Source organism: Streptomyces echinatus, assembly GCF_014203595.1.
In the GTDB taxonomy this organism is placed as follows: Bacteria; Actinomycetota; Actinomycetes; order Streptomycetales; family Streptomycetaceae; genus Streptomyces; species Streptomyces echinatus.
Map to the genome: position 1 here is coordinate 114,524 of NZ_JACHJK010000014.1, position 114,540 is coordinate 229,063.

96 protein-coding genes, 1 tRNA gene and 1 pseudogene (2 of these 98 only partly in view) are annotated in these 114,540 nt (G+C 73.3%); 44 read left to right on the forward strand and 54 right to left on the reverse strand.

Features of this window, described 5'->3' with window-relative positions:
• From hypD to FHS34_RS32035, 10 genes are all read right to left on the reverse strand, one after another.
• On the reverse strand, window positions 1-812 hold the 5' portion of the coding sequence (gene hypD / locus FHS34_RS31990) for a hydrogenase formation protein HypD (protein WP_184971966.1). It extends 334 nt beyond the left edge of the window; 812 of the gene's 1,146 nt are visible here — the first part of the coding sequence; its start codon is at window positions 810-812; its stop codon lies off the left edge, out of view.
• Window positions 809-1,099 (reverse strand): HypC/HybG/HupF family hydrogenase formation chaperone, encoded by a 291-nt coding sequence (locus FHS34_RS31995; protein ID WP_184971967.1) that lies wholly within the window; start codon window positions 1,097-1,099, stop codon window positions 809-811. Before FHS34_RS31995 ends, hypD begins: the two co-directional genes overlap by 4 nt.
• Before the next feature lie 3 nt (window positions 1,100-1,102).
• Window positions 1,103-3,469: a carbamoyltransferase HypF gene (gene hypF, locus FHS34_RS32000; protein WP_184971969.1), complete on the reverse strand. Its 2,367-nt coding sequence runs from the start codon at window positions 3,467-3,469 to the stop codon at window positions 1,103-1,105.
• Window positions 3,466-4,191 carry a hydrogenase nickel incorporation protein HypB gene (gene hypB / locus FHS34_RS32005; RefSeq protein WP_184971971.1) on the reverse strand — a complete coding sequence of 242 codons (726 nt, stop codon included), beginning with the start codon at window positions 4,189-4,191 and terminating at the stop codon, window positions 3,466-3,468. The genes hypF and hypB overlap by 4 nt, the downstream gene beginning before the upstream one ends.
• 60 nt (window positions 4,192-4,251) lie before the next feature.
• Window positions 4,252-4,830 carry a hydrogenase maturation protease gene (locus tag FHS34_RS32010; protein ID WP_184971973.1) on the reverse strand — a complete coding sequence of 193 codons (579 nt, stop codon included), beginning with the start codon at window positions 4,828-4,830 and terminating at the stop codon, window positions 4,252-4,254.
• Window positions 4,827-6,536 carry a hydrogenase maturation protein gene (locus FHS34_RS32015; protein ID WP_184971974.1) on the reverse strand — a complete coding sequence of 570 codons (1,710 nt, stop codon included), beginning with the start codon at window positions 6,534-6,536 and terminating at the stop codon, window positions 4,827-4,829. The genes FHS34_RS32010 and FHS34_RS32015 overlap by 4 nt, the downstream gene beginning before the upstream one ends.
• Before the next feature lie 66 nt (window positions 6,537-6,602).
• Complete coding sequence (locus tag FHS34_RS32020; protein WP_184971976.1) at window positions 6,603-6,971, reverse strand: hypothetical protein; 369 nt, start codon at window positions 6,969-6,971, stop codon at window positions 6,603-6,605.
• Between the two features lie 185 nt (window positions 6,972-7,156).
• The gene (locus tag FHS34_RS32025; RefSeq protein WP_184971978.1) at window positions 7,157-7,684 is read right to left on the reverse strand and encodes a hypothetical protein; all 528 of its coding nucleotides are present in this window, start codon (window positions 7,682-7,684) and stop codon (window positions 7,157-7,159) included.
• Window positions 7,685-7,807: 123 nt separating this feature from the next.
• The gene (locus FHS34_RS32030; RefSeq protein ID WP_225817654.1) at window positions 7,808-9,427 is read right to left on the reverse strand and encodes a type 1 periplasmic-binding domain-containing protein; all 1,620 of its coding nucleotides are present in this window, start codon (window positions 9,425-9,427) and stop codon (window positions 7,808-7,810) included.
• A gap of 5 nt (window positions 9,428-9,432) precedes the next feature.
• Window positions 9,433-11,601, reverse strand: a complete 2,169-nt coding sequence (locus FHS34_RS32035) for a hypothetical protein (RefSeq protein WP_184971982.1) — start codon at window positions 11,599-11,601, stop codon at window positions 9,433-9,435.
• 311 nt (window positions 11,602-11,912) lie between these two features.
• Between FHS34_RS32035 and FHS34_RS32040 the strand changes: the two genes are divergently transcribed.
• From FHS34_RS32040 to FHS34_RS43545, 4 genes are read left to right on the forward strand one after another with little or no spacing between them, the layout of a single operon-like run.
• Window positions 11,913-13,028, forward strand: a complete 1,116-nt coding sequence (locus tag FHS34_RS32040; protein ID WP_184971984.1) for a 5'-methylthioadenosine/S-adenosylhomocysteine nucleosidase — start codon at window positions 11,913-11,915, stop codon at window positions 13,026-13,028.
• Between the two features lie 15 nt (window positions 13,029-13,043).
• Window positions 13,044-14,627 (forward strand): VMAP-C domain-containing protein, encoded by a 1,584-nt coding sequence (locus FHS34_RS32045; RefSeq protein ID WP_184971985.1) that lies wholly within the window; start codon window positions 13,044-13,046, stop codon window positions 14,625-14,627.
• A complete protein-coding gene (locus FHS34_RS32050) occupies window positions 14,624-15,730 on the forward strand; it encodes an AAA family ATPase (protein WP_184971987.1) in 1,107 nt (368 codons plus the stop codon). Before FHS34_RS32045 ends, FHS34_RS32050 begins: the two co-directional genes overlap by 4 nt.
• Before the next feature lie 2 nt (window positions 15,731-15,732).
• A complete protein-coding gene (locus FHS34_RS43545; protein WP_184971989.1) occupies window positions 15,733-20,382 on the forward strand; it encodes an SAV_2336 N-terminal domain-related protein in 4,650 nt (1,549 codons plus the stop codon).
• 183 nt (window positions 20,383-20,565) lie between these two features.
• Here the strand turns inward: FHS34_RS43545 and FHS34_RS32060 are convergent, their stop codons facing one another.
• Window positions 20,566-21,843, reverse strand: coding sequence for an FAD-dependent oxidoreductase (locus FHS34_RS32060; protein WP_184971991.1), 1,278 nt, complete (start codon window positions 21,841-21,843; stop codon window positions 20,566-20,568).
• 195 nt (window positions 21,844-22,038) lie between these two features.
• Here FHS34_RS32060 and FHS34_RS32065 point away from each other — a divergent pair, with 195 nt between their 5' ends.
• From FHS34_RS32065 to FHS34_RS32085, 5 genes are all read left to right on the forward strand, one after another.
• On the forward strand, window positions 22,039-22,530 hold the full coding sequence (locus FHS34_RS32065) for a DUF1360 domain-containing protein (protein ID WP_184971993.1): 492 nt from the start codon (window positions 22,039-22,041) through the stop codon (window positions 22,528-22,530).
• Between the two features lie 389 nt (window positions 22,531-22,919).
• Window positions 22,920-23,354 carry a DUF2267 domain-containing protein gene (locus tag FHS34_RS32070; RefSeq protein ID WP_184971995.1) on the forward strand — a complete coding sequence of 145 codons (435 nt, stop codon included), beginning with the start codon at window positions 22,920-22,922 and terminating at the stop codon, window positions 23,352-23,354.
• 474 nt (window positions 23,355-23,828) lie between these two features.
• Complete coding sequence (locus tag FHS34_RS32075) at window positions 23,829-24,290, forward strand: ANTAR domain-containing protein (RefSeq protein ID WP_184971997.1); 462 nt, start codon at window positions 23,829-23,831, stop codon at window positions 24,288-24,290.
• Between the two features lie 292 nt (window positions 24,291-24,582).
• Window positions 24,583-25,752, forward strand: a complete 1,170-nt coding sequence (locus FHS34_RS32080) for an AI-2E family transporter (RefSeq protein WP_372478602.1) — start codon at window positions 24,583-24,585, stop codon at window positions 25,750-25,752.
• A 216-nt stretch (window positions 25,753-25,968) separates the two neighbouring features.
• Complete coding sequence (locus FHS34_RS32085; protein ID WP_184972001.1) at window positions 25,969-27,117, forward strand: FUSC family protein; 1,149 nt, start codon at window positions 25,969-25,971, stop codon at window positions 27,115-27,117.
• Between the two features lie 28 nt (window positions 27,118-27,145).
• Here the strand turns inward: FHS34_RS32085 and FHS34_RS32090 are convergent, their stop codons facing one another.
• The 16 genes from FHS34_RS32090 to FHS34_RS32165 all read right to left on the reverse strand — a co-directional run bounded on the left by FHS34_RS32090 (window position 27,146) and on the right by FHS34_RS32165 (window position 44,665).
• Complete coding sequence (locus tag FHS34_RS32090; RefSeq protein ID WP_184972003.1) at window positions 27,146-27,655, reverse strand: molybdenum cofactor biosysynthesis protein; 510 nt, start codon at window positions 27,653-27,655, stop codon at window positions 27,146-27,148.
• A 9-nt stretch (window positions 27,656-27,664) separates the two neighbouring features.
• Window positions 27,665-28,588 (reverse strand): hypothetical protein, encoded by a 924-nt coding sequence (locus FHS34_RS32095; protein WP_184972005.1) that lies wholly within the window; start codon window positions 28,586-28,588, stop codon window positions 27,665-27,667.
• An 88-nt stretch (window positions 28,589-28,676) separates the two neighbouring features.
• Window positions 28,677-29,855: a DUF2306 domain-containing protein gene (locus FHS34_RS32100; RefSeq protein WP_225817655.1), complete on the reverse strand. Its 1,179-nt coding sequence runs from the start codon at window positions 29,853-29,855 to the stop codon at window positions 28,677-28,679.
• Window positions 29,856-29,969: 114 nt separating this feature from the next.
• The gene (locus tag FHS34_RS32105; protein WP_184972007.1) at window positions 29,970-30,500 is read right to left on the reverse strand and encodes a PadR family transcriptional regulator; all 531 of its coding nucleotides are present in this window, start codon (window positions 30,498-30,500) and stop codon (window positions 29,970-29,972) included.
• Between the two features lie 42 nt (window positions 30,501-30,542).
• Window positions 30,543-31,727, reverse strand: a complete 1,185-nt coding sequence (locus FHS34_RS32110) for a PP2C family protein-serine/threonine phosphatase (protein WP_184972221.1) — start codon at window positions 31,725-31,727, stop codon at window positions 30,543-30,545.
• A gap of 379 nt (window positions 31,728-32,106) precedes the next feature.
• On the reverse strand, window positions 32,107-32,949 hold the full coding sequence (locus FHS34_RS32115) for a lysozyme (protein WP_184972009.1): 843 nt from the start codon (window positions 32,947-32,949) through the stop codon (window positions 32,107-32,109).
• Between the two features lie 84 nt (window positions 32,950-33,033).
• Window positions 33,034-34,890 carry a M1 family aminopeptidase gene (locus FHS34_RS32120; protein WP_184972011.1) on the reverse strand — a complete coding sequence of 619 codons (1,857 nt, stop codon included), beginning with the start codon at window positions 34,888-34,890 and terminating at the stop codon, window positions 33,034-33,036.
• A gap of 222 nt (window positions 34,891-35,112) precedes the next feature.
• Window positions 35,113-35,766 (reverse strand): maltokinase N-terminal cap-like domain-containing protein, encoded by a 654-nt coding sequence (locus FHS34_RS32125; protein ID WP_184972013.1) that lies wholly within the window; start codon window positions 35,764-35,766, stop codon window positions 35,113-35,115.
• 38 nt (window positions 35,767-35,804) lie between these two features.
• Entirely contained in the window at window positions 35,805-36,476 is a 672-nt protein-coding gene (locus tag FHS34_RS32130) for a spherulation-specific family 4 protein (RefSeq protein WP_184972015.1), read from the reverse strand.
• Window positions 36,473-37,369, reverse strand: a complete 897-nt coding sequence (locus FHS34_RS32135) for an NAD-dependent epimerase/dehydratase family protein (RefSeq protein ID WP_184972017.1) — start codon at window positions 37,367-37,369, stop codon at window positions 36,473-36,475. Before FHS34_RS32135 ends, FHS34_RS32130 begins: the two co-directional genes overlap by 4 nt.
• A gap of 7 nt (window positions 37,370-37,376) precedes the next feature.
• The gene (locus tag FHS34_RS32140; RefSeq protein ID WP_184972019.1) at window positions 37,377-38,090 is read right to left on the reverse strand and encodes a nucleotidyltransferase family protein; all 714 of its coding nucleotides are present in this window, start codon (window positions 38,088-38,090) and stop codon (window positions 37,377-37,379) included.
• Between the two features lie 40 nt (window positions 38,091-38,130).
• The gene (locus tag FHS34_RS32145) at window positions 38,131-39,132 is read right to left on the reverse strand and encodes a GDP-mannose 4,6-dehydratase (protein ID WP_184972021.1); all 1,002 of its coding nucleotides are present in this window, start codon (window positions 39,130-39,132) and stop codon (window positions 38,131-38,133) included.
• Between the two features lie 54 nt (window positions 39,133-39,186).
• Window positions 39,187-40,581: a hypothetical protein gene (locus tag FHS34_RS32150; protein WP_184972023.1), complete on the reverse strand. Its 1,395-nt coding sequence runs from the start codon at window positions 40,579-40,581 to the stop codon at window positions 39,187-39,189.
• Window positions 40,578-42,089 carry a GT4 family glycosyltransferase PelF gene (gene pelF / locus FHS34_RS32155; protein WP_184972025.1) on the reverse strand — a complete coding sequence of 504 codons (1,512 nt, stop codon included), beginning with the start codon at window positions 42,087-42,089 and terminating at the stop codon, window positions 40,578-40,580. The genes FHS34_RS32150 and pelF overlap by 4 nt, the downstream gene beginning before the upstream one ends.
• A gap of 139 nt (window positions 42,090-42,228) precedes the next feature.
• Window positions 42,229-42,639, reverse strand: coding sequence for a hypothetical protein (locus tag FHS34_RS32160; protein WP_184972027.1), 411 nt, complete (start codon window positions 42,637-42,639; stop codon window positions 42,229-42,231).
• Window positions 42,640-43,048: 409 nt separating this feature from the next.
• Window positions 43,049-44,665 (reverse strand): adenosine deaminase family protein, encoded by a 1,617-nt coding sequence (locus FHS34_RS32165; protein WP_184972029.1) that lies wholly within the window; start codon window positions 44,663-44,665, stop codon window positions 43,049-43,051.
• Between the two features lie 249 nt (window positions 44,666-44,914).
• On the opposite strand from FHS34_RS32165, the gene FHS34_RS32170 reads away from it, so the two are divergent.
• Together FHS34_RS32170 and FHS34_RS32175 are read left to right on the forward strand one after the other, a co-directional pair.
• Window positions 44,915-45,217 carry a DUF5133 domain-containing protein gene (locus tag FHS34_RS32170; RefSeq protein WP_225817657.1) on the forward strand — a complete coding sequence of 101 codons (303 nt, stop codon included), beginning with the start codon at window positions 44,915-44,917 and terminating at the stop codon, window positions 45,215-45,217.
• 166 nt (window positions 45,218-45,383) lie between these two features.
• Complete coding sequence (locus FHS34_RS32175; protein WP_184972031.1) at window positions 45,384-46,301, forward strand: SGNH/GDSL hydrolase family protein; 918 nt, start codon at window positions 45,384-45,386, stop codon at window positions 46,299-46,301.
• Between the two features lie 41 nt (window positions 46,302-46,342).
• Here FHS34_RS32175 and pgm read toward each other — a convergent pair whose 3' ends face one another.
• The 3 genes from pgm to FHS34_RS32190 form a co-directional block, all read right to left on the reverse strand.
• Entirely contained in the window at window positions 46,343-47,983 is a 1,641-nt protein-coding gene (gene pgm, locus FHS34_RS32180; RefSeq protein ID WP_184972033.1) for a phosphoglucomutase (alpha-D-glucose-1,6-bisphosphate-dependent), read from the reverse strand.
• Window positions 47,984-48,094: 111 nt separating this feature from the next.
• Window positions 48,095-48,934, reverse strand: coding sequence for a chitosanase (locus tag FHS34_RS32185; protein ID WP_225817658.1), 840 nt, complete (start codon window positions 48,932-48,934; stop codon window positions 48,095-48,097).
• A gap of 147 nt (window positions 48,935-49,081) precedes the next feature.
• A complete protein-coding gene (locus FHS34_RS32190; protein ID WP_184972223.1) occupies window positions 49,082-50,614 on the reverse strand; it encodes an MFS transporter in 1,533 nt (510 codons plus the stop codon).
• A gap of 191 nt (window positions 50,615-50,805) precedes the next feature.
• On the opposite strand from FHS34_RS32190, the gene mgrA reads away from it, so the two are divergent.
• The 5 genes from mgrA to FHS34_RS32215 all read left to right on the forward strand — a co-directional run bounded on the left by mgrA (window position 50,806) and on the right by FHS34_RS32215 (window position 54,640).
• Entirely contained in the window at window positions 50,806-51,849 is a 1,044-nt protein-coding gene (gene mgrA / locus FHS34_RS32195) for an L-glyceraldehyde 3-phosphate reductase (RefSeq protein ID WP_184972037.1), read from the forward strand.
• A 124-nt stretch (window positions 51,850-51,973) separates the two neighbouring features.
• Window positions 51,974-52,150 carry a hypothetical protein gene (locus tag FHS34_RS32200; RefSeq protein ID WP_184972039.1) on the forward strand — a complete coding sequence of 59 codons (177 nt, stop codon included), beginning with the start codon at window positions 51,974-51,976 and terminating at the stop codon, window positions 52,148-52,150.
• 105 nt (window positions 52,151-52,255) lie between these two features.
• The gene (locus tag FHS34_RS32205; protein ID WP_184972041.1) at window positions 52,256-52,741 is read left to right on the forward strand and encodes a cation:proton antiporter regulatory subunit; all 486 of its coding nucleotides are present in this window, start codon (window positions 52,256-52,258) and stop codon (window positions 52,739-52,741) included.
• Window positions 52,742-52,745: 4 nt separating this feature from the next.
• A complete protein-coding gene (locus tag FHS34_RS32210) occupies window positions 52,746-53,978 on the forward strand; it encodes a cation:proton antiporter (protein WP_184972043.1) in 1,233 nt (410 codons plus the stop codon).
• Between the two features lie 41 nt (window positions 53,979-54,019).
• Entirely contained in the window at window positions 54,020-54,640 is a 621-nt protein-coding gene (locus FHS34_RS32215) for a DedA family protein (protein ID WP_184972045.1), read from the forward strand.
• A 7-nt stretch (window positions 54,641-54,647) separates the two neighbouring features.
• Here FHS34_RS32215 and FHS34_RS32220 read toward each other — a convergent pair whose 3' ends face one another.
• A complete protein-coding gene (locus tag FHS34_RS32220; RefSeq protein ID WP_184972048.1) occupies window positions 54,648-55,811 on the reverse strand; it encodes an ANTAR domain-containing protein in 1,164 nt (387 codons plus the stop codon).
• Between the two features lie 284 nt (window positions 55,812-56,095).
• Here FHS34_RS32220 and sph point away from each other — a divergent pair, with 284 nt between their 5' ends.
• On the forward strand, window positions 56,096-57,121 hold the full coding sequence (gene sph, locus FHS34_RS32225) for a sphingomyelin phosphodiesterase (RefSeq protein WP_184972050.1): 1,026 nt from the start codon (window positions 56,096-56,098) through the stop codon (window positions 57,119-57,121).
• Here the strand turns inward: sph and FHS34_RS32230 are convergent.
• The 3 genes from FHS34_RS32230 to FHS34_RS32240 all read right to left on the reverse strand — a co-directional run bounded on the left by FHS34_RS32230 (window position 57,118) and on the right by FHS34_RS32240 (window position 59,557).
• The gene (locus tag FHS34_RS32230; protein ID WP_221509770.1) at window positions 57,118-58,866 is read right to left on the reverse strand and encodes an MFS transporter; all 1,749 of its coding nucleotides are present in this window, start codon (window positions 58,864-58,866) and stop codon (window positions 57,118-57,120) included. The genes sph and FHS34_RS32230 overlap by 4 nt on opposite strands.
• 53 nt (window positions 58,867-58,919) lie before the next feature.
• Window positions 58,920-59,156 carry a winged helix DNA-binding protein gene (locus tag FHS34_RS32235; RefSeq protein WP_184972052.1) on the reverse strand — a complete coding sequence of 79 codons (237 nt, stop codon included), beginning with the start codon at window positions 59,154-59,156 and terminating at the stop codon, window positions 58,920-58,922.
• 230 nt (window positions 59,157-59,386) lie between these two features.
• Window positions 59,387-59,557: a hydrophobic protein gene (locus FHS34_RS32240; protein WP_184972054.1), complete on the reverse strand. Its 171-nt coding sequence runs from the start codon at window positions 59,555-59,557 to the stop codon at window positions 59,387-59,389.
• Between the two features lie 158 nt (window positions 59,558-59,715).
• On the opposite strand from FHS34_RS32240, the gene FHS34_RS32245 reads away from it, so the two are divergent.
• Window positions 59,716-59,889: a CsbD family protein gene (locus FHS34_RS32245; protein WP_184972056.1), complete on the forward strand. Its 174-nt coding sequence runs from the start codon at window positions 59,716-59,718 to the stop codon at window positions 59,887-59,889.
• A gap of 240 nt (window positions 59,890-60,129) precedes the next feature.
• A complete protein-coding gene (locus FHS34_RS32250; RefSeq protein ID WP_184972058.1) occupies window positions 60,130-60,579 on the forward strand; it encodes an ATP-binding protein in 450 nt (149 codons plus the stop codon).
• An 18-nt stretch (window positions 60,580-60,597) separates the two neighbouring features.
• On the opposite strand, the gene FHS34_RS32255 is transcribed toward FHS34_RS32250, so the two are convergent.
• Window positions 60,598-63,030: a SpoIIE family protein phosphatase gene (locus FHS34_RS32255; protein ID WP_184972060.1), complete on the reverse strand. Its 2,433-nt coding sequence runs from the start codon at window positions 63,028-63,030 to the stop codon at window positions 60,598-60,600.
• Window positions 63,031-63,070: 40 nt separating this feature from the next.
• Window positions 63,071-67,336: a HAMP domain-containing protein gene (locus FHS34_RS32260; protein ID WP_184972062.1), complete on the reverse strand. Its 4,266-nt coding sequence runs from the start codon at window positions 67,334-67,336 to the stop codon at window positions 63,071-63,073.
• 499 nt (window positions 67,337-67,835) lie between these two features.
• Between FHS34_RS32260 and FHS34_RS32265 the strand changes: the two genes are divergently transcribed.
• Entirely contained in the window at window positions 67,836-68,837 is a 1,002-nt protein-coding gene (locus tag FHS34_RS32265; RefSeq protein ID WP_184972064.1) for a 4Fe-4S dicluster domain-containing protein, read from the forward strand.
• A gap of 29 nt (window positions 68,838-68,866) precedes the next feature.
• Entirely contained in the window at window positions 68,867-69,877 is a 1,011-nt protein-coding gene (gene nrfD / locus FHS34_RS32270) for an NrfD/PsrC family molybdoenzyme membrane anchor subunit (protein ID WP_184972227.1), read from the forward strand.
• A gap of 111 nt (window positions 69,878-69,988) precedes the next feature.
• Here the strand turns inward: nrfD and FHS34_RS32275 are convergent, their stop codons facing one another.
• Window positions 69,989-70,579 carry a DUF4232 domain-containing protein gene (locus FHS34_RS32275; RefSeq protein ID WP_184972066.1) on the reverse strand — a complete coding sequence of 197 codons (591 nt, stop codon included), beginning with the start codon at window positions 70,577-70,579 and terminating at the stop codon, window positions 69,989-69,991.
• A gap of 288 nt (window positions 70,580-70,867) precedes the next feature.
• On the opposite strand from FHS34_RS32275, the gene fdh reads away from it, so the two are divergent.
• Window positions 70,868-74,137, forward strand: a complete 3,270-nt coding sequence (gene fdh, locus FHS34_RS32285) for a formate dehydrogenase (protein ID WP_225817660.1) — start codon at window positions 70,868-70,870, stop codon at window positions 74,135-74,137.
• A 36-nt stretch (window positions 74,138-74,173) separates the two neighbouring features.
• Here the strand turns inward: fdh and selD are convergent, their stop codons facing one another.
• Window positions 74,174-75,187, reverse strand: a complete 1,014-nt coding sequence (gene selD / locus FHS34_RS32290; protein WP_184972070.1) for a selenide, water dikinase SelD — start codon at window positions 75,185-75,187, stop codon at window positions 74,174-74,176.
• A gap of 37 nt (window positions 75,188-75,224) precedes the next feature.
• On the opposite strand from selD, the gene FHS34_RS32295 reads away from it, so the two are divergent.
• A tRNA-Sec gene (locus FHS34_RS32295) sits at window positions 75,225-75,317 on the forward strand.
• 83 nt (window positions 75,318-75,400) lie between these two features.
• Here FHS34_RS32295 and FHS34_RS43550 read toward each other — a convergent pair.
• Together FHS34_RS43550 and selA are read right to left on the reverse strand one after the other, a co-directional pair.
• Window positions 75,401-77,140, reverse strand: a pseudogene (locus FHS34_RS43550) (GTP-binding protein); the annotation flags it as partial.
• Window positions 77,141-77,149: 9 nt separating this feature from the next.
• Window positions 77,150-78,568, reverse strand: coding sequence for an L-seryl-tRNA(Sec) selenium transferase (gene selA, locus FHS34_RS32305; RefSeq protein ID WP_184972072.1), 1,419 nt, complete (start codon window positions 78,566-78,568; stop codon window positions 77,150-77,152).
• Between the two features lie 181 nt (window positions 78,569-78,749).
• Here selA and FHS34_RS32310 point away from each other — a divergent pair, with 181 nt between their 5' ends.
• Complete coding sequence (locus FHS34_RS32310; protein WP_184972073.1) at window positions 78,750-79,103, forward strand: hypothetical protein; 354 nt, start codon at window positions 78,750-78,752, stop codon at window positions 79,101-79,103.
• 237 nt (window positions 79,104-79,340) lie between these two features.
• Here FHS34_RS32310 and FHS34_RS32315 read toward each other — a convergent pair whose 3' ends face one another.
• The 4 genes from FHS34_RS32315 to FHS34_RS32330 form a co-directional block, all read right to left on the reverse strand.
• Entirely contained in the window at window positions 79,341-80,357 is a 1,017-nt protein-coding gene (locus tag FHS34_RS32315) for an MASE1 domain-containing protein (RefSeq protein ID WP_184972231.1), read from the reverse strand.
• 169 nt (window positions 80,358-80,526) lie between these two features.
• The gene (locus FHS34_RS32320) at window positions 80,527-81,159 is read right to left on the reverse strand and encodes a PP2C family protein-serine/threonine phosphatase (protein ID WP_184972074.1); all 633 of its coding nucleotides are present in this window, start codon (window positions 81,157-81,159) and stop codon (window positions 80,527-80,529) included.
• A gap of 110 nt (window positions 81,160-81,269) precedes the next feature.
• On the reverse strand, window positions 81,270-81,590 hold the full coding sequence (locus FHS34_RS32325) for a hypothetical protein (protein ID WP_184972076.1): 321 nt from the start codon (window positions 81,588-81,590) through the stop codon (window positions 81,270-81,272).
• Between the two features lie 161 nt (window positions 81,591-81,751).
• Window positions 81,752-82,444 carry an alpha/beta fold hydrolase gene (locus FHS34_RS32330; RefSeq protein ID WP_184972078.1) on the reverse strand — a complete coding sequence of 231 codons (693 nt, stop codon included), beginning with the start codon at window positions 82,442-82,444 and terminating at the stop codon, window positions 81,752-81,754.
• A gap of 193 nt (window positions 82,445-82,637) precedes the next feature.
• Here FHS34_RS32330 and FHS34_RS32335 point away from each other — a divergent pair, with 193 nt between their 5' ends.
• The gene (locus FHS34_RS32335) at window positions 82,638-84,083 is read left to right on the forward strand and encodes a glyceraldehyde-3-phosphate dehydrogenase (RefSeq protein ID WP_184972080.1); all 1,446 of its coding nucleotides are present in this window, start codon (window positions 82,638-82,640) and stop codon (window positions 84,081-84,083) included.
• 75 nt (window positions 84,084-84,158) lie between these two features.
• On the opposite strand, the gene FHS34_RS32340 is transcribed toward FHS34_RS32335, so the two are convergent.
• The 3 genes from FHS34_RS32340 to FHS34_RS32350 all read right to left on the reverse strand — a co-directional run bounded on the left by FHS34_RS32340 (window position 84,159) and on the right by FHS34_RS32350 (window position 88,562).
• Window positions 84,159-86,123 (reverse strand): collagenase, encoded by a 1,965-nt coding sequence (locus FHS34_RS32340; protein ID WP_184972082.1) that lies wholly within the window; start codon window positions 86,121-86,123, stop codon window positions 84,159-84,161.
• A 340-nt stretch (window positions 86,124-86,463) separates the two neighbouring features.
• On the reverse strand, window positions 86,464-87,417 hold the full coding sequence (locus tag FHS34_RS32345) for a LysR family transcriptional regulator (protein WP_184972084.1): 954 nt from the start codon (window positions 87,415-87,417) through the stop codon (window positions 86,464-86,466).
• 257 nt (window positions 87,418-87,674) lie between these two features.
• Window positions 87,675-88,562: an NAD(P)-dependent oxidoreductase gene (locus tag FHS34_RS32350; RefSeq protein WP_184972086.1), complete on the reverse strand. Its 888-nt coding sequence runs from the start codon at window positions 88,560-88,562 to the stop codon at window positions 87,675-87,677.
• 79 nt (window positions 88,563-88,641) lie between these two features.
• Here FHS34_RS32350 and FHS34_RS32355 point away from each other — a divergent pair, with 79 nt between their 5' ends.
• The 3 genes from FHS34_RS32355 (at window position 88,642) to FHS34_RS32365 (ending at window position 90,994) form a co-directional block, all read left to right on the forward strand.
• Window positions 88,642-88,992 (forward strand): winged helix-turn-helix transcriptional regulator, encoded by a 351-nt coding sequence (locus FHS34_RS32355; protein ID WP_184972088.1) that lies wholly within the window; start codon window positions 88,642-88,644, stop codon window positions 88,990-88,992.
• A 229-nt stretch (window positions 88,993-89,221) separates the two neighbouring features.
• Entirely contained in the window at window positions 89,222-89,794 is a 573-nt protein-coding gene (locus FHS34_RS32360) for a TetR/AcrR family transcriptional regulator (RefSeq protein ID WP_184972090.1), read from the forward strand.
• 33 nt (window positions 89,795-89,827) lie between these two features.
• On the forward strand, window positions 89,828-90,994 hold the full coding sequence (locus FHS34_RS32365; protein WP_184972092.1) for a GDSL-type esterase/lipase family protein: 1,167 nt from the start codon (window positions 89,828-89,830) through the stop codon (window positions 90,992-90,994).
• Window positions 90,995-91,010: 16 nt separating this feature from the next.
• On the opposite strand, the gene FHS34_RS32370 is transcribed toward FHS34_RS32365, so the two are convergent.
• Window positions 91,011-91,658: a class F sortase gene (locus FHS34_RS32370; protein WP_184972094.1), complete on the reverse strand. Its 648-nt coding sequence runs from the start codon at window positions 91,656-91,658 to the stop codon at window positions 91,011-91,013.
• Window positions 91,659-91,809: 151 nt separating this feature from the next.
• Window positions 91,810-92,415, reverse strand: coding sequence for a hypothetical protein (locus FHS34_RS32375; RefSeq protein WP_184972096.1), 606 nt, complete (start codon window positions 92,413-92,415; stop codon window positions 91,810-91,812).
• A gap of 234 nt (window positions 92,416-92,649) precedes the next feature.
• On the opposite strand from FHS34_RS32375, the gene FHS34_RS32380 reads away from it, so the two are divergent.
• Together FHS34_RS32380 and FHS34_RS43555 are read left to right on the forward strand one after the other, a co-directional pair.
• On the forward strand, window positions 92,650-93,666 hold the full coding sequence (locus FHS34_RS32380; protein ID WP_184972098.1) for a Vgb family protein: 1,017 nt from the start codon (window positions 92,650-92,652) through the stop codon (window positions 93,664-93,666).
• A 277-nt stretch (window positions 93,667-93,943) separates the two neighbouring features.
• Window positions 93,944-94,822, forward strand: coding sequence for an SCO6745 family protein (locus FHS34_RS43555; RefSeq protein WP_184972100.1), 879 nt, complete (start codon window positions 93,944-93,946; stop codon window positions 94,820-94,822).
• A gap of 302 nt (window positions 94,823-95,124) precedes the next feature.
• Here FHS34_RS43555 and FHS34_RS32390 read toward each other — a convergent pair whose 3' ends face one another.
• Window positions 95,125-96,336, reverse strand: a complete 1,212-nt coding sequence (locus tag FHS34_RS32390; RefSeq protein ID WP_308288318.1) for a cytochrome P450 — start codon at window positions 96,334-96,336, stop codon at window positions 95,125-95,127.
• Window positions 96,333-97,043 carry a cyclodityrosine synthase gene (locus FHS34_RS32395; protein WP_225817661.1) on the reverse strand — a complete coding sequence of 237 codons (711 nt, stop codon included), beginning with the start codon at window positions 97,041-97,043 and terminating at the stop codon, window positions 96,333-96,335. Before FHS34_RS32395 ends, FHS34_RS32390 begins: the two co-directional genes overlap by 4 nt.
• Before the next feature lie 187 nt (window positions 97,044-97,230).
• On the opposite strand from FHS34_RS32395, the gene FHS34_RS32400 reads away from it, so the two are divergent.
• The 4 genes from FHS34_RS32400 (at window position 97,231) to FHS34_RS32415 (ending at window position 100,369) form a co-directional block, all read left to right on the forward strand.
• The gene (locus tag FHS34_RS32400) at window positions 97,231-98,097 is read left to right on the forward strand and encodes a fructosamine kinase family protein (RefSeq protein WP_184972102.1); all 867 of its coding nucleotides are present in this window, start codon (window positions 97,231-97,233) and stop codon (window positions 98,095-98,097) included.
• Window positions 98,098-98,253: 156 nt separating this feature from the next.
• Window positions 98,254-98,445, forward strand: coding sequence for a putative ATP-grasp-modified RiPP (gene tgmA, locus FHS34_RS32405; RefSeq protein ID WP_146468184.1), 192 nt, complete (start codon window positions 98,254-98,256; stop codon window positions 98,443-98,445).
• A 17-nt stretch (window positions 98,446-98,462) separates the two neighbouring features.
• Window positions 98,463-99,446, forward strand: coding sequence for an ATP-grasp ribosomal peptide maturase (gene tgmB / locus FHS34_RS32410; protein WP_184972103.1), 984 nt, complete (start codon window positions 98,463-98,465; stop codon window positions 99,444-99,446).
• 35 nt (window positions 99,447-99,481) lie between these two features.
• Window positions 99,482-100,369 carry a Gfo/Idh/MocA family protein gene (locus FHS34_RS32415; protein WP_184972106.1) on the forward strand — a complete coding sequence of 296 codons (888 nt, stop codon included), beginning with the start codon at window positions 99,482-99,484 and terminating at the stop codon, window positions 100,367-100,369.
• 302 nt (window positions 100,370-100,671) lie between these two features.
• Here the strand turns inward: FHS34_RS32415 and FHS34_RS32420 are convergent, their stop codons facing one another.
• The gene (locus FHS34_RS32420) at window positions 100,672-101,580 is read right to left on the reverse strand and encodes a GNAT family N-acetyltransferase (RefSeq protein ID WP_184972108.1); all 909 of its coding nucleotides are present in this window, start codon (window positions 101,578-101,580) and stop codon (window positions 100,672-100,674) included.
• A gap of 369 nt (window positions 101,581-101,949) precedes the next feature.
• On the opposite strand from FHS34_RS32420, the gene FHS34_RS32425 reads away from it, so the two are divergent.
• From FHS34_RS32425 to FHS34_RS32450, 6 genes are all read left to right on the forward strand, one after another.
• Window positions 101,950-103,053, forward strand: coding sequence for a PP2C family protein-serine/threonine phosphatase (locus FHS34_RS32425; RefSeq protein ID WP_184972110.1), 1,104 nt, complete (start codon window positions 101,950-101,952; stop codon window positions 103,051-103,053).
• Between the two features lie 289 nt (window positions 103,054-103,342).
• Complete coding sequence (locus FHS34_RS32430; protein WP_184972112.1) at window positions 103,343-103,810, forward strand: hypothetical protein; 468 nt, start codon at window positions 103,343-103,345, stop codon at window positions 103,808-103,810.
• 136 nt (window positions 103,811-103,946) lie between these two features.
• The gene (locus tag FHS34_RS32435) at window positions 103,947-105,185 is read left to right on the forward strand and encodes a serine hydrolase domain-containing protein (RefSeq protein WP_184972114.1); all 1,239 of its coding nucleotides are present in this window, start codon (window positions 103,947-103,949) and stop codon (window positions 105,183-105,185) included.
• Window positions 105,186-105,558: 373 nt separating this feature from the next.
• Window positions 105,559-106,179 (forward strand): L-threonylcarbamoyladenylate synthase, encoded by a 621-nt coding sequence (locus FHS34_RS32440; RefSeq protein ID WP_184972116.1) that lies wholly within the window; start codon window positions 105,559-105,561, stop codon window positions 106,177-106,179.
• A gap of 116 nt (window positions 106,180-106,295) precedes the next feature.
• Window positions 106,296-107,051: a dienelactone hydrolase family protein gene (locus FHS34_RS32445; RefSeq protein ID WP_184972118.1), complete on the forward strand. Its 756-nt coding sequence runs from the start codon at window positions 106,296-106,298 to the stop codon at window positions 107,049-107,051.
• Window positions 107,052-107,200: 149 nt separating this feature from the next.
• Window positions 107,201-108,400, forward strand: a complete 1,200-nt coding sequence (locus FHS34_RS32450; RefSeq protein ID WP_184972120.1) for a glycoside hydrolase family 64 protein — start codon at window positions 107,201-107,203, stop codon at window positions 108,398-108,400.
• 56 nt (window positions 108,401-108,456) lie between these two features.
• Here FHS34_RS32450 and FHS34_RS32455 read toward each other — a convergent pair whose 3' ends face one another.
• A complete protein-coding gene (locus tag FHS34_RS32455; protein WP_184972122.1) occupies window positions 108,457-110,856 on the reverse strand; it encodes a M4 family metallopeptidase in 2,400 nt (799 codons plus the stop codon).
• A gap of 358 nt (window positions 110,857-111,214) precedes the next feature.
• On the opposite strand from FHS34_RS32455, the gene FHS34_RS32460 reads away from it, so the two are divergent.
• The 3 genes from FHS34_RS32460 (at window position 111,215) to FHS34_RS32470 (ending at window position 112,997) form a co-directional block, all read left to right on the forward strand.
• Window positions 111,215-112,030 (forward strand): SAM-dependent methyltransferase, encoded by an 816-nt coding sequence (locus FHS34_RS32460; RefSeq protein ID WP_184972125.1) that lies wholly within the window; start codon window positions 111,215-111,217, stop codon window positions 112,028-112,030.
• Window positions 112,031-112,122: 92 nt separating this feature from the next.
• The gene (locus FHS34_RS32465) at window positions 112,123-112,575 is read left to right on the forward strand and encodes a Rossmann-fold NAD(P)-binding domain-containing protein (RefSeq protein WP_225817662.1); all 453 of its coding nucleotides are present in this window, start codon (window positions 112,123-112,125) and stop codon (window positions 112,573-112,575) included.
• Between the two features lie 122 nt (window positions 112,576-112,697).
• Window positions 112,698-112,997 (forward strand): cupin domain-containing protein, encoded by a 300-nt coding sequence (locus FHS34_RS32470; protein WP_184972126.1) that lies wholly within the window; start codon window positions 112,698-112,700, stop codon window positions 112,995-112,997.
• On the opposite strand, the gene FHS34_RS32475 is transcribed toward FHS34_RS32470, so the two are convergent.
• On the reverse strand, window positions 112,994-113,458 hold the full coding sequence (locus FHS34_RS32475) for a winged helix DNA-binding protein (RefSeq protein WP_184972128.1): 465 nt from the start codon (window positions 113,456-113,458) through the stop codon (window positions 112,994-112,996). The genes FHS34_RS32470 and FHS34_RS32475 overlap by 4 nt on opposite strands.
• 154 nt (window positions 113,459-113,612) lie before the next feature.
• Between FHS34_RS32475 and FHS34_RS32480 the strand changes: the two genes are divergently transcribed.
• Window positions 113,613-114,540, forward strand: the 5' portion of a protein-coding gene (locus tag FHS34_RS32480) for a metallophosphoesterase family protein (RefSeq protein WP_184972130.1). It continues 590 nt past the right edge of the window; only the first 928 of its 1,518 coding nucleotides appear in the window; the start codon lies at window positions 113,613-113,615; the stop codon falls past the right edge of the window.

Sequence of the window (114,540 nt, forward strand, 5' to 3'; positions counted from 1 at the left end):
TCGGCGACCTCGAAGACCTCCTCGATCATGCGCAGGGCCGCCGGGTTGCCCTGCTCGCGCACGGCCCGGGGGTAGGCGTTCTCCAGCCGGTGCTCGCCGCGCTCCAGCTGGTGGACCGCGCGGCGGATGCCTTCGAGGATGTCCAGGGGTTCGAAGCCGGTCACCACGAGCGGCACCCGGTGCCTCTCGGCAAGTTCCGGGTACTCGGCCGTGCCCATCACGCTGCACACGTGCCCGGCGGCGAGGAAGCCCTGCACCCGGCAGCTGGGGGCCGTCATGATGGCCTCGATCGCCGGGGGGACGCGGACGTGCGACACCAGCAGGCTGAAGTTGTCCAGGGCGAGCCGGCGGGCCTGGTGCACCGCCATGGCGTTGGCGGGGGCGGTGGTCTCGAAGCCGATCGCGAAGAAGACGACCTGGCGGTCCGGGTGCCTGCGGGCGAGTTCGAGGGCGTCGAGCGGTGAGTACACCACGCGGACGTCCCCGCCCTCGCCCTTGACCCGGAACAGGTCGCGGTCGGTGCCCGGCACACGGAGCATGTCCCCGAAGGAACAGAAGATCACGTCGGGCCGGGCGGCGATCTCCAGGGCCTTGTCGATGACGTCGAGGGGTGTCACACACACCGGGCAGCCGGGTCCGTGGATCAACTCCACCTCATCGGGCAGGAGTTGGTCGATGCCGTGGCGGATGATGGAGTGGGTCTGCCCGCCGCAGACCTCCATCAGCGCCCAGGGCCGGGTGACGGTGGCCCGGATCTCGTCCAGCAGCCGGCGTGCCAGATCGGGGTCGTTGAACTCGTCGATGTACTTCACCGGGCCTCACTCCCGCTCTCCTGCCGGGCCGCCTGCTCCCAGGCGTCGCCGAACTCTTCCTCCAGCAGCCCCAGTTGCTCGAACAGCTCCAGGGACGCCCGGGCCGACTCCTCGTCGAGGCGCTGCAGCGCGAACCCGACGTGGACGATGACGTACTCCCCCACCCGGATGTCGGGCAGGTACTCCAGGCACGCCTGTTTCTGCACTCCGCCGAAGTCGATCAGTCCGGTGAGCGGGTCGGCGCGCTGGTCGATGGACACGACCTTGCCGGGCACGGCCAGACACATGGGTCACTCCGTCTCGTGGTTGGTTGCTGTTCCCGCGACCATCAGCTGGCCGAGCGCCAGTCCGCCGTCGCCCGCGGGGACCTCGCCGTGCCGCAGGACCGAGAATCCGTCCCGGGCGAGCAGGGCGGCGCACTCCTCCTCCAGCAGGGCGTTGACGAAGACGCCTCCGGTGAGGGCGACGGTGGCCAGGCCGGTCGCCGTGCGGGCCCGCCGGCAGACCTCCGCGACGGCCCGCGCCACACCGCGGTGGAAACGGGCCGCGAGGACCGGGGCGGGGGTGCCGCCGGCCTGGTCGCGCAGGAGCGCGGCCAGGGTGGGCGCCGGGTCGATCTCCCAGCCCCCGGGGAAGGACTGTGCGGCCCTGCATCCGAAGGGATACGGCACCGCGTCGTCGTCGGCCGCCGCCAGCGCCGCCGCCTCCAGTTCCATGGCGGCCTGCGCCTCGTACCCCGCCCGGTGGCACACGCCGACGAGCGAGGAGACGGCGTCGAAGAGCCGCCCCATGCTGGAGGTCGGCACGCAGGCCACCTGCCGTTCCAGCTGCCGCCGCAGGACGGCGCGTTCGGTGTCCGAGCAGGCGGTGACGCTGGGCTGCTCGTCGGCCCAGGGCAGTCCCGCCGCCCACAGCCGGGCCAGCGCCAGCCGGCACGGGTTGGCCACGCCGGCGTCCCCGCCGGGCAGCGGGGCGGGGGCGAGGCGGGCGAAGCGCCGGTAGCGGGTGTAGTCGGCGAGCAGGACCTCGCCTCCCCACACGGTGCCGTCGTCGCCGTATCCGGTCCCGTCGAAGGCGACGCCGATCACGGGTGTGGTGCCGTCGAGGCCGTGTTCGGCCATCGCGGAGGCGATGTGCGCGTGGTGGTGCTGGACGAGCACCGGGGCGCGCAGGCCGAGCTGGACGGCCCGGCCGCGTGCCCACCGCGTCGAGCGGTAGCCGGGGTGCCGGTCGGCCCCGACCAGGCGCGGGGTGACGCCGGTGAGGCGGGCGAGGTGCCGTTCGGCCCGTTCGGCGGCTTCCAGGGTGGCCGGTCCGTCCATGTCGCCGAGGTGCGGGCCGAACCAGGCGTGCTCGTCCTCGCCCAGGCAGAGAGCGTTCTTGAGGTCGCCGCCGGCCGCGAGCGTGGGCCGGACGGGGACCGGCAGGCGCAGCGGGCGGGGGACGTACCCGCGGGAGCGGCGCAGTACCTGTTCGGTGCCGTCGGGGCGGACCCGGAGCAGGGAGTCGTCGCAGAAGGCGGCGATGGGCCGGTCGTGGGCGAGCCAGGCGTCGGCGAGGCCGGCCAGCCGGGTCAGTGCCTCGGTGTCGTCGGTGACGATGGGCTCGCCGGAACGGTTGCCGCTGGTCATGACCAGCACCCGGGGGCCGGGGGGATCGCCGGGCAGCCCGAACAGCAGGCTGTGGAGCGGGGTGTAGGGCAGCATCACGCCGACGTGCGGGCTGCCCGGGCAGACCTGGCCGGCCAGGCGCGGGCCGTCCGGGGGCGTGCGGCGGCGCAGCAGGACGATGGGGCGGCGGGCGCTGGTGAGGGCGGCCCGCTCGGCGTCGGAGAGGACCGCGATCCGCTCGGCCGCGGCCAGGTCCGCGCACATCACCGCGAAGGCCTTGCCGCCCCGCTCCTTGCGGTCGCGCAGGGCGGCGACGGCCCGGGGGTCGGTGGCGTCGCAGGCCAGGTGGTAGCCGCCGACGCCCTTGACGGCGACGATCCGTCCGGCGGCGAGCAGCGCCCGGGCCGTCGCGAGGGCGTCGGCGTCCCGGGACGGGCGGATCCCGAGACCTTCGGTTGGGGTCAGCGCGAGGCGCGGGCCGCAGCCGGGGCAGGCGACGGGCTGGGCGTGGAAGCGCCGGTCGGCCGGGTCGCCGTACTCGCGGGCGCAGGCGGGGCACATCGGGAAGCCGGCCATGGTGGTGGCCGCCCGGTCGTACGGCATGCCGGTGGCGATGGTGAAGCGGGGGCCGCAGTGGGTGCAGGTCACGAACGGGTGGCGGTGGCGGCGGTCGCCGGGGTCGGCCAGTTCGCGCAGGCAGTCGGCACAGGTCGCGGTGTCGGGCGGGAGCTGGGTGCGCCCGGCCGCCCGCTCGGTGGAGCGGATGGCGAAGGGGCCCCTCTCGCCCGTGGCGGCCAGGTCGACGCCCTCGATGCCGGTCACGGTGGCGAGGGGCGGCGGCTGTTCGGCCAGCAGGGCGCAGAAGCGGTGCACCCCGTCCGCCGGGCCCTCGACCTCGATGAGCACGCCGTCGCCGGTGTTGCCGACGAACCCGGTCAGGGAGAGCCCGGCGGCCAGGCGGTGCACGTGCGGGCGGAAGCCGACGCCCTGGACGGTGCCGCGCACGGTGAGCCGGCGGCGGACCGGTCCGGCGACGGGGGCGGTCATGCGACGGGGGCGGACGGGGTGTGGTGGTGACCGTGCGGGTGGGGGGCGAGGGGCGGACGGTGCGAGGGGGCACCGTCGCGGGCGGCGAGGGCCCGTTCCAGCAGGGTGCCGACCCCGGCGCCGGTGCGGGCGCAGGACCGTACGATCTCCACGCCCGGGTTCACCCGGTGGACGTTCTCGTGGAAGAGGCTCTCGTCGAAACCGGCCGGTCCGGCGAGGTCGGTCTTGGTGATCACGACCAGATGGGCGGAGCCGAACGCCGTCGGGTACTTCAGCGGCTTGTCCTCGCCCTCGGTGACCGCCATCAGCACGATCCGCAGGGTCTCCCCGAGGTCGTACGAGGCCGGGCAGACGAGATTGCCGACGTTCTCCACGAAGAGCACGGAGGTGTCCGGCGGCAGCCAGCCCTCCAGCCGCGCGCGGACCTGGCGGGCCTCCAGGTGGCACAGTCCGTCGGTGAGCAGCTGCTGCACCGGGGCGCCGGAGCGGGCCAGCCGCTCGGCGTCGTTCTCGGTGGCCAGGTCCGCGGTGAGCGCGGCCACCGGTACGCCCTGCTCCACCGCCCGGGCCAGGACCCGGCCGAGCAGTTCGGTCTTGCCGCTGCCCGGGCTGGACAGCAGGTTGACCAGGGTCACGCCCTGCCGGGCGAGGTCGCCGCGGAGATCCGCGGCCAGGTCGTCGTTCTTCGCCAGGACGGCCTGTCTGACGTCGGACCGGCACATGGGCGGGGCTCCTCGGATGCGGTGACGGAACCCCGGCCGCATCACGTGCGGCCCGGGGTCTCACCGATCTTCGGCCCCGCCGGGCGCGATGCCGGGCAGCGCAGCCGAGCGCGGGGTACCGGATTCCATCGGGCGGCCCAACGGGGGCAGGGGGCCCGCGGGGTCGTCGAGCAGGGCGGCGACGAGGGTGTGCAGGGCGTCCACAGCCAGGCCGACGGCTTCCCGCACCGGTGTGCTGAGTCCCGGCAGGATGTCGTCGTCGCGTGGCAGGACGGCGGGTTCGCAGGCCAGGACGAGGATCCTGGGCAGCGGTTCGTCGCCCAGGTGCGTGGCCAGGGCCAGTACCTTCGCCGGGTCCATGCCGTGGGCCTCGGGCGGGACGGTGCCGTCGGGGGGTTCGGCCTCGATCAGGGAGAGGGTGCCGGGCCGGTGGCCGCGCGGGGCCGCGTCGACCAGGACGGCGGTGGCGTGGCCGGAGAGCAGGTCGTAGGCGAGGTCCAGGCCGCGGATGCCGTAGTCGCGGACGCGTACTCCGGCCGGCAGGGGGCGGTCCTCCAGGGCGCGGATCACCTCGGGGCCGAAGGCGTCGTCGGCGAGGAAGATGTTCCCGATTCCGGCCACCAGCAGGCGCGGCGTCACCGGGGGTCTCCGGCGGCCGGGGCGAGGGGCCGGGGGGAGCCGCCCGGCGTCTTGCGGACGAAGGCCGAGCGCAGGGCGTGGTACGGGGCCCCGGGGTCGAAGAAGATGGCGTGCATCCGGGCCAGTTCGTCCTCCCGGTGGCGGGCGAGGGGCCGTTCCCGCTCGTCCGCGGCGCGGGCCGCCGCCTTCTCGGCGAGCCGCCGGTCCAGGTCAGGGGCGGCGGCGAGGCCGGCCGCCAGCCGCTCGACCTCGGCCGCGAAGTCCCGCGGCGCGGCCGGTACCAGCCGGTCCACGAGCCCGAGCCGTTCCGCGGTCGCGGCGCTGACCGGCAGCGCCTCGGCCGTCAGCCGGCCGGCCCGCTCGGGGCCGACGCGGCGCGGCAGGGTGTACGTCCAGAACTCGGAGCCGTACAGGCCCATGCGCCGGTAGTGCGGGTTGAGGACGACGCCGGTGCGGCACCACACCTGGTCCGCGGCGAGGGCGAGCATGGCGCCGCCGGCCGCGGCGTTGCCGGCGAGGGCGGCCACCACCAGGCGGTCCGTGGTGCGCAGCACGGCCTCCACGAGGTCGTCCATGGCGTTGAGGTTGGTCCAGGACTCCTGGCCCGGGTCGGGGGCCGCCTCGATGACGTTGAGATGGATGCCGTTGGAGAAGAAGTCGCGCGTGCCGCCGAGGACGAGGACGCGGGTGGGGCGGGTGAGCGCCTCCGTGTAGGCGGCGAGCAGTCTGCGGCACTGGTCGGTGCTCATCGCGCCGCCGGGGAAGGAGAAGCTGAGGAAGCCGACGTCGCCGTGCTGCCGGTAGCGGATGTCGGTCCAGGTGTGCCGGCCGGGCGGGAGTTCCAGTGGTGCGGGGTCCTCGGGCAGGTCGAGGCCGGGCCGGTACGCGGCGAGCACCGAGGCGGCGGGCCGGCGGAAGGGCGCCGGGTCGCCGGAGTTCTTGCGGGGGCGCAGTTCCGGGATCCAGACGGCGCCGTCCCGGGTGGCCCGGCAGACGGCGCCGGCGCGCCGGGCCAGCAGGGCGCCGGGACGGCCGCGCAGCCGGTCCTCGGGGTGTCCGCCGTGCAGGAACACCTCGCGGCCGAGGAGTTCGTCGAGGACGCCCGGCTGGGAGTCGGCGCCGCGCAGCCTGCGCAGGACCGTCTCGGTGTCGTCGTGCTCCCAGTCGATGCGCCGCCGCTCCTGCCGGAAGAAGTCGCGCCAGCGGACGGTGACGGACTCGTGGGTCTGCGGGAGGGGCTTGTGGTCGCCTTCGGCGTAGCGCCGGACGGCCGTCAGTACGGCGGTGACGGCGGCGTCGGACGCCTCGTTGCGGTAGAGGTCGCTCTTGCCGACGGGCGGGACGGGGAACGGCTCGGCCGCCCAGATCGCTCCCGCGTCCATGGCCGCCTCGGCCTGCAGCACGGTGACGCCCCAGCGCTCCGCCCGTTCGGAGATGGCCCAGTCCAGCGAGGAGGGGCCCCGGTCGCCCGGCGGGCCGGGGTGGACGATCAGGCAGGTGTGCTCCCGCCACACGTCCTCGGGCAGGGCGGTCCTGAGCATCGGCGCGACGATCAGCTCCGGGCGCAGCTCGTGCACGGCGGTCCGGACGGGTTCGGGGCCGTGCGCGGCCAGGACGACGTCCACCTGGTGTCCGTCGTCCGACAGTTCGGCGTACAGGCGCTGGGAGAGGCTGTTGAACGCACTGGCGACGAGCAGAATGTTCATGACATGGCATCGTCGTCCTTCTCGGGGGTGCCGGGAAGAACCGCCGCGGCGTTTCGCCGGCGCCGGTCAGGTCTCTTCCTCCATCCGGATCGCATTGCGCAGGTCCTCGAAGGCCTGGCCTTGCTCGTCCCGGTGTGCCTCCAGCAGGGCGGCGGCGATCGCGTCCAGCTTGCGCTGGATGGCGTGCTCGGCGCGCATCTCGGCGTTCTTCAGCAGGGCCAGGAGCAGGAGGGTGACCGCCGTCATGGACTCGCCCGCGAGCAGCAGCAGCTCCAGCGGCAGATGGGCGATGTGGGCGGCGGCGAAGAAGCCGACGAGCAGCAGGCAGAACAGGAAGAACACCGGGGAGCTGGTGAAGTTCGAGGCGTACTCGGCGAACTGCTCGAACCGGCCGCGGCGGGAGCCGCCGCGGTGCACGGGATTCTTGAAGGTCATGACCGAGCCTTTCCCCACGGCCGGCGGATCCCGGCCGCCGGCTCGCGTGTCGGGCCCGCGGTACCCGCGCGCGGGCGTACGACACGGGGTCCGGCCGGCGCCGGGAAGGGGGGCCGGCCTCGGCCTCGGGCCGCGGGCGGGGGCAATCCCCGGGCGGGGCGGTCGCGGGGTGCCGGCCCCCGGACTCAGGCCGCGAGGGACCGTCCCGGGGTGAGGCGGTCGAGGAGCTGGTCGTGGTGCAGCCCGGCAACGGGGGCCAGCAGGTCCGGGTGGCGGAGCAGGGCCGCGGCGCGCCGGTCGCCGTCGTCGGGGGCGAGCAGCCGGCGGAACTCGGCGGTGGTGTCCGCGCTGTGCTCGCCGTCGGCGAGTGCGGCGACGGCCAGACCGGCCAGCTCGGGGTCGGTGAGCAGGGCGGCGGCCCAGCTGGCCACGACCTCGTCCACCCAGGTGCGCCACGCCCACTCCTCGGCCGGGTGGTCGTCGGCCGGCTCCGCGCCGGTGATCCAGTCGAGGCGGCCCGCGCCGCCGGGACCCGCCATGGTGACCAGGCCCGCGTCGATCTCGGTGGGGTACCGCAGCCACGCGGCGGCCGTCACCGCCTGCCGGGCCTGCGCCTCGCACAGCGCGGAGGCCAGCGCGCCGCCGGAGTGCGGGTACGCGCCGGTCAGCCAGCGCGCCGTCGCGGCGATCAGGGGGGACAGATCAGTGAGCACAGCCGGGCCGTCCGAGGTGCGAGGGGTACAAGGGCTCCACGCCACGGTAGCCGGGCGTCCGGTACGCCCGGGAGGGTATGTAAACCAGGTCATATGTGACCTGACCCACGCTTGCCGGGGCGGTCAGGGGGTGCGGCTGGGGATGACGCAGTTCTTCGGCTGCTCCCGGCCCGTGGGCCAGCCGAGGCCGACGAACTTCAGCTTGCCCCGGCCCTGCCGGCCCGGGTCCAGCTCGACCACCGCGACCGGTTTGTCGTACGGGTTGCCGCCGCTCGTCAGGCAGATCAGGCCGCTCGCGCCCCGCACCCGGTGCCGGGACTGCAGCTGTGACCACTCCCTGCCGACGTCCTCCAGGCCGGGCGCCTTCGCGGCGTCGCCGCTCTGCACCTGGTGCAGTGCCGTGCCGATGGTGACCATGCCGTCGTACACGAGCATGGTCCGGGAGTCCTCCAGGTTCGGCGTGGAGCCGAGATCCGTCCCCTTGCGGTGGGTGGTCCCGATCAGCTCTCTCAGGTCGTCCAGGGCCGCCGCGGGCTCGGTCAGGTACTGGGGGAGCTCGTCCTCGGCGGGCTCGCGGCCGTGCCGCGCCGCCCACTTCCGCTTCCAGGCGGTCAGTTCGGTGCTCCAGGCGTCCGGGTGCGCGGGGGCGGCGTACTGCACCGTCACCTTCGCCCTGCCGTCCGCGCCGCGCAGCTGCGCCCAGTCCTCGGCCGTCATGTTCTGCCGCAGCGAGGCCGCGTCGGAGCCGCTGATGAGGGTGTAGTGCCGGTTCTCGCAGCCCACCTGCGCCAGCTTGAGCGCGAAGAGCCGCAGGTGGAGGGTGCGTCCCGCGAAGTAGACGGTGTCGGCCTCGGTGTCGCAGATGTTGTTGGCTATCTGGGTGAACTGGTTGCCGGCCGATCCCGCCTCGTCGATCGACGGGGACGCGAAGGACATCGCGGCGGGGCCGGGCGGCCCCTTCTCGTCGATCCCGCTGAACGCCTTGGCCAGCGACTCGTCGTAACTGTCCGGACGCGTGTCGTAGACCAGCACCGTCCTGCGGTCCTCCCGGCCTCGTTCACCGTTGAAGTCGGCCAGCGCCCGGGCCACGTCGTGGTTGGTGGGGATGATGCGGGCCAGGCCGGGGAAGCGGGACTTCGCCATCCCGTCCGCCCCGTCCTCGTTCGCGATCTGGTCCCCGGTGATCCGGGAGGCGAGCACGGGTATCCGGTGCTCCGTCAGCCGTCCGACGGCCTCCTCCGTGGCATCGAGGCTGAGGTTGAAGCCCGTGACGGCGCGCAGCCGGTCCTCGGGCGAGTCGGCCATGCGCAGCAGGGTGTCCACGACCCGTGACTGGTGCGCGTAGTCCCGCCCGGGGTTGGCCAGCACCAGGCGGATCTTCGGCGGCTCCCCCTCGCCCTCGTTGGCCCGCAGCTGTCCCAGGTACGCCCCCTGCAGGTCGCTGCGTATCTGCCGCCGCAGTGCCGCCTTGTCCGACTGGAACGGCAGCATCATCGCCACCGTCACATGGGGCTGGCCCTGGATCCTGTCGTTCTCCTGTGCGATGGCCCGGGTCACGGCGCTGATCTCCGGTGTGCCGAAGTCGTAGCCCGACCCGTTGACGCCGACGCACTCGCCGCCGATCCGCTCGATGCCCTCGGCGCAGGTGTCGGGCCGCTGCAGGAAGGACCAGCCGGACAGGCCCCCCGCCACGAGCGCCACGGCGATCAGCAGCGAGTAGAGGATCTTCTTCCACCTGGGCATCCCCGTCATCTCCTTCTCGCGAGCTGATCGGTGCAGGCGCAGCGCAGCAACGGCTGGCCGTTCTCGGCCAGGCCGCTCCAGTCGGTGGCCGTCCTGCCGAGCCGGCCGGCGCCCTCGAACTCCATGATCGAGAGCAGGTCCAGCAGCTTGGCGAGCGTGCGGGCGGTCTCCCTTCCGGTCGGCCTGGTGCGCTCCTCGCACAGCCACACCGCGTGCAGCAGCTGGTCGACGGTGCGGCGCAGCGCCGGGCCGTCCGCCGCCACCAGCCCCTGGGCCCGCTCCCGACGGGCGTCGACCCCGCCCGGGTACGGCGCCTGGGCGATCTCCAGCAGCTCCGCGCACCATTCCTGTGGCCGGCCGGGCAGTGTGACGGCCAGGTGTCGGACCACGTCGTCCACACCGCCGGACACCAGGTGGTGGTTCATCCGGTGCGTCACGACCGAACGGAACGCCCCGCCGCCCGGATCCCCGTCGTCCGCCGCGCGTCCGGCGTAGTGGTCCCGCAGCAGGTGGTGGTCGGCGTACCAGGCGGCGCCGTCGGGGAGCAGCCCGTACAGCCGGTGCACCAGCAGCTGGCGCAGTCCGAAGTCCCCGATGAAGTGCCGTTCGCAGCCGGGCCACCCGGTGTCGGTGAGCAGCTGGGACACATGATGTGCCGTCAGGCGGTGGACGCGGCCGGACTGATGGTGGCGGAGCAGCACGTCGGCGCACTCCTTGTCGTGCGCGACGGACAGATGGGTGAGCAGATCGAGCCAGTGCTCGTGGTGCTCGGCCGGCAGCCGCACGGGCAGCTGTTCCAGGATCAGTTCCCGCAGCAGTACGTCGGCCACCGGCCGCTCGGGGGCGTCGTCCCCCGCGAGCCGCAGCGGGGCGTCCAGGATGTCCCGGTCGTTGGCGTCCGCGGGCATCCGGAAGGTGGCGGCAGCGGCGGCCAGCCGGATCACCGTGTGCGGCCGTCCGCCGCTCAGCCGTGCCACGGCGGCGTCGACGCGGCGGCGGTTGTTGCCGCCCTCCGGCTCCGCGCGCCGCTGTCTGCGCTCGGTCTCCGTGCGGAGCTGGTCGCCGGTGAGAAGGGGCATGCGCAGCAGGAGCACCCCGTCGGCCAGGGGCGCCCGGTCCGCTCCCGGCTCCGCGCGCCGGGACCATACGGGCGGCACACCGTCGGCGGGCCGGAACTCCGCCGGGGACGGCACCTCCCGGGGCGGCAGTCCCCCGTACAGGAAGGCTCCGCCGTCCGCCCGGCGCGCGGTGGCGACGACCACCACGCGGTCGCGCTGTCCGGCCCGCCGGTCGGTGAGCACGGCGCGTAACAGCTGCTCCCCGAGCGGGGTCTCGGCGCGGTCCAGCAGCATCGCCGGGCGGCCGACCCGGCGCAGCCAGCCCACCGCCCCCGAGTGCGCGGCCTCGAGGTCCTCGCGCAGCGCCCGGAAGAGGAAGCTCTCCGCCAGCTCCCGTTCCTCGCCGCCGGCCCGGAAGTCGGCGGCGAGGTCGCGCAGTCCGTGCTCGGGCTGGCCGCCCGCGCCGGGGTACGCGCCGTAGATCCGCGCCAGTTCCGTACGGCCACGGGGCGCCAGGCTCGCGAAGAGGGCGTCCAGCAGCGCGGTGCTCACCGAGGCCGAATAGGGGTCGAGAGTCTGCCCGGACAGCGTCGTCACCAGGTTCCGCATGGCTCCGCGGAGCGCGCCCCGCCAGAAGTCACCGGCCGCGAAGCCCCGGAGCCGTTGCCTCTGGGGTAACTCCTCATACCGTTCGACCTCCGCCGCGACCGCGTCGGGGGTGCCCTCCGCGACGCCGGTCGCGATCATCGCGAGGCCCGCGAAGAGCCGTGGGAAGGTGAACGAGCCGCCCGTTCCCTGCCAGGTGCACAGCCGCCGGGCGGCCTCGGCCAGGAGCTCCGTCGCGGCCGAGCGGGCGCCCTGCTCCGGCTCCGCCCGGTCGGCGTACAGGGGCGAACCGCAGTCCAGGTAGATCACCGGCACCTTGGTGGCGAAATGGTCCCTCACCGCACGCAGCAGCCGCCCCTTGCCCATGCCCGGCCCGCCGGTGAGCAGGACCACGGGTAGGTCGCGGCCGTACAGCGGTTCACGGCCGCCGCCCGATGGTGACCGGCCGAGCAGCCGCGCGAAGAAACCTTCCTCACCGAGGAGTCTTTCGAACCCCAGGTCATCACACACAGATCCCTCGTGGGTACTCCCCCCGCCCGGGAGCGGGTGATCGATGTGGCGGAAGGAGATTAGTGGAACATAGAGCCTTCTGTTCGGACAACGGTGCTTACGCGAAAGAAAGTTGGCGATGACGACGCGGCGGCCCCGGACCGTCCGTCCGCGTGTGCCCCGGCACGAGGATGCCCGGCCGGAGAGGCGGCTCGGACCGATCTGACGGCAATTCAGGGCGCGGCCCTGCCGGATGCACTACGTTGATTGCCCTGACCGGTGACGGGGGTCGCTGCCTATGACGGGGCAGCCGGGAGGCGGGGCAGTACGACATGGTGACAGGCGCGAAGCCCAGGGCCGCGGTGCTGACGGCCCTCCCGGAGGAGTACGAGGCCGTCCGCTCGCACCTGGTGCGGCTTGAGAAGCGTCCCCACCGGCTCGGCACCGTCGTCGAGGTCGGCGAGTCACCCGGGTGTCCGTGGCCCGTGGCGATCGCGGAGTTCGGCGAGGGCGGACGCACCGCGGCCGCACTGACCGAGCGGATCGTGACCTGGCTGGAACCCGAGGTGCTGTTCTTCACCGGTATCGCGGGCGGCCTCAAGGAGGATCTCGCGCTGGGGGACGTCGTCGTCGCGGCCAAGGTCCACGCCTACGGCGGGGGCAAGCAGGCACCCGACGGTCTTCTGGCCCGGCCCGAGTCCTGGCCCGCCGCGCACGCCCTGGAGCAGGCCGCCCGGTCCGCGCTGCGCCAGGGCGAGTCGCACTGGGTCGGCCGGGTGCCCGTCGGCCCGCCGGCGCCCGACGGCGCCGCGAAGCCGCCGCGGGTCCACTTCAAACCCCTTGCCTCCGGGGACGTGCTGCTCAACTCGTCGGACTGTGCGCTGCGCGACCAACTGCACCGCACCTACAACGACGCGGTCGCCATCGAGATGGAGAGCGCCGGTTTCGCGCACGCCGCGCACCTGGCCGGCTGCCCGAGCCTGGCCGTCCGCGGCATCAGCGACCGCGCCGACGGAAGCAAGTACGACACGGACGGACGGGGGTACCGGGAGCGGGCCGCCGCCCATGCCGCGGCTGCGGTCATGGCGGTGATCGCGGAGCTCGCCCGGTTCCGGACCACCACGGAGCACTCCCCGGCCGCCGCCACGGCGTCCTCCCGCACCCCGTCCGACGTCCAGGTGGCCGATGCTCTGGAGGATTTCACCGACATGGCGGGGCTGGAGTTCCGCCGCAACGTCCTGGCCATGCTCCGGGACAGGCTGGCCCTGACGCACCCCCTCGGCATCCCGGAACAGACCATGGCCCGGGACCATCTGATGCTCATCGCGCGCGGTCTGCGGCAGAGCCGCGAACCCTCCGCCGCACACCGGGCGTTGTACGGCGTGATGGCGGACCTGCGCCCGAACGACCGGGCTCTCGTGCGGCTGCACGATGTGCTGGGGCTTTGAGACGGCTTGCTCGTCATGGTGGAGTCACGGGGAACGCACGTGGAGTGGTGGCAGCCGGCCGGTCCCGAGGAGCGGACCGGTCAACAGGGCGACTGGGACGACTCCGTCTCCGATGTCCTGCGGACGGCTCTGACGGACGTCGACGACGTACGTGGCGACGCCGGCTTCAGACGTGAGCTGCTGGCGTCGCTGCATCACCGGACCGACCTTCCGGACTGGAAGGCTCCCGCGCAGAACGACCGCGGCGAGGACGACATCGCCGGACTGGTGAACGCCTGCCGCAAGTACCGTGAGCCGCGCACCGCTCTGGCCGCCGTCGACGCCTTCCTCCAGCAACGGCGTGGCAACGAACGCGCGGTCGCCTGGTTCGGCCTGTGCGTCCACGCCGTCGTCTCGCCCGGCATCCTCGGCACGGCGAGGATGCACCAGGTCTACGCGGCGTTGCGGAAGGTGGAGCGGCTGCCGGAGTCACTGGACGTCGCGCGGTACGCGGAGGCGTGCCGCACGGCACGGCTGAACGTCCCGCTGACCGGTGCCACCGATCTCTTCAGGGCGCTGGAGCGGTTGAACGACGCCCAGCGGGGGCCGGGGGCGCGACCGGCGATCCATCGTTTCCTGCAGCTCCTCGCGCAGGACCTGCCCGAGCCGGCGCGTTCCGCACTGGCGGAGGCGGCGGGCGAGCCGCTGCCGGCCGCCGGCCCGCGACCGGCCCCGCGTCCGGCGGAGATCATCGTGCAGCTCCGGCTGGAGGAGGTCGAGGCGGCGCCGTCGGAGACGCCTCGCTACCAGGTGCACGGGGCCTTCTACAGCCACGAGGAGGGCCTCCTCAGCGAGCTGGACTCCTGGATCGACGACAGACAGGTCACCAAGAACGACCTGCTCCAGCACGGCAGCACGCTCCTGAGCGGCTGGGGAGACCTGGCCTACGAGATGCGCGACTACCGCACCCGGGTGCGCTTCGAGTTCCTCCTGCCCTGGTCGCTGCTCGACCACGCCGTCGACCTGTGGACGGTCACACCGTATGTGCTCGGACACCAGTACCCGGTGGTCGTACGCTCGCTGGACCGGCACAAGAACTTCTGGATGCATGCGATGTGGCGCAGGCGCTGGGACCAGCTCGCCGCCCAGGTCTGTCCGTCGCCGCCCGCGAGCGCCACGGACGACATCGCCTGGATGACCCACCTCAAGGACCGGACCCTGCCGGCAGGCAGCGCTCGCCGCTTCCCCTCGCTCCAGTTCAGCACGTTGAGCGAGGTCACCCAGTGGCTGAAGACACACTCCTCGCTGGCGTGCATAGGCCTCGGCTTCGCCTACGGCCATCCGGACGCCATCGCCCAGCGGGCCATCGAGGAGGCCGTGGCCAAGGGCATTCCCGTACTGGTGTGGCGGCGGGACGACGGGGATCCCTGTGAACTCGACGTGGCGCTGCGGGACCGGGACCTGAGCCGGCTCGACGAACTCCCCCTCGGCACGCGGAGCCTGCGGGAGGCCGCCGAGACCGGTACATCGAATGACCTGGGGCGTCACATCACCCTGCTGTGGGACGACCCGAACTGTGTGGCGGAACTTCAGCACGGGCCGTATCAGGGGGTCGGATGAGCAGCATCGGGCATGGGAATCCGGAGCGGGCCGCCGAGACGTCCGGAGCCGACGGGGGTGCACCGGCGTCCTGGTGGATCTATCAGGGAACGGGCGAACCGCACGACGGCATCGGCAGACTGCCCGATCCGCCGCCGTGGCGCGCGTTCGACGCGCTCGACGACGAGGCCGAGCTGCTGGATCCGCCCAGCCGTACCGACGCCCTGTCCGGCCGCAAGCTCGGCCGGGCCCGCCAGGCGGCCGCCTACCGTGCCGACGCGCGTGAGGTCCATCTGGTCAACCTGGCGCTGTATTTGCGTCGGCCGCTCCTCGTCACCGGACGGCCGGGAGTCGGCAAGTCGACGCTGGCGTACAGCATCGCGCGTGAACTCGGGCTGGGCCCGGTACTGCGCTGGCCGATCACCAGCCGGTCGACCTTGCAGGACGGTCTCTACCACTACGACGCGATCGGGCGGCTCCAGGAGGCCGGGCTGCGGTACCGCTCCGCCGGCGACACCGAAGCGGCCACTCCCGACATCGGGCCGTACCTGCGCCTCGGCCCGCTCGGCACCGCCTTCCTCCCCTGGCGGCTGCCCCGGGTGCTGCTCGTCGACGAGATCGACAAGAGCGACATCGACCTGCCGAACGACCTGCTGAACGTGTTCGAGGAAGGCGAGTTCACCATCCCCGAACTGTCCCGGCTGGGCGACAGTCCGACGACCGTCATGTCCGCCGACAGCGGAGCCTGGGTCACCGTGCGCGGTGGTCTGGTGCGCTGTGCCCAGTTCCCGGTGATGGTGCTCACGAGCAACTCGGAACGCGAGTTCCCCCCGGCCTTCCTGCGCCGCTGTCTGCGGCTGGAGATCGCGGCGCCCAGTGACGAGAAGATCGCAGGCATGGTGGCTGCCCACTTCTCCGGCTCGGAACTGCTGAGCAGCGTTCCCGAGGCCGTACGCACGGACGTCATCGCGGAGTTCGTCTCCAGGCAGCGGACGCAGGGCGCGGAACTCGCCAGCGACCAGCTGCTCAACGCGCTGCTGATGGTTTCCCACGGGCTGTGGGCCGACCCGGAGAGCCGCCGGGTGATCGAGAGAGACGTTCTGCATCCTCTCAACGAGGGGTGACCGTGCCCGAGGGCCTGCGACACCATCTCGCGCGGATCCTGGAGGAGGGCTGCTCGTCCGGCCCGGACGCCGAACTCGTGGCGGACGTGCTGTGGATGGCCTCCGTGGCGGGCCTGGAGCCCGCCGCCCCACCCGCGCCCCGGACCGGCGAGCCGTCGTCCGCGCGGCCCGAGCGCCCCGGCGACGGTCGCACGGAGCCTCCTCCCGCCCGGCTGACGGACACCTGCGAGACGGAGGAGGCCGAACTCCATCCGCCGGCCGGGGACACCGCTCACGGAACGAAGGACGGGGAATCCGGCCGGAGCGGTGTCCACCTGGAGACGCCGCTCCTGCCCCTGCTGACCGAGGGACTGCCCCTCGCCCAATCACTGCGCCCGCTCAAACAGGACGTTGTCAGGCCCGGCCGCCCCACGCTGGACGAGCACGGCACCGCACACGCGGTCGGCGAGACGGGCATGCTCCTGCCGGTGTGGCGACAGCCCACGGAGCGGCGGTTCTCCATCGACCTGGTCGTCGACGTGGGCCGGACCATGGCCGTGTGGCACCGCACCGGCGCCGAGCTCCGTGCCCTGTTCGAACGGCACGGAGCCTTCCGCGACGTACGGACGTGGGCGCTGGACAGCGATGCGCATACGCCCGTGTTCTTCCCGTTCCGCCTCGGCAGGGCACGGCCCGACGGGAAGACGGGTCCGGGGCGCAGGCTCCGGCAACTGGCCGGTCCCAGCGGCCGGCGGCTGATGATCATCCTGACTGACGGGGTGGGTGCCGTCTGGCGTGACGAGGAGTTCAAGACGACCCTCGCGGAACGGGCCCGGCGGCAGCCCATGGCCGTCCTCCAGGTGCTGCCCCGCAGGCTGTGGCATCGCACGGCGCTGCCCACCGCCGCGGTCTCCGCGAAACAGAACCGCAGGGCACTGCCCGTCCCCCTCTTCCGTTGCACGGCGCCCCTGCCGGGCATGGCCGCGGACGCACCCGACCGCGACAGGATCACCTGGCTGCCCGTCATGGAGATCCGACCCAACTGGCTGGCTCCTTGGGCCGAGTTGCTCTCCGGGCATTCCCCGGGCCGGACACCCATGCTGGCCACCCCCCTCACCGTGGTGAAGTGGCCGGCCGCTCCGCCCCCGGGCGCCACGCCCGCCGAGGATCCGGTGGAGGGCGTGAACAACCTCCGCAAGGGCGTCTCCCCCGGGGCGTTCCAGCTCGCCTGCTACCTCGCAGCCGCCCCGCTCACGCTTCCGATCATGCAGTTCGTCCAGCGGGCGATGCTGCCGCGGTCCACCACCACCGAACTGGCGGAGATCTTCCTGTCCGGTGCCGTCCGCCGGGTCACTCCGCCGAGTCCGGGAGAGAACCCCGACGAGGTCCTCTACGACTTCCACGCCGGGGTGCGCGAGGAGCTCCTGGGCTGTGTGACGACCCAGGACTCGCTGACCGTGCTCGGCGATGTGCTCACCAAGGTCTCGGAGAACGTGGCCCGGGTCTTCGGAGGCGCCTCCGGCTTCCGCTCCCTCGCGGCCCTGGCTTCGCCGAATGCCGGTACGACCGACCGGGCCCTCCCCCTGCCGCGCGAGAGCGTCCCGTTCGCCCGGGTCGCGCTCACGGTCCTGGAGAGCGCGGGCGGCGTCCACGGGGCCGCGGCCCGGCGGATCAGGCAGTCGCTGGCCCTCGGCCGCCGGCCCGGTCCGGTGGAGGCCGCGCCGCCGCCCGGGGAGCCGGCACCCGCGGCCGCACCTCCCGCGCCGGACGTGCCGCCCGGGGACACGGCCACGGGTACCGCGCTCGTCGTCACCGGCACGGCGGTCGAGTACGAGGCGATGTGGCGCCACCTCACGGACGTACGGACCCTTGTGCATCCGAGCGGGACCCAGCTGACATGTGGGGCGCTGCCCGGCACCGGCTGGACGGTCGCCCTGGCGGAGGTCGGCGCGGGCAACCAGGCGCCCGTCGCGGTCATCGAGCGGGCCGAGAGCTGGATGCGACCCGACGTGCTGCTCTTCGTCGGACTGGCCGGCAGCCTCACCGACCATGTCGCCCTCGGAGACGTGATCGTCGCCACCGCGGTGTACGCGCATCAGGGGGTGGTCTCCACACCCGAGGGGTTCCGGTCCAGGCCCTCGGCATGGTCTGCCCCGCACCGTCTGACATCGGCCGCGCGGACGGCTCTGTGGAGCCGGCGTGACATCCGGGTCCACTTCAAACCCGTCGCGGCCACCGACGTGGTGCTCAACGACTCGACGTCCCACCTCGTGCGCCAGCTACGGGGGCACTACAACGACGCCGTGGCCGTCGAGATGGAGTCCACCGGTATCTCCTACGTCGGCGCGACATCGCTGCCGGCCCTCACCATTCGCGGCATCTGCGACACGGCCGACGGCCGGCGCATCGACGACCCGGCCGGTGTGCGGCGGCGGGCCGCGCACGCCGCCGCGGAGGCGGCCGTCGCGACGCTCCGACGGCTGGCGCTCCCCGGCGTCGGCATGACGGCGTCCGCCGACCCTCCCGCGGCTGCCCGGGCGGAACCGGAGGGCGAACCCGCACCACCCGTGCTCGCCGGCGAGCACATCGACTTCCGCAGCGGAGCGTTCGTGGGTGCGGTGACGGGTCGCGAGGACGTGCGTGTGGGGGACGTGCGCGTGGGGGAATCGCCTCGGAACGCCCCTGCCTCCCTGCCTCCTGCCCCGCCGGGCTTCACCGGTCGCGAGGACGCGATGGCCACGCTGCGAAGTGCTCTGGCCCCCACCGGTCAGCACGGAGAGGCGGTGGTCGTCACCGCCGTCGCGGGGATGGGAGGTGTCGGCAAGACGGCGTTGGCCGTCCAGGCGGCCCACGCGGCACGTGCCGAGGGCTGGTATCCCGGGGGCGCCCTGTTCGTGGACCTGCGCGGGTACGGCGACGATCCGGTGACCCCCGATCAGGCCGTGGCGCACTTGCTGGAAGCGCTGGGAGTCCGGGCCGACGACCTGCCGAGCACGGTCCCGGGCCGGCTCTCCCTCTACCGCACTCTGCTCGACCGGCGGACGGAACCCGTCCTGATCCTCGCGGACAACGCGTCGTCGGCCGCACAGGTCTCCCCGCTGGTACCGGCCGACGAACGGCACCGTCTGGTGGTGGTCTCACGACACCGGCTGCCGAGCCTCTTCGCACGATCACTGGTGCTCGGCGAGCTGTCCGCCGAAGCCTCGGTGACCCTTCTCGACAAGGCCCTGCGCATCGCCGATCCCTCCGACGAGCGGGTGGTGGACGCCCCCGCGGACGCCCGGTCCCTCGCGGGGCTGTGCGGCCACCTGCCCCTGGCCCTCCAGATCGCCGCCGCGCGACTGGCCGCCACCCCCCACATGACCGTCGCCGAACTGACGGACGAGTTGTCGGAGTCCATCGACAGACTGGACGCCCTCGACGACGGCGAGCGTGACCTCCGTTCCGTCTTCGACTCCTCCTACCGCCGCCTGACGCCGCAGCAGGCACACCTGCTGCGGGTGGTCGCCGCCGCCCCAGGGCCCGACATCAGTACGGAGGCCCTCACGGCTCTGCTGGGCGAGGACTCTCCGCCCTTCCGCGTACTCGCCGCGCTGGAGAGCGCCCACCTGGTCACACGGAGCGGTAACCGGTCCCGGTGGGGCCTGCACGACCTGGTGCGTGCCTACGCCCAGGGTGTGGCGGCCGGGGAGGCGCAGGACGAGATCGAGGCGGCCCGCTCACGTCTGCTCGACTTCTACGCGCAGTGGGCGGAGGAAGCCGACCGCCGGCTGCGGGCCCTGCCGAACGAGCCGCTGTCGGTCCAGTTCGACAGCCGGTCGGCCGCTCTCGCCTGGCTGGACGTCGAGCGTGCCAATCTGGTGGCGGCGGTCCTCTGGGCCGCGGAAACCCGGTACGCCCCGGTCGCGATCCGGCTGGCCCTGGCCATCGCCGAGTATCTGAACTGGCGAGGCTATGCCGACGACTGGATCAGAGTGAGCGAGTGTGCCATCTCGGCCGCCCGGAACAGCGGCGATTCCTACGCCGAGGCGATGGCCCTGGGAGAGCTGGGCCGTGCGCTGGAGTCGGGCCGGCGGCCGGACGAGGCGGTGAGCGCCGCCCAGCGAGCGCTCGATCTGCTGCGCGCCCTCGGCGACCGTGGCGCTGAGGCGGGCGCATGGCAGAACCTCGGCCGGGCCTTGAGCTCCCTGCGCCGTCACGACATGGCGATCGAGGCGTTCACCCACGCCCGCGACCTGCACCGGGCGAACGGACACCCGACCGGGGAAGGCACCGCGTGGAACGACCTCGGCCTGGCCCTCGCCGAGACAGGCCGCGTCGAGGAGGCCATCGATGCGTTCACCCGCGCCCGCGACTCGCACCAAGCGACCGGACACCGCACCGGTGAGGGCACCGCATGGCACAACCTCGGCCTGGCCCTCGCCGGGACAGGCCGCGTCGGGGAGGCCGTCCAGGCCCATCAGGCGACCCTGACGATCTGCCGGGACCTCGGCGACTGGTACGGCGCCGGGCAGGCGTCAGGGCGCCTCGGTGAGGTGTACGCCGGGGCGGGTCACCTGTCCAGGGCCCGTGACGCATGGGAAGAGGCGGTGCGGGCCTACGACCGTGCCGACGCGCAGGAGGAGGCGCGTCGGGCGCGGGAGCGGCTACGGCAGTTGGACGGCACCGGGTAGGAGCGGGCGGTTGTGGCGGGCCTCGGTGCGGCCGTCAGCACACCGTCCTCGCCGAACAGCGCGGTGACAGCCTGGGCAGTAGTCCGGTGAGGGTGCAGGCATGGACGTGGCTCTCCGGGACTTCCCCGTGGGCACCCGAACAACACCACGGCCTCCGTCGCATGGGCGTGGAGGACCACTTCGTCACGAACGCGGTCTGCCGGTGGGGGCCTTCGCCTCCGGCGCCCGTCCCCGGACCGCCTCGGCGGGTGGGCGCTCGCGGAGGGCGCCGTAGGCGACGAAGTACGCGGGCAGGCGGCGCAGCCAGGGCGATCGGGCGAGCAGGTCCGCGACGCGCCGGGCCCGTTCCGCGCTGCCCAGGGGTGGCCGGCCCCGCAGGACCGGGGCGATCACCCGGGCGTGGGCCGCCCGCTGCAGCGCCTGCGTGAGGACCGTGGTGGGACGGCGGCGGCGCTGCACACCACGTACGTCGCGCGGACGCACGGTACCGCGGCGCAGGGGCCCGGTGAGGTGGCGGGCGGCGGCCACGGCGTCCTGTACGGCGAGGTTGATCCCGATGCCGAAGACCGGGGACATGGCGTGCGCGGCGTCGCCGATGCACAGCAGGCCGGGGCGGTGCCAGCGGCGCAGGCGGTCCAGGTGTACGTCGAGGAGTTTGACGTCGTCCCAGGACCGCAGGGCGCCGGTGCGGCCGGCGAGCCACGGGACGGCGGCGGCGTAGGCGGACCGGAAGCGGTCCAGGCCGGCGGCGCGCAGCTCGGCGTCGGCGCCCTTGGGGATCAGCGCGGCGCACTGCCAGTAGTCGCCGCGGTCGATCATCGCGGTGAGGAAGCCCGCGCCGGCGCCGCCGACGAGCCCGGACGGATCGTCTTCGCGCCGGGGCAGCCGGAACCACCAGGCGTCCATCGGGCAGCCGAAGCGGCGCAGTCGCAGTTCCGGCCGGGAGCGGGCCAGTGATCCGCGGCCGTCGCAGGCGACGGTGAGGACGGCGCGCAGGGCGCCGGTGCGGCCGTCGGAGGTGCGGTAGCGCACACCGGTCACCCGCCCGGACTCGACCAGCAAGGAGGTCGCCTCCGTGTTCATCCACAGCCGGAAGGCCGGCTCGCGCCGTGCCTGCTCGGCGAGCAGGTCCAGCAGATCCCACTGGGGCACCATCGCCACGTAGTTGTACGGCCCGGGCAGGACGGAGAGATCCGCGACCGTGACGGCCGGGCGGCCGGCGCCGACCGGCAGCCGGACGGTGCGGACCCGGCGCTGCGGCAGCCGGGCGAAGGGCTCGGCCAGCCCCAGGTCGTCCAGCAGGGCCAGGGTCGACGGGTGGACGGTGTCGCCGCGGAAGTCACGCAGGAAGTCGCCGTGTTTCTCCAGTACGGTCACCGCGATCCCGGCCCGGGCCAGCAGCAGGGCGAGCACCATGCCCGCGGGGCCGCCTCCCACGACGCAGCACGTTGTCTTTTCCATCGCCGTCCTGCCCTTCCCGGGACCAGCGGTCCGTCAGCCGCCCTCACAGATGTTCACGACAATTATTCATCACACGATGAATAATAGACCTCCCCCGGGCCGCGCCACAAGGCCGCGTGTCGCCCCCGCCCTCGGGGGAACTCGTTGCGCGCCCGTGACAGGGCCGGACGACGCCGGGGAGGTCAGGGAGGTCTCATGACGACGGACGCCGCACGCTACGACGACAGCGGGGAGGTCCCGCTCGGGGGCTACGCCGCCCTCGCTTCGCTGTTCGCGGCGAGCGCGGGCACCTTCGCGGTGCTGGCCCGGCGCCGTGGTGTGCGGCTGCCGCAGGAGGTGCCGCCGTGGGACGTGGCGCTGCTGGGCGCGGCGACGTACAAAACGTCACGGCTGCTGACCAAGGACAAGATCACCAGCTTTCTGCGGGCACCGTTCACCCGCCGCGCGGACGAGGGCGAGGCGAGCGAGGTCATGGACGAGCCCCGGGGCAGCGGGCTCCGGCGGGCCGTCGGCGACCTGGTCTCCTGCCCGTTCTGCACCGCGGCCTGGGCGGCGGGCGCGCTGGTGTGCTCCTACACGGCGGCGCCCCGGCTCACCCGGCTGGTCTGCGGCGGCTTCGGGGCACTGACCGTGGCGGACTGGCTCCAGTACGCCTGGACGGCGACACAGGAGGCGGCCGAGAGCTGAGCGACGGCTGTTCGTCGTCCGCGCGGCGGTCGGCTCGATGTCGATCACAGCTCCGAGGATCCCCGCGCTCTTCTGCCGGGCCGCCCGCTCCTGGCCGCTCGGGCTCGACGGCACCAGCGCCCGCCCCAGCTCGGCCGGCTGCCGCGGCCCCTGCCCGTTGTGGAGGTCCCACAACGGCGCCGCCGGTCCCCGCGCCCGTCATGCACACCTCGCTCGTCAACTCCACCGATGTTCCGCTGCCGACGCCTGCCCCGCGACCGGCGGCCGACGGCGACCGGACCGGAGCCCGCTCGCCCGTGACCGGTGGCGGGCACGGGGTACTCGTCGACTGCCGCTACGCCCGCGTGACGGGCGTACCGTCAGCACTCCGCGCGGAAGGGACCGGTCTCATGCGGCACGACGAGATGATCGGAAAAGTGCAGGCGCTGGCCCAGCTGCCCGACCGGGGAACGGCCGAGCGGGCCGCGCACGCGGTCGTGAGCACCCTGTCGGAACGGCTGCCGGCCGGGCTGGCCCGGCACGTGGCGGCCCAGCTGCCGCCGGACATGGCGGCGGCCATGCGGGAGACGGCCGATATGTCCGCCGAACGAGACTCCGGTACCGCCTGCGAGCGGTTCGGGCTGACGGCCTTCGCCGGGCGCATCGCGGTCCGGGCCGGCACCGACGAGGACGCGGCGCTGCGGGACGCCGCCGCGGTCATGGAGGTGCTGGACGCCGCCCTCGCCCCCGAGCTGACCGAGCGGATGGCCGGCGCACTGCCCGCGGACATCCGCGAGCTGCTGCCGGTGGGCCGTGCGGCCCAGTACACCGAGGAAACCGGCTGACGGAGCGGTCCGGCCGGCATCGGGCACCGAGGCTACGGCAGGCAGGTCGCCGCCGGCGGGCCGGGCAGGCGAGTGGGCCGGGTGGCCGAGCGCGGTGCGCAACACCTGGGCGGTCCGGAGCGAGGTGGGCGGCACGCGGGCGTTCGAAGAGCGAGGTGGGCGGCACGCGGGCGTCCGGAGCGAAGTGCGCGGCACGCGGGCGTCCGAAGAGCGAGGTGGGCGGCACGCGGGCGTCCGAAGCGAAGTCCGCGGCACCCGGGCGTCCGAAGCGAAGTCCGCGGCACCCGGGCGTCCGGAGCGAGGGTGCCCCCACGCGAGCGTCCGGGTGGGGGTACGCGGGTCCCGGTTCGAGGTGCGCCGCACCGCGCGGGCCGCACAGCGTGACGGGGGTCCGCGTTGCTGGTTCAATGCGTGTGCAAGCGCGCACTGGCGGCAGGCGCAGCTGTGACACCCCCACCCCCGAAAAGGTGCTCCATGGCCTTCTTCGCCCTCTCCCGGAAGCAGCCGCTGGTCCTGCTCTCGGTCACCGATCTGGCGTCCGAATACCACCGGCTGCAGGACGAGACCGACCAACTGCGGCGCGCCGTGACCTCCCATGCCGTGATCGACCAGGCCATCGGCGCCCTCGTCGTCCTCGGGCAGATCGCCCCGGAGGAGGCGTGGCGTGCGCTGCGGGACGTCTCCCAGCGCACGAACGTCAAACTGCGGACGGTGGCCGAGCATGTGCTGGCCTACGTCCAGGGCGGCACGCTCCCCGAGTCCGAGCGTCTCGAACTCGGGAAGGCGATCGTGCGCTACCGCCGGTGCGGCGACCCGCCCGTGGAGCTCAGCGACGGCCCGCCCGCGTCGGTCGGCGATGCCGGGAGCGACGGGCCCGGGAAGGCCGCAGCACCCACCGGTCCTCGACCTGGTCCAGGCCGTACAACAGCACGCTGAGGACGGGGAGCAGCAGAGCCGCGACGATGATCACTGGGGGTTCCCCCCTCCCTGGTGACGACAGCCGGCGGGTGCCCCTGACGTCGGGTGTCCACCCTCCGTGGTCGTGAAGGTCCTGTGACCGCCCGGTGTCGTGCCGTCGCGGCCACGTCGGACATGCCCGCCGCCCGGCCGGGGGTGTGCGGCCGGGCGTGCGGTGGCGTTCGGCGCGCCGCTCGCGCACCTTGTGCTTACGGTGCTGTCGAGGTGACCGGCCGTCACCCGGGGCGGCGGAGAGGAGGCGGGAGCGGTGGTGGGCGATGCGCGCCGGCGGACCGCCGGGCAGGCCGGAAGGCGCCGGGCCGACGGCGTGGTGCTGGGCAGCCGGCCGGCGTACTCCGTACGGCTGCCGGTCCCGCCCCGCCCGCAGCCGCCGGTACCGGCCGAGCGGACGGTGCCCTGGCTGCGGGTGGCCGCGGCCTACTCCTGGCGTCTCATTCTCGTCGGCGCCGTCGTCTACGGCGTGTTCAGCGTCCTCGGCAGCTTCCAGCTCATCGCCGTGGCGCTGTTTCTCGCGCTGGTCGTGACCTCCGTACTGCGTCCGCCGACGGATCTGCTCGCCCGGCTCCTGCCGAGACCGCTGAGCGTGGCCGTGACACTGGTGGGCAGTCTGCTGCTTCTGCTGGCCCTGCTCGCGCTGGTGGGCAGCTCGGTGGCGGGCGAGTCGGCGCGGCTGGAGGGGGAGTTCCGCGGCGGTGTCCACCGGATCGAGGAGTGGCTGCAACGGCCGCCGTTCCGGCTCGGCCCCGGGGCGCTCTCCGCATTGCAGCGCCAGGTGGCGCACTACGTCTCCACGCACCGGGAGACCCTGCTCAGCAGCGCGGTCGACGAGCTGGGCCGGGTGGTGGAGCTGGTCACGGGCGGCGCGCTGGCCCTGTTCGCCTCCGTCTTCTTCCTGTACTCCGGCGAGCAGCTGTGGGGCTGGGCGCGTGACCGGCTGCTGCCCAGCGGAGCCCGCCCGGTGTGGGACCGGGCGGGGCGGGCGGCCTGGCGGACCTTCGCCGGGTACACCCGCGGCATCATCATCGTGGCCGCCACCAACGCCGTGCTCGTGGGCGTGGGCCTGCTCGTGCTGCGGGTACCGCTCGCGCTGCCGCTGACGCTGCTGGAGTTCTTCGCCGCGTTCGTGCCGCTGGTGGGCTCTCCGGTGGCGCTCGGGATCGCCACGGTCGTCGCGCTCGCCGGCCGGGGTCCGCTGACGGCGGCGGGTGTGCTGGTGCTGATCGTGGTGATCGGCCAGCTGGAGGGGCATGTGCTGCATCCGCTGGTGATGAGCTGGGCGGTCCGGCTGCATCCGCTCGTCGTGGCCGTGTCGGTCATCGCCGGCAGCATCGTCGCGGGGGTGATCGGCGCGGTCGTGGCGGTGCCGCTGGTCTCGGTCGTCTGGGCGGTGCTGAACGCCCTGCGCAGAACGCCTGCGTGACGGCGCCCCGACTCCGGTGCCGTCAGCCCGCGCGTGCCGGTGCCGGCGAGCGCGGCGAGCGGTGTCTGCGAGGCGTGCGCTCGGCCACCGGCGGGGAGCCGAGTGGCTCGGGTACGCGCGGGACGTCCGCGTAGAGCGGGGGCCGCTGGTCACCCGGGAGACATGGGACACGGAGACCCGGCATGGGGTGGTGGTGCCGGTGGCACCCGGTGCGGCATGCGTGGAATACGACCGACCTGGCAGGGCGTGCGGCAGGACCTGTCCGCCGCGGCGCACGCGGCCCGGCGGGCCTGGGCGGAACCGGGCCGGGAGCGGGACCTGGCCGTGCAGGCGCTGAAGGCGGCGCTGGCCGCGTGGGTGGCCTGGGCGGTGGCGGGCTGGTGGCTGCGGGCGCCGGTGGCGTTCGTCGCGCCGTGGGTCGCGGTCGTGCTGGTCGAGTCGACCGTCTACCGGTCGGTCGCGCACGGCCTGCAGCAGCTGGGGGCGATCGCGGCCGGCACGATCGCGGCCACCGCGGTCGGGCTGCTGCTGCACGACACGATGACGGCCATGGCGGTCGTCCTCCCCCTGGCGATGCTGCTGGGCCAGTGGCGGCGTCTGGGCAGCCAGGGCATCTACGCGGCCACCGGTGCCCTGTTCGTGCTCACCAACGGGACGGTCAGCGTCATGACCTCCGCGGCCCGGCTCGGCGAGGCTCTGTTCGGGGCGGCGGTGGGCATCGCGGTCAACGCGCTGATCCGGCCGCCGCTGTATCTGCGGGACACCGAGGCCGTGCTGCGGGACGCCACCGAGGAGACCCACGACATCCTGCGGGACGTGGCGGACGGGCTGGCCGCGGGGCGCTGGGACGCCGAGGAGGCCGGCGCCTGGCACGAGCGCGCCCTGCGGCTGCACCGGCTGGTGGGGCAGGCCCGCTCGACGGCCGAGTGGAACCGGGAGAGCCTGCGCGGCAACCTGCGCCGCCGCCGTACCGGTGCCGTGCCCCTGCCCGGCCGGGGCTACGACGACGCGCTGGCGGTGCTGGACTACGCGGCCGTGCACACCGCGGGGGTGACCCGCACGGTGCTGGAGGCCGCCGACGAGGACCGCCCGGCGCCCCGGCCCCACCCGGGCCTCGCCCGGCGGTACGCCGAGTTCCTGTGCCGGACGGCCCGCGCGCTGCGGCTGTACAGCCACAGCCGGTTCGGTGACGCGCGCGAGGACGAGCTGCGCGAGGCCGTGCGGGACCTGCGCGGCACGCTCGCGGACCTGCGCCGGGACCTGGCCGGCTCCACGACGGACGATCCCGACGAGGTCGCCACCTACGGCGCGCTGCTCGCCCAGGCCCACCGGCTGGCCGACCGGCTGCTCGCCTCCGGAACCTGAGCGCGGCCCCGGCCGGCCGTCGTCGCCCTCACCCGCTCCGCGCCGTGTCCCCGGGCTCAAGGATCCCGAACACGGCCGGACCCACGGCGAGGACCCCGTCGGTCAGCGGCCGGCAGCGCACTCCACCGCCCCCGCGCAGGGCCCGCTGGGCGCCGGGGCCGAGGGTGGTGTCCATCCAGGCACAGGGCCGGGCCGCACTGCGGACCTCCAGCTCCACCGGACCGAAACCGCAGTCGAGGAAGACCGTCGCGCCGACACAGGCGTCGATGTCGACCCCGCGCAGCAGGACGTTGCGCCGGGTCCGGAGCAGGTCGGCCGGGTACCGCCCCGGGAGCCGCTCGGCCGCCATGAGGGTGATCGACGCGTTGCGGTGGGCGGGACGGTTGAAGTAGCGGTCCCCGACGATGCCGAGGCCGGCGCGCACCTCGGCCCTCGTCACCCGCTCCCCGGGCGGCAGCTCGGGCAGGCCGTCGCCCGGCCGGCCGGCGAGCCGGTGCACCGGGGAGACCAGCAGCTGGAGGATCTCGGTGTGCGGCACGCGTCGAGCCTAACCGGCCCGGCCCGTCGCCTCGCCGCCGGCGGCGCCCCGCACCAGGGCATGGCCGCTCGCCCCGGCCGCGAGCAGACCGGCCACCATGGCGGTCAGGCTGAGCCCGGGACCGGAGGCCCAGTCGACGTGGGAGGCCCGGACCGCCAGTACGACGGCCATGGCCAGGGCGGTGCCGGGCAGGGACAGCAGTGCCGGGCGGCTGCGGTCGAGGTCGTCCTCGGCCAGGGAGCCCAGGACGCCCACCCCGAGGGCGAGGGCCCAGACGCCCAGCGCCTGCGCGTCGACGCGGTTGGTGTGCCAGGGGACGAAGCCTGCCCAGAAGCCGGGCCGGACGAGCAGCCCGGTGCCGATGCCGAGCCAGGCGGAGCCGAGCACCGCGAGCGGCGGCTTCGCCCAGCCCGGCAGCGGGTGGGTGCGCGGCGCGGGCGGCCCGGACCGGGTGCGGAGCTGGCCGGCCAGGCAGACGGCCGCCGCCACGCACAGCAGGCCGAGGGTGAACAGCCAGCCGAGGCTGAACAGCACGGAGACGACCGGGCCGCCGTCGGCGATGTACAGCCGGTGCGCGTTGGCCAGGCTGACCGCGAACAGTCCGGCCAGCACCACGGCCAGCGGCAGGACGAGGGTGCGGGCCTCCTGCCAGGTGCCGGCACGGGCGAGCGCGAACAGCGCCGGGGCGGTGCCCAGCATGGCGGCGCCGAGCAGTCCTGGACTGAGCGGTTCCGGCGAGGGCCAGGCGCCGAGGACGTGCCCGGTCAGCGCGACGGTCGTCAGGACCGCGCCGACGGTGAGGTTGACGACCGCGACGGCGACGGCCAGCAGGGCCACCCCGGCGGAGAGCGGCCGGCCCGGCGGGGGCACAGCAGGGACGGGCTGGACCGCGGACGTCGGATCCGGTGCGGCGGGGTCGGTCGGCTGGGCCATGACGGTTCCGTTTCCGGGGATGCGGGGGACAGATACGGGTCGCGGGGCTCACGGCGCGGCCGGGGACGGGCCGGATGCCGGATTCCGGTCACGCCGCCGGAGTGGTCGCCCGGGCCGTGGGCAGCGGGGCCGGCGGGGCGGCGCGCCTGAGGACTTCGCGGGCGTACATCAGACGCAGGCTCACCACCGCGGTCGCGCCGAACGCCGTCATGCCGCAGCCGATGGCGACACCCGCGGTCAGCGCGGTGAACCGGCCGAGCCCCAGGCTGTGCTGGAAGACGGCGACCGCACCGGCGGACAGCACGGGGGCCAGGCAGAGACCGACGAGGTGGATCCGCCACTCCTCGCGCGCCCAGGACCGGCCCGCGCGCCCGGCGGTCCGTGCGCCGACCGCCATGACCGCGTAGGCGAGGGCGTACGGCAGCAGGTAGGCGACGAGCAGCCGGCGCCCGGCCGCGCCATGGCCGGAGAGGGCGCGCACGATCCACACCAGGGCGGCCGCCCCGGCCAGGTGGGCCGCGGCGGTCACCGGCGCCGGAGCCCAGGAGCGGCCGAGGCCCTCGACGGTGTCCCGGGAGTCGCGGGCGCGGGAGGCGATCAGGGCGCCGAACACGACGAGCGACCCGAGGTGCATGATCGCCACCCGGTTGATCTCCGTCATCGGCAGCCCGGGCAGCACCGTCGGCAGGGCTCCCCACTCCAGACGCAGCAGGGGGGCGGTGAGCAGGTAGCCGTAGCAGAGGAGCATCCAGCGCTGGTGGAGGTCGGGGAAGCCGCCGACGGCCGCGAGGATGCCGAAGGTGACGCTCAGGACGGTGCCGACGAGGATCGTGGCGAGGACGAGCCAGAAGGCGGCGCCGCTGAAGGCGTCCCCGGGCGCGGTGCGGGCCAGGTAGAGGCCGGCGCCCGCCATGGAGGCGTAGACGGTGACGGCGAACACGATGCCGAGGGCGCGGTGCAGGCGTGCGCGCCGGCGCGCGGCCGTCAGCAGTTGCGCGGGCCCGAGCAGCATGAGCAGTCCGCCGAGTACGGAGTGCACGATCATCGGGGCCAGGCTGTGCCGGTACGGGGCCACGCGGGTCGCCAGCGCGTCGGCGACGTACCGGGGTGAGACGAGGTGTCCCAGCAGCCACTCCCCCGGCGCCGGGGCCCCGGGACGCGCGTACGACCACAGCTCGGTCATCGCGATGGGCGCGTACCAGAGGCACACCACCGTCACGGCCACCGCCGCGGCACGGCGCCATCCGCTGCTCGTCCACGGACGCACGGCGACCCCCTGATTCCCGGCGGACCGCTCCGCCCTCGTCTCCCGGAAACCTCGGCATAGTCTCTTCTGGACTATCGAGGCGTTACCGACGGTAGGGCCGACCGGGCACGGAGGTCAACGGTCCTGTGCGCGCTCGTCGCGGAGGCCGACCCACTCCCAGAACTCGGTCATCATCCGCTCGTACCGGATACCGAACTCCAGCGCCTCCCGCTGCCCCGGCGTCAGCGACTCGCCGACGGCGTCGGCCAGTTCCTCGTACTCCCCCAAGGTGCGCCGGTGTTCGGCGAGTTGCACGGGGGCGAGGTTCTCGGGCCGGGCGCCGAACCAGAGTTTCAGGATGCCCCGCTCCCGGGCTTCGACCGGCACGAACCCGGAGTCGGCCAGCCAGTCGTGCAAGGCGCGCCTGCCCGGGTCGGTGAGCGTCAGCACCCGGCGGTTGCGTCCGCTCTCCTGCCGCACCTGGGCCAGCAGCCCGGCCGCGAGCAGCCGGTCGCACTGGGCGTAGACCTGTGCGTGCGGCACCGACCAGAACGGGGCGACGGTACGGCCCGCCTCCACTTTCACGTCGTACGCGCTGGCCTCGCCGAGCTGGTCGATGACGCCGAGGACGAGGAAGGAGGAGGTGGTCAGCCGCACGTCAGCCATGGCGCCGACCGTACCGTGCCGCACGGGTGACGGGCAGCCGGGTCAGCCGCCCGGCTGCCACTCGAACATAAGGATCGTGGCGTCGTCCCGGAGCCGGCTGTCCGAGGAGTCCAGCAGCGAGTGGATCAGACGTCTGAGCGTCTCGGGCGCGATCTCGCCGGTGGCGCTGGCCCGGATGACATAGTCCGCGAACCGTTCGAGGCCGAGGAGTCTGCCGTCGGCCATCCGCGCCTCGATGACGCCGTCGGTGTAGAGCAGCACCCGGTCCCCCGGCTGGAGCCGCGTCTCGTGCACCCGGCGCTCCCGCGCGGAGAGCAGGGAGCGCAGCCCCATGGGCGGATCGGCCTCACGGGCCAGCGCGTCCACGATCAGCTTCTGGTCGCGGATCAGGAGCGGCGCGGGGTGGCCGCAGTTGCTCCATTCCAGGACGCCGGTGCCGAAGTCGAGCCGGGCGACGATCCCGGTGCAGAACTGGTCCGGCAGCCACTGGCTGAGCGCCTGGTCCACGTTGTCCACGAGGGCGCTCAGGTCGGCGTCGCCGCGGCGGGCGTTGCGGCAGGCCGCCAGGGCGACGGCGCTGGTCAGCCCGGAGAGCAGGTTGTGGCCCATGGCGTCCAGGACGACGGCGTGCAGGGACGTGGTGGTCAGGGAGTGGTCGAAGGCGTCACCGCCGATGTCGTAGGCGGGTTCGAGGACGGCCGTGGAGACCACGTGACCGTTGCCGATGGTGCGCGGCGGCAGGAAGGCCCGCAGCATCTCGGCGGGCAGGTGCATCTGTGCGGTGCGGGTCCGCCGGACGAAGGAGTCCTTGTAGGCGCGCTGGGAGCTGACCAGCATCGCCAGCAGGGCGGCCAGCGCCCTGCCCTGCCGCAGGGATTCGGAGGTGAGCGTCCGGGCGTGGACGGCGAGCACGCCGAGCCGTTCGGCGCCGTCCAGCAGCGGGTACCACGCCGTCACCTCGTCCCGGTCGGTCTCCTCCACGCGCAGCGACTGGGTGCGGTAGCACCAGCCGGCGAGCGAGGAGTCGATGGGCAGGCTCGCGGCCACCTCGGTGAGCGGCACCAGGTGCCGCTGCTGGAGATCGGCGAGGTAGACCACGGCGTGCCGCAGGCCGAGCGACTTCGCACAGCGGGCGACGGCGTTCGCGAGGTCCAGCGTGCAGTGGCCGGGATCGGCGAGGAACTCCTCCAGCGGCGCCCCGTTCGGCTCTGCCGTCACCTCGTCCATCACCACCCAGGCCCGGTCGTCCTCCCAGCAGTCTCGCCTCGCGCCCCGCCCCTCGCAGTCCCGGTACACCCGCCCGGGTCGGGCCGCCGTGCTCCTGGGTACCCCCTTCCGGGCCGGCCGAGCACCCGCGCCCGTCCGGCGCCGAACGTTCGGCGCCGGACGGCGGCGGTCGCCTCCCAGCCGGCCGCCGCCATGGATCCACACGACGGCCGGTACGGGCGGCCGGCCCGGACGGGACGGGCACCGCGCGCGCGGCGCCGACGTGACCACCCAGGATCCGCACCCCGTCCTCGTCCACGACTGCACCGACGACGGCGACGGCACCTGGAAGGCCGGGGCCGGCCTGGTGGACACCCCGTCAGGCCCGGGCCCGTGGGACTCAGCCGGTGGCGAAGTCCCCGAGCCTCTCCTGGGAGCCGTTGAAGCGGTCGTGGTCGCCGACCGCCGGGCCGGTGGAGGTGTACTGCCACATCGTGTACGACGACCAGCCCGCCGGCAGCGTGCCCACGGTCGAGGCGTAGCGGGCGACCCACAACGGGTTCGCCGCGCCGAAGCCGGCGTGGTCGCCGGTGCACTCGACCCACCAGTTGGTGGCCGTGTAGATGACCGCGTCCCGGCCGGTGCGGGACTTGTAACGGTCGAGGAAGTCGCGGATCCACTTGACCATGGCGCTCTTGGACAGGCCGTAGCAGGAGTCGCCGTAGGGGTTCCACTCGATGTCGAGGACGCCGGGGAGGGTCTTGCCGTCCTTCGACCAGCCGCCGCCGTGCGCCAGGAAGTAGTCGGCCTGGGCGGCGCCACCGGCCGTGTCGGGGGTGGCGAAGTGGTAGGCGCCGCGGATCATGCCGCTGTCGTACGAGCCGTCGTACTGCTGGGCGAAGTAGGGGTTGGTGTAGTACGTCCCCTCCGTGGCCTTCGTGTACGCCCACCGGATGCCGTCGGCCCAGAGCGAGGGCCAGTCGACGTCCTCCTGGTGGCTGGAGACGTCCACGCCCTCGGTCTGGGAGGCGCGGGGGGGCGGGGGCGGGGTGCCGGCGCTGCCGTCGTGGGCGAGGACACCGATGCCCATGTAGGCGCTGCCGCGCGCAGTTGCGCCCCCGGTCGGGTCGGGCAGGGCCGGGGGGCTGGACAGGAGCAGGAGCAGGCCGGTCAGGGCGCCGGTGAACAGGCACCGGCGGGACCGGCCGCGGATACGGGCTATGGAGTTTCGCACGAGGTCCATCTGACCCGGGGCCGGGTCGTCGCGCACTCCGGGTTCCGCCAACGAAGCCATCCGCGGCCGGTGTTTAACCCATGTGGCTGTCCGTCATCCCTCGATGCGGTGCTGGGTCCAGAAGGAGGTCAGGTCCGTGCTCGTGGCGGCCTGGGCCGCCGCCTTGAACTCCGCCGTGGTGGACACGCCGTACCAGTGGGCGGTGGCGTAGTCCTTCATGAGTGTGGCCATGGCGGTGTCGCCGAGGACGCGCCGCAGGTCGTGCAGGGCGCACTTGCCGTAGCCGTAGACCACGGTGGAGTAGCGGGAGGAGTGGGCGTCCCAGTAGGCCATCGAGTTGGTGATCTTCTCGGCGCTGGAGGCCCAGGAGACGCTGTTCCAGCACCCCGTGCCGGTCTTGCCGAGGGCGAGGTCGGTGGCGTAGTCGGTGAACGCCTCGTCCAGCCAGGGGCTGGTGTACTCGTCGTCGCCGACGATGCCGTACCACCACTGGTGGCCGATCTCGTGGGTGAGGGCGGTGGTGCTGACCAGGTCCAGGACGAACCCGGGGTACTCCATGCCGCCGAACCAGTAGTTGTTGTCGATGACGGCGTCCAGCTCGCCGTACGGGTAGGCGCCGAAGCGGGCCGCGTGGGCGTCGACGGCGGTCTTCGCGGTGCTGAGCATCGACTGGGCGCTGGAGGAGCTGATGCCGGTGACGGAGTAGATGTTCACCGGGACGCCACCGGGCGAGGTACCGGAGATCTTGGTGAAGGGCCCGGCTCCCCAGGCGAAGTCACGGACCTTGCTCGCGGTGGCCGTGGTGACCGTACGGCCGCTGCTGCCGGGGGTGTCGGTGGAGGTGCCGGTGGCCGGGACGAGCAGGGTGCTCGGGTGGTCGAGGGTGACCTTGAAGTCGGCGGCCAGGGAGTAGAAGGACTCGCCGTTGTTCGTGTACGGGTCCAGGTGCCAGCCGGCGCCGTCGCGGACCGCGAGGACGGGCAGCGCGTTGCCGATGAAGCTGAACGCGCCGTCGTGGCCGAAGCGGTCGGCGCCGCTGGGCACGGTGATGCCGAGGTCGAAGCCGATGGTGGTGCTCTGGCCCTGGGCGAGCGGGGCCGGCAGGCTGATCTTCAGGGCGGTGCAGGCCACCGAGAGATCGCCGGCGGTGCCGCCGGTGACGTTGCTGACCTTGACCGGCATCGCGCCGCAGGTGCCGTGGTAGTTGTCCCACAGCCGCAGGTAGACCTCGCCGAGCGCGGTGGCGGAGGCGTTGGTGAAGGTCGCGCTCTCGTGCCCGGTCCAGACGGTGCCGCTCGTGTCGCTGCTCAGGTTGACGGTGTACGAGGGTGCCGCCGGGGTGCGGGTGGAGTCGCCGGGCGGTGGCGTGGTGCCGTCGGAGGTGTCGAGGGCGATGTCGTCCAGGACGAAGCTCGTCTGCAGGCTGTAGTCCTCGGTCCCGGTGAAGGACAGGTTCACGGTCTGGCCGGCGAACGACGAGACGTCGAGGGTCTTCCGGACGTAGCCGGTGTTCTCGTCCAGGTTGGAATAGGTGGCCAGCGTCGTGCTGCCGATCTTGGCCGTGAGCTTGTCGTAGGCGGTGGACGAGGTCGTCTCGGCGGTGTCGATGTGCAGCCAGAAGCTGAGGGTTGCGGTGCCGCACCCGGCGGGGATCGTGACGCTCTGGGTGAGGGTGTCGGTGTGGGTGCCTCCGACACCGTCCAGCCAGGCGTAGGAGCCGCCGCCGTGGGCGGTCTGTCCGGAGCGGCTGGTGATCACGGTGGACGAGGAGGCCGTCCATGGTGAAGTTCCGCTCTCGAAGCCGCCGTTGGTGATCACCTGGGCCGGGGTGCAGGCGGCGGGGGCGGCGGCCGGGCGGGCGGCGGCGGGGGTGCTGGGGAGGACGAGGGCGGCCAGCGCGGCGACGGTGAGCGCACCGGCGCCGAGGGCCTTGTGGGGGGTCGGTCTCACACGCTACTCCTTTGCGGCGGCCGGGGTCCGGCCTGCTCGACGACCGCCCGGTCGGCCTGGGTGCGCCGGGGCGGTCCTGAACGGGGCTTGCGCGATCGGGGTGCGGTGGGGCGCCGCGCTCCTGTGGGTCGGAGCGCGGACTGCCGAAAGAGTGACAGATTTGTCCGGGCCATGCCAGACGGGTGACGTCCGGGGGTGCCCGCGGTCCGGGCGCCGCCCGGATCAGGCGGAGCGCAGCGTCATGAGGACGGCGTGCAGCCGGCCGCCGTCCGGGCCCGGCCAGCCGGTGGCGACATGGCCGAGAGCGTCCCGCGGCGGCAGCGGCGGGTGGTCGGCGACGGGCACGAGGACGCGGTGGACATGAAGGACCGTGCCCTCGAACGCCGGCAGCCGTGTGCCCTCCCGGTCGTCCGCCGGCTCGGGGGTGAACTCCGCCGGTACCGGGCCGGCGCCGGTGCGGGAACGGGTCACCTCGTGGTCGGGTGTGTCGCTGACGCTCTGGGCCATCGCCTGCGCCCGGCCCTCGATCAGCGACAGCAACTCGGTGACCAGCACCGGGTCGTGGCAGCCGTCGTAGACCCAGCGCGTGCCCAGCATCCCGTGTTCCGTCGTGCCGACCAGGGCGTGCTCGGCACCGTCCAGCGGCGCTCCGCGGTAGGTGAGCGGTACCAGATAGGCGGTCCGCCCGGGGTCCGTGGTGTCGGTGGCCACCATGAACTCGATGCCGACCTCGCCCTCGGGGTCGTCCAGCCGGAAGCCGCCGGACTTCTCCAGGACCGGGTCGGGGCCGCCGCGGTACCACGGGCGGGTGGGGAGCCAGCCGGCGAGGAGTTCGACCTTGGTCGGCTTCAGGGTGGTGTGGTGGATGACGGCCATGCCGGTTGCTGCCTCCCGTTGCGCGGATGTGGGTCTCCTCACCCTTCCACAGCGTTCCCGCGGGTCAGTGCCGGGGTCAACCCGGCCCAGGGATTGGGCGGTTCGCCCGTCACCGGCCCGCTGACGGCCGCGCCCCGCTCCTGCGCGGTACGGACGGCGAGCGGAACGAGGGCCTCGGGGACGCCGTAGACGAGGTGGCAGAACCGGTCGGGCAGGTGCCGGGCGGTCCAGGCAGGGCGGGCGAACGACGAGACGTAGGTGCTCCAGTGGCCCTCGAAGGTGACCGTCAGGTCGGCGAGCCGGACGTAGCCCGGAGCCGGATGGACGCCAGGGTTGACAACGACCGTCCCGGCCCCGGACCGCCGCAGGTCCCGCACCAGCCTGCGGCAGGCCGGCAGCCCCTCCGGGCCGGCGGTCACCCGGTCCAGGAAGCAGCCGTCGGCCGCATACCAGTCCCGGTGCCGCCGCATGTCCTCGGCGACGCGGTCCCGGTCGCGGACGCCGTAGTCGGTGTCCACGTAGCCGAGCAGACGGGCCCCCGCCGTGCGCAGGGCACGGGCGGCCGCCGTGAACGCGGGATCCGGGGCGGTGCCGGGTCCGCTCGCCGGGTTGAGCACGACCGCGTAGGTGCGGTCCGCCGCCGCGATGAGCCGGTGCCAGGCCCCCGGGTCCTCGGCCGGGTGGACATACAGCGGTACCAGCAGGCTCACGGCATCCGCTCCACGGTGGCCGCCCACAGCGCGGCGAGGGCGTCGTCGAGGCCGTGGGCCGGGCGCCAGCCCAGGGCCCGGGCAGCGGCGGAGATGTCCGAGCACTGCCAGGACACCTGCGCCGAGCGCGCCGAGCCGCCCGTGCTCTCCTCCAGCTTCCCGCGGAACCCCGCCTGCCGGGCCAGCCCGAGCGCCAGCTCCCGCACCGGCACGGCGGTTCCGCTGCCGACGTTCAGCACGGACGGCAGCGGTGCGGGCGCGGTGACGGCGGACTCCACCGCCCGGGCCACATCGCGTACGTCGACGAAGTCGCGCTGGGCGGAGAGGTCCCCGAGGCGCAGCACCGCCTCGGGGTCCCGGCCGGCGGAGCGCAGCAGGCCGGCCAGCCGGCCGGGCAGGCTCGCCACGGGGGCTCCGGGACCGACCGGGTTGCCGACCCGCAGCACCACCGCGTCCAGGGCGGCGGAGGTCACCGCGACCGTGCCCGCCAGCTTGGTCGCGCCGTACGCCGTGACCGGGCAGGCGGGTGCCGACTCGGTGACCGGCACGTCCGGTGTGCCCGGCCCGTACTCGGCGGCCGAACCGAGGTGCACCAGACGGGCCGTGGGGGCCGCCTCGCGCAGCGCCGTGCAGAGCGCGGCGGGGCCGCGGGCGTTGACCTCGGCCAGGGTCACCGAGTCGCCGCCGGTGGCGCCGGCGCAGTTGACCACGGCGTCGGGGGCGGCCTCCGCCAGGGTCCGGGTCAGCCGCTCCGGCCGGTCGGTCGCGAGGTCGACGGCGAACTCGGCGGCGCGGCGGCCGGCGGCGAGAAGCTGCACGCCGGGCAGGGCGCGCAGCCGCTCCGCCACATGGCGGCCCAGATAACCGGTACCGCCCAGGACGAGAATGCGCATGTGGTACTCAGGCTCCCTTGAGCAGGAGGGACTTGCGGGTGGTGAACTCGGCGTTGGCCCGGTCGTAGTCGTCGGGCCGGCCGATGTCCAGCCAGTAGCCGTCGAACTCGTAGGCGTGCGGCGGGTTCTGGGATCTCAGCAGGTCGAGGACGAGTTCGTCGAAGCCGAGCGGCAGGCCCGGGGTGTAGCCGTCCAGGGTCGCGCGGCTGAGGCCGTAGACGCCCATGGAGACCCGGTAGTCCATGCTGGGCTTCTCGGTGAACGCGACGACCTTGCTCGCGTCGGTGGTGAGCACGCCGAAGTCGATGTGCACCTTGCGGGCGTAGGTGGCGATGGTGAGCGGCGCGGCCGACTCCCGGTGCCGGCGCAGCACGTCGGCGTAGTCGAGGTCGGTGAGGATGTCGCCGTTCATCACCAGGAAGGTCTCGGGCAGCCGGTCCTTCAGGTTCAGCAGCGGGCCCATGGTGCCGAGCGGGCTCTCCTCGGTGGCGTAGTCGATCTTCATGCCCCACTGGGAGCCGTCGCCGACGTAGGCGCGGATGATCTCGCCCAGGTGGCCGATCGCGAGGGTGCAGCGGGTGAAGCCCGCGGTGGACAACTGGCGCAGCACGATCTCCAGGATGGCGTGCTGATCGCCGATCGGGACGAGCGGCTTGGGCAGCGCGGTGGTGTAGGGCCGCAGCCGGACGCCCTTGCCTCCCGCCAGGATCACAGCGTGCATGGGGCTCCTCCTTCGTTGGGTCGGGGCCGTGCCGGACGGGTCAGATGTTGTAGATGTCGGTCTTGTAGCGGGCCAGGTTGGCCGGGTCGCGGAAGAACTCCACGGTGTGGGCGAGGCCCTGCTCCAGGCTGTGGCCGGGCTGCCAGCCGGTGGCCGCGGTGAGCCGGGTGGCGTCCGCGACCAGCCGCATCACCTCGGAGTTGGCGGGCCGGATGCGCGCCTGGTCCTCGCGGACGTCGAGGGGGGTGTCCATGACCTTGCCGATCAGCGCCACGAGGTCGCCGACCGAGATCTCGCCGCCCGTACCGGCGTTGAAGGTACGGCCGACCACCTTCTCCGCGGGCGCGCCGCCGACGGCGAGGAAGGCCTGCGCGGTGTCCTTGACGAAGGTGAAGTCACGGGTGGGCCGCAGCTCCCCCAGGGTGATGGTCCGCTCCCCCGCGGCCACCTGACCGATGACGGAGGGGATGACCGCGCGCATCGACTGGCGCGGCCCGAAGGTGTTGAACGGCCGGAGGGTGACGACCGGGGTGCCGAAGCTGGCGTGGTAGCTGTCGGCGAGGCGGTCGCCGCCGGCCTTCGAAGCGGCGTACGGAGACTGGGTGTTGATGGGGTGGTCCTCGGTGATGGGCACGGTCCGCGCGGTGCCGTAGGTCTCGCTGGTGGAGGTGTGCACCAGCCGGGGCGTGCCCAGCGCGCGCACCGCCTCCAGGACGTTGAGGGTGCCGGTGACGTTGGTCTCCACGTAACTGTGCGGCGCCTGATAGGAGTACGGGATCGCGATCAGGGCGGCCAGGTGGTAGGCGACGTCGGCCCCTTGGAGCAGGCCGCGGACCGAGCCGGGGTCCCGGACGTCGCCGAGCACGATCTCCACCTGGTCCAGGACGTCCGGGGCGAGCGTCTCCAGCCAGCCGTACGAGGAGAAGGAGTTGTACTGGGCCATGGCCCTCACCCGGTGTCCGGAGGCGACCAGCGCCTCGGTGAGGTGGGAGCCGATGAAGCCCTCGGCTCCGGTGACGGCGGCGAGCGGTACGGAGGTCAACTCAGGGGTCCTTCCGATGGGTTGGTCGAGCGGGTCGGTCGAGCGGGGACGGCGTCAGGCGTGCCGGGAGGGCCGGCCGAGCACCAGCAGCGCGTACGCCGTCAGGCCCAGTAGGGCGGCGCCGCAGCACAGCGGCAGGACGGCGGGGCCGGGCGGCAGGCGCAGCACCGGGACCGTGCCGGCCACCGCGGCGGCGGCCAGACAGATCACGGCCGGCGGCCAGGCGGCCCCGAACGCCTGCAGCAGCAGCGCGGTCCACAGGGTGGCCGCGAGGAGGAGCAGGGTGGCCGGTGCGGCGCCGGTCAGATACGCGGCGGGCAGCAGCGGCAGCAGGTACGCGGCCAGGCAGCCGCCGAGGACGGCCGCGGAGCGCAGCAGGAATCCGGCCGGGGTGGCGGTGGCCCGCAGGGCCGCCACGGACAGGCCGCGGTAGCGGTACAGCAGCCATTCGGCGGGACCCATGCTGACCGTCAGCACGATGACCGCGTACGGTTCGCGCCGCCCCTCCAGCAGCACGAGCAGACCGGCGGCCAGCCCGAACAGCCCGTAGGGCAGGGACCACAGCAGCCGGGGCCGCGGGCCGTCGGCCGCGGCCGGGACGGCGAGCGCCGCACGCAGGGCGTGGCCGGTGCCGGCCAGGGTGGCGAGCAGGGCCAGCAGGGGCGGTCCGGTGCGCAGCACAGTGCCGGGTTCCCACCAGGGCAGCACGGCGGCGCCCGCGATCAGCGGGACGAGCGCGGCGAGCAGCAGCCGCTCGCGGGCCAGTACGAGCAGGACGCCGGCGGCCGCCAGGTACAGCGACTGTGCCGCCGTCGCCAGGAGCACCGGGCCGCCGCCGGTGAGCGGGGCCGCGGCGGCCGTGGCCAGGCCGGCGCCGAGCGGCGCGCCGGTCAGCAGGGTCCCGGCGGCCTCCCGGCGGCCGGTCGCCATCCGCAGGTGGGCGCGGTGGCCGAGGGCCTGCCCCCAGGCCCAGGAGACGAGGCCGGCGACGACCAGCGCGCCGGCGTGCCGGCCGGGGTGCCACAGGGGCGCGGTGAGCAGGTAGGCGAGGCCCGGCAGGGCGAACAGCACCCCGCGCAGCAGGCACCGGACGGTGTCGGGACGCCAGGGGTCGGCCGCCGGTGCGGGCTCCGGGAAGGTCCGGGGCACCTGCTCGTAGAGGGCGGTGGCGAGGGAGAACAGGTTCGGGTGGCCGTACCGCTGTCTGATCTGCTCGGCGGTCAGGCCCTCGGCCTCCAGCAGGGCGGCCACCTCATAGGGATGGACGGCAGGGCCTGTCCGGTCGGCCAGGTCGGCGGCCAGCCGGCTCACCGCCTCCGGGTCGGGGGCGAGGCCGGGCAGCCGCAGGGCCAGGGTGCGGTCGTCGCCCCGGGCGGGCGTCCCGGCGAGCCGCAGTATGAGGGTGTCCTGTTCGGCGCCGCCCGGTTCGAGCGCCATGGGCCCGCTCATCCGGCCAGGTTCCCGGCGGCGATCCGGAGCTCCTGGCCGTGCGCGGCCGGGGCGGTCAACGGCCTGGCGTGCGGGGACAGTTCGAGGTAGATGGAGCGGAAGGTGTCGATGGTCTGGCGCAGGGTGAACCGGTCGATCACGCGCAGCCGGGCCGCCTCCCCCATCGCCCCGCGCCGCACGGAGTCGCCCAGCAGTTCCAGGGCCGCGGCCGCCATGCGGGCCGGGTCGCGCGGCGGGACGACGAGACCGGTGTCGCCGACGGCCTCCCGTACGCCGCCCACGTCGGTGGAGACGGTGGCCCGGCCGCAGGACATGGCCTCGATGAGGGTGAACGGGAAGCCCTCGCTGATGCTGGAGAGCATCACGACGTTGCCGGCCGCGTAGGCGTCCTTGATGTCGTCGACCCGCCCCTCGAAGGTGACGGCGTCCGCGTGTCCCAGTTCGGCGGCGAGGGCCTCGCAGCGCTCCCGGTACGCCTCTCCGCCCCGGGGTGTGCCGCCGAAGAGCCGCAGCCGGGTCTCGGGTATCTCCTTGCGGACCAGGGCGAAGGCGCGGATGAGGGTCTCCAGGTCCTTGATGGGGTCGACGCGGCCGGCCCAGCTGAGCGTGGGCACGCCGGGCTCGGGTCCGGCGGCCGGGAAGGCGGCCGGGTCCACGCCGTTGTAGACGGTGCGGATGGCCTCCGGGTCGGCTCCGCCCTGTTCCTCCCAGAGCCGGTTGTAGCGGTTGCCGGGGGTGATCAGGGCGGCCCGGCGGTAGCTCTCCTCGGCCAGCAGCCGGAAGAACCCGAGGACGACGGCCTTCACCGGCCAGCGGTAGGGGGCGGTGCGATAGCCGAGGTAGCGTTCCCGCAGGTAGACGCCGTGCTCGGTGAGCAGCAGCGGGACGTCGTACCGTTCCAGGCCGGCGAGGCCGGGCAGCACGGCGACCCCTCCGCTGACGGCGTGGGCCACTCCGTGCCGGGGCGGGGGCGCGGCCAGCGGGCGCAGCGCGTGCTCCAGCAGGGCGGTGGCGGTGACCGCGTCGTGCAGGGTGGGCCGGGCCTCCCCGGCGGCCAGCCCGGGGCGGTTCCACACGCCGGCGAGGATCGCGACGGCCCGGTCGCCGCGCAGGAACGGGCTCAGTGTGCCGTCGGCGGCGGCCCTGGCCAGGGTGTACAGCGCGGTGGGGAACTGGTCCTCGGCGTGCGGGTCGAGCAGGGCGGTCAGGAAGCGTTCGTAGGCGGCGGCGAGCCGGCCCAGGGCGCGGCCCCGGGGCGGCCGGCCGTCGGGCGGTGCTCCCCACATGGGCACGGCGAGCACGTCGTGGACGTGGGCGGGCAGGTCCCAGACGACGGGTTCGCGTCCGGTGCCGGTGACGGCGACGACGTCGAAGTCGAGGTCGGGCATGCCCTGGACGAGTTGGTCGCACCAGACGCTGACGCCGCCGTGGCTGTGCGGGTAGGTGCCTTCGGTGAGCAGGGTGACGTGCGCCGCGCCGGTGCGGCGCGCGCCGTGGTGAACGTGCATCGTTGGGGCTCCACGGCCGAGGTGTGGGGTGGTCGTGCCGGTCCCGTCCGTCGCAGGACGGCGGGGACCCGGGCCCGTCCGGTCGCCTCCCGTCGACGACGGCGGGAGGTGCGGGCGGGCCCTCGGGTCGGTGCGCCGTTCAGCTGTCCGGGGTGTACGGAACCTGCTCGGTCACGCCCGCCGGGATCGTGGTGTCCGGGGCCGGGGCGGTGGCGGCGGGGCCGGGGTCAGCGGTCGCGGCGGGTGCCGTGCCCGGGGACGCGGGCAGGGTGAAGGTGAGCTCGCCGGAGGAGGCGGTCCAGCCGGACAGCGCGCCCGCGTAGGCGGTGCCGAAGGCGTCGGAGCCGACGGTGCTGCCGGCGGGCAGTCCGGCCGGGACGGCGGTGCCGTCCGGGGCCCGCACGGTGACGGTGTCGCCGATGCGGTAGGCGGTGACCTGGCCGGCCCGCACGGCGCTCGTCCGGGCGGCGCGGCGCTGGAGTTCGACGCCGATGGCCTTCATCCGCAGGTTCGTCACGGGGTGCGCGGTGGTGCATATGGTCCGCTTCATGCGGTGAAGTCCCCTCCCCGGGCAGGGGTGAGCACGGCTCCCATGGAGCGGACGCACCCCCTTGCGCGACGCCGGCGTCCCCCTCAGAAGCCGTGCGTCGACCCATCCGTCGCGTCACATGGTGATGCCTCTGTGTAGCTTTTGTGGTGGAGTTACGAAACCTGACAGAAAGTGCAGGTGTCCAACCACGTCCCGGAGCAACCCGAAAGCCCGGTTTCCCGTCGCCGCCGCGCGGGGCGTCGCGGCGCCGGGACGGGCCCGTCGGCTGGTCCGGCCGCCGCGCGCCGCACCGGCGGACGATGACGGCCCATCGGGCGACGTATCGCGATCTGTTCCGTAGGGAACATTCGTACGGCCGGTGACGGGACGGGCCGTGGGGGCGGACCGTCCCGGCACCGGTCGGGTGCGGTCAGCGCGACACGCGGGCGTGCGCCTGCTCGAAGGCGGCGAAGGCGGCCTCCTGGCGCCATTCGAGACGGGCCCTGGCGCTCTCCACGAGCAGGTGCCGGCAGGCCGCGCCGCGCACGGGCAGGCCGGGGCGTTCGGCACGGCAGGCCGGGACCGGGTGGTAGCCGGCGGCGGTGGGGTTGCCCTGCCACAGGCTCGCGCCCGTCAGGAAGCCGTACTCCAGGGAGGCGCGGGCCAGGTCCTTCAGCTCGGGATACCGCAGGCCGTAGGTGTCGGCGGCGTACCGGTACTCGTGGCTGATGTCGATGCGGGACACCCCGGGGTCGTCCGTGGCCAGGACGACCGGGACGCCGTAGCGGCGGTAGGTGCCGAAGGGGTGGTCGGCGCCCTTGACGCCGAGGATCTGTGCGTTGCTGGAGAAGGGCACCTCCACGGCCACCTCGCGGTCGGCCATGGTGCGTGCGGTGTGCTGCCAGTCGTCCTCGTGGACGAGGTCGACGCCGTGTCCGACGCGCTCGGTGCGGGCGACGTCCACGGCCTGCCCGATGTGGAACTTGAGGTCCTCGGGCTTGACCAGCCCGGGCCACAGCTCGCCGGCGTGCAGGGTGACACGGGCCCTCGGGTACTGGGTGCGCAGATAGCCGACCATGCGCATCTGGAGGCTGTAGTCGCGCAGGGAGCTGGCCCAGTCCTCGGGCTGGACGAGGTTCACGCCCACGAACCGCGGGTCGGCCTCGGCCAGCCGCATGCCGAGGGCGAGCTGGGTGAAGACCCGCTGCGGCGAACTGCCCCGGGATGCCTGGGAGATCCAGCGCACGGTGAGGCCGCAGGCGGGCCGGGCGCGCGAGGTGCCGCAGTGCTCGGTGGCGCGGAACTCGGCGTCGCCGTCGTCGGCCTCCTCGCGGGCCTCGGCGACCAACTTGTCCAGTTTGCCGTCCGCGACCAGGCCCCGGTGCAGGGCGGCGAGGTCGTCGTCCCAGCCGACCTGGGCGGCGAGCTTCTTCGCGCCGTCGGAGGCGGGGGTGACCATCGTCTCCAGATAGAACTGGTTGTCACGCACGACGGTGTCGGCGACCTCGGCGAGCAGCTTGCCCCGGTGCCGCCAGGTCACCTCGCCGAACTTGTCGAAGGTGTCGAAGAAGTGGTCGTGCCCGTTCTGGCCGGGCGGGAAGTCCTCCATGGACCAGGCGCGGATCACCGCGTCACGGAAGGCGCGGTCGGTGCGCGCGTCGGCGGCCGGGCGGGTGCCCGGGCCACAGGGCGGTGTGACGGCGGCCAGCCTCGCGGTGTCGATGCACAGGCCGTCCTCGGCGGCCAGCTCGATCAGGTACTCCGTGGACACCGCGCCGGAGAGGTGGTTGTGCAGGTCTCCGCCCTTGGGCAGTTGCCGGAAGAATTCACGCAGGGCCCCGGGCCGGTCGCGCAGCGAGCGGAGGTGGGCGTCCGTGCGCGCCTCCGCCGCCGTGACCTGCCGGGGCGGCGGCGCGGCGGGCCGGTCGTCCCGGTGGGCCGGCTGGGCGGCGGCGGGCAGGGCGGACAGCAGGGACAGGACACTGAGGGTGCCGAGCGCGGCCGGAACGACCCGGCGGCTCAGGGCACTTCGAGGTTGCAGACTCACAGGGGCATGATCACGGAAAGATCACGGCGACATGCTCCGATGGGGCGGATCCCCGCCGGAGAGCACCCGACCGGGTGACGGACCGGCGCACCGCCGCCGGCCCGGCCGCCGGCGCCGTCCCGCCCGACGGGCCGGCCGCACGTCAGGCAGGGCGCCGGGGTGGGCAAACGGCCGGGGCATGTGTGGCGTCCGTGCGGGTATTCGCGCTGCGACTTCGTACATCGGCGACTCACCAAGGAGGCGGCACGCATGCTCATGGCACACCCCGCGGTACTGAAGGACCTCATCGCCCAGTACGAGGCCCTCACCCTGCTGCGGGCCGAGGAGAGCACTGCCCAGGCCCGGCAGCGGCTCGCGGACGTCTCCTACACCCTGTGCGTGGCCACCGGCACCCGGGACGTCGACATGGCCCTGATCGCCGCCCGCCACCGCCTCTCCGGTGCCCGCCCGGAGGACGACTCCCTCCTCCAGCCGTCCGTGCTCCAAGCCCCCGCACCGCAGGCGTCCACGCTTCGGGCGCCGGTCCCGGCCGAGCCGACTCCCGCGGTCTGAATCACCCCGGCCCACGGGGCAGTTGCCCGCACCCTCCCCCTGAAGTCGTTGCTTCCCGCTTCTGGTCGGCGAGACCTACCGGACGGTATACAGGCCCAGTCGAACGCGCGAGGGCCGCCGACCGGTGCCGCCACCGCGCGCTGCAGCGGGCTCAGGGGGAGGATCCATGACGCACGAGACGCGTCCGGCGGACAGGACGAGAGGCCGGCGGCGGACCGCCGTACTGGGGGCCGCGCTGGGCGGATGCGCCCTGGTCGCGGCCGGCACGGCACCGGCCGCGGCGCACCCCGCCGGGCACGGCCGCGACGTCGCCTACGTCGCGCTCGGCGACTCCTACACCTCGGGCCCCGGCATCCCGACGCAGGTGGACGCCGACTGTGCCCGCTCGGACCACAACTACCCCTCGCTCGTGGCCGCCCGGCACCGGACGACGGCGCTCACGGACGTGAGCTGCGGCGGGGCCACGACCGCCGAGATGTGGCGGGCACAAGGCGGCAACCCGCCCCAGCTCGACGCCCTGGACCGGCACACGGACCTGGTGACCCTGCAGATCGGCGGCAACGACGTCGGTTTCGGCACCATCATCGGCACCTGTGCCCGCCTCGCCGCCCAGGACCCGTCGGGCAACCCCTGCGAACGGTCCTACAAGGCCTCCGGATACGACCAGTTGGCCCTGACCGTCCTACGGACGGCGCCGAAGGTCGACCGGGTGCTGCGGGACATACGCGCCCGGGCGCCGCACGCCCGGGTGGTCGTCGTCGGCTACCCGGACCTGCTGCCGGACGACGGCAGCGGCTGTTTCCCGCAGGTGCCGTTCGCCCGGAAGGACTTCCCCTACCTTCGGGACACCGAGAAGCGGCTGAACCTGATGCTGCGGCTGGTGGCCGGCCTGAACCGGGCCGAGTACGTGGACACCTATGGCCCCACGGTCGGCCACGACATGTGCAAGGCGCCCGCGGACCGCTGGATCGAGCCGCTCCAGCCGGCCTCGCCCGCGGCCCCGGCACACCCCAACGCCCAGGGCGAAGCGGCCATGGCACAGGCCGTACTGGACCGGCTGGACCGGGGCCACGGCCGCGGCTGAACCACGGGGCGGCCCCCTTCCGGGGCCGCCCCGTGGTCCGGTCAGGCGCCGAGCGCTCCCAGCACCACCGTCCGGGCCTCCTCCTGCACCCGGGCGAGATGGTCGGTGCCGAGGAAGGACTCGGCGTAGACCTTGTAGACGTCCTCGGTGCCCGAGGGCCGGGCGGCGAACCAGGCGTTGTCGGTGGTGACCTTGATCCCGCCGATCGCGGCGCCGTTGCCGGGTGCCTCGGTCAGGACCGACGTGACCGCCTCTCCGGCCAGTGTGTCCGCGGTGACCTGGGCCGGCGACAACTTGGCGAGCAGCGCCTTCTGTTCGCGCGTCGCGGGGGCGTCGACGCGGGCGTAGGCGGGGGCGCCGAAGCGGGCGGTCAGGCCGGCGTAGTGCTCCGAGGGGGTCTTGCCGGTGACGGCCGTGATCTCGGAGGCGAGCAGGGCCAGGATGATCCCGTCCTTGTCGGTGGTCCACACCGAGCCGTCCCGGCGCAGGAAGGACGCTCCGGCCGACTCCTCGCCGCCGAACCCGAGGTCGCCGCCCGCCAGTCCGTCCACGAACCACTTGAACCCGACCGGTACCTCGACCAGCCGGCGGCCGAGGTCGGAGGCGACCCGGTCGATCATGGTGGAGGAGACGAGGGTCTTGCCGATGCCCGCGGCGGCCGGCCACCGGTCGCGGTGCCGGTAGAGGTAGGAGATGGCGACGGCGAGGTAGTGGTTGGGGTTCATCAGGCCCGCGTCCGGGGTGACGATGCCGTGCCGGTCGGCGTCCGCGTCGTTGCCGGTGGCGATGTCGAAGCGGTCGCGCCGTTCGATGAGGGAGGCCATCGCGTACGGCGAGGAGCAGTCCATGCGGATCTGTCCGTCCCAGTCCAGCGTCATGAACCGCCAGGTGGGGTCGGTGTGCGGGTTGACCACGGTCAGGTCGATGCCGTGCTGCTCGGCGATCCGGCCCCAGTAGGCGACGGAGGCGCCGCCGAGCGGGTCGGCGCCGATGCGTACGCCGGCCGCCCGGACGGCGTCCAGGTCCAGCACGCTCGGCAGATCGCCGACGTAGGCGCCGAGGAAGTCGTACCGCCCGGTGGTGTCCGCGGCGAGGGCGCGGGTGTACGGCAGCCGGCGTACGTCTTTCAGGCCGCCGGTGATGATCTGGTTGGCGCGGTCCTGGATCCAGGAGGTGGCGTCGGAGGCCGCGGGTCCGCCGCTCGGCGGGTTGTACTTGAAGCCGCCGTCGGCGGGCGGGTTGTGCGACGGGGTGACGACCACGCCGTCGGCGAGGCCGGAGGCGCGGTCCCGGTTGTACGTCAGGATGGCGTGCGAGACGGCCGGGGTGGGCGTGTAGCCGTCCGCCGCGTCGATGAGCACGGTCACCTCGTTGGCGGCGAAGACCTCCAGCGCGGTGGCCTTCGCCGGCTTCGACAGGGCGTGGGTGTCGGCGCCGAGGAAGAGCGGGCCGTCCGTGCCCCGCGTCGCGCGGTACTCGCAGATGGCCTGGCTGGTGGCGGCGATGTGGTCCTCGTTGAAGGCGCTCGCCAGGGACGAGCCGCGGTGCCCCGAGGTGCCGAACGCCACCCGCTGCCCCGGATCGGCCGGGTCGGGGTGGAGCGTGTAGTAAGCCGTGACCAGCCGGGCCACGTCGACGAGGTCCTCGGGACCGGCCGGCCGGCCGGCTCGCTCGTGCGGCATGAGTGGGTTCCTCCGCATCGGTGGGATCGATCGCTCACCACCCATCTTTCCCCGTCAGGGGCGCACCGGGCGAGTGCGCCCCACCAGCGGGGGCGCACCGCGCGGCGTGGTTCAGCCGATGTGGTAGCCGTCCCCGTACACCTTCCAGTCGAGGGGGGTGTTCAGGTCGAGGTTGCCCTTGCGCAGGAAGACCCGCTGCTCGGTGTCGACCCTGCTGGTGTCGCTGTGCGCCTCCTCCTGCTTCATGGCCCACACCCGGGCGTCCAGGAAGGCGTTGAGGTACGCCGTCTCGTCGCCGCCCTGGGCCGGCGGCTTGGCGGTGCGCAGGGCGCGCTTGCGTATGTTGCGGAAGCTGGTCGGGTCGTCGCCGTCGCCGTGCATGACGAGGGCGTCGTAGTAGGCGAACTGGCCGAGCGCGCGCAGTCCGTCCGTCTTGCCCTGGGCGACGGCGGGGTTGAAGTAGACACGGTCGCGTTCGTCGTTCTGGGCCTGCTGGAACGCGGTGTCCTGGGCTGCCTTGCGCCAGTCCCTGGGGAAGTTGGGGTCCAGGCCCTCGTGGGAGTCGCTGCCGTCGACCTCGCGCAGGGCGGGCAGGTACCTGGCGAGGACGTTGCCGGGCTTGCGGGCGGTGTAGAGCTCGACGAGGTCGAGCATGTCGCCGGTGCCGGAGCAGAAGCCGATGATGCCGGCGGTGTAGCCGCGGCCGTCGCCGATGTCCTCGATGTACTTGTACTGGGCCTTCCAGTCGAGCGAGGAGTTCTCCGCGCTCGACACCAGCTTCATGGCGATCTCCTTCTTCGCCGGGTCGTCCAGGCCGGGTGCGGCGGCCCGTGCCACGGCGGCGGGTGTGACGCCGAGCAGGGCACCGGAGGCGACGGCGCCGAGCGCGGCCACGACGGCCCGGCGGGAGAGGTGGGCGGGGGACGCCGGTGTGCGGTCTGCGAACACCACGGGGGCTCCAAGGGAGTGTGGGGGGCGGCCAGTTGGCCCGTACCGGTATTGGTAGGAAAGTTTCCTATCAAACACGGGGTGGGCCGGTAACCCGGCTTGCGAGAAGTTCGTAGGATCGGACGACTCCATCCGTGCCGCGCCGGTGGCTCAGCCGCGCCGCGCCTCGTCCCGTTCCTCGGTGAAGGCGTACAGCTCCTTCGACGTCGAGATCAGCTCGCGCCGCTCCTCCCGTGAACCGACCATCGGCTGCGAGCCCTTGAGCGGCACCTGGGCGCTCTCCGGCAGGAACCTGACGGTGAGCAGTCCGATGGCGCCGGCCAGCATCAGATAGTAGGCCGGCATGAGGTCGTCGCCGCTGAGACCGACCAGCGCGGCGGTGACCAGCGGGGTGGTGCCGCCGAACGCGGCGACGGCGATGTTGAAACCGATCCCCATGGCCGCGTAGCGGACGGCGGTCGGGAACAGGGCGGGCAGGGTGGCCGCGCTGGGAGCGGCGAAGCAGGCCAGCAGCGTGGCCAGGAGCAGCACCCCGAGAATCGGCGGCCAGGTTCCCTCCGCCTTGATCAGCAGGAAGGCCGGGACGGCGAGGACGATCATCGCGGCGGCGGCGACGGCGTACAGCGGCCGCCGCCCCACCCGGTCGCTGAGCCGGCCGAGGAAGGTGATCAGGACGACGATCCACAGCATGCCGACGAGCACCAGGAGGTCCGCCGAGCCGCTGGAGCGCTTCAGGGTCTCGGTCTGATAGGTCGGCAGATAGCCGGTGACCATGTAGTTGGTGACGTTGTAGAGCAGCACCAGCCCCATGCAGACGAGCAAGGGGCGCCAGTGGTTGCGGACGATGTCCTTGAACTCGCTGCCCGCCGACTCCTGCGCCAGGGCCTTCTCGTGTTCGTCCAGTTGCTGCTGGAAGGCCGGGGACTCCTCCAGCTTCAGCCGCATGTAGAGGCCGATCACCCCGAGCGGTCCGGCGACCAGGAACGGGACGCGCCAGCCCCAGGAGAGCATCTGGCCGTCCGTCAGGGCCAGGTTCAGCGCGGTGACCAGGGCCGAGCCGAGGGCGTAGCCGACGAACGTGCCGAAGTCGAGCCAGCTGGACAGGAAGCCGCGCCGGCGGTCCGGGGAGTACTCGGCGACGAAGGTGGTGGCCCCGCCGTACTCGCCCCCCGTGGAGAAGCCCTGGACCATGCGGGCGAGCAGGAGCAGCACCGGCGCGGCGATGCCGATGGTGGCGTAGCCGGGGATGATCCCGATGGCGAAGGTGCCCACCGCCATCATGATCATGGTGGTGGCGAGCACCTTCTGCCGTCCGATCCGGTCACCCAGCGGCCCGAAGACCAGTCCGCCGAGGGGCCGTACGACGAAGGCGGCGGCGAAGGTCGCGAACGAGGAGATGACCTGGGCGGCCGGTGAGGCGCCCGGGAAGAAGACCTTCCCGATGGTCGCGGCGAGGTAGCTGTAGACGCCGAAGTCGAACCACTCCATGCAGTTGCCGAGCGCGGAGGCGCCGACGGCACGCCGGAGCAGCGGGGGCTCGACGACCTGGACGTCGTCCTTGTCGAAGGCCCCGCGGTTGCGGCGGAGCCTGCGGGTCAGCTCCTCGCGGACCTGGCGCGGCAGCCGCGCCACGGCCTGCGGTACCCGCGGTCTGCCCGGGGCGCCCCCCTCCCCACCGGACATCGCACCGCTCACGAGCGCCTCCTTCGTCTCGCCCTCGTGATCACCGCCTGCCCGTCTCCCCGATTAAGAAACGGAACCGCTCAATCCCATCCCTGACGTCGGTTGGACTTGCCGGGCACCAGGGAGCAGGGTGGACGTGCCCGTGCGCACACGCAGGGGCACCCCCTACGGCACCACCCGGAGAAGACCCGATGACGTACGTCGCGGACCCCGCTCGCTACGACGGCACCATGCGCTACCGGCGCACCGGCCGTTCCGGGCTGGACCTGCCGGTCCTGTCCCTGGGCTACTGGCACAACTTCGGCGACGACCGCCCGTTCGAGGCCCAGCGGGAGATCGCGCTGCGCGCCTTCGACCTCGGGATCACCCACCACGACCTGGCCAACAACTACGGCCCCCCGTACGGCGCGGCCGAGAGCAACTTCGGACGGCTGCTCAGGAGCGACCTGGCGCCGTACCGCGACGAGCTGGTGATCTCCACCAAGGCCGGCTGGGACATGTGGCCCGGCCCCTACGGGCAGGGCGGCGGCTCCCGCAAGTACCTGCTCGCCTCGCTGGACCAGTCCCTCAGCCGGACGGGCCTGGACTACGTGGACATCTTCTACTCCCACCGGCTGGACGCGAGCACGCCCCTGGAGGAGACCATGGGCGCGCTCGACACCGCCGTCCGCCAGGGCAAGGCCCTCTACGTCGGCATCTCCTCCTACGACGCCGAGCGCACCCGGCAGGCCGCCGCGATCCTGCGCGACCTCGGCACCCCGCTGCTGATCCACCAGCCGTCGTACAGCATGCTCAACCGCTGGATCGAGACCGACGGCCTGCTGGAGGCGGCGCGGGAGGAGGGCTTCGGGGTCATCGGCTTCACGGCGCTCGCCCAGGGCCTGCTCACGGGCCGCTACCTGGAGGGTGTCCCGCAGGACTCGCGGGCCGCCCGGGGGACCTCGCTGGACGCCTCCTGGCTGACGGACGAGCTGCGGGGCCGGCTGCGCGCCCTGAACGACATCGCCGCCCGGCGCGGGCAGACGCTGGCCCAGCTGGCGCTGGCCTGGGCGCTGCGGGACGAGCGGGTGACGTCCCTCGTGATCGGCGCCTCCCGGGTCGAGCAGCTGGAGCAGAACGTCGCCGCGCTGGAGAACCTCGACTTCACCGGCGAGGAGCTGGCCGAGATCGACAAGCTCGCGACCGACGGCGGCGTGGACCTGTGGCGGGACGCCCGGCTGGGAAATCTCGGCTGACCCCCTGTCTTGTGACCCACGTCACAGACTTAAGGGAAAAGTAGGACATAATGGAAGCCATTCGGACAGCGTTGTCATCCCTTCCCCACGACAGCCCCAGCGACTTCGAGGAGCCGCTCACCGTATGGCGTACGGAGCCCACCGCAGTCCCCTTCTCCCTCCTCACCCGGACCTGAGCCTCGCTCGCGACTGCGAGCTGTGCCTCGGCTGGGGAACCGTCGTCACCCGCGACGGGGAGCACGAGCTGTGCCACGCGTGCCAGCCCGGCCCCGACGACGAGGACGTCACCTCCCGCTCATGACGCTCCCCCCTGCCCGCCCCGGGCTCCCGCGGACGATCACGGTCCCGCTAAGCTCCGGGTAATGGTTTCACCAAGAGATGTTCAAACCCGGGCAGGGGGGCGGCCATGAGCACCGCACGCACCAGCAGGACACCGTTGCCGGGCATCGGCGTCCGGTACGACCTGACGACCCGCGAGCACCGCCATGTGTCGGTGGTGGCCCACCGGGACGGCTCGCGCACGCTGAACGCCTACCGGCGCGACGATCCCGATGCCTGCGCTCTGTCGGTCCGCCTCACCGGACAGGAGGCGGAGGCCCTGGTGGACGCCCTGAAGCCGACCCACCACAGCCCCACCCTGCTGTCCACGACGGAACTGGGCCTGGTGGCCGAGCGGATCGAACTGTCCGGAACCTCGCACTGGAACGGTCGGCTGCTCGGCGACACCCGGATGCGGACCGAGACCGGCGTGTCCATCGTGGCCGTACTGCGCCGCGCGGAGGCGATCCCCTCCCCCGGCCCCGGCTTCCGGCTGGCCGGCGGGGACACCCTGATCGTCATCGGCACCCGCGAGGGTGTCGACGCGGCCGCCGCGATACTCGGGCGGGAGTGATCCGGTGCATTCCTCCGCGGTCTTCCTGATCGAGTTCGGCGCGATCATCCTGGGCCTGGGGCTGCTCGGGCGGCTCGCCGCCCGCCTGCGGTTCTCGCCCATACCGCTGTACCTGCTGGCGGGACTGGCCTTCGGCGAGGGCGGGCTGCTGCCGCTCGGGGCCAGCGAGGAGTTCGTCGCCATCGGCGCGGAGATCGGCGTGATCCTGCTGCTGCTCATGCTCGGCCTCGAATACACGGCCGGCGATCTGGTCTCCAACCTGAAGACCCAGTACCCGGCCGGGATCGTCGACGCCACCCTCAACGCCCTGCCCGGCGCCGCCATGGCCCTGCTGCTCGGCTGGGGCCCGATCGCCGCCGTCGTCCTGGCCGGCATCACCTGGATCTCCTCCTCCGGCGTCATCGCCAAGGTCCTCGGTGACCTGGGCCGGATCGGCAACCGGGAGACGCCGGTGATCCTCAGCATCCTGGTGCTGGAGGACCTGTCCATGGCGGTCTACCTGCCCGTCGTGACGGCCCTGCTGGCCGGGACCGGCTTCGCGGCGGGCAGCGTCACGCTGGCCATCGCGCTCGGGGTGGCGGGTCTGGTGCTGCTGGTGGCGGTGCGCTACGGCCGGCACATCTCCCGCTTCGTCTCCACCGACGACCCCGAGAAACTGCTGCTGGTGGTGCTCGGTCTGACGCTGCTCGTGGCCGGTGTCGCCCAGCAGCTGCAGGTCTCGGCCGCGGTCGGCGCCTTCCTCGTCGGGATCGCCCTGTCCGGCGAGGTCGCCGAGGGCGCCCACCACCTCCTCGCACCCCTGCGGGATTTGTTCGCGGCAGTGTTCTTCGTCTTCTTCGGCCTGCACACCGATCCGGCGAGCATCCCGCCCGTACTGCTGCCCGCGCTCGCCCTGGCCGTCGTCACCACCCTCACCAAGATCGCCACGGGCTACTGGGCCGCCCGCCGCGCGGGGATCTCGGCCAGGGGCCGGTGGCGGGCCGGCGGCACCCTGGTGGCCCGCGGCGAGTTCTCCATCGTCATCGCGGGACTCGCCGTCACCTCCGGCATCGATTCCGATCTCGGCCCGCTGGCCACCGCCTACGTGCTGATCCTGGTCGTCCTCGGCCCGCTGACGGCCCGGTACACCGAGCCGCTCGCCCGGCGGCTGACCGGCGGCGCTGACCGGCGTACGGCACCGGAGGCCGAGGCCGGCCACGACGCCGCCCAGGACCAGGCGCCGGCCGGCCGGACCTGAGCCCGGCCCGGCGTCCGGCGGCTCCGGCGTACGGTGGAGGCATGTCCCCTCCCCTCCCGGGACCGCTGGCCCCTCTGGAGCCACTGCTCGGCCACTACGGGTACTGGGCCGTCGGGGCGGTCGTCCTCGTGGAGGACTTCGGGGTCCCCGCGCCCGGCGAGACGATCCTCCTCGCGGCGGGCGTGTACGCGGGTGCGGGACGCCTGGACGTCGTGGCCGTGGCGGTCATCGCGTTCGCCGCCGCCGTGGCCGGGGACAACATCGGCTATGTGATCGGCCGGGCCGGCGGGCGGACCCTCGTCGACCGGTGGGGACGGTACGTCCTCCTGACGCCGAAGCGGTTCGCGACCGCCGAGCGGTTCTTCACCCGGCACGGCGGCAAGATCGTGTCGGTGGCGCGGTTCGTGGAGGGCCTGCGCCAGGCCAACGGCATCATCGCGGGCACGACCCGGATGCGCTGGCGCCGCTTCCTCGCCTTCAACGCCGTCGGCGCGGCCCTGTGGGTCGGCCTGTGGACCACCCTCGCCTATCTGGCGGGCAGCCACATCACCGCGGTGTACGACGAGATCAGGCGCTACCAGCTGTACGCCGTCATCACCGCGGCCCTCGTCGTCGCCGGGTTCGCCGTACGGCACCTGGTGCGACGGCGCCGCGAGCGCTGACCCCGCCTCAGCCGCCCGCCGGCCCGTGGGCGTGCAGATACTCCAGCGCGTCCTGCACCACGGTGCGCCGGTACCAGGACCGCCACGCCGCCAGGTCCCGGGCGAGGGAGTCGAGGGCGGCCGCCTCGCCCGCGGCGAGCCAGGCACCGGGCTCGGACCGGTGCACACAGATCACGCCGCTGCACCCGCCGTCCTCCGTGACCATCGGCGTGGCGTACAGGGCGCGGCTGCCCGCCGCGAGGGCCGCACGGCCGACGGCGTGCCCCGCCAGCTCCGGGTCGGCGGCCACGTCGGGGACGGTCACCGGCCGGCCCGCGGCCCGCGCCCGCGCACAGACCGCGGGCGGCCCGGTGACCAGGGCGAGGCAGTCGCGGTAGGCCGCGTCCAGGCCGTGGTGGGCCTCCATCAGGAGCGCCTCGTCCTGCACGGCGTCGCTCAGATGGATCTCCGCCGCGTCCGCGTCCGCCAGCGTCACCGCCGCGTACACGGTGGCCTTCAGCATCTGGCGGCGGTCGCGCGGATCCGCCGCTTCCGCGAACTCCAGGGCGCCGAAGGGCGGCGCGGTGTGCCGGCGCCCCGGGAACCACTCCCGCGCCGTCCGCGGCGGCGGAGCGGTCACCACCGCCGAGGCCAGCAGCCGCAGCGGCACGTTGTGGTGCTGGGATCCCGCCCGCAGCAGGGCGAAGGCGGCGGCGGGGCCGGGCAGACCGTAACGGGCGATGAGGATGCCCTGGGCGATGCCGATGATGCCGCTGGTGCGGGCCTTGGCGCGGAGCCCGAACAGCTCGCCGGACGTCTCCTCGGCCCCGTACTCCCGGGCCGGGGCCACCGCCGCGGGGCTGTCGGCGCACACGGTGGCGAGAGCGCCCTCCAGGCTCGGGAACAGCAGGATGCCCGGCAGCGGTGTCCGCGTGAGCGCACCGCGGACCTGAGGCGTGGCGCCGGTGACCAGGACGGGGCCGGCGGTGCGGTGCCGGGTGTGGGCGGCCAGGGTGTCGACCGCCGCGCTGCTCAGCCGGCTCACACCGGACATGTCCAGGACGAGCCGCAGACCGCCTTCGTCGGCCCGCCGCAGCCGCAGACCGAGTTCGCGCCCGAGATCACCGGCGCCGAGCGCGTCGATGCTCCCCGTCAGCCGCAGCACCACCGCCCGCTCGGCCACCGGCTGCATGGACGCCCTGCCACCTCGCTCCACACCTCCACCTTGTTCCCCGGCACCGCCGCAAGGCAAGCAGCCGCATCGGCGGGTCGGATCGGTCGCGTGTCGGGGTGGTGGGCGCCGGTCCGGAAGGAGCAGACTGGAAAACAGACCGGCCATCATGGCCTGGGTCCGGGCTCCCCCGGTTCGGAGAAGTGCTGGGGGAGCTTCGTCGATCTCCGGACCCCCCTGTTCCTCCGCTGGACGCCATCCGATGCGCTCCTGGGTGTTACCTGCGGGTAATTCCGGATGGTTTGATGTGCGGCGCCACTCAGCCCCTTCATCGACAGGGAGATCCAGTGACGCCCTTTCGCCCGCGCCGCGCCCTCGCCGCGGCCGTGCTCGCCCTCGCCCTGCCCACGGCGGCGCTCGCCGGTCCGGCACCGGCCGCCGCTGCCGAACCGGCACCGGCGCTGCGGGTCCTGACCTACAACGTCTTCCTCATGAGCCGGAACCTCTACCCGAACTGGGGGCAGGACCACCGGGCCGCGGAGATACCCAAGGCGTCCTTCTTCCAGGGCAACGACGTGGTGGTGCTGCAGGAGGCGTTCGACAACTCCTCCTCGGACGCGCTGAAGCGCGCGGCGGCGGCCCAGTACCCGTACCAGACACCGGTGGTGGGGCGCGGCCGCGACGGCTGGAACGCCACCGGCGGGGCGTACTCCTCCACCACGCCCGAGGACGGCGGGGTCACCGTGCTGAGCAAGTGGCCGGTCCTGCACAAGGAGCAGTACGTCTACAAGGACGCGTGCGGCTCCGACTGGTGGTCCAACAAGGGGTTCGCGTACGTGGTGCTGGACGTCGGCGGCGCCAGGGTGCACGTCGTCGGCACGCACACGCAGTCCACGGACTCCGGCTGCGGTGCGGGCGAGGCGGCGCGGGACCGCAGCCGGCAGTTCAAGGCGATCGACGCCTTCCTGGACGCGAAGAACATCCCCGCGGACGAGGAGGTCCTGGTCGCGGGTGACCTCAACGTCGACTCGCGCGGCGGCGAGTACGCCTCGATGCTCGCCGACGCGGGCCTGGCCGGCGCGGACGCCCGCACCGGGCACCCGTACTCGTTCGACACGCAGGAGAACTCCGTCGCCCGCTACCGCTATCCGGACGATCCGCGCGAGGACCTGGACTACGTCCTCGCCCGCGCGGGGCACGCCCGCCCGGCGCGCTGGCACAACGAGGTCGTCCAGGAGCGGTCGGCCCCCTGGACCGTGAGCAGCTGGGGTACGTCGTACACGTACACCGACCTCTCGGACCACTATCCGCTGCGGGCGTACGCCGGCTAGCGCGAGGTGCGTGTGGGCCGGTCCTCGGCGGCCGGGGCCGGTCCACGGGTCGGGGGACCGTCGGCGGCGCGTTCGTGACGGCCCCGCAGCGCCGAGGCCAGCGCGGACACCAGGGCCATCCCGGCGGCGACGCCGAAGACGATGCTCAGCCCGTGGTGGAACGGGCCGGAGACGAGTGCCGGGAAGAAGCCGTGCCCGGTCAGGGTGGCGCGCTGGGTCTCGGTCAGGTGGGCCGACGCGCCGCCCAGCAGATGGCCGACGGGGTTGTCGCCCAGGAACGTCGCGAACAGGGTGCTGACGGGCGGCAGCGAGGCCACTTCGTGGGCGGTCGAAGCGGGCACGCCGTGCGCCCGGAGCCCGTCGGCGAGCGTCGACGGCAGGGAGGAGGCCAGGCCGGAGACCATCAGGGAGAAGAAGACGCCGATGGACAGGGCCGTGCCGGAGTTCTGGAAGGTGGAGCGCATGCCGGAGGCGACGCCCCGGTACCGGGCGGGCACGCTGCCCATGACCGACGAGGTGTTGGGCGCGGAGAACATGCCCTGGCCCAGGCCGCTGAGCAGCAGCAGCGCGGCGAAGGCGGTGTAGTCGAAGTCCACCGGCAGCGCGAGCAGTCCGACGAAGGAGGCGGCGACGAGGACCAGTCCGGCGGTGGAGAAGAGCCGGGCGCCGAACCGGTCGGACAGGTAGCCGGAGACGGGCCCGGCGATCAGGAAGCCGAGGGTGAGCGGCAGCATGAAGACACCGGCCCACAACGGGGTGTCCTCGAAGTCGTAGCCGTGCAGGGGCAGCCAGATGCCCTGCAGCCAGATGATGAGCATGAACTGCAGCCCGCCCCGGGCCACGGCGGTGAGCAGGGCCGCCAGGTTGCCCGCGGCGAACGCCCGCACCTTGAACAGGGACAGGCGGAACATCGGCTCGGCGACCCGGGTCTCGACGACGCAGAACACCAGCAGCAGGAAGGCGCCGCCGGACAGGCCGCCGAGCACCCAGGGGTTGGTCCATCCGGTGGGCCGGCCGCCGTAGGGCTGGATGCCGTAGGTGATGCCGGCGAGCAGGATGCCCGCGCCGGAGGCGAAGGTGAGGTTGCCGAGCCAGTCGATGCGGCCGCGCGCGCCGGCCGTGGTCTCCCTGAGGCTCAGATACGACCAGACGGTGCCGGTGACGCTGACCGGGACGCTCACCCAGAACACCGCCCGCCAGTCGACGGCGGCGAGCAGACCGCCGGCGAGGAGACCGAGGAACTGGCCGGCGAGAGCGGTGATCTGGTTGATGCCGAGGGCCATGCCGCGCTGGCGGGCCGGGAAGGCGTCGGTGAGGATGGCGGCCGAGTTGGCGGTGAGCATGGAGCCGCCGAAGGCCTGCACGACGCGCCACAGGATCAGCCAGAGCGCGCCCGCGCCGCCCCGGAACGGGTCGAGGGACAGGGCGACGGAGGCGGCCGCGAAGACGAGGAAGCCCAGGTTGTAGATCCGCACCCGGCCGAACATGTCGCCGAGCCGGCCGAGGACGACGACCAGCACGGCCGAGACCAGCAGATAGCCGAGGATCATCCACAGCAGGTAGCCGATGTTGCCGGGCGCGAGCGGGTCGAGTCCGATGCCGCGGAAGATCGCGGGCAGCGAGATGATCACGATGGAGGCGTCCATCGTGGCGATCAGCACGCCGAGGGTGGTGTTGGACAGGGCGACCCACTTGTAGCCGGGTCCCGGGGGTGTGTCGCTCAGGCGGGCCGAGTGGGCGCGCAGCCGGGCCCGGAGTCCTCCGGCGGCCGGATCCCGGGAGGCGCGTGCCCGGCCGGTCACCGGGCCTCCGCCGATCGGCCGAGCGGGGGCACGACGTCGTGCGGGGCCTGCCGTGCCCGCGGAGTGCAGTCGTGCAGGGCCCGGGCGAGGCGGCTGGCGGACCCGGATCGGCGTTGTTCCGGCACGGCCCGGCCCTCCTCGGTGACGGTCACGACGGCCCGGCGCCCGCCGGTGGGGTCCGGGCCGCGGCTCACCGGCCCGCGGTGCGTGAGTGCGGCGAGCGTACTGGCCATGGCCCGCGGTCGCACCCGCTCCGGAGCCGGCCCGTGGCCGGTCGCACCCGCTCCGGAGCCGGCCCGTGGCCGGCCGTGGCGCGCCCGCGAGTGCGGTGGTGTCCCTGTCCGCTCACGGTAGGTTCATCAGTCTGGACTGTTCAACCAAGACTGGGCAATGCCGGGGTCGGGACACACGGGCGCGGGCCCCGGCCGTACGGCCGGGGCCCGCGGAGCCTTCGGTGGCGTGCCTACCAGCGATACCAGCGGCCGCGCCGGCCTCCGGTTCCTGCCGGGCGGACGACGAAGCCCACCAGCCACAGCACGAGCACAATGACCGCGATCCACCACAGCGCCTTCAGGGCGAAGCCCGCCCCGAAAAGAATCAGGGCCAGCAGCAGAACCAGAAGCAAAGGAACCATGTCTGTCCACCTCCGCAGTGGCGGGTGCCCGCCAATTCCGTGATCAGCCCTCGTGGTTTTCCGGCGGTGCCCGGTCCGGAATTCCTGGTTTGGCCGGCGCGGGAGCGGTAATCCGGATGTCGACCAGAGACCGCGTCGATGTTGGGATGTGACACGCGATGGCTGGCAACAAGAAGGCCAAGGGCAAGGTCGAGCAGGCCAAGGGCAAGGCCAAGGAGGCCGTGGGACGCACGATCGGAAACGAGCGCATGGAGGCCGAGGGCCGCATGGAAGGTGCTCGGGGAGACGCCCGGCAGGCCAAGGAGAAGGCGAAGGACGTCTTCAAGCACTGAGGCTGTGCCGATTCGTCCCGGGAACGGGTCCGGAAATCCAGCGGAAGCGGATTTCCGGACCCGTTCCGCTGTGTGCCCGCCGTGCCCGCACCACTGCCCAGCAGGCGTTCGTGCGCATCCGGAGGATTCCTCGCGGACGTCCCCTTGACCGGCCGTCCGGCGGGTAGCCGAGCAGGGGACGGCACGACCCCCCTGTGCACAGGAAGGGACCCCGACCCCAGAGGAAAAGGGCAACGAGGTATGGACATCCCGCTCAGGACCCACGCGATGACGCAGGGCCGCCCGGCCCTCCTGCGCTACAGCCGCACCTGGGACACCGGCGTATCCAGCATCGCCGAGGCGAGAGACGCCGTCGCCGCGCTGCTCGCCCGGGCACGCCCGGTACCGGGGCGGCGCCCGGTGCAGGATGCCCAGCTCGTCGTCAGCGAACTCGTCACCAACGCGGCCAAGCACGCGCCCGGCCCGTGTGCGCTGAGCCTGGAGCTGCTGTCCGACGCGACGGCCCTGCGCATCACCGTCACGGACACCTCCCCGGAGCCGCCGCGCCGGCGCCCTCCCGACCCCCGGCGGATCGGGGGGCACGGACTGCATCTCGTGACGATGCTCTGCCGCGGCTGGGAGGTGACCTGGCTGTCCCACGGCAAGCGGGTCACCGCGACCGTGCCGCTCACCCCCGCGACAGCGGGCTGAGCGGCCGGACGGAAGGCGTCAGGCGACCCTGATGCCGACGATGCAGGTGTCGTCGTCGGTGTCCGACCTGCTGAAGGTGAGCAGCCGGTCCAGTTGCTGGTCCAGCGTGCTGGGCGCGGCCCGCGCGGTGTCCAGGAGGTGAGTCAGTGACTCCTCCACGGAGCGGTCCCGGCGCTCGATCAGACCGTCGGTGTACATCAGCAGGGTGTCCCCCGCGGCCAGCTGCACTTCCGTCTCCTCGTACCGCGCCTCCGGCACGGCGCCCAGCAGCAGCCCCTTGACCGGGGGCAGCGCGGTGGCGTCCGGCTGGCGCACCAGCACCGGCGGCAGATGACCGGCCCGGGCCCAGCGCAGGATCCGCCGCTCGCCGTCGTACAGACCGCACACGGCGGTCGCGGTGACGGCGCCGGTCAGATGGTGGGCGACGATGTTCAGCCAGGACAGCAGCTGTGCCGGGCCGGCCCCGGTCACCGCGAGGCCGCGCAGCGCGTTGCGCAGCACGACCATGCTGGTCGCCGCCTCTATGCCGTGCCCGGCGACGTCGCCCACGCACAGCAGGACCAGCCCGGAGGGCAGCACCACGGCGTCGTACCAGTCACCGCCGACGAGGTGTTCGGTCTCGGCCGGCCGGTAGCGCACCGCCACCTGGAGGCCGGGCACCCGCAGCGGGGCCTGGGCCGGGGGCATGATGGCGTGCTGGAGCTGGAGGGCCAGCCGGTTGCGCTCCGCGGCCTGCTGCTCGGTGTGGGCGAGCTGGTCACGCGTGGCGGCCAGGGCGACCTCGGTCCAGTGCTGGGCGGAGATGTCCTGGTAGGCGCCGCGGAGGACGAAGAGCTGCCCGTCGGTGTCGAGCACGGGTTCGGCGACCACCCGCATGTGCCGGGTCACGCCGTCCGGGCGCAGCAGCCGGAACGCGGCGGAGGCGGGCCTGCGGTGGTGCAGCAGGGTGCGCAGGAAGCGGCCGAGGGTGACGGCGTCGTCGGGGTGGGCGTGGGCCGGCAGTTCCTGCAGGGGGACCGGGGGGCTGCTGACCGGGCGGCCGTAGAGACCGAACAGCTGGCCGTTCCAGGTGATCTCGCCGGTGAGCAGGTTCTCCTCGAAGCCGCCGATCCGCCCCAGCCGCTGGGCGTTCTGGAGCAGGCTGGCCAGGCGTGCCGTCTCGTCCTCGATGCGCCAGATCAGCAGCACGGCGCCGCCGTGCCGGCTGACGCTGATGTCGGCGACGGCGGACAGCGGCACCTGGTCGACCAGCGCGGTCAGCCGCATCCGGTGGGCGCGGAACGGCTCCCCGGTGGCATAGACCCGCTCCACGCGCTGGAACAGCTCGCCTGTACCGGCCGCCATCGGGTAGGCCTCCAGCAGCAGGGCGCCGCCCACGACGGCCCGGGGCCGGCCCGCGGGGTCGAGGAAGCGGCTGTTGACGTGCTGGATGCGGAAGTCGACCAGCAGCCCCGCGTCGTCCAGGTGCGGCACGAGCACCAGGGCCGGGTCGTGCAGCCCGTCGGCCAGGTCCATCAGTTCGACCACGTCGGGCAGCACCCCCGGCTCCGGCCCGGTGGCGGCCGGCGGCGTGAGGGTCTCCAGGGTGTGCGCGCACAGCTCGGCGAGTGCCTCCACCTGCCGGACGACGGGGCGCGGCAGCGGTCCCTCCGGCTTGGGCCAGGCGATCTCCAGGACGCCGTGGATCCGGCCGCCCGTGCCGGACGGTACGGCGATCCGGGCGCCGTCGGCGTACTCGCGCCGGCCGATGGTGGGCAGCCCGGACTCGGCGAGCGAGGGCAGCCACTGGCCGTCGGGCTCGGTCAGGCCCCGCCGGGCCACCGTCGCCACGTCGGGCGGCACATAACGCCAGCGGGCCGCCTCGCCCGGTGGGAAGCCGGCGCTGCCGGCGAGGGTCAGCGAGCCGTCCGGGCCGACCGACCAGATGGCCACGGCGACCGCGCCGAGCGGGCGCAGGGCGTGCGCGAGCAGCGAGTCGGCCATCGTCTGGGTGTCGGGCGCGGCCAGTACGCCGCTCTCGGCGGCGCGCAGCCGTACGGCGGCGGACTCCTCGACCGGCCCGGCCTCGTCCGCGGCCACGGACAGGAACGCCTCGGTGATCTCCGAGACGCGGTCCCGGGCCGCCTGGTTGATGACGTCCACCGCGAACTCCAGCGGGGTCACCTGCGCCTGCTCGGTCAGTTCGGCGAGCTGGCGGGCGGCCTGGGCCGGGCCGCAGCCCAGCCGCTCGACGAGGATGCCCTTGGCCAGTTCGATCAGCGCCCGGCCCTCGGCCTCGGCCTGCGCCACGCGTACCTCCCGGCGCAGCCGTTCCACCGTGGCGGCGAGCCGGCCCACCGGGGTGGTGGCGGGCGCGTCGGGCAGCACGGCTCCGGCGGACGGCAGCCGCTCGGGCGGGCCGGCCGGCGCGTCGAGTCCGGCGGGCGGTTCATGGGTGGTCACCGGGTCCATACTCCTCGGCCTGCGGACGGGCGGGCGTGCTGTGCCGGGCTCATGCGGGGAGCCAGCGCCGGACACAGGCGATGAGGTCGTGCGTGTCGACGGGTTTCGTGACGTAGTCGCTGGCCCCGGAGGCGAGGCTCTTCTCCCGGTCGCCCTGCATGGCCTTGGCCGTGACGGCGATGACCGGGAGCCCGGCGTACCGCGGCATCTTGCGGATCTCGGCCGTGGCCGTGTAGCCGTCCATCTCGGGCATCATCACGTCCATCAGGACGAGTTCGACGTCCGGGTTGTTCACCAGCGTCTCGATGCCCTTGCGGCCGTTCTCCGCGTGCAGGACACGGAATCCGTGCAGTTCGAGGATACCGCTGAGCGCGAACAGGTTCCGGGCGTCGTCGTCGACGACGAGGACGGTCCGGCCGCGGGTGTGCTCGTCGATCAGGTGCGGTGCGGTGCGCGGGAGTTCGTCGCCGCGGACCAGGGTGAGCACCTCGCCGGGCTCCTCGGCCGACAGGTGCAGCGCGATCCGTTCGCGCAGATCGTCCAGGCTGAACAGGTACTCCAGCGAACCGCCCGCGGTGTCCTCGGAGGCCGGCTCGGTGCGCTGCGAGCCGTGCACCAGCACCGGGACGCTGGTCAGGGCCGAGTCGCCGCGCAGGGCCTCCAGGAAGCGGGCCGACTCCCCGTCGGGCATGCCGAGTTCCACGACGACACAGTGGCAGGGTTCGGCGGCGAGGGCGCCGGCGGCCTCCTGGGCGCCGACCGCGGTGATGATGTCGACGGGTGTGCCGGTGCCGTCGGCGCGGGCGTGCTCCAGGTCCCGGACCACGCTCTCGGCGACCAGGGTGAGCAGTCCGCGCGGACGCTCCTCGACCACGAGCAGGCGGCGCGGGCGCTCCCGCCTCGCGGTGGCCGCCGGCAGCTCCTTGGGCAGCGCCTGCCCGGGAGGACCGTCGGTCCGGTCCCGTTCGTCCGTCGGGACGGCGGGGCGTCCGCCGCGCACGTGTTCCTCGAAGTCCGGGCGGGAGACGGGCAGGTAGAGGGTGAAGGTGCTGCCCTTGCCTGGGGTGCTGTCCACGGTGACGGCGCCGCCGAGCAGGTGGGCGATCTCGCGGGTGATGGACAGGCCGAGCCCGGTGCCGCCGTACTTGCGGCTCGTGGTGCCGTCCGCCTGCTGGAACGCGCCGAAGATGGTCTCCAGCTGCTGTTCGGGGATGCCGATGCCGGTGTCCTTCACCCGGAACGCGACGATCGCGCCGCCCCGCACGACGCCGCCGGGCACATCACCGTCGGCGGCGGGTTCGACACGCAGTTCGACGCCGCCCTGCTCGGTGAACTTCACCGCGTTGGACAGCAGGTTGCGCAGGATCTGCCGGAGCCTTGAGTCGTCGGTGAGCAGGTCGGCGGGGGCGCCGGGGGCCGTGGTGATGGTGAAGTCGAGGCTCTTCTGCGAGGTCATCGGCTGGAAGGTGGCCTCGACGTACTCGATCAGCTGGCGCAGCGGGACCCGCTCCGGCGTGACGTCCATCTTGCCGGCCTCGACCTTGGACAGGTCCAGGATGTCGTTGATCAGCTGGAGCAGGTCCGAGCCGGCGGAGTGGATGATGCCCGCGTACTCGACCTGCTTCGGGGTGAGGTTGCGGGAGGGGTTCTGGGCCAGCAGCTGGGCCAGGATGAGCAGGCTGTTGAGCGGGGTGCGCAGCTCGTGGCTCATGTTGGCGAGGAACTCGGACTTGTACTTGGAGGCGAGCGACAGCTGCTGGGCACGCGCCTCCAGTTCCTGCCGGGCCTGTTCGATCTGCAGGTTCTTCGCCTCGATGTCCCGGTTCTGGTCCGCGAGCAGGGAGGCCTTGTCCTCCAGTTCGGCGTTGGACTGCTGGAGTTCCTCCTGCCGGGCCTGCAACTCGGCGGAGCGGGACTGCAGTTCGCTGGTGAGGCGCTGCGACTCCTGGAGCAGTTCGTCGGTGCGGGCGTTGGCGACGATGGTGTTGACGTTGACGCCGATGGTGTCGACCAGCTGCTGGAGGAAGTCCCGGTGGATCGCGGTGAACGGGGTGACGGAGGCCAGCTCGATGACGCCGAGGACCTGGTCCTCGAAGACGATGGGCAGCAGCAGCAGTGCGGTCGGCTCGATCTGTCCGAGCCCGGAGGAGATGGTGACGTATCCGGCCGGCAGCCGGTCGACGGCGACGGTGCGGCGGCTGCGCGCGGTCTGGCCGACCAGGGAGCGGCCGAACGGGATACGGACGGGCCGCGGGTCCTCCTCGGGCCGGCCGTAGGCGCCGACGAGCCGCAGCTCGGGCCCGGACGCGCCCTCCTCGGCGAGGTAGAAGGCGCCGTACTGGGCGGACACCTGCGGCACCAGCTCGTCCATGATGAGCTCGGCGACGACGGGCAGGTCGCGGTGGCCCTGCATCAGGCCGGAGATCCGGGCGAGGTTGGTCTTGAGCCAGTCCTGTTCCTGGTTGGCCCGGGTGGTCTCGCGCAGGGACCCCACCATCGAGTTGATGTTGTCCTTGAGGTCGGCGACCTCGCCGGAGGCGTCGACGGTGATGGACCGGGTCAGGTCGCCCTCGGCGACGGCGCTGGCCACGTCGGCGATGGCGCGGACCTGCCGGGTGAGGTTGCCGGCGAGTTCGTTGACGTTCTCCGTGAGCCGCTTCCAGGTGCCGGAGACGCCCTCGACCTCGGCCTGGCCGCCGAGCCGGCCCTCGGTGCCCACCTCACGGGCGACGCGGGTCACCTCGTCGGCGAAGGCGGAGAGCTGGTCGACCATCGTGTTGATGGTGGTCTTGAGTTCGAGGATCTCGCCCCGGGCGTCGACGTCGATCTTCTTCGACAGGTCGCCCCTGGCCACGGCCGTGGTCACCAGCGCGATGTTGCGCACCTGGCCGGTGAGGTTGTTGGCCATGGAGTTGACGTTGTCGGTGAGGTCCTTCCAGGTGCCGGCCACGTTGGGCACGTGCGCCTGGCCGCCGAGCCGGCCCTCGGTGCCCACCTCGCGGGCCACCCGGGTCACCTCGTCCGCGAACGCCGAGAGCGTGTCGACCATGGTGTTGATGACGTCGGCGAGGGCGGCGACCTCGCCCTTGGCCTCGACGGTGATCTTCTGCGAGAGGTCGCCCTTGGCGACGGCGGTGGCGACCTGCGCGATGGAGCGGACCTGGCCGGTGAGGTTGGAGGCCATCACGTTGACGTTGTCGGTGAGGTCCTTCCAGGTGCCGGCGACGCCGCGGACCTGTGCCTGGCCGCCGAGCCGGCCCTCGGTGCCCACCTCCCGGGCCACCCGGGTCACCTCGTCCGCGAAGCCCGACAGCTGGTCCACCATCGTGTTGATGGTGCTCTTCAGCTCCAGGATCTCGCCCCGCGCGTCCACCGTGATCTTCTGCGACAGATCACCCTGCGCCACCGCGGTGGCCACCTGGGCCACGTTGCGCACCTGCGCCGTCAGGTTCCCGGCCATGAAATTGACCGAGTCCGTCAGGTCCCGCCAGGTGCCCTTGACGCCCTTGACGTCCGCCTGGCCGCCGAGCCGGCCCTCGGTGCCCACCTCCCGGGCCACCCGGGTCACCTCGTCCGCGAACGCCGACAGCTGGTCCACCATCGTGTTGATGGTGCTCTTCAGCTCCAGGATCTCGCCCCGCGCGTCCACCGTGATCTTCTGCGACAGATCACCCTGCGCCACCGCGGTCGTCACCTGGGCCACGTTGCGCACCTGCGCCGTCAGGTTCCCGGCCATGAAATTGACCGAGTCCGTCAGGTCCCGCCAGACACCGGCGACCCCGGGCACCTGCGCCTGACCACCCAGGCGGCCTTCGGTGCCCACCTCGCGCGCCACGCGCGTCACCTCGTCGGCGAACGCGGACAGCTGGTCGACCATCGTGTTGACGGTCTCCTTCAGCTGGAGGATCTCGCCGCGCGCGGGCACGTCGATCTTCTGCGACAGGTCGCCCTTGGCCACGGCGGTGGCGACCTGCGCGATGTCGCGGACCTGTGTGGTGAGGTTGCCCGCCATCGCGTTGACCGAGTCGGTCAGGTCGGCCCAAGTGCCGGAGACGCCCGGCACCTGCGCCTGCCCGCCGAGGGTGCCCTCCGTGCCCACCTCGCGCGCCACGCGGGTGACTTCCGAGGTGAATACGGACAACTGATCGACCATGCCGTTGAAGACGGTGGCGATGTCCCCCATGAGTCCGGTGGAGTCGTCCGGCAGCCGCGTGCCGAAGTCCCCGTCACGCACCGCGGTCAGGCCCGCGAGCAGTCTTCTCAGTTCGTGGTCACCCGGGACGGCCTCGGTCGTCCCGGTCGCCTTGCCGGCCATGCGCACCCTCGATCCGCTCCCCAAGAGCCCCCGCGCCGGAAGCTCGGAACCGCGGCCGGGGGCTGTGGGCCGCCCGACCGTTGGTGTGTGCATTTCCGCAGTTCACGGATTTGCATGATGAGAAAATACGCCGCAGGTTAACCCACCTTCGCAGGCTTGGACAAAGCAATCGGCCAACCCTCGGAGGTCGGGGAACCACCCCGTCCAGGACCGGTGTGAGGTCGCGTCAACGGGGTACCCGTCTCGATTTGTTCCATCGGCTCCCTCCCCCGTGCGGCCGAGCGCTCGATACGCCGGCCGGACGCGCGCCGCCCGGGAGAGCCGGCGGGGCCGTTTCGGACGCGCGGAGCGGGGGGACCCGTGCCAGGCTCGAAACAGCGCACCCGAGCGAGGAACCCGGCATCCGGCGGACATCCGGCAGCGGCGGGCGGACGTCGTACGGGCCGCGCCGGGCGGGGTGCCGGGGGGGGCCGTGCGGTCGTGAGCGAGGAGGGACGGCATGAGGGACGCCGAGGACAGGCACGGGAACGCGCTGTACGGTCCGCAGCCCGACGTGTCCGGGGCGTCCGGATACCCCGACGCCCCGCCACGGGTGGGCTTCTTCACCGACACCTCCGTGTGCATCGGCTGCAAGGCGTGCGAGGTGGCCTGCAAGGAGTGGAACGCGATCCCTGAGGACGGGCTGGAACTGACCGGCATGTCCTACGACAACACGCGGGGCCTCGGCGCCGACACCTGGCGGCACGTGGCCTTCATCGAGCAGCGCAAGCCACTCGGCGGGCAGGAGCCCGGGGTCGCCCATGACGACGTGGACGTGTTCGCCGCCGCCTCCCGGCTCGGCACCGACACCTCCTCCCCCGGCCCCGTCCCGGCTCCCGCGCCCGCCCAGGCACCCGACCCGCGGATCTCCCCGGTCTCCCCCGACGGCCGCACCGAACTGCGCTGGCTGATGTCCTCGGACGTGTGCAAGCACTGCACGCACGCCGCCTGCCTGGACGTGTGCCCCACGGGGGCGCTGTTCCGCACCGAGTTCGGCACGGTCGTCGTCCAGGAGGACGTCTGCAACGGCTGCGGCTACTGCGTGCCCGCCTGCCCCTACGGCGTCATCGACCAGCGCGAGGAAGACGGCCGGGTGTGGAAGTGCACCCTGTGCTACGACCGGCTCGGCGCCGGTATGGAGCCGGCCTGCGCCAAGTCCTGCCCGACGGAATCCATCCAGTTCGGCCCGCTGGAGGAGCTGCGCGAGCGGGCGCGGGGGCGGGTGGCCCAGCTGCACGCGGCCGGCGTGACCGACGCCCGCCTCTACGGCGACAGCCCGGACGACGGCGTCGGCGGCGCCGGCGCGTTCTTCCTGCTGCTGGACGAGCCGGAGGTGTACGGCCTGCCCCCGGACCCGGTGGTCACCACCCGGGACCTGCCCGGCATGTGGCGGCACGCGGCGGTGGCCGCCGTCTCCCTGGCGGCCCTGGCCCTCGGCAGCTTCGCCCGGAGGCCGCGATGAGCGAGCCGGACAACCGGCAGGAGGCCGCGATGAGCGAGTCGGACGTCGGCCGGGACGGCGTGCGGGGCGCGCGGCCCGGTCGCGAGGCGGTGACCGGCGCGCGGGCAGGCCGCCGCGGGGGCCGGCGCGGCCGGGGCGAGCGGCCGATGGTGCCGGAGGCCGAGTTCTCCTCGTACTACGGCACGCCCGTGCTCAACAAGCCGACATGGAAGCCGCTGGACATCGCCGGGTACCTGTACCTCGGCGGGCTGGCCGGGGCGTCCTCGCTGCTGGCGGCCGGAGGGATGCTGACCGGACGGCCGGGGCTCGCGGCGCCGGCGAGACTCGGCGCGGCCGGCGCGATCTCGCTCTCGCTGGCAGCGCTCGTCCACGACCTGGGCCGGCCGGCCCGGTTCCTGAACATGCTCCGGGTGTTCAAGCCGACCTCCCCGATGAGCGTGGGCTCGTGGCTGCTGGTGGGGTACGCGCCGCTGGCGCTGACCGCCGCGGCCACCGAGGTGGCGGGCCGGTACCGGCTGCTGGGCTCGGCGGCCACGCTGGCCTCCGCCGTGCTGGGCCCGGCCGTGGCGACGTACACGGCGGTGCTGCTGTCGGACACGGCGGTGCCGTCCTGGCACGAGGGCTACCGCGAACTGCCGTTCGTCTTCGCGGGCTCGGCCGCCACCGCGGCGTCCGGGCTGGCGCTGGCCGCGGCTCCGCCCGGCCAGGCGGGGCCCGCCCGCCGGCTGGCCGTCCTCGGGGCCGCCCTGGAACTGGGGGCCTTCCGGGCGATGAAGCGGCGTATGGGCCTGGCCGCCGAACCGTTCGACAGGGGCGGGCCACGCGTGCTGTTGCGGGTCTCGGAGCTGCTGACGGCGGGCGGCGCGGCCCTCGCGGTGTCCCGCGGCCGGGACCGGCGCCTCGCCGTGGCGGCGGGAGCCGCGCTGCTCACCGGTTCCGCCGCCCTCCGCTTCGGCGTCTTCCACGCCGGCGTGGCCTCCGCCGAGGACCCGCGGTACACCGTCGTACCGCAGCGGGAACGTCTGGCGCGGGACGGCTGACCGTCCCGCGCGGCGATCGGTCACCTCGCTGATACCCGGACGTCCGCGGGCGGGCGCCGTGCGCCGGGGCCGGCGCCCCGCGTCGCGCGCGGCGCCGCCCGGGACCGGCGGTCAGTGGGTGACGGGGATGTGGTAGGCGAGCGCGGTGACCTGGAGGTCGCCGTGGTCCACCCACTCCGGGAACTTCAGCGTCTTGTGGCTGGTCGCCGCGGGCGGGGTGACCTGGAGGTAGGAAGCGTGGACGGCGCCGGAGGTTCCTGTGTTGGCGTGCGTCCACGCTATGACCGCCTCCACGCTCTGGCCCTTGCGGAGCGTCAGGGTGGTCTTGGCGGGGCTCCTGGCGTACCAGGTGTCGCCCCAGTGGGTGTGGGAGGTGAGCGTCCGGTGAGAGGCGTTCTCCAGGCCGAGACCCGGGTAGCCCCGCAGCAGACAGGTGCGGGTGCCGGTGTTCTTGAGCTTCAGCACCACGCCCTGGTGGTTCATGCCGCCGGCCAGTGTCTCGCCGAACGAGGCGGTGAGCCCTGACACGGAGCAGGTAGGCGCCGGGGCCGCCGCCCCGCCGGCCCGTGCCACCCCCGCTCCGGCGATGCCCAGTCCGGCCGCGGTGGCCACCGCGAGCGCCGTCCGTACGACGTGCCGGCGGCGGTCGGACCGCCGGGCGCCGGGGGTCTCGGTCGTGGGGGTCTGGTCCTGATGGGTCATGGTGAGCGTTCTTCCCTTCGTTGTGGGCTCCATGGCTCGCCCCGTACATCAGGTGGGATGCGAAATGTGCCGGAAAAGTTCGCCGCCGGCGGGAAACGGGACGTGTCCGTCGCTTTCACCGCTGTTCGCCCGAGGGCGGGGGCGGTGCGCCGTCGGCCCGAGCCGTCCGGCCGGGCCACCGAGCTGTTTGGCCGCGCCCGCCGGGGGTACTCCGCCGCCGATCGCGGCAGGGGATGCCGTGACCGCGGGTTTGCGGGAAAATCGTGGGACCGAGCGGGAGGAGAAGCCGTGGGCGTACGCACCTGGATCGACTCCTGGCCGGTGTACCGCCAGCTCACCGGCACGGATCCGCTCGGCCGGGGAGCCGCCGCGAAGAGCGGGCGCAGCGCGCGGCTGACACCCCGGGTGGCCACGGCGGACCGGGTGGTGAAGTCCGTCTGCCCGTACTGCGCGGTGGGCTGCGGCCAGAACGTGTACGTCCAGGACGGCCGGGTCACCCAGATCGAGGGCGACCCGGACTCCCCCGTCTCGCGCGGACGGCTGTGCCCCAAGGGCGCGGCGAGCCTCCAGCTGACCACCGGGGACGCCCGCGAGCACCAGGTCCTGTACCGCCGCCCGCACGGCACCGAGTGGGAGCGGCTGGACCTGGACACGGCGATGGACATGATCGCCGACCGGGTGATCGAGGCCCGCCGGGCCGGCTGGCAGTGGGAGGTCGACGAGACCCGCACCCGGCGCACCCTGGGCATCGCGAGCCTCGGCGGGGCCACGCTCGACAACGAAGAGAACTACCTGATCAAGAAGCTGTTCACCGCGCTGGGAGCGATCCAGATCGAGAACCAGGCGCGCGTTTGACACTCCTCCACCGTTCCCGGTCTGGGAACCTCGTTCGGCCGCGGCGGCGCGACCACCTTCCAGCAGGACCTGCAGAACGCGGACTGCATCCTCATCGAGGGCTCGAACATGGCCGAGTGCCATCCGGTCGGGTTCCAGTGGGTGATGGAGGCCAAGGCCCGCGGCGCCAAGGTGATCCACGTCGACCCGCGGTTCACCCGCACCAGCGCGCTCGCCGACGTGCACGTGCCGCTGCGCGCGGGCACGGACATCGCCTTCCTCGGCGGCATCGTCAACTACGTGCTGGAGCATGAGAAGTACTTCCGCGAGTACGTCGTGGCCTACACCAACGCGCCGATGCTCCTGCGGGAGGACTTCCGCGACACGGAGGACCTCGCCGGGGTCTTCTCCGGTCTCGACGCCGGCAGCCGCAGCTATGACAACGCCAGCTGGCAGTACGAGGGCACCGAGGTACAGGCGGCCTCGGGCGAACGCGACCAGGAGTACGACAAGCGCACCGACGGCGGCAGTTCGGTGACCGAGGCCGCGCGCGGCGAGGCCCACGGTGCCGGCGGCGCGGTGATCGGCGAGGGCGAGCCGGAACGGGACGAGACGCTGACCCACCCGCGCTGTGTGTTCCAGGTGCTCAGGCGGCACTACGCCCGCTACACGCCGGAACTGGTCGAGCAGGTCTGCGGGGTGCCGCGGGACCTGTTCCGGCAGGTGTGCGAGCTGGTCACGGAGAACTCCGGCCGCGACCGGACGACGGCGTTCGCGTACGCGGTGGGCTGGACGCAGCACACGGTGGGGGTGCAGAACGTCCGGGCGGCCGCCGTCCTGCAGACCCTGCTCGGCAACATCGGACGGCCCGGCGGCGGCATCCTGGCGCTCCGTGGGCATGCCTCCATCCAGGGATCCACGGACATCCCCACTCTGTTCAACCTGCTGCCCGGTTACATCCCGATGCCGCACGCACACCAGAACGAGGACCTGGACTCCTTCATCGAGGCCGAGGCCGCGCACAAGGGCTACTGGGGCAACATGCGCGCGTACCTGGTGAGCCTGCTCAAGGCGTACTGGGGTGAGGCGGCGACGGCCGAGAACGACTTCTGCTTCGACTACCTGCCCCGGCTGACCGGCTCCCACTCGACGTACGAGACGACGATGGCCCAGCTGGAAGGCGTCTGCAAGGGCTACTTCCTGGTCGGTGAGAACCCCGCGGTGGGCAACGCCAACGCGAAGCTGATGCGTCTCGGCATGGCCAACCTGGACTGGCTGGTCGTCCGTGACTTCTCGCTCATCGAGTCGGCGACCTGGTGGAAGGACGGGCCCGAGATCGAGACCGGCGAGATGCGCACCGAGGACATCCGCACCGAGGTGTTCTTCCTGCCGGCCGCCGCGCACACCGAGAAGGACGGCAGCTTCACCAACACCCAGCGGATGCTCCAGTGGCACCACCAGGCGGTCGAGCCGCCCGGCGAGGCCCGCAGCGACCTGTGGTTCACCTATCACCTGGGACGCCTCGTCCGGGAGAAGCTGGCCGGGTCCGGTGACGAGATGGACCGGCCGGTGCTCGACCTGGCCTGGGACTATCCGACGAAGGGGAGGATCGCCGAGCCGGACGCGGAGGCGGTCCTCGCCGAGATCAACGGCCGGGACGCCGAGGGCGATCCGCTCTCCTCGTACGAGGAGCTGAAGGCCGACGGCTCGACGGTCTGCGGCTGCTGGATCTACTGCGGGGTCTACGCCGACGGCGTCAACCAGGCGGCCCGCCGCAAGCCCGGCCGGGAGCAGGACTGGGTGGCGGCGGAGTGGGCGTGGGCCTGGCCGGCCAACCGGCGGATCCTGTACAACCGGGCCTCCGCCGACCCCGAGGGCAGGCCGTGGAGCGAGCGCAAGGCGCTGGTGTGGTGGGACCCGGGCAAGGGTGAGAAGGGCGAGTGGACGGGACACGACGTCCCCGACTTCAAGAAGGACAAGGCGCCGGACCACGAGCCGCCGGAGGGAGCGGAGGGGCCTGAGGCCCTGTCCGGCACGGACCCGTTCGTCATGCAGGCAGATGGCAAGGCATGGCTGTACGTGCCGTCCGGGCTCACCGACGGGCCGTTGCCCGCGCACTACGAGCCCCAGGACTCCCCGTTCCCCAACCTCGTCTACGAGCAGCAGCGCAACCCCGTACGGCAGTTGCTGCGGCCGCACCCCGACAACCGCTACCAGCCGAGCGGCGACGAGCCCGGCTCCCGGGTGTTCCCGTACGTGGCCACCACCTACCGGCTCACCGAGCACCACACGGCGGGCGGCATGTCGCGCTGGCAGCCGTATCTGGCCGAGCTGCAGCCGGAGTTCTTCTGCGAGGTGTCCCCGGAGCTGGCCGCCGAGCGGGGCCTGGCGCACACCGGGTGGGCGACGATCGTCAGCGCGCGGGGCGTGGTCGAGGCGCGGGTGCTGGTCACCGACCGGATGGCCCCGCTGACCGTGCACGGCCGCCGGCTCCACCAGGTGGGACTGCCGTACCACTGGGGTCCGAACGGCTACAGCACCGGGGACGCGGCCAACGAGCTGCTGCACCTGTCCCTCGACCCGAACACGCACATCCAGGAGACGAAGGCGTTCGCCGTCGACATCCGCCCCGGACGGCGTCCGCGGGGCCCGGCGGCCGTGGCGCTGGTGCGGACGTACCGGGTCCGTGCGGGCATCGACGAACACACCGGGACGGAGCCGTGAGCGATCCTGCCCGGGCCCGGGAAGCCGTGCAGGGGCCTACCTGAGAACGAGGGAGTGCGGGCCGCGGGGCACCAGTTCCCCCACCACCGGCGCTCCCGGCACCTCGCCGGCGACGAGCAGTCCGCCGGAGGTCTGCGCGTCGGCGAGCAGCAGCCGGGTGTCCGCGTCGGTGTTCCCGAAGTCGGTGTGCGGCGCGACCCATTCCAGATTGCGCCGGGTGCCCCCGCTGACGTACCCGTCGCGTACGGCCTCCCGGGCGCCCTCCAGGTAGGGCACGGCGGCGGTGTCGACCACCGCGGTCACCCCGGAGGCGCGGGCCAGCTTGTGCAGATGGCCGAGGAGGCCGAACCCGGTGACGTCGGTGGCGCATTCGGCTCCGGCGGCCAGCGCGGCCTCGGACGCCTCCCGGTTGAGGGCGGCCATGGTGGCGACGGCGTGCTCGAACCGCTCTCCGGTGGCCTTGTGGCGGTTGTTGAGGACGCCGGTGCCCAGCGGTTTGGTCAGGGACAGCGGCAGCCCGGCCCGGCCCGCGTCGTTGCGCAGCAGCCGCCCGGGATCGGCGATGCCGGTGACGGCCATGCCGTACTTGGGTTCCGGGTCGTCGACGCTGTGTCCGCCGCCGACGTGGCAGCCGGCCTCGGTGGCGGTGTCGAGGCCGCCGCGCAGCACCTCGCGGGCGAGGTCGAACGGGAGCCGGTCGCGTGGCCAGGCGAGCAGGTTGACGGCGAGGACGGGCCGGCCGCCCATAGCGTACACGTCGGACAGGGCGTTGGCGGCGGCGATCCGGCCCCAGTCGTAGGGGTCGTCGACGACCGGCGTGAAGAAGTCGGCCGTGCACACCAGGGCGGTGCCCCGGTGGGTGACCACGGCCGCGTCGTCGCCGGTGGCGAGGCCGACGAGGAGCGGGGTGTCGCCGCCGGTGAGCGGTGCCGCGGTCAGCCCCGCGACCACGGCCTCCAGTTCGCCGGGCGGGATCTTGCAGGCGCAGCCGCCGCCGTGGGCGAACTGCGTGAGCCGTACGGCCGCCTGTCGGGCCGGTGTCGAGGTCATAGCGGTGGTCTCCTGGGGCAGTAGCCTGGCGAGCGGTGGAGGCGTGTGGGTGCCTGGTGGCCCTCCCGGTCTTCAAAACCGAGGTGCCCGAGGATCTCGGGCAGGCGGGTTCGATTCCCGTCCGCCTCCGTTCCCCGCCGCCGTACGGCAGCACCGGCGCTGGTCGTCGACGCGCTCCGTGTGGCCCCGGGCGTCCAGGAACTCCAGCAGTGGCACGGCCACCCGGCGGGTGGTGTCCAGCGCGCGCCGGGCCTCGCTGAGCGTGAACGGCTGGGGCAGGGCGCGCAGGACGGCGGTGGCGTCGGCGTCCGCCCCGGGCAGCAGCACGATCCCCTCGGCGATCCGCAGCAGCGCCCCGGCGGCCGCCGCGGCGGCCAGCGCCCGGCGGTCGAGCCCCAGTTCGGCGAGGCGTCCGGCCTCCGGCGCGCGGAACGGGGCGCGGGCGAGATCCCGGCGCAGGGCGTCCACCGCCGCGCGGACGGGTGCGGGCAGGGCGGGCCGCGGTGAGTCCACGGGGTACAGCCGTCCCTGGCGGGCGTGGAGCCGGGGCTGCGCCGCGGCCAGCGCGTCGACCAGGGCACGGTCGGGCAGGCCGAGCAGCCGGCGGGCCGCCTCGGTGGGCAGGCCGGGTTCCAGGGGATGGGCGCGGGCGTGCCGTCCGGCCTCGGCGGCCAGCCGGTCCCTCAGGGTGTCCCAGTACGCCGGGTCGGCCAGCCAGTCCCCGGCGACGCCGACGGCGGGGAGCCGGTCCGCTCCGTCCCGTGGGCGGTCCCCGGGTGCGGGAGGCGGCGGGACGCCCATCGCGCGGAGGTCGGCGCGCCGGACCAGTCCGCGCCGGCCCAGTTCGGCGGTGAGGTCGGGCCGGCCGGTCATGCCGTCGAGTTCGGCCGCGCGGGCGCGGCCGGCACCGCGCCGGGTCAGCCGGGGCGGTCGCACGTCGAGGACGGTGACGGCGCACGGGGTCCGGCTGCCGCCGGGTTCGCGCAGCACGGCACGGTCGCCGACGCGCAGCGGCAGGCCCCGGCCCAGGGTGAGCCGGGCGGTGTCCTCTCCGAACGGGCGGACGGTCACCGGTACGGCGGCGGTGCCGATGTGCAGGGTGAGCGAGCGGGGCAGGTCGGCCGCCGGCTCACCGGTGACCCGTACGTCGATCACCTGGCTGTTCAGCCAGCGGTCCGGGGTCAGCAGCACCTGGCCGCGGCCCAGGGCGCCGTCGCCCTGACCGCGCACGTTGACGGCCACGCGGGCCACTGCGCTGACGGTCGGCAGGTCCTCGTGCAGGCTCTGCAGCCCGCGCACCCGCAGCACGGCCGTACCGTCCGCCGTGGTCAGCCGGTCGCCGACGCGCAGGGTGCCTGCGCCGAGCGTGCCGGTCACCACGGTGCCGTGGCCGCGGACGGTGAAGGCGCGGTCGAGCCAGAGGCGGACGTCGGCCCGGGCGTCGGCGGCGGGCAGCTGCGCGGCCAGCCGGGCCAGTTCATGGCGCAGCTCGTCCAGGCCCGCACCGGTGACCGCGCTGACCGCGACCGACGCCACCTTGCCGAGGGAGGTCGCGGCGAGCCGCTCGACGGCATCGGCGCGTACGGGTTCCGGGTCCGCGAGGTCGCTGCGGGTCACCGCGAGGACGGCGTGCCGGACACCGAGCGCGTCGAGGATCGCCAGGTGCTCCTGCGACTGGGGCTGCCAGCCCTGGTCGGCGGCGACCACGAACAGCACGGCGGGCACCGGTCCGACCCCGGCCAGCATGGTCGCGACGAACCGCTCGTGGCCCGGCACGTCCACGAAGGCGAGGTGCTCACCGTCCGGGCCGAGCCTGGTCCACACGAAACCCAGGTCCAGGGTGAGGCCACGGCGGCGCTCCTCCGCGTACCGGTCGGGTTCCATGCCGGTGAGGGCACGGACCAGGGCGGACTTGCCGTGGTCGACGTGTCCGGCGGTGGCGAGGACGCGCATCGCGGCCACCTACCCTTCCGTGCCGGCCGGAGCCGACGGCCCCGCGGGTCCCTGGGCGACGGACCGCACGGCCTCGGCGAGGCGTACGTCGTCCTCCTCCGGTACCGCCCGCAGGTCCAGCAGGCAGCGGCCCGCCTCCAGACGGCCGACGACCGGGACCCGGCCGGTTCGCAGGGCGGCGGCGTACGGTTCGGGCAGGGACAGGGCCGCGCTGGTCAGGGTGGTCCCGGGCGCTCCCCCGCCGCCGACCGTCGCCGCGCTCTCGACGGCCCGTACGTCGATCCCGTAGGCGGCCAGCGTGGCGGCGAGCCGGCCGGCTCTGGCCGCGAGCCGGTCCGGGTCCGCGGTGAGGGCGAGGGCGGTCGGGGTGGACGGGCCGGTGAGGGTGGCCTCCAGTGCGGCCAGGGTCAGCTTGTCGACGCGCAGGGCGCGGGCGAGCGGGTGCCGGGCCAGGGCGTGGACCAGGTCCTTCCGGCCGAGCAGCAGCCCGCACTGGGGTCCGCCGAGCAGTTTGTCGCCGCTCGCGGTGACGAGTGCGGCACCGGCGCGCAACTGGCTGTCGGCGTCGGGCTCCCCGGGCAGGGCCGGGTGCGGGGCGAGCAGCCCGGAGCCGATGTCGACGACGACCGGGACACCGAGACCGGCGAGGTCGGCGGGTTCGGCGGACCGGGTGAAGCCGGTGATGCGGAAGTTGGACGGGTGGACCTTCAGCACGAACCCGGTGTCCGGTCCGATCACGGCCGCGTAGTCGGCGGCGGTCGTCCGGTTGGTCGTACCCACCTCGCGGAGCCGGGCGCCGGTCGACACGAGCAGGTCGGGCAGGCGGAAGCCGTCGCCGATCTCCACCATCTCGCCCCGGCTGACGACGATCTCCTTTCCGGCCGCGAGGGCGGTGGCGGCCAGGACGAGGGCGGCGGCCCCGTTGTTCACGACGTGCACGGCGCCGGCGGCCGGCACCCGTTCGTGCAGCGCGGCGAGCGCGGAACGTCCCCTGCGGGCGCGTACGCCGGTCGTCAGGTCGAGTTCGACGTCCGTGGGGCCGGCCGCCTCCCGGACCGCCTGCCGGGCGGCGGCGGACAGCGGGGCCCGGCCGAGGTTGGTGTGCAGCAGGACCCCGGTGGCGTTGATCACCGGGCGCAGGCCGCCGGCGGTGCCGGGCAGCAGGCTCAGGGCCGTCTGCGGGACCTGTTCCGGCGGGATGCCGCCCGTGCGGGCCCGCTCCTGCGCCTGGTGTACGGCGGCCTTCACGCGCTGCGGGCCGAGCCGGTCCACGGCGGCGGACAGCCGGGGGTCGCGCAGCAGCGCGTCGGTGCGGGGGATGCGGCGGCGTGCGTCGGTGATGTCCGGACGGCGTGCCGGGTCCCCGGGCGCGGCCGTGCTCCCCGTCGCGTCCTCGGCTGTCCGTCCTGGTACCGGCCGCTGGTCCATGGCGCCCTGTTCCTCCCGGTCCGGCCTGTGCCCGTGCGGGTCTGCCCATCGTCTCCCAGTGCCCCCGGCGCGCCGTCCGACACGCCGGGACGGCACGTCGGCGGTGGGACCGGCCCCGGGTACCCGCCGTCGGCCGGGACGGCACGTTGGCGGCGGCCGACACCCGGGTACCCGCCGCCGCATGACCGACCACGACCGCGAGCGACAGGACGAGACCACGACGGCGGCCGGGAGGGCCGCCCCCCGGCCGCGCGGGGCGGAGCGCGAGCGGGGCGCCGACGACCGGTTCGGCCGCCCGTGCCCGGAGCGCGTGCCGGGGGCGCGGACCCGGCGGGCAGTCAGCGAGGCCGCGGCGGTCGCGGACTGCCCGCCGGGGGTCGTCGGGGGCTACGGCACGACCGGCGGCGTCCGGCCGGCCGCCACCGGCGCCGCCCGCCCGCCGGCCCACGACCGCCGCACCACACCGTCGGGCCCGCCGTCCGCGGAGCCGGGCGGTGACGCAGAAGAGGGACCGTTGAACCGGCCGGAGCGCTGACGCGGCCGCCGAGCGCCGACGGGAACACCGACCGCCCGCCGACGATCCCCGGATCGCACAGACCACCGCCCCCCACACACACCGCCCGGCCGCTCACGGCACCGAAGGAGACCGATCGCGCCGCCGGTCCCGGGCCCGCCCACACGTTCACGCCGCACCGGACGACCACGCACGCTCGTCGGCACACCGCCGGAGGCGGGTCGCGCCGCCGGTCCTCGGTCCGCTCGCACGACCGGCCTACGGGGCGTCGGTCGGCCATGGCCGGTCGTCGGCTTCGTCGTCGGCCTCCGCATGCTGTCGGGGCGGTGGGTTCTCGCCCGCGTCGAGGTGTTCCAGGACCTCCACCAGCTCCTGGCATGCCTGTTCCACCGAGCGCCGGGTGTGGCGCTGCTCGGTGATCACGGCGGACAGCAGCAGCGCGGTCAGGGCCATGGCGCCGTTGAACGCCTGGAGCTTCACCATGATCTCGATCCGGTTCAGGTCCGCGAACGCCCCGGCACCGTCCGTGGCGGCGACCGTGGCCACCACGGAGGTGAACAGCGCGCACAGCACACCGCCCACCAGCTGGAATCGCAGGGCCGCCCAGATGATGAGCGGGTAGACGAAGAAGAGCGTGCTGAGCGTGCTGTACACGGCCACCGGTACGAGCACGCAGGTGACGGCGGCCAGCGCGGTCGCCTCCTTCCAGCGGCCCAGCGGCAGCGGCAGACGGGCCCGGTGCAGCATCAGCAGCAGCGGGGTGATGATCAGGACTCCCATCGCGTCGCCCACCCACCAGGCGAGCCAGACCGGCCAGAAGCCATGGGCTGCCAGGCTGCCCTTGAGGACGAGGAGACCGACGCCCACGGTCGCGCTGATCAGCGTGGCGGTCAGCGCGGCCAGGAACACCAGGGCCAGGCCGTCGCGCAGCCGGCTGATGTCGGTGCGGAAACCGGCCCGGCGCAGCAGGAGCGCCGCGCACAGGGGTGCGGCGGTGTTGCCGAGGAGGACGCCGAGCACCGTGATGTCGGGTCTGGTGAGGTACAGGACGGAGAAGAAAGCGCCGAGCGCGATGCCGGGCCAGACGCGCAGTCCGAGGATCAGCAGGGCGGTGAGGGCGACGCCGGTCGCCGGCCAGAGGGGGGTGACCACGGCTCCCTCGACGCTCAGCTCGCGGATGAGGCCGAGCCGGGCCGCCGCGTAGTAGCAGGCGGCGACGGCCAGCACCTGGACGATATGACCGCCCGGTCGGCGCAGCTCCTCGATACCCACCACAGGAGCCATCTCACACCGATGGCCGCGGGTCGGCGAGGCGAGGCTCGCTCCCGTCCGGCCCTTCGGCGGACGCCGGTCCGCCGCGACAGGGGCCGTGACCGGCGGATTTTCGGGTGCCGTGCGGCACGGAGGCCGTGACGGGGGCGGTTCGGGGCGGGTGCAGGGGCCGTCAGGGCGGAGTGCCCGGGCCGTCGAGTCCCACGACCAGGACGGCGGCGTCGTCGTCGTGTCCGACGCTCTCCGCGCCCTTGATCACGGCCGCCGCGAGCGCGTGGGTCGCGAGGCCCGCGACGGCGGCGATGCCCGCGAGCCGCACCACCTGGTCGAGGCCGTCCTCGATGTTCAGCGACGGCCCCTCCACCACGCCGTCGGTGAGCAGGACGAACACCCCGCCGGTGGTGAGCCGGTGCCGGGTCACCGGGTACTCGACGCCGGGCTCGATGCCGAGCGGTGGACCTCCCTCGTCGTCGACGACGCCGGATTTTCCGTCCGCCGTGGCCCACACGAAGGGGATGTGGCCGGCCCGGGCGCTCTCCAGCACGCCGGTGGCCGGGTCGAGCCGCATGAAGGTGCAGGTGGCGAAGAGGTCGCTGCGGAGTGAGAGGAGCAGGTCGTTGGTGCGGGCCAGGAGCTCGCCCGGTTCGCCGGTGACCGAGGCGAGCGCCCGCAGTCCGGCCCGGACCTGCCCCATGAAGGCCGCGGCCTCGATGTTGTGTCCTTGCACGTCACGTGCCTGGGCGGTCAGCGAACCGAGCCGGGCCAGCAGCTCGTCGCCTTCGTCCGTGGAGCGCTTGCGGGCCATCGATCACTTCCGGCGGGGCGGTGGCTCTCGGGAGGCCGGCCGCCTGGATGTTCGGCAAACGCCTAGATTTTACCTATATAGGATGATCGTGCCTCATGGTCACCCCATGGTCAGCGGATCTCGGAGTCGATGCCGGTGATCACCGCGGGCCCGAGCGGTGCGCTCCGCTCGTCCAGTCCCGCGTCCCTGAGCGCGGAGTCCGCGAGCCGGCGCGCCTCCTCCTCGGCGTGCGGGCCGGTGTCCGCGTCGACGGTCAGGCGGAGGGTGAAGGTGTTGTCCTCGTTGACGCTGAGCGCGTCCAGGTCCTCGGCGCTGCCCATCCGGGTGCCGTGCGGATCGGCGGGCCGCAGCGCCCGGGCCAGCCGGGTACGGGTGTCGGCCTCGATCCCCGCCGTGAAGGTGCCGGGGACGCTGATCACGTAGGTCGTCATTGTGACGGTCCTTTCCTCGGGCGTCCCCCCGTCTACCCCGAATCCCGGCCTTCGCACAGCCGGCGGCGGCGCACCGCCCCCGCACGCCCACAGCCGGCCGCGGCGGTCGGCATGCTCCGCGGCCCGCGCCGGCCGTCCGCCGCGCCCCCAGGGCGTGAGCCTCAGATCCAGCCGTCGAGCGCGCCCATGAATCCCTCGAAGTCGTCCCGGAAGAGGCTGTGCCCGGCCCCTTCGACCGTGCGGACCTCGAAGCCCCGGCGCTTCACCTCCTCGCCCAGGCCCGGCCGCACGAGCTCGCCGGCGCCGGCCAGCACCACCAGTGAGGGCACCACCGCGCGCGCCGGCGTCCGGCCGACCGCGTAGATGCCCGGCAGCACACGGGCCGTGGCGGGGTCCCAGTCGACGAGCGTGGCCAGCTCGATGTCCACGTCGACCTCGTCCCAGCGCGGATTGAGGCTGCTGATCATGGCGCGGTGCGCGGTCTTGAAGACGGCGAAGTACGCGGAGACCTCGACCAGTTTCTCGCGCAGGTCCCAGGCCGGGTCGCAGTAGACCGCCCGGGCCGGCGCCAGCCGTTCGACGGCGCCGGCCAGCGCCAGCGCCCCGAGCGAGTGACCGATCACCAGCTCCGGCCGCTGTGGCAGGCTCTCGACGAGGTCGTCCGCCCAGGTCTCCGGGCTGTACTCGCCCCGGCCGCTCGCGCCGTGGCCCCGCAGGTCCACGCCGATGACCCGGTACCCCTTGCCCGCCAGCGCGGGTGCGACCCGGTGCCAGGTGCGGTGGTCGGACATGATCCCGTGCACCAGGACGGCGATCCGGTCGCCGGTACCCCACTCGTGCGTGTGCAACCTCATCGGCGGTCTCCCCCGTCGGACTCCGTCCGATCATGACATCGCCGCCGGATCCGGTTCCACTCCCGGCGTCCGGCGGGTCCGCCCGCCGCGGAAGGAACCGGGCGATGCGCGCCGGCCCCGCCGGAGGGGGCTGCGAGCCCGTCAAAACGGTGTGGTTACCATATGAGCGCTGCCTAGCTCGAAAGATGGACCTGTGACTGTCAACGACGACTCGTTCACCAACTGGAAGATCCGCGAGGAGATCGCGGAGTCGATGATCCCGCTCATCGGGAAGCTGCACCGCGAGCGGGACGTGACCGTCCTGCTGCACAGCCGCTCCCTGGTGAACAAGTCGGTGGTCAGCATTCTCAAGACCCACCGCTTCGCCCGGCAGATCGCCGGCGCCGAGCTGTCGGTCACCGAGACCATGCCGTACCTCCAGGCCCTGACCGCCCTCGACCTCGGCCCGTCCCAGATCGACCTCGGCATGCTGGCCACGACGCACAAGGCCGACGAGCGCGGCCTGAGCGTGGAGGAGTTCACGGCCGAGGCCGTCGCCGGTGCCACGGGTGCCAACAAGATCGAGCGCCGTGAGTCCCGCGACGTCGTGCTCTACGGCTTCGGCCGCATCGGCCGGCTCGTCGCCCGCCTGCTGATCGAGAAGGCCGGCTCCGGCAACGGCCTGCGGCTGCGTGCCATCGTCGTCCGCGGTGGCGGCGAGGCGGACCTCGTCAAGCGCGCCTCGCTGCTGCGCCGCGACTCCATCCACGGCCAGTTCAACGGCACCATCACCGTCGACGAGGCGACCAGCACGATCGTCGCCAACGGCAACGCGATCAAGGTGATCTACGCCAACGACCCCTCCGAGGTCGACTACACGGCGCACGGCATCAAGGACGCCATCCTCATCGACAACACCGGCAAGTGGCGCGACCGCGAGGGCCTCTCCCAGCACCTGCGCCCCGGTATCGACAAGGTCGTCCTGACCGCCCCGGGCAAGGGCGACGTCCCGAACATCGTCCACGGCGTCAACCACGACACCGTCAAGCCGGACGAGCAGATCCTGTCCTGCGCATCCTGCACCACCAACGCGATCGTCCCGCCGCTGAAGGCGATGGACGACGAGTTCGGCGTCCTGCGTGGTCACGTGGAGACCGTCCACTCGTTCACGAACGACCAGAACCTGCTGGACAACTACCACAAGGCCGACCGTCGGGGCCGCTCCGCGCCGCTCAACATGGTCATCACCGAGACCGGTGCCGCCTCCGCCGTCGCCAAGGCGCTGCCGGACCTCAAGGCCCCGATCACCGGCAGCTCGATCCGTGTCCCGGTCCCGGACGTCTCGATCGCCATCCTGAGCCTGCGCCTGGGCCGCGAGACCACCCGCGACGAGGTCCTTGACCACCTGCGCGACGTCTCGCTGAACTCGCCGCTGAAGCGCCAGATCGACTTCACCACCGCTCCCGACGCCGTCTCCATGGACTTCGTCGGCTCGCGCCACGCCTCGATCGTCGACGCCGGCGCGACCAAGGTCGACGGCGACAACGCGATCCTCTACCTCTGGTACGACAACGAGTTCGGCTACTCCTGCCAGGTCGTCCGGGTCGTCCAGCACGTCTCCGGCGTCGAGTACCCGACGTACCCGACGACGGCGGTCTGATCCGCCCGGCTCCGCGTACGCGTACGGCCGCCGACCGGGATCCCGGTCGGCGGCCGTCGTGTCGAGGCGCTTGCGTCAGGCCGCGGCCGGCCTGGCGCAGGCGCCCGCGGCGCACGCCGTGAGCCACTGGTCGAAGTCGGCGTCGTAGCGGGTGCCGATGCCGTCGTGGTAGACGGCGTATCCGCCGGCGTAGTCACCGGTGCGGAAGCGGGCGAGCATGCGCTGGACGTCGTCGGGGTGCCGCTCAATCATGTAGCGCACGGCGAGATAGCCCCAGGGGTAGGTGCGGGTCACGTCGCTGTTGTCGTAGGTGTTCTCGAACAGGGTGCTCAGCCGGTACGTGTGCTTGCCGGCCTGCTGGACCGCCTGGTCGTCGGCGAGCCCGCGGTAGCCGTAGGACACGTACTCGGCGACGCCCTCGATCCACCACACGTCCGGTACGGAGATCTGCCGGCCGAAGTCGCCCTTCATGTCGTCGCGGCCGTCCAGGAAGTGCGTGTACTCGTGGTTGAGGTTCCATATCCGGGCCGGGAAGCCGTCGTCGTAGTCCTTCCGGTACATGACGGACATCGGCTGGTTGGCCGGGTCCGACGGGTCTCCGCCCAGCGTCATCCCGCCGTTGTCGGTGCTGATGCCGTACATCGCGCCGGCGTACATCTGGTAGTCGGCGCGGTCGGCGAAGACCACCAGCCGGAGGGTGGAGGCGTACTGGCCGGGTATCGCGCCGCCGGCCCGTACGACCGAGCGGAAGTAGGCGTCCTGGCCGAGCACACTGGCGCAGGCGGCGTCGAGTTCGGCGGTGGTCAGAGCCTGGGCGCGGACGGTGACGTTCGCGTCGCAGCGGTGGGTGACGGGCAGGACGGCCCGGTCGAGCTTCGCCGGCAGGTCGCAGACGTCGTAGTACGCGCAGTCGGCGCTGTCGTAGTAGGCGGCCTGCGTGGCCACCGCCACCCACAGCCCGGCCGTCGGGCCGGTGATCGCGGTGCGGTCCAGCAGGTCCTTGGCCAACGGCTGTGCGGTGTCCCGTAGTTCGGGGTGCTCGACGTAACGGGCTACGTTCATACCGGCGTTGGAGTCCAGGAAGGCCAGGTCGGTGCCGAGCTGGTCGGTGTTGGCCAGCGCGAAGTCGTACAGCGTGTCGATGACGCGCGGGTCGGCCGCCACCGCCTGGACGTACGCCGGGTTCCAGTTGCCCCGCCACAGCGGCGTGTAGACGTCGTTGACCGCCCTGACCATGCTGTTCACGGAGTCGTACGAACTGTCGTAGTCGTTCAGCAGCCGCCGGTAGACGTACAGGTAGCGGCCCTGCTGGTCGGCGCTGTCGGTGAGGATCACGGTCTCGCCGAGGATGTCGCCGTTGGCCGCCGTGACGTCCCGGGAGTGGGAGCGGGCGAAGAAGGCGTCCATGCCGCTCGTGACGGCGGTGGTGAGCCGGGAGGTGTACGGGCCCACGTCACCGGGGTGGTTGAACTGCACGTAGTAGCCGGCGCGCAGGAAAAGGACCAACTGCAGCAGGCTGCCGGCGTTGTCGCCGCGGTACTGCCCGGCCGTGCGGGTGAACGCGTTCGCGACGGTCAGCATCTGGGCCTGGCGGAAGACGTCGCGCGCGTCGGTGCCGCTGACGGAGAAAAGGGTGTTGACGCAGTCCGGGGTCGCGGCCTTGACGTAGGAGACGAGGGCGGAGCCGGTACGGCTGCCGAAATCGGCCGGGGTGCAGGAGGCCGTCTTCGCCACGGATCCGGCCGACGGCCGGCTGACCGTCGGCCGACCGAACGTCGGTGCCTGTGGCGGGAGTTGCACCGGGTTGAGCCGCTCGGCCCGGGCGGCAGGGCGCTCGGTGGCCGCGGTGGACGCGGCGGCCGGCGACGGGACGGGGAGGTGCGTACGGGGTGCGGTGGCCGTGCGGGTGGGCGGCTGCGGCGCCGCCTGCGCGGGCGTGACCGGCAGGCCGGCCAGGCCGAGGCAGACGGCCGCGGCGCCGACGATGCGGCCGGCCCTGCCTCTCGGCAGGCGTCCGGGCAGCGCGAAGCGATAGCGCATCGGGAGTCCTCCACGAAGGGATGCGCCTCTGTGGGGTGTTGAGGCGTGTGAGGCACTGTCTCAGCGCGCCACCCGCCCAACAATGCCGTGTGACATAGCACATGGCACTGCGGGCTCATAACATCCCGCCGGTACCGCCCTTGATGCCGGGGCGCGGGCATGCGCCCCGGCATGGTCACGGCTGTGCGCCGGCTACCCGCGCCACGGGCCCGTCACCGCGAACGTCGTGCCGGGCGTGCAGCAGTTGACGAACATCGTCTCCTACGGGGCCGGGACGTCCACCCACGCGATGCCGTCAACCTGGCGCGGGCCCCGGGAACCGGAACGCGGCTGGGGTGTCCTACGCCCCGGCGACGCTCCAGGTGCGTGACGCCCAGGTGCGCAGGTGCGGGGCCTGGGCGACGAGATCGCGGTACGCGTCCGTGGCGGAGCGGACCACCGTCTCCACGACGTCGTCGGTGACGGTCTCCGTCCGCCAGGCCAGCACATAGCGGCACCACAGCGGGGAGCCAGCCAGCGGTTTGACCACGACGTGCGGGATCGGCCGCAGCGTCGGCTGCACGAGGGACACGCCGAGACCGTCGGCGATCATGCTCTGCAGCTGGGTCTGGTCGCCGAGCCACTCGTGCACGGTGACCGGTGTGAACCCGGCCGCCGCACAGGCGTCGTAGAACACCCCCGGCCAGCCGGCGCCGTCGTCCGGGGTCACGAACCAGGCGTCCTCGGCGAGGTCGGCCAGCTGCACCTGGGGGCTCTGCCGGAGCCGGTGCCGGGAGGGAAGGGCGACGAAGGTGGGCTCGGTGACGATCCCCCGGTGCCGTACGGCGGTGGAGTGCCGCAGTTCCATCCCCGGATAGTCGGCGGCGATGGCGGCGTCCACCGCGCCCTCCTCCAGCAGTTCCACGATCCGTGAGGAGGAGTAGACGCTGGTGACGGCGATCGTCAGTTCCGGCAGCCGCGCGCGGACGCGGGAGACGGTGCCGGACAGCATGGGCGAGTTCGTCGCGGCCACCCGCAGGGTGCGGCGGGGGCGGGCGGCGGCCGGGCGGTGCCCGATCGCGGCGGCCCGCACCAGGACGTCCCGGGCCTGCTCGACGACCTCGGCGCCGTACCGGGTCGGCCGGACCCCGCTCGGTCCGCGCTCGAAGAGCGGCTCGCCCAGATGCCGTTCGATGCGCCGGAGCTGGGTGCTCACGGCGGGCTGCGAGTAGCCCAGCTGCGCGGCGGCGCGGCCCACACTGCCCGCGTCCGCGATCGCGCACAGCACCCGCAGATGCCGCAGCTCCAGCTCCATCGGCCCACTCCCCGTCCGTTCCCGCGGACGCCCGGCACCCCGGTCCGCGCCCCGTCCGCCGCCCTGGTCCGCGCCCGTCCGGGCTCGGCCTCCGCCGCCCGCGCCGGTCGTGGCCACGACCGGCGGACCGAAGCGTTCCATGGCGTTCTGTCCGGCACAAGTCGCAGGTCCGCCAGGGTGCGGCGGTCCTGTCGGCCGCGGGAGCGGCACCCGGGCGAGGGTGCGCGGAGGACGGCGGGCCGGTCCCGGGTCCCGACTCAGTGGCGGCCCAGCATCTCCGCGACCCGGATGAACCCGTCCGTGCCGTGGCCGAGGCCGATGACGCGGCGGGCCATGCCCTCCACGGCCCGCATCACGCCCGCGTCGATGCCGTGGGACTCGGAGACCTCCACGACATGGGCCATGGTGGAGACGGCCGAGGTGATGGGGTTGATCTCCCCGGAGTAGGTGCCGCTGTCGGCGTCCGCCGCGAACCCCTCGAACAGCGGCGGCAGGATCGCGGCGATGCCCTGCGCGAGGGGGGCCAGTTCCCGGGCGGTGACGCCCTCCGCCCGGGCGATCGCCACGGCGTGCGCGTAGCCCGCCATCGCGGTCCAGAAGATGTCGAGCAGCGCGATGTCGAAGGTGGCCGCGCGCCCGGTCTCCTCGCCCAGGTGGGTGTGCGTCCCGCCGAGCAGCTCCAGCACCGGCAGATGGCGTGCGTAGAGGCCGCTCGGACCGCTGTGCAGGAAGACGGCCTCCGGGGTGCCGATGCTGGGGGCCGGCGTCATGATCGCCCCGTCCAGGTAATCGATGCCGTGGGCGGCGGCCCACTGTGCGGTGTCCCGGGCCCGGCCCGGGGTGTCGGCGGTCAGGTTCACGACGGTACGGCCCTTCAGCGCGCGGGTGACGTCGTCAGCGCGCAGGATGGCGTCCGAGGCGTCGTAGTTGACCACGCAGACGACGGTCAGCTCCGACGCGGACACCGCCTCCTCGGCCGTCGCGGCGCCGGCCGCCCCCCGCTCGGTCAGCTCCCGGTCCTTACCGGGCGTGCGGTTCCACACCGTGGTCCGCGCGCCGGCCGCGAGGAACGCGTGCGCCAGCGAGCGGCCCATGGGACCGAGTCCCAGCACGGTGACGGCAGGAAGATTCAGCTCTGTGGACATGTTGCAACTCCCGTACGTGATCAATGTGTGCCGATGAAGCGCGGCCGGACGGCCGCGGGGGAAACCGAAGAGGTCGACGATGACGCGCAGCCGTGCCCAGGACCCGAACGTCTGCGGAGTGACCGCCGCGATAGCCGTGATCGAGGGCAAGTGGAAGACATCGCTGCTGTGGCTGCTGGAGTCCGGCCCGCAGCGCCCCGGCGAACTGCGCCGCCGGCTGCCGGGGCTGACCGAGAAGGTCCTGACCCAGGCGCTGCGCGAGATGGCGGAGGACGGCGTGGTGCACCGGGAGGCGCACGACGTGCTGCCGCCGAAGACCGTGTACTCGCTGACCGCGTTCGGCCGTGACCTGGCCACGGCGCTGGACCCCGTGGCCCAGTGGGGCCACCGCCGTCTGGACCTGCTCCGCGAGCGCGAAGCGGCGTCCTGACGCGGGGCCGCCGTCACCTCCCGTCCGTCTCCCGGCAGCCCCTGACCTCGACAAACAGCCTCTCCCGCCCGGACGGCCCTGCCAAGTACCCACAAATAAGTGGGTGTTCGACGGCCGTCGGGGCGGGCGGGGTGCTGTGGCGTCCGCACGCGAACCTAAGAGAAACCATCATTTGCCTAAAAGGTTTAGGAAGCTGCATAATCGTTTACGGCAGAGGGGAGACGTAACGATGGCGCGTGCGGGGCTGACCACCGAACGCCTGGTCCGGGCCGGTGCGGAGCTGGCCGACGAGGTCGGCTTCGACCAGGTCACCGCCTCCGCGCTGGCCCGGCGCTTCGACGTCAAGGTCGCGAGCCTGTACTCGCACCTGAGGAACTCGCAGGACCTGAAGACGCGGATCGCGCTGCTCGCCCTGGAGGAGCTGGCCGACCGGGCCGCCGAGGCACTGGCCGGCCGGTCCGGGAAGGACGCCCTCGGCGCCTTCGCGAACGTCTACCGGGACTACGCCCGCGCGCACCCCGGCCGCTACACGGCCGCCCGGCACCCACTGGACTCCGAGACGGCCGCCGGCAGCGCGGGGGTGCGGATCGCTCAGCTGACCCGGGCGATCCTGCGCGGCTACGACCTGTCCGAACCGGACCAGACCCACGCGGTCCGGCTCCTCGGCAGCGTCTTCCACGGCTACGTCAGCCTGGAGACGGCCGGCGGCTTCAGCCACAGCGCGCCGGACTCCCAGGAGTCGTGGACGCGGATCCTGGACGCCCTCGACTCCCTGCTGCGCAACTGGCCCGCGCACCCTTGAGACGCACCTCCTCCAGAAACGCAGACGGACACGATGCACACCACACCCCTCACCGCCGACCTGATCCGCGGCGCCCTCGAACTGGAGCGCACCGCGCACGGCCTGCTGCCGCACCGGCTGCCCGCCCGGGCCCGCGCCCAGTGCGCCGATCCCCAGCTGGCCCTGATGGAGGCCCAGCCCTCCGGCGTCCGCCTGGCCTTCCGCACCCGCGCCACCACCGTCGAGCTGGACACCCTGCCGATCAAGCGGGTCTACCCCGGCGTGCCGCCCCGCCCGGACGGCGTCTACGACCTGCTCGTCGACGGACGCCCGGCCGGCAGCGCCTCCCTCACCGAGGGCAGCACCCTCACCATCGACCTGGCCACGGGCGCCGCCGAGCACCGGACCGGCCCGGTCGGCACCGTGCGCTTCACCGGCCTGCCGGACACCGCCAAGGACGTGGAGATCTGGCTGCCGCACAACGAGACGACCGAACTCGTCGCGCTGCGCACCGACGCCCCCGTCGAACCCGTGCCGGACCGGGGCCGCAGGGTGTGGCTGCACCACGGCAGTTCGCTCAGCCACGGCTCCGACGCGGCCACCCCCACCACCACCTGGCCGGCGCTCGCGGCGTCCCTGGGCCGGGTGGAGCTGATCAACCTCGGACTGGGCGGCAGCGCGCTGCTCGATCCGTTCACCGCCCGTGCCCTGCGCGACACCCCGGCCGACCTGATCAGCGTCAAGCTCGGCATCAACCTGGTCAACACCGACCTGATGCGGCTGCGCGCCTTCGGCCCCGCGGTGCACGGCTTCCTCGACACCATCCGTGAGGGCCACCCCGACGCCCCGCTGCTCGTCGTCTCACCGGTGCTGTGCCCGATGCACGAGGACACCCCCGGCCCCACCGGCATGGACCCGGCCGCACTCGCCGAGGGCCGCGTGCGGTACCGGGCCACCGGGGATCCGGCCGAGCGGGCGGGCGGGAAGCTCACCCTGAGGGTCATCCGGGAGGAGCTGGCCCGGATCGTACGCGAGCGGTCGGCCGAGGACCCGGCCCTGCACCACCTCGACGGCCGGGAGCTGTACGGCGAGGCCGACTGTGCCGAACTGCCGCTGCCCGACGGTCTCCACCCGGACACCGCCGGACACCGCCGGATCGGCGAGCGGTTCGCCGCGCTGGCGTTCGCGGCGGGCGGCGCCTTCGCGCACCGCGCCGGCTGACCGCGGGCGCGCCGGCTCACACCAGGTGGGCGAAGACGACCAGGTTGTCGGTGTAGTCCCGCGCCGTGTGGTCGTAGTCCCCGGCGCAGGTGATGAGCCGGACCTCCGGTCGCGAGGCGTCCTCGTACACCCGCTCGCTGGGGAAGTCCTCCTTCGCGAAGGTCTCGGCGTCGTCCACGACGAAGTCCGCCGTGCTCCCGTCGGACCGCTCCACCGAGAACCGGTCGCCGGGCTCCAGCTCGTCGAGGTTGGCGAAGACGGCCGCCGAGGTCACCGTGTCGACGTGCCCGGCGATGATCGCGGTGCCCTTCTCGCCGGGCGCGACGCCGTCGGCGTACCAGCCCACGAGATTGGTGTCGCCGGCGGGCGGGGGCTGCAGCTGGCCCGAGTCGCCGATGGTCAGGGTGGTGAAGGGGGCGTTCACCGCGATCTTGGGAATGAGCAGGCGTGTCGGCGCGGACCGGGGAAGTTCCCCGTCGGTCCCCGGCGGTTCGGCCGACGCGGCGGCACCGGCGCCCGAGGCCCGGTGCGTCTGCGGCTCGTCGTCCGACTGGTGATGACCGCCGAACAGGCTGACCGCCAGGAAGACGGCCGCCACACCCCACAGCGTCAGCCGGCCGCCGCGGGCGGAGTCCGCGGGGGTCGAGGAGGGTTCTGCTGCCATCGGACACCACCTCACTCGGTCACGGCAGCACGGGGATCGGGGCAGGGAAGAGACGGAGCCGGGGCCGGGCGGCCCGGGGCGCAGGGGGCGCGGCCCGCCGACACGGCCGGCGCGTCGGCGGCGTCCGCAGCCCCTGCGACACAGTGGCCCGTCAGGACGCCGGCGCCCCGGCCTTCTTGCGGCGCAGCGCGTAGGCACCGGCGGCGCCTACGGCCAGCACGGCGAGACCGCCCGCGGTGACACCGGGCGTGGCGAGCGCGCCGCCGCCGGTGTGCATGCCGCCGCGCGGCTTCTCGTGCTCGTCGTCACCACCCCACTCGCTCTTGTCCCCCTTGTCACCCCTGCCACCCTTCTCACCCTTCTCACCCTTCTCGCCCTTCTCACCCTTTTCCTCGCCGCCGCCGTCCCGCTCCTTGTCCCGGTAGCTCTCGGGGTCGAACCGGCTGTCGTCCTCCCCGCCCCACTCGTCGCTGCGCACCGCGGCGAGCGCTCCGCCACCCGTGTGCATTCCGCCACGCGGTCCGTCGTGTTCCCCACCGCCGTCGCGCTTGTTGCCGTAGTCGTTGTCGTTGTCGCTGTCGTTGTCGCTGTCGGATCCCTTGCCGCGGCCGGAGTCGCTGTCGTGCTCCTTGCTGTAGGAGGAGTCGTCACGGCCGCCGTCGTGCTCGGCCGGAACTGCGAACGCGGCGGCGGGCGTCGCAAAGGCGAGGGCGGCCGCGGCGGCCGCCGTCGCCAGGAGCGTGCGGGCAGAGCGCATAGTGATGTCCTTCCGCCGTGACCGGGCAGCGGATACCTCATCAGCTGGATGGACCCGGCCTCGACATGAACCACCGTCAGTGAGGCCCCTGTCTCCCACCATCCGGGCCGCCCAGCCGTGTCACCACGCCACCCGTCTGCCCCAGCGCGCCCGCTTCGGGGCCCCTCGTACGGTCCAATCGCCGAAGCGGCCGTACAGCTGCCCGAGTGACCGAGTCGTGAGCGAGGAGTGCCCATGCCCGCGAACCCCGTCCGCGGACCGGGCGCCCGGCGGCTGCCGGCCGCGTGGGCCGCCGCCCTGGCCGCCGTCGCCGCGGTCTCCGTCCCGGCCCTCGCGGGGGCGGGTGCGGGCCCGGGGCCGGGGCCGGTGACGGAGTATCCGGTGACCACGGTGGCCGGAGCCGCTCCCGCCGGCATCACCGGCGGCCCGGACGGCGCGCTGTGGTTCGCGGAGCACGGAGCGGGCCGTATCGGGCGGGTGACGGCCGACGGCACGGTCACCGACTTCCCGACCTCCGGCCCGGACACCGGGCCGGCCGATATCGTCCAGGGACCGGACGGGGCCCTGTGGTTCACCGAGACCACCGCCGGCCGGATCGGGCGCCTCACCCCCGCCGGCGGGCTCACCGAGTTCCCGCTGCCCACGGCCGGCAGCGCCCCGGTGGGGATCGCGCTCGGCCCGGACCGGGCCCTGTGGTTCACCGAGGCGACCGGCAACCGGGTCGGCCGGATCACGGCCACGGGCCGGATCACCGAGTACCCGGTGCCCACCCCGGACGCCTCTCCCCACTCCATCGCGGCGGGCGAGGACGGCGCCCTGTGGTTCACCGAGTTGGGCGGCGGCAAGGTCGGGCGGATCACCGCCGACGGGCGCATCGCCGAGTTCCCGCTGCCCGGCGGCGCCGGCTTCCCGGCCGGGATCACCAACGGGCCGGGCGGCATGTGGCTCACCGCGTCCGGCCGGCACGCGGCCTACCGGATCGACCGCCTCGGGCACCTCACCCGGTTCCCGCTGCCCGGCGCGGACAGCCTGCCGGGCGGCATCACGCGCGGGCCGGACGGCGACGTCTGGTACGCCGACCGGACCGGCCTCATCGGGCGGATCTCCGCGACCGGCACGGTCACCGTCTTCCCGGTGCCGGACGGTGCCGACAAGGTGCCCATGGGGCTGACGGCCGGGCCCGGCCCGGCGGTGTGGTTCACGGAACTGCTCGGCAACGCCGTCGGCCGGGTCCGGGCCGGCGCCGGGTGAGGCCGGGCCCGTCCGGCGCGACGGCCGCCTCGCCGTGACCGTGCCGGCCGCCCTCGCGCAGACCCCGCTCCACGCGGGGCCGGGGCGAGTCGGCGTGCCCCGGAGCTCGGCCCCGGCACCACCTGCCACGCCGATCTCCCGAAGCCGGCACCGCGGATGTCTCCGGAAGCGCGATCGGCGGCCTGGCTGGTCGTCACCGCCGGCCCCTTGTTATGACAGCCGTCATAAAGCAGGCTGGTGCCGACGGTCCGGCAGGCGGACGCGGTGGGAGGAAACGGTGACGGACACGAGGGCACGGGCCCTGTGGGAGCGGTACGAGCCGGTGCACGATCTCGTCTACTTCGCGCCGGAGGCCCGCCGGGCGGCGGACGGCCTCGGGCTGCGCGGGTTCTGGATGGGCTACTTCGCGCTGCGCGCCGCCCCGCTCGGCGCCGCGCACCCCGCCGTGGTGACGAGCTGTTTCTACGTCTTCCATCCCTCGCGCGTGGCCCGTGCCCTGCCGGACGCCTGGGCGTACGCCGCGCCGGCGGACGCGCTGGCGGCCCGGCGGGAGGCGATGGAGGCGGCGATGACGCGGCTGTTCGGGGCGGACACCGTGGGTTCCGCCGCGTTCGCGGAGGCCGCGGACCTGGCCTGGGAGGCCGCAGCGGCCGCGGACACCACGGGCCGGGTGCTGGCCGCCGCCAACCAGGCGCTGGAGCGCCCGGACCGGCCGGCCGCGCGTCTGTGGCAGGGGCTGACGACCCTGCGCGAGCACCGGGGGGACTCCCATGTGGCGGTGCTGGTGAGCCTGGGGCTCGGGCCGGTCGAGGCCATGGTGCTCAAGGCGGCGGCCGGCGAGTCCGACGGGGCCTTTCTCCGTGAGACCCGGAAGTGGCCGGAGGCGGACTGGGCCGCGGCCGAGGCGCGGCTGCGCGCGGACGGCCGGCTCGGGGCGGACGGATCGCTCACGGCCGCGGGGCTGGCCGTGCGCGCGGAGGCCGAGGCGCTGACCGACGCGGCGGCCGAGGGACCGTGGACGGCGCTGGGCGGCGAGCGCAGCGAGCGCCTGGCCACCCTGCTGGAGCCGCTGGCCCGCGCGGTGGAGGAGGCGGAGCTGCTGCCGCCGGGGAATCCGGTGGGGCTGACCCGGGGGTCGTACCCGGCCGGACGCTGAGGCCCCTCCCCCGCCGGGCTGGGCCTCGGCCGCCCCGGGCGCGCCCCCTGAGGGTCCGTCGGCCGCCCGGGGGACTCCGGTTGCCGGAGGATTCCCACCCGCTCAGGGGACGTCCCCCACCGAAGGGGCGTCGGCAGGTGAGGGGCGTCCCCCGCCGGAGGGGCGTCGGCAGGTGAGGGGATCCCGGTGGCCGACGGGGGCTCATCGGCCGGGGAGGGCTCATCGGCCAGGCTCGTGGCCTGCGGGCGGCCCCGCCCGGGGTGCCGGGCCGGGGCGCCGTACGGGTGGCGGGGTGCCGCGGGTTACCAGGCCACCGGGAGCCGCTCGGGGATCCGCTTCATGAAGCCGGTGCGCCAGACGAGTTGTCCCGTCGGGACGGCGAGCGCCAGCTCCGGCAGGCGGTCGAGCAGGACCTCCAGGGCGATGCGGGCGTGCGTACGGCCGAGGGCGGTCGCGGGGCAGTAGTGGGCGCCGCCGCCGAAGGAGAGGTGGTCGGCGGTGTTGTCGCGGTGGACGTCGAAACGGTGCGGGTCGGGGAACTTCTCCGGGTCGAGGTTGGCTCCCTCCACCAGGACGAGGACGAGTTCGCCCGCGCGGATGCCGACGTCGCCGAGGCGTACGTCCTCCAGGGCGAGGCGGGGCAGGGCGTCGCCGATGGAGAGGTTGACCCGCAGCAGTTCCTCCACGCCCGGTCCGATCAGCTCGGGGCGGTCCCTCAGCAGGTCGCGGGCGATGGGGTGGGTGAGCAGGTAGACCAGGGCCATGGCGAGGAAGCCCGAGGTGGAGATGACGCCGGCGCCGAACAGGGTGACGCCGACGGTGGCCAGCATCTCGTCGGTGAGGTGCGCGTAGTCGGGGTCGTCGCGCAGGGCGGCCAGTTCGCCCATCAGGCCGTGCGTGGCCGGGTCGTCGAGCAGGGCCGTCATCCGGCTGATGTCCCGGTCCCAGTTGACCCGCGCGCCGGTGATCGGGCACGGGGAGTTCATGAAGGCGATGTCCAGGCTGCGCAGGAAGGCCGGGGCCTCGGTCTGCGGGATGCCGAGGATGCGGCAGTGCATCCCGGCCGAGTACGGCTCGCAGAAGGCCCCGCGCAGGTCGGCCGTCGGCCCCTCGGCGACGAGCAGGTCCACCAGGCGGTGGGCCTCGGCGCGCAGCCACTCCGCGAGGCCCGGCGCCTTGGGGTTGAGCGCCTTCATCACCGCGCGGCGCAGCCCCGCCCCGGTGATGTTGCCCATGTTGTTCACGACCTCGGGCGGGATCGTGAGCGCGTACTGCCGGGGAACGCCGGGCGCGGACGTGTCCTTGAGGGAGAACCGGTCGTCCTTGAGGACCTGCGCGCACAGCTCGTACGACGCCACCAGCCAGGCCTCGTCCCCGGCGATGGTCCGCACCCGCCGCACGGGGGTGGCGGCGCGCAGTTCCGCGACCTCGGCGGGCACCCGGGTGCCGTCCCAGGAGAACGGGAAGTCGGGCAAAGGGGGGTGGTCGGTGCGGGTGCCGGGAATGGTGATCACAGCGCGGCTCCTTCGAGGACGGCGGGGGTGACGATGGCGTGGCCCTGGTTGCGGGAGGCGCGCAGACCGGCACCGCGGGAGTACAACAGCTCGGCCATCGGCAGGAGTTGGTGGTAGCAGTTGAGTGAGGAGGGCACACCGAGAATGGCCGGGGTGTCCAGGAACAACGGGGCCTCTGCGCACACGTACTCCAGGCACACGGCGCGCTGCCGCTCGCTGGGGGTCTCGCCACGCGCTGTGAGGAAACGATTCACCAGCGCCTCGCAGACGGCACGGAAGGCACCGTCGGAGAGCAGCCGCGTCTTCAGGTGCCGGTGGATCTCCTGGTATGCGGGGTTGGTGCGGAACTCCGACATCGGATGCCAGTCCAGCCGGGTGCCGTCCGGGTCGGCCGCCGAGACCGCGTCACGGACCTTGGCGCGGACCCCGCGCAGGTTCTTGACGGCCTTGCGGTGGGCCTCGTCCGGCGGGTAGCCGGAGGCCTCGTACATCTCGGCGACGTACAGGTCGGTGTAGACGAAGTCGACCCGGTCGAAGTGGTCCAGCCCCCAGCGGGCGAGGTCGTGCAGGCGCCGGGCGGAGAAGTAGCTGTTGCCCGGGGACACACCGATCACGGCGTGTGCGCCCTCACTGAGGATGACCTCGCAGTGGGAGGTGTACGGCTGGACTTCGAAGACGTCGGCCATCAGCACGGATGCTGTGGTCACGGGGGAATCCTCCGCCGCGCGCTAGTCCCTGCGGGGCCCAGTGCCCCCGGTGTGGCCACGCGGCGCCCTCACGCTAGTCGCACTGGATCACCACGGGTAGTAACTGCCTATGTTTGGCTGAAATCCGTCGTATCAATGGTTGAAGTGCCTTACGGAGGGCCCCCCTTGCGGCCCGTACGCTGGGGCCGTGGTCAACCGACAAGAGGATCCAGGAGAGGCGGCGTCCCGGCTCACCGGACGCCGGGTCACCGGAGCCCGGCGGTCGTCGGGCACACCCGCGGAAGTAGTGCTGGACGGTGACACACCGGTGATGGTCAAGCGGGGCGACGGTCCGGGGGCGGTCCGCGCCGAGGTGGCGGGACTGCGCTGGCTGGCCGCCGCGGACGCGGTCCGGGTGCCGGCGGTGCTCGGGCACGACGAGCGCTGGATGGTGATCGAGCGGGTGCCGACGGCATCCCCCGACCCCGAGGCAGCGATGCGTTTCGGCCAGGCCCTGGCCGCCTTGCACGCGGCCGGCGCGGCTCATTTCGGGGCCCCGCCGCCCGACGGGCCGCAGGACGCCTACATCGGCCTCGCCCCCATGCGCAACGCGCCGGGCACCGACTGGCCCCGCTGGTACGCCGAGCACCGTGTGCTGCCCTATGTGCGCGGCGCGGTCGACCGCGGCACGCTCCTTGCGGCCGAGGCGGCCGTGTTCGAGCGGGCCTGCGCGCGGCTGCCCGGGCTGGCGGGCCCGGCCGAGCCACCCGCCCGGCTGCACGGCGACCTGTGGAACGGGAACGTACTGTGGGGCGCCGACGGTGAGGTCCGGCTCATCGACCCGGCCGCGCACGGCGGACACCGCGAGACCGATCTGGCCATGCTCCAGCTGTTCGGCTGCCCGCATCTCGACCGGGTGCTCGCCGGCTACCGGCAGGCGGCACCCCTGGCCGACGGCTGGCGGGACCGGGTCGCGCTGCACCAGCTCTTCCCGTTGCTGGTGCACGTGATGCTGTTCGGGCGCGGGTACGCCGAACAGGCGCTCGACGCGGCCCGGAAGGTGCTCACAGGGTGAGACGGCGGCACCGGCGCGCAGCCTGGCGGCCGCCGCGGGCGTCCTTCCAGCCGACGCCCGAACGGCCCCGCCCCGGACGATGATTACGCAGCGTAAGGAAACCAATCACCCGTTCGATTCGTATAAGGACGTGAAAGCCTAATCAGGGAGAGACCAATGCAACCGTTCACGCTCAACTACGCGCGGCCCGCTGTGCAGTTGGACGTCACCGTTCCGTACGCGTACGACTCCGGACTGCAGTTGAACGTCCTCCCGGACGGGCGTATCGCCGCCACCGACCACGCGACCCTGAGAGCTCTCGGAACCACGACGTCGACCGCCGGTTCCAAGACGCACTTCGACGACTGAGACGCGGGCTTCGAAAGATGACCGTGCTCATCCTGACCAGCCAGGAAGACGTGACGGCGGACATGGTGGTCCTCCGGCTGCGCGAGGCCGGCGTGCCCGTCGTCCGGCTCGACCCCGCGGATCTGACCAACGGGGTCGCCCTTTCGGGCGAGTACATACAGGGCACCTCCCGGGGGCATCTGTCCGTCGGCGGGCGCCTGGTGAGCGTCAACGGCGTGCGTTCCGTCTGGGTGCGCAGGCCCGGCGCCCCGGCCGCCCGCGCCGCCCAGCCGTCCGCCTGGCTCACGGAGGAGTCCTCGCAGGCGCTGTACGGCCTGCTGCGCAGCACCGCCGCCCGCTGGATGAACCATCCGGACGCCGCCCGCCGCGCCCGGCACAAGCCCTGGCAACTGCATCTGGCGCAGGGCAGCGGCCTCGCGGTGCCGGCCACCCTCATCACGACGTTCCCGCAGGCGGCACGGGAGTTCGCGGAACGCTTCCCGGACCTGGTGGTCAAGCCCGTCTCCGGGGCGCATCCGCAGGAGCCGCCCCGGGCGGTGCCCACCAGCCGCGTCGCGCCGGACGCCGACTTTGCCGCGGTGGCCTACGGGCCGACCCTGCTGCAACGGCGGGTCGCCAAGCGGGCCGACATCCGGCTCACCGTCGTCGGCGGCACCCTGCTGGCCGCGCGCAAGCCCGTCGCCCCGGACGGCCACCCGGACGACGTGGACGTCCGCTTCGCCCCCTCGGTCTCGCCCTGGCTGCCCGCCGAGGTGCCGCCGCGCGTCGCCGAGGGCGTACTGCGCTACATGGCCGGGGCGGAACTGGCCTACGGCGCCTTCGACTTCGCGGAGGACGCCGACGGCATCTGGTGGTTCCTGGAGTGCAACCAGTCGGGTCAGTTCGGGTTCGTCGAGATGGACACCGGCCAGCCGATCGCCGCCACCATCGCCGACTGGCTCGCCGGGCACGGAAGTTCGGGCGACAGGTGCGCGGAGGGCGACCGGAGCGCAGCATCGTGAAGGCGCGGGGAACGGCTCTGAGAAAGGAACGCGACATGCGCATCGGACTGCTGGGAACGGGCCCGTGGGCGAGGGCCGCGTACGCCCCGGCGCTCGCCGGGCACACCGGCCTGGAGTTCGCCGGGGTGTGGGGGCGCAGGCCGGAGGCGGCCACGTCGCTGGCGGAGCAGTACGACGTCGTCGCTTACGCCGACGTGGACGCGCTGCTGGCCGACGTGGACGCGGTGGCGGTGGCCCTGCCGCCGTCCGTGCAGGCCGAGACGGCCGTGCGGGCGGCCGCGGCGGGCCGTCATCTGCTGCTGGACAAGCCGCTGGCGGTGTCGGTCGCCGGCGGACGGGCCGTGGTGGAGGCGGTGGAGCGGGCCGGGGTGGCGTCCGTGGTGTTCTGCACCGCGCGCTTCCAGAAGGAGCCGGAGGCGTGGATCGAGGAGCAGGCCGCCGTGGCGGGCTGGTTCACGGCGCGTGCGCAGTGGCTGGGGGCGGTGTTCACGAGCGACAGCCCGTTCGCGGCCTCGCCGTGGCGGCGGGAGAAGGGCGCGCTGTGGGACGTCGGCCCGCACGCCCTGTCGGTCCTGCTGCCGGTCCTCGGCGACGTACGGCAGGTTGTGGCGGCGGCGCACGGTCCCGCGGACACCGTCCATCTGGTGCTCGACCACGCCACCGGCGCGTCGAGCACGCTCACGCTGAGCCTGACGGCGCCGCCGGCGGCGGCCGGGGCCGATGTGGAGCTGCGCGGTGAGGCGGGCGTGTCGGTCCTGCCGGGGAGCTCGGAGGGAGCGGTTCCGGCGCTGGTCCGGGCCGCCGACGCGCTGGTGCGGGCCGCCCGCACGGGCCGCCGGCACTCCTGCGACGCCGCGTTCGGCCTCCGGATCACCGAGATCCTGGCCACGGCGGAGGCCCGGCTGGCCGGCGGCACCGAGTAGACCGGCCCGGGACCGGCCGTGACCGCGGCCGGTCCGGACGGATCCGAGCCCCGGCGGGGCCGGGCCGGACGCCGGCGGGGCCGAGCAGGGACCGGGACCGAGCCGGGGCCGAGACTGAGCAGGGGCCGGGACCGGGACCGGGACCGGGACCGAGCAGGGGCCAAGACCGGGACCGGGACCGAGCGGGGCCGATGCCCGGGCCGGAAGAGGCGGACGGGGTACGCGGTGGTGGGCGTGGGCCGGAGGTGGGCCCCGGTCCACCGCGTACCCCCTGGCGCACCGGCTACGGCGCCAGCCGCGCCTCAGTCACGGCCGGCGGCGCGGGTGGCCCAGTAGTTCACGCGCTCCCGTACGACCGGATAGCCCGCCCTGGCGAAGTGCGCGGCCATCGGGGTGTTCCCCTGGTCGGTGGCGGCGGCGATGAACTCGGCGCCGTGTTCGACCAGGTGGTGGGTGCACTCGACGAGCAGGTCGTAGGCGTACCCGTGGCCGCGCTGTTCGGGCACCACGCCGATGAAGCCGACGCACGGTCCGCCGGGATTGCGGGCGGGGACATGGATGCCGACCGGCTCCCCCTCGGGGGTGCGGGCGATCTGCCACCAGCTGCGCGGGGACGGCATCCAGTGGAAGATCTCGAGTTCCTCCCGCGCCGCCTGGTCCACTCCGCCCTCCGCGATCGCCCGGCGGGCGTGGGCGTCCAGGGTGACGGAGTGGATGCGGCACAGCAGGTCGTGGAAGACGGCGTCGTCGGGTTCACCCTCGAAGACCAGACGTCCGGGCCGCTCGGGGAGCCCGTGGTCCGGGGTCCACCGGTACAGGAAGCGCTCGGTGAGCGGTTCGTAGCCGGCCCCGCGCGCGGCGGCGTCACGGGTGGCGACGGCGGCACGCCGGTGCGGGTCGTCGCGCCATCCGGTGGGCAGGTCGAAGTCGATCTCGTCGGGCTGCCAGGGCGCGGTCCGCAGCAGCTGGGCTCCGGCCTCCTCCTCGCCCTCGGCCACGTCGAGCCAGTTGATCACGAGCGGCTCGGTGTCCTCGGGCCTGCCCCACCAGGCGGCGCGGGCCACGGTACGGCCGTCGCGCAGGGCGATGCGCTGCCAGTCGGGGCGGAAGCGGGTCCGCCGGTGCTTCTCACCGAAGGCCAGCGGGTCGGGCATGGTGGCGAAAAGGTGGGCACTGCTCTCGTCGAGCGTGCGGATGACCAGGTCGGTCAAGGTTTCCTCCGGGTTCGCGTACGGTGTGCGGCGCTCCCGGTCGGATCAGACGTGACACGCCCGCGGCACGGGGAGGGGGGAGCGCTGACTGAGGGTGTGCTGCATGACGCTCGCCTCCTTCTTCCGTCCGCTTCGGGCGTGGTGCGCTGAGCTTAGACGGGCGGCCGGGCGGCCGGCCACCGGTTTATCCGCGGAGACCGCCGGCATCTCCTCGGGCCGTGTCACCGGCTCCCCCGTGGGGCGCGTCACCGGCTTTCCCGTAGAACGCGTCACCCGCTTTCCCGTGGGCGTGCCACCGGCTTCCCCGTGGGGCGGGCCAGCGGCTTTTCCATGGGGTGCGGGGCCTCGGCGGCGGCGTAGCTTGGGGATGTGGGATCGGTGCGCGACTGGCCGTCGCGCGGGCACCGGGAGCATCGCGGCTGGCTGCGGGGCGCGCCGCCGCCGTGGTGGGTACGCGTGCTGCCCGTGTTCCTGCTCGTGGCCGTGGGCACGGCCACACTGATCACGCCCCATGCGCACGACCTCGGTTTCCTGCTGGGCGCGATCCCGCCGCTGGCGGTCCTGTCGTACGGCCCGGTGACGACCGGGCTGCTCGGCCTGGGCGTGGTCATCGTGCTGAACGTGCCGGCCGCGCATCTGAACCGCCCCGGGAACACCGACCTGCTCACCATCGTGTTCGTGGTCGCGCTGAGCGTGTTCGTGTCCTATGTGCGCAGCCACCGGGACGCCCAGCTGCACACGGAGCGGGCGATCGGCGAGGCGGTGCAGCGGGCCGTGCTGCCGCCGCTGCCGGACCGGGTCGGACGGGTCCGGTGCGCGACCTACTACCGGGCCGCGCAGGACGGGACGCTGGTGGGCGGCGACTTCTTCGACGTACGGGCGGGGCCGTACGGCGTGCGCGCGGTGATGGGCGATGTGCAGGGGCACGGCCTGCGGGCGGTCGCCACGGTGGTGTCGCTGCTGGGGGCGTTCCGGGAGGCCGCCCTGGACCAGCCGGACCTGGAGTCGGTGGCGGCCCGGCTCGACCGCCGGCTGTCGGTGGACTCGGTGGACGCCCGGCACGCGGAACTGTTCGCGACGGCCCTGCTGGTGGAGTTCGCCGACGCGGCCACGGTGCGGGTGCTGGCCTGCGGTCATCCCGCGCCGGTCCTGCTGGGCGAGCACGAGGCCCGGGAGGTGTCCGTCGCGCCCGGTCCGCCGCTGGGCATCGGGCTCGTCGGCGTCGAACCGCCGAAGGAGGTCACCGTGGCGCTCCGTCCGGGCGACCGGCTGTTCCTCGCCTCCGACGGGGTGTGGGAGGCGCGGGACGCCGGCGACGCCTTCTATCCGCTGCCGCGCCGGCTGGCCACCCTGGCCGCCACCCCGTCCGCCGAGCTGCCCGCCGCGGTGTGGGAGGACCTGCTGCGGCTGCGCTACCGGGTCCGCGACGACGCCACCATGCTGGTGCTGGCCCCCGAGCCGCCCGGCACCTGAGCCCGCTCCGACGGACACGCCGCGCTCGCCCGGCGTCCGCCTCCAGGGGACGACGCCCGGAACCGGCGCCCGCGCTCACGTACGGGTGACACATCCCTCTGCTCCAACTGACGAACCGTTAGACGGAGTTCGAACGTCCCGCCACAAACGCCAGGGTGCGCCACCCCTTCCGTCGCGTAGAAATATCTACAACCATGCATATGCCGGGTTGGTGTGCACGCGCACGAAGTGCCCGGTCATGGCCTTTCCCTGCGCTGAGGCAGGCGAGCGAGGACACCCGGAGCAGTGCATGACGAACACGATGTGGATGCGGGGCGTGGAGTGGCTGGCCGCGGCGTCGGCCGACCCGCGCGCCTGCAAACGGGAGTGGGATCACGGCGAGGGCACCGCGCTGCTGGAGGCGGGCCGGTACTGGGACGTGCTGAGCGTCCCCGACCGCCTCGGCCTGCTCACCCTGGACCTGCTGTGGCAGCCGGCCCTGCCGGTGCCGGGGCCGACGCTGGTGGACACGGCGGCCGGGCGGGTCGGGTTCTTCCTGCCGCCGGACCCGTCGGGGGGCTGGGTGGGCGCCGGCCTGCGGTACGCGACCAAGGGGTCCTGGGTCGCCGTGCCGCCTCCGTACCGGCCCGCCCGCTCCCTGGAGTGGCTCGTGCCGCCCGACGGCAGCGGCGCGCTCCATTCTCCCGGCTCCCTGGAGGAGGCGTTGCGGCAGGCCAACGGGACGCTGGCGGTGCTCGCGCCGCTGTGCGGGCAGTAGCGCGGAACGCGGTGGCCGGGCGGCGGCCGCCGGTCGTCCGGCGCGCGACGCCGGACCGGCGCTCCTATCCTGGGGAGGTCCGGGCCCCGACGTCCGGCCGGCACACGGCCGTCCCTCACGTGCTTGGAGCCAGCCCATGTCGCCTACGTCCGCACGCCTGCGCCGGGGAGCCATGGTCGCCGTGCTGACGAGCTCCCTGCTCGTACCGCTGACGGCAGGGGCGGCACCGCCCGCGGTACCGGCCGCCTTCGGCTCCGGTACGCCCAGCCCCTCGTCGGGGCCGGAGATCCGCACCGCCTCGCCCGCCGTGGCGGCCCAACTCGACGAGGCGATCCAGCGGGTGATGCGCGAGGCGAACGTGCCGGGCGTGACCGTCGGCGTCTGGACGCCGGGCCAGCAGAGCTACGTCCGTTCGTTCGGGGTCGCCGACAGGGCGAGCGGCCGGAAGATGACCCCGGACCTGTACACGCGGATCGGCAGCGAGACGAAGACGTTCACCGTCACCGCGCTGCTGCAACTGGCCGGCCGGGGCAAGGTCGGCCTGGACGACCCGATCGGCAAGTACGTCGACGGCGTGCCGAACGGCGACCGGATCACGCTGCGGCAACTGGCCGGGATGCGCAGCGGGCTGTTCAACTACTCGGAGGACGAAGGCTTCTTCAAGGCCCTGACGTCCGACCCCCGGCGCCCCTTCACCCCGCGGGAGCTGCTCGGCTACGCCTTCAGGCACCCGGTGCTGTTCCCGCCGGGCCGGAAGTTCGACTACTCCAACACCAATCTGATCCTGCTCGGCCTGGTCGTGGAGAAGGAGAGCGGTCAGCGCCTCGGCGACTACATCAAGCGGCACATCCTCGATCCGGCCGGGATGAGGGACACGCTCTTCCCCGACGGCAGCGAGTTCCCCCGGCCGCACGCGCAGGGCTACACCGACCAGACGGCCGACGGCAAGGTCGCCGAGACCGCGGGCTGGAACCCGTCCTGGGGCTGGGCCGCCGGGGCGATGATCTCCACCCTGGACGACCTGCGGGTCTGGGCGCCCACGGTCGCCACCGGGGAACTGCCCGACGGCAAGCGGATGATCACCGCGGACCTGCAGAGGCAGCGCCTCGTCACCCCGGCGACGCCGATCCCGGGTGCCGGATACGGGCTGGGCATCTTCAATGTGCAGGGGTGGATCGGCCACAACGGTTCCCTGCCCGGCTACGAGTCGCTGACGATCTACCTCCCGGCGACCCGGACGACCGTCGTGGTGCTGCTCAACACCGACATCGACCACGACCACAACGAACCCAGCACCCTGCTCGGTGAGGCCATCACGAAGATCATCTCGCCCCGGCACGTATTCAACCTGCCCGCCGCGCCCGCGGCCAGGTGACGAGCCGGCCCGGCCGGCTCCCCCGCTCCCCCGGTCCCACGCCGGCCGGCGCGCCCGCCGGTGCCGCCCCGATCCCGCCGGCTGCCGCGCTTCCGGTGCCGCCTGACATGGCTCCGCCGGCGGCCTGGGGGGGGAGTGGCCGCCGGCGGAGACGCCGCGCCCGGGGGCGGGGGGACGGCCCCGGGCGGCTCAGAGGTCGGATGCCCTGGAATACGCGAGGTACGCACACGAGTTTCCGGGCGGGCCGGCGTGGGCCGCGGGGCACGCCGCAGCGGGGGTGCGGGACGTCGGGGCCCGCGCCGATTCGGGGCCGTGGGGACGTATGGGCGCGTGCGGTGCGCGTGCGGCGGGCGGAGGGGCATAAGCTCGACGCGTGGCGAAGTACTTCGACGTGCACCCCGAGAACCCGCAGTCGCGCAGCATCGCGCAGATCGCCGACGCGGTGCGTTCGGAAGCGCTCATCGCATACCCGACCGACTCCTGTTACGCGCTGGGCTGCCGGCTGGGCAGCCGGGACGGCATGGACCGGATCCGCTCCATCCGCCGGCTGGACGACCGGCACCACTTCACGCTGATGTGCCGTGACTTCGCGCAGCTCGGCCAGTTCGTACGCGTGGACAACGACGTGTTCCGGGCCGTGAAGGCGTCGACGCCCGGCAGCTACACGTTCATCCTGCCCGCCACCCGCGAGGTGCCGCGCAAGCTGCTGCACCCGAAGAAGAAGACCGTGGGCGTGCGCATCCCCGACCACGTGGTCACCCAGGCGCTGTTGGCGGAGCTGGGCGAGCCGTTGCTGTCCAGCACGCTGCTGCTGCCGGACGAGGGTGAGCCGCTGACCCAGGGCTGGGAGATCAAGGACCGGCTCGACCACGTGGTGGACGCCGTGGTGGACTCGGGCGACTGCGGCACCGAGCCGACGACGGTGGTCGACTTCTCGAGCGGGGAAGCGGAGATCGTCCGGCGGGGCGCCGGGGACACCACCCGCTTCGAGTGAGCGAGCGGCCCACCGGGCGCGGGGTTCCCGATCTTGCGTGACAGCATGGACCGCAGCCGCGGCGCCCCGGACCGTCGCCCGTCGGCATCCATTCACCGAGGGAGGGCCTTCCCAGCATGAGCGATGTCCAGGGAAACGTTGTCGACATCCCCACCGAGGACGGCGTCGCCGACGCCTACCTCGCCCACCCGGACGACGGACGGCCCCGTCCGGGCGTGCTGCTCTACCAGGACGCCTACGGGCTGCGGCCGCACCTGCGGTCGATGGCCGACCGGCTGGCCGGCGCCGGTTACACCGTGCTGGTGCCGAACGTGTTCTACCGGCTCGGCCGGGCGCCGGTCGTGGACCTGCCCGAGTTCATCGACCCGGCCGCCGACCCGACCATCTGGGAGCGGCTCGGGCCGATCCTGGCCGGGCTGACGCCGGACCTGGTCAAGCGGGACGCGGGCGCCTATCTGCACTGGCTGGCCGACAGCCCTCGCACGGCGGACGGACCGGTCGCGCTGACCGGCTACTGCATGGGCGCCCGGCTCGCGCTGTGGACCGCGGGCGCGCATCCGGACCGGGTCGCGGCGGCGGCCGGCTTCCACGGCGGACAGCTCGCCACCGACGCCCCGGACAGCCCGCACCTGGAGGCCCCGCGCATCACCGCGGAGCTGTATTTCGGGCACGCCGACGAGGACCCGTCGCTGCCCCCGGAGCAGATGGCGCGGTTCGAGGAGGCCCTGAGCACCGCCGGGGTGCGGCACACCTGCGAGGTCTACACCGGCGCCCACCACGGCTACACCCAGGCGGACACCTCCGCCTACGACCGGGTGGCCACCGAACGGCACTGGGCCGCGCTGCTCGACCTGCTCGAGCGCACGTTCTGAGCAGAGCCCCGGCGTCCGCCCGAGGGCCGACGCCGGGCCGATCCCGTCGCCGCCATTGACATGCACGCGTCCCGGCATGAGTCTGAGAGCGCTCTCAATCAGGTACGGACCAAGTCCGTACGGCCCCGACCCCCACACGGAGGTGGAGAGTGCCCCACAGGTTCACACGCCGCGCCCTGCCGCCGGCCGCCGCCGCGGCCCTGCTCGGCGGACTGCTCGTGCTCGGCGCGCCGGAACACGCCGGTGCCGCGGTGCCGGACACCCTTCCCCTGGAGATCACCAACAACTCGGGCCGCTCCGAACCGGTCTACGTCTACGACCTCGGCACCCAGCTGTCCTCCGGGCGGCAGGGCTGGGCCGACGCGAACGGCACCTTCCACGCCTGGCCGGCGGGCGGGAACCCGCCCACTCCCGCGCCCGACGCCGCGATACCCGGCCCTGCCGCCGGGCAGTCCAAGACCATCCGCATCCCGAAGTTCTCCGGCCGGATCTACTTCTCCTACGGCCGGAAGCTCGATTTCCGGCTCACCACCGGCGGACTGGTGCAGCCGGCCGTGCAGAACCCCTCCGACCCCAACCGCGACATCCTCTTCAACTGGTCGGAGTACACGCTCAATGACTCCGGCCTGTGGCTCAACAGCACCCAGGTGGACATGTTCTCCGCGCCGTACGCGGTCGGGGTGCAGCGTGCCGACGGCGGTGTGAGCACCACCGGGCATCTGAAGTCCGGTGGATGGAGCGGCTTCTTCAACGGTCTGCGCGGACAGTCCGGAGGCTGGGCGGGCCTGATCCAGACGCGTTCCGACGGTACCGTGCTGCGCGCGCTGTCGCCGCTGTACGGCGTGGAGACGGGTGTCCTGCCGGCGAACGTGATGGACGGCTACGTCGACCGGGTCTGGCAGAAGTACACGACGTCGACGCTGACGGTCACGCCGTTCGCGGACCAGCCGAACACCAAGTACTACGGCCGTGTCTCCGGGAACGTCATGAACTTCACCAACTCCTCCGGCGCGGTGGTCACCAGCTTCCAGAAGCCCGACGCGGCCAGCGTCTTCGGCTGCCACAAGCTGCTGGACGCGCCCAACGACCAGGTGCGCGGCCCCATCTCCCGTACGCTGTGCGCCGGTTTCAACCGCTCGACCCTGCTGGTGAACGCGAACCAGCCGGACACCACGACGGCGAACTTCTACCAGGACGCGGTGACCAACCAGTACGCGCGCAGGATCCACGCGCAGACGGCCGATGGCAAGGCGTACGCGTTCGCCTTCGACGACGTCGGCAACCAGGAGTCACTGGTGCACGACGGCGGCCCGCGGCAGGCGTATCTGACACTGGATCCGCTGAGCTGACGCGGAACGGTCCCACACCCGAGGAACAGGGTGCGGGACCGCGCTCGTGGTACTGCTCAGCTGGTCGTCAGGGCCGTGTCGTCCACGACGAAGCTGGTCTGGAGCGAGGAGTCCTCCACGCCGTTGAACTTCAGCGTGACGGTCGAGCCCGCCAGCGAGGACAGGTCGAAGGTCTTCTGGCTGTAGCCGGAGGCCTTGTTGAGGTTGGAGTAGGTCGCCAGGGTCTTCGAACCCGCGGTCACCGTCAGCTTGTCGTACTGGACGCTGGAGGTGGTCTCCGCGGAGTCGATGTGCAGGTAGAAGGTCAGGCTGGCCTTGCAGTTCGCGGGGATCGTCACCGACTGGGACAGCGTGTCGGTGTGCGAGGTGCCGTAGCCGTTCAGCCAGGCCTTGTAGGACCCGCTGTGGGACGCCTCACCGCTGTCGGTGGTGATGACGCCGCTGGTGGCGGTCCAGCCGGTGTTGCCCGACTCGAAGCCCTGGTTGCTCAGCAGCTGCTTGGAGGTGCAGCCGCCGGTGGTGCTGACCGTCCAGGAGAAGGTCGCGGTGCCGGTCGCACCGGTGGAGTCCGTCACCGTCACCGTCGTGCTGGACGTTCCGGCCGCTGTGGGCGTACCGGAGATCAGACCGGTCGAGCTGTTGATCGACAGACCGGCGGGCAGGCCGGAGGCGCTGTAGCTCAGCGCGCCGCTGTTGGTGCTGCTCGCCTGGATCTGCAGGTTCACGGCGGTGCCGACGGTGGCGGACTGGCTGCCCGGGTTGGTGACGGTCACCCCGTTGGCCGGCGGGTTGATGTGGCTGCCGACGTTGATGCCGGCGAAGGCGTTGCCCACCCCGGCGTACTGCGCGGAGTTGGCGCCGTAGAGGTCGGAGGCCGCGCGCAGGGCGGCCGCACGGGCGTCCGCGTAGTTGGTGCTGGACGTCATGTACGTCGTCAGCGCCTTGTACCAGATCTGCAGCGCGGCGGCCCGGCCGATGCCGGTGACGGCGACGCCGTCGGAGGTCGGGCTGTTGTAGGTCACGCCGTTGATGACCTTGGTGCCGCTGCCCTCGGACAGCAGGTAGAACATGTGGTTCGCCGGGCCCGAGGAGTAGTGCACGTCGAGGTTGCCGACGCCGCTGTACCAACTGTCGGCCGACCCGCCGTCCTTGCTCGGCTTGTCCATGTAACGCAGCGGCGAGCCGTCGCCGTTGATGTCGATCTTCTCGCCGACGAGGTAGTCACCGACGTCGTTGGAGTTGTTCGCGAAGAACTCGACACCCGTGCCGAAGATGTCCGAGGTGGCCTCGTTCAGGCCGCCGGACTCGCCCGAGTACTCCAGGCCGGCGGTGTTGGAGGTGACGCCGTGCGTCATCTCGTGGCCGGCCACGTCCAGCGAGGTCAGGGCGTGGGTGTTGCCCGAGCCGTCGCCGTAGGTCATGCAGAAGCAGCTGTCGTCCCAGAAGGCGTTGACGTAGCCGCTGCTGTAGTGGACCCGGCTGTAGGCGGCGACGCCGTCGTTGCGGATGCCGCTGCGGCCGAAGGTGTTCTTGTAGAAGTCCCAGGTCTCCTGCGCGCCGTAGGCGGCGTCGGCGCCCGCCGTCTGGGTGTTGGAGCCGGTCCCGTCGCCCCAGACGTCGTCCGCGTCGGTCATCAGCGTGCCGGTGCCGGAGGTCCCCCGGTTGAGGCTGTAGGTCTTGTGGCCGCCCCGCGTGGTGTCGTTCAGCTGGTACGTCGACCCCGACAGCGAGGTGCCCAGGGTGACGGTGCCGCTGTACTGGGTGTTGCCGGTGCCGGTCTTGACGGCCTGGAACCGGTACAGCTCCTTGCCGGTGGTGGCGTCGGTGATGACGTGCAGCTGGCTGGGCGTGCCGTCGTCCTGGAAGCCGCCGATCACCGTCTCCCAGGCGAGCTTCGGGGTGCCGCCGCCGGCCCAGATCACCTTGCGGGCGCTGTCGGCGGTGGCCTTCTTGGCGTCCAGGGCCTTCGCGGCCTTCAGCGCCTTGGTCTGGGCGGCGGCCTTGGTGTAGGTCGCGGTGGTGGAGCGCACCTGTATCTTGCGCTTGTTGTTGAAGGTGCTGCTCACGGTCCCCTTGGCCAGGGAGGCCGGCGGGGTGTGCACGACGAGGTCGCCGCCGAGGACGGGCAGACCGGCATAGGTGCGCTCGTAACGCGTGTGCACGGTGCCGTCGTTGTCCTTGACGACGTCCTTGACGACCAGCTTCTCCTGCGCGCCGAGGCCGAGGGTGCGGGCGGTCGCGGCGGTCTTCTCCTGCGCGCTCGTGATCAGCGCCCGGTGCTGGGCCGGGCTGAGCTTGGCCTCCAGACCGCCGGTGCGCAGCGGGCCGGGGTGGGGGGTGGCCGGTGCGGCGCTCGACGGGATCGCCTGGAGGCCGACGGCGAGGAAGGCCGCGGTGGAGACCAGGGCGGCTCCGACCGTGGCGCGCTTGTGGGGAAGGGGTCTGTGGGGTCTCACTCGTACTCCTCCTGCTGCGGCCGCCTGGTCGGCGGCCGGTGACAGACGGGCAGACGGGTCTGTCGCCCGGGCGAGCTGAGCTGTGCGAGGCATGATCCGTGAACCGGTGGGGTGGATCAGCGTGCGGAGGGAGAATGACAGTATTGGCCGAGCCATGTCACCCAACGGCGGGGCAATCGAGGGTTTTCCCTTACCGGCCCCCCACACCCGCGAGCACCGCGTCACGGCTGGTCCCGGCCGGGTCCCCGCACGGCCGTCCACCGCGGCGGAAACATGAACCGGGAGGTGACAGACGGGCGTTCGGACGTAGGTTGGGCCATGGCTGATCCACGTCTTGGCTGAAAGAAGGACACGACCCATGACCGATCCGGCGACGGCGCCCGAGCCGGCCACGCACCAGAAGATCGACACATCGGTGCCGCACTCGGCCCGCATCTGGAACTACTGGCTGGGCGGCAAGGACAACTACCCGGTCGACGAGGCGGCCGGCGACGCCTACACCGCCGTCTTCCCCGGCATCGTCACCATCGCCCGCGGCAGCCGCGCCTTCCTGCGCCGCAACATCGCGTACCTCGTCTCCGAGGCGGGCATCCGGCAGTTCCTGGACATCGGCACGGGCCTGCCGACCGCGGAGAACACCCACGAGGTGGCCCAGCGGCTCGCCCCCGAGGCACGGATCGTCTACGTCGACAACGACCCGATGGTCCTGGCCCACGCCCGCGCGCTGCTGTACTCCTCCCGCGAGGGCGCGACCGCCTACATCGACGCCGACGTCACGGACCCGGACCGTATCCTCGCGACCGCCGCCGAGACGCTGGACCTCACCCGGCCCACCGCGCTCGTGCTCAGCAACATCCTCGGACACGTCGCCGACTACGACCGGGCCCGCTCGATCGTGGACCGGCTCATGGACGCCCTGCCGCCGGGCAGTTACCTGTCCGTCAACGACGGGTCACGCGGCATCGACCCGGTCTTCGAGCAGGCCCAGGACGCCTACAACGACAGCGGCGCGATCCCGTACAACCTGCGTACGGTCGACGCGATCACCGGGTACTTCGACGGCCTGGAGCTCGTCGAACCCGGCGTCGTCTCCGTCACCCAGTGGCGTCCCGAGCCCGGTTCGCCCGCCCAGGAGATCGTCGCCGAGCACGGGGGACTCGCCCGGAAGCCCTGATGATCCGTTCCGCGCGCCGGGGCAGGACCCGGCCGCGGCCGTTCAGCGCCGGCTCGGGACGCCCAGCATCCGGATGAGCTGGGGCGGACACCGTGCAGCGCTCGATCAACGATCCCACCCTCTACGCCGCGGCGGCGCGGTCCCTGCTGAAGGCCCTGCGGAGCCGCCCGCGGACCCGGCTCGCCGGCAGCCTGGAGGTCGAGCCGGGGGTGGTGCGCGCCGATTCCGACGAACTGCTGCACGCCGCCCTCGACCGACTGGGACTGCCGCGCGGGTACGCGGCGGCGGTACGGGGTCACCGGGACGCCCTCGACGTCCTGCGGACCTCGAACCGGCTGTGGACCTACTTCAGCCCCGCGGAGGAGATCACCCCCGGCGAGCGCACCGGCCGTTCCCGGGGCGGCGGCGACCAGCCCGTCCTGGACGCCGACGGCCGAAGCCGCGTCTCGGTGGAGGACGCGGCGGTCGCCCTGCGACGAGGCGGAGCTGCCTCGCTTCGTGCAGCGCCGCTTCACCATCGGTTACTGACGGCAGGTTTTGCCTGACGGTCGACCGAGGAGACGCCCGGGCGTCGTAACGTCACCGCATCCCCTGATCACGATCACGGACCTCTCCGGCGGCGGCTCGTCGTGCCCCGCGCCGGAGAGGACCGGTGAGGAGGCATGCGATGGACGTCGTCGGCATACGGAACACGGCCGGGGACCTGCCCGAGGCCTGGAACTCGCGGCTGCTCGGGCGGGTCGGGACCGCCGGGGTGAAGGTACTGCGGATGGACGGACGCCCCCTGGTGTCCGAATCCCATGACACGGCGGAGGCACTGCTGGTGCTGGACGGCGTCCTGCGGCTCGTGGCCGACGGCGTCGACGTCGACGTACGGGCCGGAGAGATGTACGTCGTCCGGGCCGGGGTGGAACATGCCGTGCGCCCGGGCAGCCGGGGCACGCTGGTCATCGTCGAGCAGATCTAGCCGGCGCTCCCGCCGGTGTTCGCGATCATCTGCCGGAGCACCTTCAGGGTGGTGACGTAGTCGGCGTCGTCGATGCCCTGGTGGATGCGGTCGCGGATGGCGGGGGCGTGCCGCTTGAGGCCGGCCCGGGCCTCGTCCCCGGCGGGGGTGATCCACAGGCGGCCGTCGTCCAGGGTGAGCCAGCCTCGCCGCAGCAGGTCCTCGGCCTCGGCCGCCAGGTCGTCCTCCGGTCTGAGGTAGTCGCTCATCGCCTGCTGGAGTTCGGGGACGGTCATGCCCCGGCCGTCGGCCGAGAGGTCGTGCCGCGACAGGTGGCGCAGCAGCCAGTACCCGGGCTGGGTGAAGCCGAGTTCGGCCTGCCGGGCCCGGGTGAAGGCGATGAGGGCCTCGTAGGCCAGGCCGGTCCAGTAGGCGGCCGGCTGGGTGGCGAGTTCGGTGTCGGAGAGGGACTGGCTGGTCATTGCGGTACCTCCTGCGGTGATCGCTGACACAGGCACCGTAGAACCTCGACCTTGGTTGAGATCAAGGCCGGGCCGGAACCCGCCACGCCCGTGCGCACGGTGGGCGCGACCCCGGACTCCCCTCCCTGACCGGGGCGTTGTTACGGTGCACGGCGTGTCTGACTCCTCACGCGATACCGCACAGGGCGCCGGCTGGGGCGCGGCCGAACCCGGCACCTACAGGCGGCTGATGCCGGACCATGTCGAGAAGCTGTCGTGGCTGAACCCCCGGATTCTGTGGGCCGCCCGCAACGGCGTCCTGGCGTCCTGGTTCGGCGATCCGACCGGCGCCACCCGCGGCCGCTGGGTGGCCCGGCGGGCCGCGGCGGGAGCACCCGCCGACAAGCTGGTCCGCCGGGACGTACCGGAACGGTTCTCCTTCATGGTCATCGGGGACCCCGGCGAGGGCGACGACTCCCAGTACGCCGTCGTGCCCGGCTTCCTGAAGGCGAGTCGGGACACGGACTTCGCGGTGATCGCCAGCGATGTCATCTACCCCGTGGGCAGCGCCGACGACTACGGCGACAAGTTCTTCCGGCCGTACCAGGACTATCCCGCGCCGATCTACGCGATACCGGGGAACCACGACTGGTACGAGGACCTCGGCGCCTTCATGCGTGTCTTCTGCGCCGACACCCCGCCGCTCGGCCCGGAGCCCCGGCCCCGCCCGCTCGGCCGTGCCTGGTGGCGTTCCCTGCTGTGGCACCGGGCACGGCCCGCCGACGAACAACGGCTCGCCGCGGCACGGAGGTTGCGGCCGGCGCCGGGTCAGCAGGCCGAACAGCCGGGCCCCTACTGGGCGATCGACGCGGGGCCGGTGCGGATCATCGGCATCGACACCGGCCTGCTGGGCACGGTCGACGCCGAACAGGGCGCCTGGCTGCGCGAGATGTCCGCGGGACCGCGGCCGAAGATCCTCGTCACCGGGTCGCCGTTGTACGTCGACGGCGAGCACCATCCGTGCCCCATCGAGGGCGGCGGCACGGTGGACGACATCGTCCGGGCCCCGGAGCACCACTACGTGGCCGCGATCGGCGGCGACA

Excerpts from the sequence above, each read along its gene's own strand:
- FHS34_RS31995 (WP_184971967.1), bottom strand. The coding sequence starts at position 1,099 with ATGTGTCTGGCCGTGCCCGGCAAGGTCGTGTCCATCGACCAGCGCGCC.
- hypF (WP_184971969.1), bottom strand. The coding sequence starts at position 3,469 with ATGACCGCCCCCGTCGCCGGACCGGTCCGCCGCCGGCTCACCGTGCGC.
- hypB (WP_184971971.1), bottom strand. The coding sequence starts at position 4,191 with ATGTGCCGGTCCGACGTCAGACAGGCCGTCCTGGCGAAGAACGACGAC.
- FHS34_RS32015 (WP_184971974.1), bottom strand. The coding sequence starts at position 6,536 with ATGAACATTCTGCTCGTCGCCAGTGCGTTCAACAGCCTCTCCCAGCGC.
- FHS34_RS32020 (WP_184971976.1), bottom strand. The coding sequence starts at position 6,971 with ATGACCTTCAAGAATCCCGTGCACCGCGGCGGCTCCCGCCGCGGCCGG.
- FHS34_RS32030 (WP_225817654.1), bottom strand. The coding sequence starts at position 9,427 with ATGCCCAGGTGGAAGAAGATCCTCTACTCGCTGCTGATCGCCGTGGCG.
- FHS34_RS32040 (WP_184971984.1), top strand. The coding sequence starts at position 11,913 with ATGGTGACAGGCGCGAAGCCCAGGGCCGCGGTGCTGACGGCCCTCCCG.
- FHS34_RS32045 (WP_184971985.1), top strand. The coding sequence starts at position 13,044 with ATGGTGGAGTCACGGGGAACGCACGTGGAGTGGTGGCAGCCGGCCGGT.
- FHS34_RS32050 (WP_184971987.1), top strand. The coding sequence starts at position 14,624 with ATGAGCAGCATCGGGCATGGGAATCCGGAGCGGGCCGCCGAGACGTCC.
- FHS34_RS32060 (WP_184971991.1), bottom strand. The coding sequence starts at position 21,843 with ATGGAAAAGACAACGTGCTGCGTCGTGGGAGGCGGCCCCGCGGGCATG.
- FHS34_RS32065 (WP_184971993.1), top strand. The coding sequence starts at position 22,039 with ATGACGACGGACGCCGCACGCTACGACGACAGCGGGGAGGTCCCGCTC.
- FHS34_RS32070 (WP_184971995.1), top strand. The coding sequence starts at position 22,920 with ATGCGGCACGACGAGATGATCGGAAAAGTGCAGGCGCTGGCCCAGCTG.
- FHS34_RS32075 (WP_184971997.1), top strand. The coding sequence starts at position 23,829 with ATGGCCTTCTTCGCCCTCTCCCGGAAGCAGCCGCTGGTCCTGCTCTCG.
- FHS34_RS32085 (WP_184972001.1), top strand. The coding sequence starts at position 25,969 with ATGCGTGGAATACGACCGACCTGGCAGGGCGTGCGGCAGGACCTGTCC.
- FHS34_RS32095 (WP_184972005.1), bottom strand. The coding sequence starts at position 28,588 with ATGGCCCAGCCGACCGACCCCGCCGCACCGGATCCGACGTCCGCGGTC.
- FHS34_RS32105 (WP_184972007.1), bottom strand. The coding sequence starts at position 30,500 with ATGGCTGACGTGCGGCTGACCACCTCCTCCTTCCTCGTCCTCGGCGTC.
- FHS34_RS32110 (WP_184972221.1), bottom strand. The coding sequence starts at position 31,727 with ATGGACGAGGTGACGGCAGAGCCGAACGGGGCGCCGCTGGAGGAGTTC.
- FHS34_RS32115 (WP_184972009.1), bottom strand. The coding sequence starts at position 32,949 with ATGGACCTCGTGCGAAACTCCATAGCCCGTATCCGCGGCCGGTCCCGC.
- FHS34_RS32125 (WP_184972013.1), bottom strand. The coding sequence starts at position 35,766 with ATGGCCGTCATCCACCACACCACCCTGAAGCCGACCAAGGTCGAACTC.
- FHS34_RS32135 (WP_184972017.1), bottom strand. The coding sequence starts at position 37,369 with ATGCGCATTCTCGTCCTGGGCGGTACCGGTTATCTGGGCCGCCATGTG.
- FHS34_RS32140 (WP_184972019.1), bottom strand. The coding sequence starts at position 38,090 with ATGCACGCTGTGATCCTGGCGGGAGGCAAGGGCGTCCGGCTGCGGCCC.
- FHS34_RS32150 (WP_184972023.1), bottom strand. The coding sequence starts at position 40,581 with ATGAGCGGGCCCATGGCGCTCGAACCGGGCGGCGCCGAACAGGACACC.
- pelF (WP_184972025.1), bottom strand. The coding sequence starts at position 42,089 with ATGCACGTTCACCACGGCGCGCGCCGCACCGGCGCGGCGCACGTCACC.
- FHS34_RS32160 (WP_184972027.1), bottom strand. The coding sequence starts at position 42,639 with ATGAAGCGGACCATATGCACCACCGCGCACCCCGTGACGAACCTGCGG.
- FHS34_RS32170 (WP_225817657.1), top strand. The coding sequence starts at position 44,915 with ATGCTCATGGCACACCCCGCGGTACTGAAGGACCTCATCGCCCAGTAC.
- FHS34_RS32175 (WP_184972031.1), top strand. The coding sequence starts at position 45,384 with ATGACGCACGAGACGCGTCCGGCGGACAGGACGAGAGGCCGGCGGCGG.
- pgm (WP_184972033.1), bottom strand. The coding sequence starts at position 47,983 with ATGCCGCACGAGCGAGCCGGCCGGCCGGCCGGTCCCGAGGACCTCGTC.
- FHS34_RS32190 (WP_184972223.1), bottom strand. The coding sequence starts at position 50,614 with ATGTCCGGTGGGGAGGGGGGCGCCCCGGGCAGACCGCGGGTACCGCAG.
- mgrA (WP_184972037.1), top strand. The coding sequence starts at position 50,806 with ATGACGTACGTCGCGGACCCCGCTCGCTACGACGGCACCATGCGCTAC.
- FHS34_RS32200 (WP_184972039.1), top strand. The coding sequence starts at position 51,974 with ATGGCGTACGGAGCCCACCGCAGTCCCCTTCTCCCTCCTCACCCGGAC.
- FHS34_RS32205 (WP_184972041.1), top strand. The coding sequence starts at position 52,256 with ATGAGCACCGCACGCACCAGCAGGACACCGTTGCCGGGCATCGGCGTC.
- FHS34_RS32215 (WP_184972045.1), top strand. The coding sequence starts at position 54,020 with ATGTCCCCTCCCCTCCCGGGACCGCTGGCCCCTCTGGAGCCACTGCTC.
- FHS34_RS32220 (WP_184972048.1), bottom strand. The coding sequence starts at position 55,811 with ATGCAGCCGGTGGCCGAGCGGGCGGTGGTGCTGCGGCTGACGGGGAGC.
- sph (WP_184972050.1), top strand. The coding sequence starts at position 56,096 with ATGTGCGGCGCCACTCAGCCCCTTCATCGACAGGGAGATCCAGTGACG.
- FHS34_RS32235 (WP_184972052.1), bottom strand. The coding sequence starts at position 59,156 with ATGGCCAGTACGCTCGCCGCACTCACGCACCGCGGGCCGGTGAGCCGC.
- FHS34_RS32240 (WP_184972054.1), bottom strand. The coding sequence starts at position 59,557 with ATGGTTCCTTTGCTTCTGGTTCTGCTGCTGGCCCTGATTCTTTTCGGG.
- FHS34_RS32245 (WP_184972056.1), top strand. The coding sequence starts at position 59,716 with ATGGCTGGCAACAAGAAGGCCAAGGGCAAGGTCGAGCAGGCCAAGGGC.
- FHS34_RS32250 (WP_184972058.1), top strand. The coding sequence starts at position 60,130 with ATGGACATCCCGCTCAGGACCCACGCGATGACGCAGGGCCGCCCGGCC.
- FHS34_RS32255 (WP_184972060.1), bottom strand. The coding sequence starts at position 63,030 with ATGGACCCGGTGACCACCCATGAACCGCCCGCCGGACTCGACGCGCCG.
- FHS34_RS32260 (WP_184972062.1), bottom strand. The coding sequence starts at position 67,336 with ATGGCCGGCAAGGCGACCGGGACGACCGAGGCCGTCCCGGGTGACCAC.
- FHS34_RS32265 (WP_184972064.1), top strand. The coding sequence starts at position 67,836 with ATGAGGGACGCCGAGGACAGGCACGGGAACGCGCTGTACGGTCCGCAG.
- nrfD (WP_184972227.1), top strand. The coding sequence starts at position 68,867 with ATGAGCGAGTCGGACGTCGGCCGGGACGGCGTGCGGGGCGCGCGGCCC.
- FHS34_RS32275 (WP_184972066.1), bottom strand. The coding sequence starts at position 70,579 with ATGACCCATCAGGACCAGACCCCCACGACCGAGACCCCCGGCGCCCGG.
- selD (WP_184972070.1), bottom strand. The coding sequence starts at position 75,187 with ATGACCTCGACACCGGCCCGACAGGCGGCCGTACGGCTCACGCAGTTC.
- selA (WP_184972072.1), bottom strand. The coding sequence starts at position 78,568 with ATGGACCAGCGGCCGGTACCAGGACGGACAGCCGAGGACGCGACGGGG.
- FHS34_RS32310 (WP_184972073.1), top strand. The coding sequence starts at position 78,750 with ATGACCGACCACGACCGCGAGCGACAGGACGAGACCACGACGGCGGCC.
- FHS34_RS32320 (WP_184972074.1), bottom strand. The coding sequence starts at position 81,159 with ATGGCCCGCAAGCGCTCCACGGACGAAGGCGACGAGCTGCTGGCCCGG.
- FHS34_RS32325 (WP_184972076.1), bottom strand. The coding sequence starts at position 81,590 with ATGACGACCTACGTGATCAGCGTCCCCGGCACCTTCACGGCGGGGATC.
- FHS34_RS32330 (WP_184972078.1), bottom strand. The coding sequence starts at position 82,444 with ATGAGGTTGCACACGCACGAGTGGGGTACCGGCGACCGGATCGCCGTC.
- FHS34_RS32340 (WP_184972082.1), bottom strand. The coding sequence starts at position 86,123 with ATGCGCTATCGCTTCGCGCTGCCCGGACGCCTGCCGAGAGGCAGGGCC.
- FHS34_RS32345 (WP_184972084.1), bottom strand. The coding sequence starts at position 87,417 with ATGGAGCTGGAGCTGCGGCATCTGCGGGTGCTGTGCGCGATCGCGGAC.
- FHS34_RS32350 (WP_184972086.1), bottom strand. The coding sequence starts at position 88,562 with ATGTCCACAGAGCTGAATCTTCCTGCCGTCACCGTGCTGGGACTCGGT.
- FHS34_RS32355 (WP_184972088.1), top strand. The coding sequence starts at position 88,642 with ATGACGCGCAGCCGTGCCCAGGACCCGAACGTCTGCGGAGTGACCGCC.
- FHS34_RS32360 (WP_184972090.1), top strand. The coding sequence starts at position 89,222 with ATGGCGCGTGCGGGGCTGACCACCGAACGCCTGGTCCGGGCCGGTGCG.
- FHS34_RS32365 (WP_184972092.1), top strand. The coding sequence starts at position 89,828 with ATGCACACCACACCCCTCACCGCCGACCTGATCCGCGGCGCCCTCGAA.
- FHS34_RS32370 (WP_184972094.1), bottom strand. The coding sequence starts at position 91,658 with ATGGCAGCAGAACCCTCCTCGACCCCCGCGGACTCCGCCCGCGGCGGC.
- FHS34_RS32375 (WP_184972096.1), bottom strand. The coding sequence starts at position 92,415 with ATGCGCTCTGCCCGCACGCTCCTGGCGACGGCGGCCGCCGCGGCCGCC.
- FHS34_RS32380 (WP_184972098.1), top strand. The coding sequence starts at position 92,650 with ATGCCCGCGAACCCCGTCCGCGGACCGGGCGCCCGGCGGCTGCCGGCC.
- tgmA (WP_146468184.1), top strand. The coding sequence starts at position 98,254 with ATGCAACCGTTCACGCTCAACTACGCGCGGCCCGCTGTGCAGTTGGAC.
- tgmB (WP_184972103.1), top strand. The coding sequence starts at position 98,463 with ATGACCGTGCTCATCCTGACCAGCCAGGAAGACGTGACGGCGGACATG.
- FHS34_RS32415 (WP_184972106.1), top strand. The coding sequence starts at position 99,482 with ATGCGCATCGGACTGCTGGGAACGGGCCCGTGGGCGAGGGCCGCGTAC.
- FHS34_RS32430 (WP_184972112.1), top strand. The coding sequence starts at position 103,343 with ATGACGAACACGATGTGGATGCGGGGCGTGGAGTGGCTGGCCGCGGCG.
- FHS34_RS32435 (WP_184972114.1), top strand. The coding sequence starts at position 103,947 with ATGTCGCCTACGTCCGCACGCCTGCGCCGGGGAGCCATGGTCGCCGTG.
- FHS34_RS32445 (WP_184972118.1), top strand. The coding sequence starts at position 106,296 with ATGAGCGATGTCCAGGGAAACGTTGTCGACATCCCCACCGAGGACGGC.
- FHS34_RS32460 (WP_184972125.1), top strand. The coding sequence starts at position 111,215 with ATGACCGATCCGGCGACGGCGCCCGAGCCGGCCACGCACCAGAAGATC.
- FHS34_RS32470 (WP_184972126.1), top strand. The coding sequence starts at position 112,698 with ATGGACGTCGTCGGCATACGGAACACGGCCGGGGACCTGCCCGAGGCC.
- FHS34_RS32475 (WP_184972128.1), bottom strand. The coding sequence starts at position 113,458 with ATGACCAGCCAGTCCCTCTCCGACACCGAACTCGCCACCCAGCCGGCC.